82 protein-coding genes and 2 tRNA genes (1 of these 84 running past the window's edge) are annotated in these 115,343 nt (G+C 39.0%); 49 read left to right on the top strand and 35 right to left on the bottom strand.

Annotated features, from left to right (window positions below):
* From BM179_RS10485 to BM179_RS10475, 3 genes are all read left to right on the top strand, one after another.
* A protein-coding gene (locus BM179_RS10485; protein WP_092016465.1) for a YdeI/OmpD-associated family protein crosses the window boundary here: on the top strand, positions 1-57 show its end. It extends 534 nt beyond the left edge of the window; only the last 57 of its 591 coding nucleotides appear in the window; its start codon lies off the left edge, out of view; it ends in the stop codon at positions 55-57.
* 113 nt (positions 58-170) lie between these two features.
* Entirely contained in the window at positions 171-626 is a 456-nt protein-coding gene (locus BM179_RS10480) for an SRPBCC family protein (protein WP_092016462.1), read from the top strand.
* Between the two features lie 4 nt (positions 627-630).
* Positions 631-1,197: a DUF4256 domain-containing protein gene (locus BM179_RS10475; protein WP_092016460.1), complete on the top strand. Its 567-nt coding sequence runs from the start codon at positions 631-633 to the stop codon at positions 1,195-1,197.
* On the opposite strand, the gene BM179_RS10470 is transcribed toward BM179_RS10475, so the two are convergent.
* Positions 1,186-1,575 (bottom strand): DoxX family protein, encoded by a 390-nt coding sequence (locus BM179_RS10470; RefSeq protein WP_229632936.1) that lies wholly within the window; start codon positions 1,573-1,575, stop codon positions 1,186-1,188. The genes BM179_RS10475 and BM179_RS10470 overlap by 12 nt on opposite strands.
* A gap of 142 nt (positions 1,576-1,717) precedes the next feature.
* Between BM179_RS10470 and BM179_RS10465 the strand changes: the two genes are divergently transcribed.
* Positions 1,718-2,056 carry a winged helix-turn-helix transcriptional regulator gene (locus BM179_RS10465; RefSeq protein WP_092016455.1) on the top strand — a complete coding sequence of 113 codons (339 nt, stop codon included), beginning with the start codon at positions 1,718-1,720 and terminating at the stop codon, positions 2,054-2,056.
* A gap of 76 nt (positions 2,057-2,132) precedes the next feature.
* Here the strand turns inward: BM179_RS10465 and BM179_RS10460 are convergent, their stop codons facing one another.
* Positions 2,133-3,056 carry a helix-turn-helix transcriptional regulator gene (locus BM179_RS10460; protein WP_092016452.1) on the bottom strand — a complete coding sequence of 308 codons (924 nt, stop codon included), beginning with the start codon at positions 3,054-3,056 and terminating at the stop codon, positions 2,133-2,135.
* A gap of 86 nt (positions 3,057-3,142) precedes the next feature.
* On the opposite strand from BM179_RS10460, the gene BM179_RS10455 reads away from it, so the two are divergent.
* A complete protein-coding gene (locus BM179_RS10455) occupies positions 3,143-3,724 on the top strand; it encodes an NADPH-dependent FMN reductase (protein ID WP_092016449.1) in 582 nt (193 codons plus the stop codon).
* Positions 3,725-3,981: 257 nt separating this feature from the next.
* On the opposite strand, the gene BM179_RS10450 is transcribed toward BM179_RS10455, so the two are convergent.
* The 4 genes from BM179_RS10450 to BM179_RS10435 all read right to left on the bottom strand — a co-directional run bounded on the left by BM179_RS10450 (position 3,982) and on the right by BM179_RS10435 (position 8,054).
* Complete coding sequence (locus BM179_RS10450; RefSeq protein WP_092016446.1) at positions 3,982-6,225, bottom strand: nitric-oxide reductase large subunit; 2,244 nt, start codon at positions 6,223-6,225, stop codon at positions 3,982-3,984.
* A gap of 13 nt (positions 6,226-6,238) precedes the next feature.
* Positions 6,239-6,964 carry an iron-sulfur cluster repair di-iron protein gene (ric, locus tag BM179_RS10445; protein WP_092016443.1) on the bottom strand — a complete coding sequence of 242 codons (726 nt, stop codon included), beginning with the start codon at positions 6,962-6,964 and terminating at the stop codon, positions 6,239-6,241.
* A 111-nt stretch (positions 6,965-7,075) separates the two neighbouring features.
* Complete coding sequence (locus BM179_RS10440; RefSeq protein ID WP_218159198.1) at positions 7,076-7,567, bottom strand: hypothetical protein; 492 nt, start codon at positions 7,565-7,567, stop codon at positions 7,076-7,078.
* A gap of 55 nt (positions 7,568-7,622) precedes the next feature.
* Entirely contained in the window at positions 7,623-8,054 is a 432-nt protein-coding gene (locus tag BM179_RS10435) for an RrF2 family transcriptional regulator (protein WP_092016436.1), read from the bottom strand.
* 457 nt (positions 8,055-8,511) lie between these two features.
* On the opposite strand from BM179_RS10435, the gene BM179_RS10430 reads away from it, so the two are divergent.
* From BM179_RS10430 to BM179_RS10420, 3 genes are all read left to right on the top strand, one after another.
* A complete protein-coding gene (locus BM179_RS10430; RefSeq protein WP_092016432.1) occupies positions 8,512-9,327 on the top strand; it encodes an oxidoreductase in 816 nt (271 codons plus the stop codon).
* A 37-nt stretch (positions 9,328-9,364) separates the two neighbouring features.
* Positions 9,365-9,802 carry a DUF2147 domain-containing protein gene (locus tag BM179_RS10425; protein WP_092016429.1) on the top strand — a complete coding sequence of 146 codons (438 nt, stop codon included), beginning with the start codon at positions 9,365-9,367 and terminating at the stop codon, positions 9,800-9,802.
* Between the two features lie 117 nt (positions 9,803-9,919).
* Positions 9,920-10,825, top strand: a complete 906-nt coding sequence (locus BM179_RS10420) for a helix-turn-helix domain-containing protein (protein ID WP_092016426.1) — start codon at positions 9,920-9,922, stop codon at positions 10,823-10,825.
* Positions 10,826-11,329: 504 nt separating this feature from the next.
* On the opposite strand, the gene BM179_RS10415 is transcribed toward BM179_RS10420, so the two are convergent.
* From BM179_RS10415 to BM179_RS10375, 9 genes are all read right to left on the bottom strand, one after another.
* Positions 11,330-11,974: a nucleotidyl transferase AbiEii/AbiGii toxin family protein gene (locus BM179_RS10415; protein WP_092016423.1), complete on the bottom strand. Its 645-nt coding sequence runs from the start codon at positions 11,972-11,974 to the stop codon at positions 11,330-11,332.
* Positions 11,975-11,979: 5 nt separating this feature from the next.
* Positions 11,980-12,483: a helix-turn-helix transcriptional regulator gene (locus BM179_RS10410; protein WP_092016420.1), complete on the bottom strand. Its 504-nt coding sequence runs from the start codon at positions 12,481-12,483 to the stop codon at positions 11,980-11,982.
* 752 nt (positions 12,484-13,235) lie between these two features.
* A tRNA-Ser gene (locus tag BM179_RS10405) sits at positions 13,236-13,322 on the bottom strand.
* Positions 13,323-13,465: 143 nt separating this feature from the next.
* The gene (locus BM179_RS10400) at positions 13,466-13,852 is read right to left on the bottom strand and encodes a YybH family protein (protein ID WP_092016417.1); all 387 of its coding nucleotides are present in this window, start codon (positions 13,850-13,852) and stop codon (positions 13,466-13,468) included.
* Between the two features lie 220 nt (positions 13,853-14,072).
* Complete coding sequence (locus BM179_RS10395; protein ID WP_092016415.1) at positions 14,073-14,771, bottom strand: carbohydrate-binding protein; 699 nt, start codon at positions 14,769-14,771, stop codon at positions 14,073-14,075.
* A 212-nt stretch (positions 14,772-14,983) separates the two neighbouring features.
* Positions 14,984-18,238 carry a TonB-dependent receptor gene (locus tag BM179_RS10390; protein ID WP_092016412.1) on the bottom strand — a complete coding sequence of 1,085 codons (3,255 nt, stop codon included), beginning with the start codon at positions 18,236-18,238 and terminating at the stop codon, positions 14,984-14,986.
* A gap of 108 nt (positions 18,239-18,346) precedes the next feature.
* Positions 18,347-18,643 carry a hypothetical protein gene (locus tag BM179_RS10385; protein WP_092016409.1) on the bottom strand — a complete coding sequence of 99 codons (297 nt, stop codon included), beginning with the start codon at positions 18,641-18,643 and terminating at the stop codon, positions 18,347-18,349.
* A gap of 413 nt (positions 18,644-19,056) precedes the next feature.
* Positions 19,057-19,854: a DUF3108 domain-containing protein gene (locus BM179_RS10380; protein ID WP_092016406.1), complete on the bottom strand. Its 798-nt coding sequence runs from the start codon at positions 19,852-19,854 to the stop codon at positions 19,057-19,059.
* Positions 19,855-20,034: 180 nt separating this feature from the next.
* Positions 20,035-21,108 carry an aminopeptidase gene (locus BM179_RS10375; RefSeq protein ID WP_092017040.1) on the bottom strand — a complete coding sequence of 358 codons (1,074 nt, stop codon included), beginning with the start codon at positions 21,106-21,108 and terminating at the stop codon, positions 20,035-20,037.
* A 545-nt stretch (positions 21,109-21,653) separates the two neighbouring features.
* On the opposite strand from BM179_RS10375, the gene recA reads away from it, so the two are divergent.
* From recA to BM179_RS10360, 3 genes are all read left to right on the top strand, one after another.
* The gene (gene recA / locus BM179_RS10370; protein ID WP_092016403.1) at positions 21,654-22,733 is read left to right on the top strand and encodes a recombinase RecA; all 1,080 of its coding nucleotides are present in this window, start codon (positions 21,654-21,656) and stop codon (positions 22,731-22,733) included.
* A 125-nt stretch (positions 22,734-22,858) separates the two neighbouring features.
* The gene (locus BM179_RS10365; RefSeq protein WP_092016400.1) at positions 22,859-24,409 is read left to right on the top strand and encodes a DUF3667 domain-containing protein; all 1,551 of its coding nucleotides are present in this window, start codon (positions 22,859-22,861) and stop codon (positions 24,407-24,409) included.
* A gap of 455 nt (positions 24,410-24,864) precedes the next feature.
* Positions 24,865-27,351 carry a bifunctional glycoside hydrolase family 9 protein/polysaccharide deacetylase gene (locus BM179_RS10360; protein ID WP_092017038.1) on the top strand — a complete coding sequence of 829 codons (2,487 nt, stop codon included), beginning with the start codon at positions 24,865-24,867 and terminating at the stop codon, positions 27,349-27,351.
* A 63-nt stretch (positions 27,352-27,414) separates the two neighbouring features.
* On the opposite strand, the gene dnaA is transcribed toward BM179_RS10360, so the two are convergent.
* Positions 27,415-28,854, bottom strand: coding sequence for a chromosomal replication initiator protein DnaA (gene dnaA, locus BM179_RS10355; RefSeq protein WP_092016396.1), 1,440 nt, complete (start codon positions 28,852-28,854; stop codon positions 27,415-27,417).
* 423 nt (positions 28,855-29,277) lie between these two features.
* Here dnaA and BM179_RS10350 point away from each other — a divergent pair, with 423 nt between their 5' ends.
* Together BM179_RS10350 and scpA are read left to right on the top strand one after the other, a co-directional pair.
* A complete protein-coding gene (locus tag BM179_RS10350; RefSeq protein WP_092016393.1) occupies positions 29,278-30,675 on the top strand; it encodes a methylmalonyl-CoA mutase family protein in 1,398 nt (465 codons plus the stop codon).
* 16 nt (positions 30,676-30,691) lie between these two features.
* The gene (gene scpA, locus BM179_RS10345; protein ID WP_092016390.1) at positions 30,692-32,818 is read left to right on the top strand and encodes a methylmalonyl-CoA mutase; all 2,127 of its coding nucleotides are present in this window, start codon (positions 30,692-30,694) and stop codon (positions 32,816-32,818) included.
* A 4-nt stretch (positions 32,819-32,822) separates the two neighbouring features.
* On the opposite strand, the gene BM179_RS10340 is transcribed toward scpA, so the two are convergent.
* Together BM179_RS10340 and apaG are read right to left on the bottom strand one after the other, a co-directional pair.
* Positions 32,823-33,593, bottom strand: a complete 771-nt coding sequence (locus BM179_RS10340; protein ID WP_092016387.1) for an O-methyltransferase — start codon at positions 33,591-33,593, stop codon at positions 32,823-32,825.
* A 161-nt stretch (positions 33,594-33,754) separates the two neighbouring features.
* Positions 33,755-34,141, bottom strand: coding sequence for a Co2+/Mg2+ efflux facilitator ApaG/CorD (gene apaG / locus BM179_RS10335; RefSeq protein WP_092016383.1), 387 nt, complete (start codon positions 34,139-34,141; stop codon positions 33,755-33,757).
* A gap of 228 nt (positions 34,142-34,369) precedes the next feature.
* Here apaG and ung point away from each other — a divergent pair, with 228 nt between their 5' ends.
* A complete protein-coding gene (gene ung / locus BM179_RS10330) occupies positions 34,370-35,035 on the top strand; it encodes a uracil-DNA glycosylase (protein WP_092016378.1) in 666 nt (221 codons plus the stop codon).
* 36 nt (positions 35,036-35,071) lie between these two features.
* On the top strand, positions 35,072-36,538 hold the full coding sequence (locus tag BM179_RS10325) for a TlpA family protein disulfide reductase (RefSeq protein ID WP_092016373.1): 1,467 nt from the start codon (positions 35,072-35,074) through the stop codon (positions 36,536-36,538).
* A gap of 79 nt (positions 36,539-36,617) precedes the next feature.
* Here the strand turns inward: BM179_RS10325 and BM179_RS10320 are convergent, their stop codons facing one another.
* Complete coding sequence (locus tag BM179_RS10320; RefSeq protein WP_092016370.1) at positions 36,618-36,920, bottom strand: DUF4286 family protein; 303 nt, start codon at positions 36,918-36,920, stop codon at positions 36,618-36,620.
* 182 nt (positions 36,921-37,102) lie between these two features.
* Between BM179_RS10320 and BM179_RS10315 the strand changes: the two genes are divergently transcribed.
* The 3 genes from BM179_RS10315 (at position 37,103) to BM179_RS10305 (ending at position 40,654) form a co-directional block, all read left to right on the top strand.
* A complete protein-coding gene (locus tag BM179_RS10315; protein WP_092016367.1) occupies positions 37,103-38,065 on the top strand; it encodes an MBL fold metallo-hydrolase in 963 nt (320 codons plus the stop codon).
* Positions 38,066-38,570: 505 nt separating this feature from the next.
* A complete protein-coding gene (locus tag BM179_RS10310) occupies positions 38,571-39,170 on the top strand; it encodes a DUF4136 domain-containing protein (protein WP_092016364.1) in 600 nt (199 codons plus the stop codon).
* A 50-nt stretch (positions 39,171-39,220) separates the two neighbouring features.
* Complete coding sequence (locus BM179_RS10305) at positions 39,221-40,654, top strand: DUF3300 domain-containing protein (protein WP_092016361.1); 1,434 nt, start codon at positions 39,221-39,223, stop codon at positions 40,652-40,654.
* 50 nt (positions 40,655-40,704) lie between these two features.
* Here the strand turns inward: BM179_RS10305 and BM179_RS10300 are convergent, their stop codons facing one another.
* Both BM179_RS10300 and BM179_RS10295 read right to left on the bottom strand, forming a co-directional pair.
* On the bottom strand, positions 40,705-41,430 hold the full coding sequence (locus BM179_RS10300) for an esterase family protein (RefSeq protein ID WP_092016359.1): 726 nt from the start codon (positions 41,428-41,430) through the stop codon (positions 40,705-40,707).
* Between the two features lie 40 nt (positions 41,431-41,470).
* Entirely contained in the window at positions 41,471-42,067 is a 597-nt protein-coding gene (locus BM179_RS10295) for a GDSL-type esterase/lipase family protein (RefSeq protein WP_092016356.1), read from the bottom strand.
* 918 nt (positions 42,068-42,985) lie between these two features.
* Here BM179_RS10295 and BM179_RS10290 point away from each other — a divergent pair.
* Genes BM179_RS10290 through BM179_RS10280 form a run of 3 tightly spaced genes read left to right on the top strand, consistent with a single transcriptional unit; the run spans position 42,986 to position 48,728 of the window.
* Entirely contained in the window at positions 42,986-44,356 is a 1,371-nt protein-coding gene (locus BM179_RS10290; protein WP_229632935.1) for a TolC family protein, read from the top strand.
* A gap of 20 nt (positions 44,357-44,376) precedes the next feature.
* Positions 44,377-45,519, top strand: a complete 1,143-nt coding sequence (locus tag BM179_RS10285; protein ID WP_092016353.1) for an efflux RND transporter periplasmic adaptor subunit — start codon at positions 44,377-44,379, stop codon at positions 45,517-45,519.
* Between the two features lie 50 nt (positions 45,520-45,569).
* Entirely contained in the window at positions 45,570-48,728 is a 3,159-nt protein-coding gene (locus BM179_RS10280) for an efflux RND transporter permease subunit (protein WP_092016350.1), read from the top strand.
* 95 nt (positions 48,729-48,823) lie between these two features.
* On the opposite strand, the gene BM179_RS10275 is transcribed toward BM179_RS10280, so the two are convergent.
* Positions 48,824-49,411, bottom strand: a complete 588-nt coding sequence (locus BM179_RS10275) for a TMEM175 family protein (RefSeq protein ID WP_092016346.1) — start codon at positions 49,409-49,411, stop codon at positions 48,824-48,826.
* A gap of 312 nt (positions 49,412-49,723) precedes the next feature.
* Here BM179_RS10275 and BM179_RS10270 point away from each other — a divergent pair, with 312 nt between their 5' ends.
* The 4 genes from BM179_RS10270 (at position 49,724) to BM179_RS10255 (ending at position 53,730) form a co-directional block, all read left to right on the top strand.
* Entirely contained in the window at positions 49,724-51,292 is a 1,569-nt protein-coding gene (locus tag BM179_RS10270; protein ID WP_218159197.1) for a Kelch repeat-containing protein, read from the top strand.
* Positions 51,293-51,367: 75 nt separating this feature from the next.
* The gene (locus BM179_RS10265) at positions 51,368-51,703 is read left to right on the top strand and encodes a DUF4907 domain-containing protein (protein ID WP_092016340.1); all 336 of its coding nucleotides are present in this window, start codon (positions 51,368-51,370) and stop codon (positions 51,701-51,703) included.
* A gap of 51 nt (positions 51,704-51,754) precedes the next feature.
* On the top strand, positions 51,755-52,654 hold the full coding sequence (locus BM179_RS10260) for a helix-turn-helix domain-containing protein (RefSeq protein WP_092016337.1): 900 nt from the start codon (positions 51,755-51,757) through the stop codon (positions 52,652-52,654).
* Between the two features lie 92 nt (positions 52,655-52,746).
* Positions 52,747-53,730, top strand: coding sequence for an aldo/keto reductase (locus BM179_RS10255; protein ID WP_092016334.1), 984 nt, complete (start codon positions 52,747-52,749; stop codon positions 53,728-53,730).
* Positions 53,731-53,823: 93 nt separating this feature from the next.
* Here the strand turns inward: BM179_RS10255 and BM179_RS10250 are convergent, their stop codons facing one another.
* Positions 53,824-54,672: a hypothetical protein gene (locus BM179_RS10250; RefSeq protein WP_092016330.1), complete on the bottom strand. Its 849-nt coding sequence runs from the start codon at positions 54,670-54,672 to the stop codon at positions 53,824-53,826.
* A gap of 381 nt (positions 54,673-55,053) precedes the next feature.
* Between BM179_RS10250 and BM179_RS10245 the strand changes: the two genes are divergently transcribed.
* The 5 genes from BM179_RS10245 to BM179_RS10225 all read left to right on the top strand — a co-directional run bounded on the left by BM179_RS10245 (position 55,054) and on the right by BM179_RS10225 (position 62,815).
* A complete protein-coding gene (locus BM179_RS10245) occupies positions 55,054-56,049 on the top strand; it encodes a zinc metalloprotease (RefSeq protein WP_092016327.1) in 996 nt (331 codons plus the stop codon).
* Positions 56,050-56,161: 112 nt separating this feature from the next.
* Positions 56,162-56,578 (top strand): hypothetical protein, encoded by a 417-nt coding sequence (locus tag BM179_RS10240; RefSeq protein WP_092016324.1) that lies wholly within the window; start codon positions 56,162-56,164, stop codon positions 56,576-56,578.
* Positions 56,579-57,035: 457 nt separating this feature from the next.
* Positions 57,036-60,134: a SusC/RagA family TonB-linked outer membrane protein gene (locus tag BM179_RS10235; protein WP_092016321.1), complete on the top strand. Its 3,099-nt coding sequence runs from the start codon at positions 57,036-57,038 to the stop codon at positions 60,132-60,134.
* Between the two features lie 27 nt (positions 60,135-60,161).
* On the top strand, positions 60,162-61,778 hold the full coding sequence (locus BM179_RS10230; RefSeq protein WP_092016318.1) for a RagB/SusD family nutrient uptake outer membrane protein: 1,617 nt from the start codon (positions 60,162-60,164) through the stop codon (positions 61,776-61,778).
* A 422-nt stretch (positions 61,779-62,200) separates the two neighbouring features.
* Positions 62,201-62,815, top strand: a complete 615-nt coding sequence (locus BM179_RS10225) for an NADPH-dependent F420 reductase (protein ID WP_092016315.1) — start codon at positions 62,201-62,203, stop codon at positions 62,813-62,815.
* Between the two features lie 68 nt (positions 62,816-62,883).
* On the opposite strand, the gene BM179_RS10220 is transcribed toward BM179_RS10225, so the two are convergent.
* Complete coding sequence (locus BM179_RS10220; RefSeq protein WP_092017035.1) at positions 62,884-65,838, bottom strand: FAD-binding and (Fe-S)-binding domain-containing protein; 2,955 nt, start codon at positions 65,836-65,838, stop codon at positions 62,884-62,886.
* A gap of 236 nt (positions 65,839-66,074) precedes the next feature.
* On the opposite strand from BM179_RS10220, the gene BM179_RS10215 reads away from it, so the two are divergent.
* Positions 66,075-67,316 carry an ABC transporter permease gene (locus BM179_RS10215; protein ID WP_092016312.1) on the top strand — a complete coding sequence of 414 codons (1,242 nt, stop codon included), beginning with the start codon at positions 66,075-66,077 and terminating at the stop codon, positions 67,314-67,316.
* Positions 67,317-67,546: 230 nt separating this feature from the next.
* The gene (locus tag BM179_RS10210; RefSeq protein ID WP_092016309.1) at positions 67,547-67,966 is read left to right on the top strand and encodes a DUF8785 domain-containing protein; all 420 of its coding nucleotides are present in this window, start codon (positions 67,547-67,549) and stop codon (positions 67,964-67,966) included.
* A gap of 58 nt (positions 67,967-68,024) precedes the next feature.
* Here BM179_RS10210 and mdh read toward each other — a convergent pair whose 3' ends face one another.
* Complete coding sequence (gene mdh / locus BM179_RS10205; protein WP_092016306.1) at positions 68,025-68,960, bottom strand: malate dehydrogenase; 936 nt, start codon at positions 68,958-68,960, stop codon at positions 68,025-68,027.
* 320 nt (positions 68,961-69,280) lie between these two features.
* On the opposite strand from mdh, the gene BM179_RS10200 reads away from it, so the two are divergent.
* The 11 genes from BM179_RS10200 to gldF all read left to right on the top strand — a co-directional run bounded on the left by BM179_RS10200 (position 69,281) and on the right by gldF (position 85,800).
* Complete coding sequence (locus BM179_RS10200) at positions 69,281-69,736, top strand: YkvA family protein (RefSeq protein WP_092016303.1); 456 nt, start codon at positions 69,281-69,283, stop codon at positions 69,734-69,736.
* Between the two features lie 89 nt (positions 69,737-69,825).
* Positions 69,826-70,029, top strand: a complete 204-nt coding sequence (locus tag BM179_RS10195; RefSeq protein WP_092016300.1) for a Sec-independent protein translocase subunit TatA/TatB — start codon at positions 69,826-69,828, stop codon at positions 70,027-70,029.
* Between the two features lie 172 nt (positions 70,030-70,201).
* A complete protein-coding gene (gene gatA / locus BM179_RS10190) occupies positions 70,202-71,623 on the top strand; it encodes an Asp-tRNA(Asn)/Glu-tRNA(Gln) amidotransferase subunit GatA (protein WP_092016298.1) in 1,422 nt (473 codons plus the stop codon).
* Positions 71,624-71,990: 367 nt separating this feature from the next.
* Positions 71,991-73,538 (top strand): lytic transglycosylase domain-containing protein, encoded by a 1,548-nt coding sequence (locus tag BM179_RS10185; protein WP_092016295.1) that lies wholly within the window; start codon positions 71,991-71,993, stop codon positions 73,536-73,538.
* Positions 73,539-73,764: 226 nt separating this feature from the next.
* Complete coding sequence (gene ruvA, locus BM179_RS10180; RefSeq protein ID WP_092016292.1) at positions 73,765-74,358, top strand: Holliday junction branch migration protein RuvA; 594 nt, start codon at positions 73,765-73,767, stop codon at positions 74,356-74,358.
* A 183-nt stretch (positions 74,359-74,541) separates the two neighbouring features.
* The gene (gene sov, locus BM179_RS10175; RefSeq protein WP_177219359.1) at positions 74,542-81,774 is read left to right on the top strand and encodes a T9SS outer membrane translocon Sov/SprA; all 7,233 of its coding nucleotides are present in this window, start codon (positions 74,542-74,544) and stop codon (positions 81,772-81,774) included.
* A gap of 219 nt (positions 81,775-81,993) precedes the next feature.
* Complete coding sequence (gene gcvH / locus BM179_RS10170) at positions 81,994-82,374, top strand: glycine cleavage system protein GcvH (RefSeq protein ID WP_092016287.1); 381 nt, start codon at positions 81,994-81,996, stop codon at positions 82,372-82,374.
* Positions 82,375-82,590: 216 nt separating this feature from the next.
* Positions 82,591-83,892: a dihydroorotase gene (locus BM179_RS10165; RefSeq protein ID WP_092016284.1), complete on the top strand. Its 1,302-nt coding sequence runs from the start codon at positions 82,591-82,593 to the stop codon at positions 83,890-83,892.
* A gap of 52 nt (positions 83,893-83,944) precedes the next feature.
* A complete protein-coding gene (locus BM179_RS10160; protein WP_092016281.1) occupies positions 83,945-84,469 on the top strand; it encodes a DUF4199 domain-containing protein in 525 nt (174 codons plus the stop codon).
* A 19-nt stretch (positions 84,470-84,488) separates the two neighbouring features.
* Entirely contained in the window at positions 84,489-85,022 is a 534-nt protein-coding gene (locus BM179_RS10155; RefSeq protein ID WP_092016278.1) for a DUF4199 domain-containing protein, read from the top strand.
* Between the two features lie 58 nt (positions 85,023-85,080).
* Positions 85,081-85,800, top strand: a complete 720-nt coding sequence (gene gldF / locus BM179_RS10150; RefSeq protein ID WP_092016275.1) for a gliding motility-associated ABC transporter permease subunit GldF — start codon at positions 85,081-85,083, stop codon at positions 85,798-85,800.
* Between the two features lie 33 nt (positions 85,801-85,833).
* Here gldF and BM179_RS10145 read toward each other — a convergent pair whose 3' ends face one another.
* From BM179_RS10145 to BM179_RS10115, 7 genes are all read right to left on the bottom strand, one after another.
* Complete coding sequence (locus BM179_RS10145) at positions 85,834-86,277, bottom strand: DUF4920 domain-containing protein (RefSeq protein WP_092016272.1); 444 nt, start codon at positions 86,275-86,277, stop codon at positions 85,834-85,836.
* Positions 86,278-86,368: 91 nt separating this feature from the next.
* Positions 86,369-87,007 carry an ABC transporter ATP-binding protein gene (locus BM179_RS10140; RefSeq protein ID WP_092016269.1) on the bottom strand — a complete coding sequence of 213 codons (639 nt, stop codon included), beginning with the start codon at positions 87,005-87,007 and terminating at the stop codon, positions 86,369-86,371.
* A gap of 60 nt (positions 87,008-87,067) precedes the next feature.
* A complete protein-coding gene (gene lpxA, locus BM179_RS10135; protein ID WP_092016266.1) occupies positions 87,068-87,844 on the bottom strand; it encodes an acyl-ACP--UDP-N-acetylglucosamine O-acyltransferase in 777 nt (258 codons plus the stop codon).
* A 59-nt stretch (positions 87,845-87,903) separates the two neighbouring features.
* The gene (locus BM179_RS10130; RefSeq protein ID WP_092016262.1) at positions 87,904-89,298 is read right to left on the bottom strand and encodes a bifunctional UDP-3-O-[3-hydroxymyristoyl] N-acetylglucosamine deacetylase/3-hydroxyacyl-ACP dehydratase; all 1,395 of its coding nucleotides are present in this window, start codon (positions 89,296-89,298) and stop codon (positions 87,904-87,906) included.
* Positions 89,299-89,389: 91 nt separating this feature from the next.
* Entirely contained in the window at positions 89,390-90,418 is a 1,029-nt protein-coding gene (lpxD, locus tag BM179_RS10125; protein ID WP_092016258.1) for a UDP-3-O-(3-hydroxymyristoyl)glucosamine N-acyltransferase, read from the bottom strand.
* 92 nt (positions 90,419-90,510) lie between these two features.
* Complete coding sequence (locus tag BM179_RS10120; protein WP_092016255.1) at positions 90,511-91,749, bottom strand: HD domain-containing protein; 1,239 nt, start codon at positions 91,747-91,749, stop codon at positions 90,511-90,513.
* Positions 91,750-91,822: 73 nt separating this feature from the next.
* Positions 91,823-92,224, bottom strand: coding sequence for a DUF4890 domain-containing protein (locus tag BM179_RS10115; protein WP_092016252.1), 402 nt, complete (start codon positions 92,222-92,224; stop codon positions 91,823-91,825).
* Positions 92,225-92,362: 138 nt separating this feature from the next.
* Here BM179_RS10115 and BM179_RS10110 point away from each other — a divergent pair.
* Both BM179_RS10110 and BM179_RS10105 read left to right on the top strand, forming a co-directional pair.
* Positions 92,363-92,436 (top strand) — tRNA-Ile (locus BM179_RS10110).
* Between the two features lie 174 nt (positions 92,437-92,610).
* Positions 92,611-92,889, top strand: coding sequence for an Arm DNA-binding domain-containing protein (locus tag BM179_RS10105; protein ID WP_092016249.1), 279 nt, complete (start codon positions 92,611-92,613; stop codon positions 92,887-92,889).
* Between the two features lie 1,115 nt (positions 92,890-94,004).
* Here BM179_RS10105 and BM179_RS10095 read toward each other — a convergent pair.
* The 3 genes from BM179_RS10095 to BM179_RS10085 form a co-directional block, all read right to left on the bottom strand.
* Positions 94,005-96,323, bottom strand: a complete 2,319-nt coding sequence (locus BM179_RS10095; protein WP_143095199.1) for a hypothetical protein — start codon at positions 96,321-96,323, stop codon at positions 94,005-94,007.
* Between the two features lie 207 nt (positions 96,324-96,530).
* On the bottom strand, positions 96,531-97,496 hold the full coding sequence (locus tag BM179_RS10090; RefSeq protein WP_143095198.1) for a tetratricopeptide repeat protein: 966 nt from the start codon (positions 97,494-97,496) through the stop codon (positions 96,531-96,533).
* A complete protein-coding gene (locus BM179_RS10085; protein ID WP_092016236.1) occupies positions 97,468-99,876 on the bottom strand; it encodes a T9SS type B sorting domain-containing protein in 2,409 nt (802 codons plus the stop codon). The genes BM179_RS10090 and BM179_RS10085 overlap by 29 nt, the downstream gene beginning before the upstream one ends.
* Before the next feature lie 1,031 nt (positions 99,877-100,907).
* Between BM179_RS10085 and BM179_RS10080 the strand changes: the two genes are divergently transcribed.
* From BM179_RS10080 to BM179_RS10065, 4 genes are all read left to right on the top strand, one after another.
* Positions 100,908-103,649 carry an SdrD B-like domain-containing protein gene (locus BM179_RS10080; protein WP_092016233.1) on the top strand — a complete coding sequence of 914 codons (2,742 nt, stop codon included), beginning with the start codon at positions 100,908-100,910 and terminating at the stop codon, positions 103,647-103,649.
* Between the two features lie 104 nt (positions 103,650-103,753).
* Complete coding sequence (locus tag BM179_RS10075; RefSeq protein WP_092016230.1) at positions 103,754-111,451, top strand: galactose-binding domain-containing protein; 7,698 nt, start codon at positions 103,754-103,756, stop codon at positions 111,449-111,451.
* A 255-nt stretch (positions 111,452-111,706) separates the two neighbouring features.
* Positions 111,707-113,866 (top strand): hypothetical protein, encoded by a 2,160-nt coding sequence (locus tag BM179_RS10070; protein WP_092016228.1) that lies wholly within the window; start codon positions 111,707-111,709, stop codon positions 113,864-113,866.
* A gap of 170 nt (positions 113,867-114,036) precedes the next feature.
* A partial coding sequence (locus BM179_RS10065; RefSeq protein WP_445482596.1) for a DUF6443 domain-containing protein occupies positions 114,037-115,343 on the top strand: 1,307 nt, incomplete at its 3' end.

Genomic DNA, 115,343 nt, shown 5'->3' with positions numbered 1-115,343 from the left:
AAATGTATACCTCAGATACTTGAAGGAAAGGGATTGAATGATGAGCAAATGCGTTGATCCATAACCTGATAAAATTTATGAATTAACGTTAAGGCTTTATTCCTTTGGTCTGAATTGCAGGCAATATCATAGATTGAAATAAAATATTCATAAAATTCTGAAATACATCAGTGGAACAAACAAATAATGACACAGCTGACAGGGAGCTACGCATCACCAGATTGTTAAATGCTCCGGTTGATTTAGTTTGGGAAGTATGGACTCAACCTGAAGACATTGCTCAATGGTGGGGACCGAACGGTTTTACAAATACTATTCATACTATGGAACTAAGGGCCGGAGGTGAATGGCGCCTTAGCATGCATGGGCCGGATGGGAAAAACTATCCGAACAGAAGTGAATTTCTGGAAATAGCGCCTTTTCAAAAAATCGTATTCCAGCATTACAATCCCGGTTATCTTGCCACTATTTCCTTTGAATCTCAGGAAGAACAAACACTGCTCAATTGGACAATGTTGTTCGATACCCCCGAAATGTTTCATACCGTAGTCAAAGTGTTTAAAGCAGATGAAGGCTTACAGCAGAATGTTGAGAAACTGGAGCAATATCTGAAACAAAAAATTTAACAACATGAAAACTGTCAGACAGCAACTATCCTCCTCGCTGAATCAGGAATTACTCGGCATATTAAAAGCACGGTTTGAAAAAAATATGAATCGTCATAAAGATATGACCTGGGCCACGATACAGGCAAAACTGGAAGTTGATGAGGAAAAACTATGGTCACTTAATGAAATGGAAATGACTGGCGGGGAACCGGATGTGGTAGCTTATGATGAAAATACAGAGGAATATTTGTTTTATGATTGTTCTGCCGAAAGTCCTAAAGGTCGCAGGAGTATTTGCTACGACCATGAGGCATTGGAAGCCAGAAAGGAATACAAACCGGCTGATAGTGCCATTAATATGGCAGCTGATATGGGAATTGAACTACTAACCGAAGCCCAATATCGTGAATTGCAACTGCTCGGTAAATTCGATACTAAAACCTCAAGCTGGGTACAAACTCCTGCTGAGATCCGTAAACTCGGTGGCTCACTTTTTTGCGATCGCCGCTATGATACTGTTTTCACCTATCACAACGGCGCAGAATCCTACTATGCAGCCAGAGGCTTCAGAGGCTCTTTAAGAGTCTGACTGGTTAGTGGCCACAGGAGCTTTTTTCTGTCTGCCCCAGGCAATGAATAAGGCTATAACAGCAAAGAAAATGTTTACGCCAATCAGAGAGGCCTCAGCTCTTGCAATATGGAAAATACTTGCTGTTATCATAAGCACAACCGTGCCGTAAGCTGCATAAATTGTAAGTCTGGGTTGAATACGAAGGAGTGTTGGCAAAATCAGTCCGATACCTGTCAATAAATCAAGGATACCTGTAAATTTTACTAATCCGGCATGGTCTGCTGTCCATGGCCACATTTTCGCTAATTCATCAGTAGGTTGAAATAATTTCATGGTTGCAGCCCAGATGAATCCGGCTGCTAAAATCACCTGGGCTATCCAAATGATAATGTTCATGGTTTTTGATGTTTTTTGTTCAATAATCATTTTCTGTTTTTTTTAGTCGGGATAAAGTTAGGTACCTTTACTATTCAAATGATAGTACTTCCATATTGGATAGCACTATCTGGTCAGGAAGTAACGTGAAATCATAAGAGAGATGTTGTCAAAAGGAGGCTGCCCTAAAACCATGCTTTCCATCAGAGATGCGTTGGAAGCTGTAGAAGGACGATGGAAACTGCTTATTTTATATGCATTGTCTGAGAATCCGAAGAGATTTAAGCAATTAGCCAGAGAAGTCAGCGGAATTACGGATAAAACATTGTCAAAAGAACTGAAGAGTCTGGAATTGAATAAGCTGATTCGAAGAGATGTTTATAATACTTTTCCGCCGACAGTGGAATATTCTATTACGCCGCATGGTTTATCATTAGAGAAAGTGCTGGATGAACTTCATTATTGGGGTTTAACGCATCGCAGGGAAGTTATCGGAAAATAATTTACTGAATATCTGATTTTTGACAATCTTAAATCCAATGCCGGATTTTTCCTGTTTTTCAAGAGGTTCTTTTAAATCAGCAGGACTTTAAACAAACGGGTTTTATACCAAATTTCTTCTTAAACGCAGCAGTAAAATAATGCGGATATTTATAACCGACCCTGTCAGCAACTTCGCTGACATACAGCTTTTCCTCGAGTAACAATCTTTTGGCTTCATTTAATCGCAGATCACTGATATAGCCGAAAAGAGTGGTCTGAAACAATTGTTTGAATCCGCTTTTGAGCTTAGTCTGATTAATCCCGGCTTTTCGGGCTATTGCAGTAACAGAGAGGTTGTCTGCAAAGTGCTGATCCAGATATTCTCTGACATAAACCAGTCGTTCAAGATCTGTCGCTTTCAGCCTGTCATTTCCGGAAGCTCGGTTATCCAGCCAGGATATCTGCGTCAGAAAGAGCTCTGTGATTTTTGATTCAATAAAAAGATTATTTAAGTTTCCCGAATAAGGGGTATGCTGCATTTCAGCCATAATCCTGAACATTTCCGGAGTGGTATAGGCTATAAAATCTGAAGAAAATGTATTATCGTGTTTCCCTTGATCAAAAAGCATTAAAAAGTTACTTTCTTCGTTGAGAAACTTCCTGTAAAAACTTTTACTCAATGTAAGTTCAAAAAATCTGCGTTTTGATCCATAAGTTGGATTCAACGTAAGTTCATAAGGTTGTGATGATTCTTTATAGATGACAAACTGCTTTTCCTGCAATCCCTTGTTTTTCCCTGTATCATTCCCGTAGATCTGAAAATGAGAAACAATACTTTCTTCCTTTGGATAAAAGGTTATAGTGTGCTCTGCCTTATTTTGATATTCTCCCCACCGTATTCCGGCCCCGGAAATGAATGTTTCCTGTAAATCCATCACAAATCCGGAAGTATTGTTTTCAGTTTCCTTCTTTTCAGGAAAAGAGCCGGGTGCTATAGAATATTTATTTCCTTTCGCCATCTTATTGTGTTAGTGAAACGTCTTTATCTGTTAATGTCCGGGTAGTTCTGCCTTTAACTTTGCTACGACAAAATAACAGATTTTAGATGAACATAATCCAGAATACGGCTCCGATAAATGTAGTAATAATTACAGGCAGCCTCAGAAGAGATTCGCTTACCTTAAAAATGGCAAAAGCTTTAATAGATTTAGCTCCGCCTTCATTAAAGATGGAAATTGTAAACATCGGCAACCTTCAGATGTATAATGAAGACCTTGAAATACCTTTTCCACCGGAAGAATGGGTTATATTCAGGGAAAGAATAAAAAAGGCCGGAGCTGTTCTTTTTATAACCCCGGAGTATAACAGGTCACTTCCTGCCGTATTAAAGAATGCGGTTGACGTTGGTTCAGCTCCTCATGGTCAGAATGTGTACAAAAATAAGCCTGCGGCAATAGTCAGCCTTTCGCCCGGAGCAATGGGGGCATTTGGCGCAAATCATCATTTACGTCAGTCGCTTGTTTTTTTAGACATGCCAACAATGCAGCAGCCGGAAGCTTACATAGGATACAGCGGGCAGTTGTTTGATGATAACGGAGCATTTATTCAGAAAAGCACAAAAGCGTATTTACTTAAGTTTATTCTGGCTTTTGACCGATGGATTGAGATACAAAAGGTTAAGAGTTGACTATGAATAAGTTAATTTTTCTGTTTTGTATGATTTTAGAGAAACTTTCGAAAAACTTAAACTATGTTTTTTCACCACTAAGTTACATAAGGTCAAAAAACACTAAAATTCAGTGCTTTTTGACCTTATGTTGGGTTATTTTTCTTCAATATTATCTGGACAATAATATCTGTTATTTAAAATGATATTTTCATAGAATAACATTTTAAATAAACCGCTCCGTTTTTATGCAGAGCAGTTCGTTGTTTAATAAATCATCAGCGTTTTTCTTTAAGTGACCAGCCTGTTTTTAACCCGATGATGAAAATCACAAGCAACAGTTCCCCAATCGCCAGTAAAATATCTCCCGGTACCCGAAGCCAGCGTAAAACATGCATGAGATCGGTCTGCATAAATTCTGCGGAACGGGCATACCAGTAACCTTCTTTAATGGATGCCACAGATTGCATAATTCCGATCGGAAGAAGGCTTATCGTAACCATCACAAGTAGTCCGGCATTTGTAAGCCAGAATGCCCAGCCAATCAGTTTGTCATTCCATTGTCTGTCAGGATACAGTCCTCTCAGCACAAACAGCATCAGCCCGATTCCTAAAATTCCGTATACCCCGAACAAAGCAGCATGACCATGAACCGCAGTTGTATTCAAGCCCTGAATATAGTATAATGCGATAGGCGGATTGATAGCAAATCCAAAAATTCCGGCTCCCAGGAAGTTCCAGAAGCACATGGCAATGAAACAATAGATCGGCCATTTGTAGGCCTGAATCCATTTTGTGGATTTACTGAGCTGGTAATTCTGGTATGCTTCAAATCCGATAAGCACCAAAGGAACGATTTCCAGTGCGCTGAAGGTAGCTCCTAATGCAAGTACTGAAGTTGGTGTTGCACTGAAATACAAATGGTGGAAAGTACCCAAAATACCCCCTGAGAGGAAAATAATGGTTGAAAATAAGACAGCGTTGGTGGCTGCCTTTAATCTCAGCAATCCCAGTCTTGTAAAAAGAAATGCAGCAACAACTGTGGCAAAAACCTCAAAGAAACCTTCAACCCAAAGATGCACTACCCACCATCTCCAGTATTCGGCAATAGCCATATGCGTTTGTCTGCCATACATTAATCCGGCACTGTAAAACATTGCTATGGCCACTGCTGATAGTGTGAATAACAGAAGTAAATGTCTGTCTCCGTCCTTTCTTTTCAGGGCAGGTAACAGCGCTCTTACCATCAGAATAAGCCAAAGAATAAGACCAATGAGGAGTAATACCTGCCAGATCCGGCCGAGTTCCACGTACTCATAGCCTGAATGTCCCCAGAGAAAATTGTCAACATACCCTAATTTTTGCATTACACCCAGCCATTGTCCTGTCAGAGAACCTAAAACAACTACCAGCAAGGCACCAAACAAAATGTTTACTCCAAGTACCTGATATTTGGGTTCATGACCTGAAACCGCAGGAGCAATGTACAGACCTGTTGCCAGCCATGACGTAGCAATCCAGAAAATAGCCAGCTGAACATGCCAGCTACGGGAAATTGACTGAGGAAGAATCTCGTCGAGAGGAATTCCGTAAAAAGCACTTCCTTCTACTCCGTAGTGAGCGGTAATAACTCCCGCCAGCATCTGAATCAGGATCAGCAGCGCCACCACCCAGATATATTTCAGGGTTGCTTTCATAGAAGGTGTCGGTTTCATATTTCGAAGCGGATCTTCAGAGGGAAGCACCTCGCTGATCTCCTCATCTTTATTTCTAGCATGGTAGAAAACCAGCAGTCCGACGCATGCCAGCAACATTAAAATACTGAAACCTGACCATAAATGTAGTGAAGGAGGGGGAATATTTCCGATCGACTCATCATGCGGCCAGTTGTTGGTATAGGTAACATCGTCACCGGGCCGTTCAGTTATGCAGACCCATGCAGTCCAGGCAAAGAAAGCATTCATTTTAGCCATTCTGTCAACATCTTTTACCGTATTTTTAGGGATGGCGTAATGATTCCTGAGCTGATTCATCTCAGGGGCATTCATGAAGATTTTTGCATAATAATCTGCAAGCTGCTGCCATACTTTTGCCCTTTCAGGAGAAATAACGATGGTATTTGTATGCTTATCCAAGGTGTTTCTGCGCAGTTCTTTTTTGAGCAGAAACTTATATTTGGCCTGTTCTTCATCGGGAAGATTTTTAAAAACCTTTCCATCTTTTCTGGTGAGTTCCTCCAATAAAAGCAGGGATTCCCGGTGAAGAAAATCTGCACTCCAGTCGGGGGCAATGTAAGCACCATGTCCCCAGATACTTCCTACAGTCTGCCCGCCGATCGACTGCCAGACATTTTGTCCGTCTTTAATGTCCTGTCCTTTTGCCACTATTATTCCCTCTGTGGTAAGAACCTTGTCCGGGATAGGAGGAATTTTTCTGTAAATATCAACTCCATAGAAAATGAGTACGGCAAAAGAAGTAATGATTACTCCTGCAAGCCATTGCCAAAGTTTTTTCGGTGTCATACCTTTTTTTGTTTTAATGTTCTATTGAGAATTGCTGTTCAGACTGTATTGCTTTGGGGAAAAGAATATTGTTTTCGAGATGAATATGCTTGTGCAGGTCATTTTCAAAATCCTGAAGCATGGCAAAAGTCACCTTATAAGTATTACAGGCATCTTCGGGTGGATTATACCCGTTGGTCAATTCAGCAATCTTTCTCAGACGTTCTCCTTCTATGGAGTGTTCGTGTTTCATCATATTCACCGGATTCTCAACGGTTCCGAAAAAAGGCTGCGGAATTGCTATTCCTTCGGCCTGCGCTTTAGCCATATTTCTGATAAAAGGAAAAAGTATCAGTTCTTCTTTTTTCATATGGGCAGCGAGATCCCCGGCAGAAACGTTAAAAAGTGCTCTGATCTCAAACAATTCCGGATGACTCTCACCATGTACGTCACATAATTTGTCTAAAAACGTCTGAATGACCGGCGTTTTTTCTTCTACATAGTGATGATGTTTTTTCTGAATATATTCTGCCAGCAGATCCGGGGGCCAGCTGTTGAAATCTACGGAGTTTCCGTCATTTTCAGAAATAGTCTCCAATTCATGATAAATCTGTTCCGGATCCGTTTTTTGCAGACCGCATGCCTCTTCGATTGTTCTTCCACCTTTACAGCAGAAATCAATGCCATGCTTTTTGAATACGGCAGCCGTTCTGAAGTCTGCCGCAACAATATCACCGATAAAATCTGTTCTGATATCCATAATATAATACTTTTTTGTCTTTTATTGTTTTAAATTTTTTCCGGGAGAATAGCTGCCAGGGAAGGAGTGATAGACTTCAAAGTTTTGAAGAGGGAGCGACTTTTTCCAATACTAGCCGGCAGCCGGTATCCGGACATTTTTTCTATCGTTTCTGTATTCATTTTGATGTTTTTTAAATTGTAAAATGATGGAAAGGAACAGGAGAACGGCTTTTGCCGATTCTGCATAAATAAAGTAGCTATGCATTTCTGACTGAGGAACAGATTTTCCGGCTGACAGCAGTTCCACACGATCATTAAGGAAGGGAAGCATCCAGAATTTTTCCAGCAGCAGTATAGTGCATAAAATTGCTGTTACCATAAAATCTGTTTTTGTATATGTTTTTCTGTTTAGTAACATTCCTCCTGTAATAAGAGCCATGAAAACACATTGTATTTTAGTGGATAATTCAAACATGAGTTTTCCCAGCCCCAATGCTACAGGAAGAGTGATTCCCGAAACCTGAAATTTCATCGGTGTTTCCAGAAAACTGATGGTAATAAATACGCCAGCCATCAGACAAAGCAAGGCCAATACCACAGGATTTTTACAATAGAGTTTCATTTTTTGATTATTTAAGATATTAACACCTTTTTATCCTTTATTTGAATAATTTTTTTTAAACTTTCAGGTGAGTCAGCTTTAAATCGAGGTTATCTGCAAATATCCTTATTCTGGAGCTTTCCAGCATTTCTCTGATATTATTCCTGATACTTTTAAACTGATCATGAATCGGGCAGGGATGCGTTTCAGAGCATTGCTCCAATCCCAGACCGCAGCCGGAGAATAATTTATCTCCGTCAATTTCTCTCACGATATCAGCAATAGTCACATCCAGGTTTTGTTCGTCCATAAAAAAGCCTCCGTTCGGCCCTTTGGCAGACTGAACAAATCCTTTCTTACTCAGATCCTGCAATATTTTTGCGATAAAATACTCGGGGGAGCTGATACCTTTGGAAATATCTTTAATCCCCGTTCTGCTTCCATTGCCGGATTGCTGGGCTATAAAAATTAATGCTCTTAATGCGTATTCACAGGTTTTGGAAAACATCTTATTTGATTTTACAGGACAAAGATATAAAGTATTTATGAATAAAAGAGTTTTTTGTCTTTTATTTTGAACTGATTATTATCATACTTTATTCTGTGTATCATAACTATATCAGTTTCTCTCAGAAAAGATCAGGTTTCATGCAAAGACTGTAACACCATCTTTAACCGTCAAAGCCCGTTTGCATGGATATCTCAGAGTAATTGAAAGATTTTGTAACTGGTTAATAGGCTGGTTTTTATACCAGCCATCTATTTACCAGTTCATTTTATACAACTGAAAGAACTAAATGGTAATGTCAGGTGATGTTGGAGATCCATTGCTGCAAACCAGCAAAATAGCTGTGGCAGGTTTTCTTTTCAGGTTAAAAAGAGAATAAGTATACAATTATCCTGCATTCGTATTACCCGCTCCGTCATCTCTGTATGAAATTTGCACTGTAAACAAATCAGAAAAAATGAAAAAAGTAATTTTAATCACCGGTGCAAGCTCCGGAATGGGGAAAGAAACCGCGAAAAAACTTATTAATGAAGGGCATACTGTTTATACGGTTGCACGTCGGATTGACCAGATGCAGGATCTGAAATCGTTGGGTGGTTTCCCTTTGCAGATGGATGTTACCAAAGAAGATGATATCCGAAAAGTAATCAATACTATCATTGGTAAAGAAGGCAGAATTGATGTGCTCTGGAACAATGCAGGCTATGGACTTTATGGTTCGGTTGAAGATGTGCCGCTTGATGAAGCAAGGAAACAGATGGAAGTTAATGTATTTGGCATAGCTGCTGTCTCTCAGGCGGTAGTACCTTATATGCGTCAGGCGAAATCCGGTCTGATCATCAACACCTCTTCAATGGGTGGTAAAATGTACTTCCCGATGGGAGCCTGGTATCATGCCAGTAAACATGCGGTAGAGGGATTAAGTGATTGCATGCGACTGGAATTAAAGCAGTTCAATATTAAAGTTGTGGTACTGGAACCCGGATTTATAGCTACAGAGTTCGGTTCCGTTTTGCTGGAGAATTTTTCCAGAATTTCCGGGGAAAGCGCTTATAAGAACCTGATGGACAAAATTATAGAGGGTACCAAAAAAGCTGCACAGGGGAACGGATCATCAAAGTCTTCAGTAATTGCCGATACCATCAGTAAAATTGTGGATAGCAGAAGTCCTAAGACCCGTTACAGGGTAGGCAAATTTGCCATACCAATGGTTTGGATGCGGCTATATCTGGGCGATAAATTATTCGACAGAGTAGTAATGAGCCAAATGTAATCATCCTTTATTTTAGTAACCTTTTAAAAAAGAACACATGAAAGTTTCAAATGTAATTGCAGCAATATTATTGCTGACCGCCTTCGCAGCTAAAGCGCAGACTGGGGAAAACGCTATTGTCGGCAAATGGGAATCTGATAAAAAAGACGTACAGTTGGAGTTCTTCAAGTCCGGAAATGAGTATCAGGCAAAGCTTCTTTGGGGTAATAAGATTGTAGAGAACGATGGAAAAACTTCAAAAAAAGATGTTAAAAACCCGGATGAAAAATTACGTTCGAGGTTAATCATTGGTATTGTCAGTGTAACAGGACTGAAATGGGATAGTGAAGAATATACAGGAGGTAAGATATACAACCCTCCGTCGGGTGATACCTACAAATGTAAGGTGTGGGTAAAAGATGGTAAGTTATATTTACGAGGATATATGGGCGTTTCACTGCTCGGGCAGACGGCTTCATTTCATCATTTAAACTGATAGCGCTATGATATGAGGTATGGATTATTTTGGTATAAAAGAGATTCCTTAAAACATTTTAACCAGGCAATAAACCATACTATCTTTATCGTATGGAAAATTAAAACAAATTAACAGATGAAACCTATAGTGCAGGTACAAAGCATTTCGGAAATTAACAGGTTTGTCAAGGGGCTTACCAAACATCCGCTTGTGGCTGTCGTTGATTTCAGTAAAATGGATGAGTATATTGAGGAGGATATTCGTATAAGCTGTGACTTTTATTCTGTAATGTTTAAAAATTACTGTGCCAATAAGATGCGCTATGGCAGACAAGCCTATGATTTTCAGGAAGGGAGTTTGATCTGTATTGCCCCCAAGCAGGTATTGACAATGGACAGCGAAATTGAAAAGAGAACAGACATGATAGGGTGGGGGCTGTTCTTTCATCCTGATCTGGTAAGAGGTACCTCTCTGGGGGCGAAAATGAAGGATTATTCCTTTTTTTCTTACGAAATGTCTGAGGCATTGCATCTCTCAGAAAAAGAAAAGCAGACTTTGTATGACTGTGTTTTGAAGATACAAAGCGAGCTGGACGAAAATATTGATAACCATAGTCAGAATCTGATTGTCTCCAACATTGAGGTGCTGTTAAATTATTGCCTGCGATATTATGGCCGGCAATTTATTACAAGAAAAAGTACCAATCGCGACATTGTAGGGCTAATAGAAAAAGCCATCAGCGAATATTTTGATTCGGAGAATTTAAGAGAGAAAGGATTGCCAACAGTATCTTATCTGGCAGAAAAAGTGAACATGTCGCCTAATTACCTGAGTGATTTGCTAAAAAAAGAAACAGGTATGAACGCCCAGGATCGTATTCATTACTATCTGATTGAGGAGGCGAAAAAATTATTATTGACTTCTGACAAATCAATCAGTGAACTGGCGTTTTTATTGGGATTTGAATATCCTCAGTACTTTTCAAGGCTTTTTAAAGCTAAGACGGGTAAGACACCTATGGAGTTCAGGAATTTGAATTAGGGGAAGCAGGTTGCTCAATAAAGAAAAAAGGGTTGATATTCAACACTTTTTTCTTTGCAAAGGGTTAACTGAGATTACGGTCGAACACTTAATACCAATTTTAACGTTTCCTGATAGTATAGAAAGTAGCTGGTTTTCTATTTTCATCATGTCCAATAAATCATTAGACTCTTCAATTATCCATTGATTAAGTTTTATTAATTTTTTCATGATATGGTTACATCAAATTCATTCTTAAGGTTATTTAATTAAATAATAAATTGTAATTCATACAGATATAACCAAATAAAAGTTCTCACGATTACAGAAAACCGTAATTTGATCAAAATTCAAAATCTAATTATCATGGAAAAGAAAATAGAGAAAATTTCTATTGAGGAAGCAATTAAAATGCTAAAAGAAGGAAGAATAAATATCACTCAAAAGTAAGAAGAATTAATTTTGGAATTTTTATATGACCTTGTTGGACTAACCATTCAAGGAATGCTTTTCGGAATATATGGATTAAGGCTTATACACTTTTATTGCATCGACAATATCCTCCTTGATAAACTCCCAATATTTGCCTCTTAAACAGATTGGATCAAAATCATCATTGGCAAGCTCAAAATTCGCAAGGTTATTCAATATGAGTTCTTCATCATGTGTGTATGGATAACGTTCTTGATGCAGAGAAAGCATGGTAGAAATATTGTATTGGGATAGCAGCTCATGCAAGTCCCAAAAATCTTTTTTACGACCTATACGTTGTACTACATCTATTTTCATAGCAATGATTTCTTCAGTCGTAGCTATTCTAATACCATCTTCAATCAAAGAAGGCTGTATGAAATTATCCGTATAAAATACATCAAGTTTGACCACATTATCCTTATCAGTACCTACACTGTAAGACTTACCCATTGTCGTATCAAGATTTGAAAAATGATGGTGGTAGGGAAATGTTTTCTCTATGAATTCATCAATAGCTTTAAAGTTTATAGAATTATATGGAGCATCACTAAACAAATCTATATCTATAGACAAGCGATGTCCTAATTGAAGACTTAATGCCGTACCGCCCACCAGACGAAAAGACTCAAACACAGAAGAATTCATTAGAGTAATCAATGTGTTTTTTAAGAGGTCATTGACAGTGTTATAATACATTGTAATTAGTCTGTAGTTTTATCGGATCCGTATATAGTATATGGACTTCTGATATTGGATTCTTGCAGAGCTTGTTTTACTTTTTCAGCGCCATAAAAGCGAATAATCTCGTTTTTGTCATTTTCGTTCCCTCGTTCAAAAACACGTTGAATAACAGCCCTGTATTGTCGCTTCCAATCTATATGTTGAATATCCGTATCCCAAAACAAAGCCTTACTCAGGATATGTAGATCAGGTGTGCTTTTGATTTCTTTTTCTTTGATTTTTTGGATATCATAATATGCCTGCAATATCACCAAAGTACCCTCTTCCAATCCAAGTTCTCGCTCAATCTTCAATGCCAATGAGGTGTTGATACCTCTTTTACCTTTGGTAATAGCATTAAACGTTTGTGGATGTTCCTCTAAAGACAAAGCAAAAGGACGTTGCTTGATAGAACGTTTTTTTAATTCTCTGCCAAGTACAATCCCTGGATGGATCCCTTTGTATTTCTCAAATTGCTTAATCATAGTACAAATATAAACATTTTTGCTTACACTTTTATTCGTTGACCTGATAATTTAACAAAGAGATGGAAACTAAAGATTGATATTGAGACAGGCCTATATAAGTCCGACATATTTGTCATTTTTTTGCCCAAAGATACCAACTATAAAAATGGAATTGAACTCATTTCTCCCCCTCTGAAAGACCGGGAGTGCATCACCCGGGAAATGATAGAAATTGACACCAATGTATTTTTACTAAAAGATCTTTTACCGAAAGAACTTTCCAGCCTAAATCTGAACCGAAAGAGGGTGTCGGACTATGGTAGCTTCTTTTTGGTACAATCAGCAAATGATTAGTCCTAAGTATATTGAAAAACTTATCTCTGCCGATATGTAAAGCACTCAGCTCTGGTTTTAAAAGGTAATATAACTTCCTGCTTCCAAGACGGGGTTGTAACTTACGCTCCCGGCAAATCAGTGTTACTACCTCCTGGCAAGCACACTGTCTTCTCTCAATCCGCCTGATTCTCCTGTAATGGGCCTGTGTGCCTATGCCGAATAACCCGAAACTAAAGCTTCTTATGCCTTCTTCTCTTTGGGTTATGTACTCCCGGATTGTTCGGACGAAGAGTTTTTCCGGATATCAATCTTGTATACCTTCTCTGCTATATCTATTTTATTGTATCGCTATTTCAGGACGGGATAAAAATGAAAGAAAAAGGATTGCTTATATATGAAAAAAAAGAGGGTCTTCGTAATGAAGACCCTCTCAGCGGAGACGGAGAGATTCGAACTCTCGATACAGTTTCCCGTATACACACTTTCCAGGCGTGCTCCTTCAACCACTCGGACACGTTTCCATCGTACTTTTGAAATGCAAAGCTAAGACTGATTAGTGAAAAAATAACAATATTGATGAAGATTTTTCTTCATCAATATGCCTTGCAAATCCATATTCAGGTGTAATTTCCTGTGAAAGACCTTTTTAGTTTCTGCTTTTTTTCTACAAAGTATTCCAGATAATAAAGCTTTGTAACCACTTTTCCTCGCATCTTTTATAAATCCACAGAATTCTTCCGATTTCAGAAGCTTTTTCTCCGGTTTGTTTATCGGTAGTTGTCTGGTCATAAGTGCACCATTCGTAAGCCATGTCAGACTCAATCTGAATTGATTCCGGGGTATAGCTTATTTCAATGTCGAAACCATCAAACCATGATTTCAGAAAGGCTACGCCATCAGGTTTTCCATGAATTACCGGAACATTTGGGATAATAACCGTCAGGTCTTCACCCAATACGGAGGCCATTAATTCCAGATCACCTGTGTTTTCTGCTTTTTGTATGATCAGTCGGATTGCATCTATCTGCTCTTTATCGCTTAATGTGTTCATTGTTATTTAAGTTTGAGGTTGAACGTATTTTTAATCTGAAAAGGTGAGAAAATGTAAAAAAGCAAGATGAGAAAAGAATTCGTGGAATCCGGCATTTTAACAGATATTTTTATTTAAAGGTTACTAAGAAATACATCCCACAGTAAATCACTAAATCATTTTGCTGGTATGTACTGATCCTTTCCGTTTTCTTACAGGAAAGGATCAATGAAAAAAGCTGTTACTTCTTTGCGGCTTCATAGACCGGAATGAAATCCAGAAATGCCAGATTGGAGCCTTTATTGTATTTTAAAGTAATGAGATTAAGTCCGGCTGTCGGGAATGTAATTTCACCGACGGTGGCCTGGGTCCAGTTATGCATACTTCCGGTATTTTCAGGCAAGACAAGATCAACGGCCTTTTTGTTATTGAGCCATAAGGAAGATTTGTTGTCCTGATTTCCATAAATCGTAACGATTTTGTATCTGCCCGGCGCTTTTACATCTACCGTATAATTTGTCCATTCTCCATCTTCCTGCCATCCGATGTATAACTGATTGATTTTGGGATCTACTTTATTGGGATGGTTAAAGTCGGCGAAGTCTTTGGTATAAGAAATATCTACCCCTTCATTTGCTCTGAAATGAACAAAATACAAAGGTACTCCGGGTCTCTTATGGTCCGGAGCGAGATTGAGTTTTCCGCTTCCCTGATTTACCGGGTCTGTGTCATGATAAGCAACGCCTTCTCCACCGAGATCGTAGTAAGCGAGTTCCAGGCGTCCGGGGATATTTTGTGCTCCTTTGGTATATTCCGAATCTTTGAATGGTGTTCCCTTATAACCTTTCGGTATTTGGGCAAAAGCAGTTATTGAGATAATTAAAAGGATAAAGGTAAGAGATAAGCGTTTTTGAAATGATCTGTTGTTTGGGGTTTTCATAGCTGGATTTGGTTAAAAAATAATTGTTTTTAAAATGGTCAGATAAGATTTAAAGTAAAAAGGGTGAAACATAGAACATTTTCTATTTGTCAGCAAAATCGTATAAATTCCGGAATTTAATATCCTGCTAAACCGGATTTAACCTAAAAAAAAGGGAAAGCCGGATCAGACTGACCCGGCTTTCCCTTTTTAATATATTTAAGCAAAAAAGCTTAGAATGAATATCTTGCACCTATTTGTGCCTGATATCTTGAAGCTAACTGATCAACTGAATAAGGAGTTGACGGTGTTACAAATCTGTAAGTCGGGTCAGCAGCAGTACCAGAGTTAACTCTTGTCAGACCAAGGCTTGAAGTTGAGTTGAATGTATTCGATACGAAGTAAACTCTACCCCAATCTGAGTTAAGCAGGTTAGTTACGTTAATGATGTCAGCAGTGAATTGTAAAGTATGAATCTTTTTACCAACATTGATATTGATGTCATGCATGATTCTTAAATCTGCTGTGCTGTTCCAAGGAGTACGGCCAGTGTTACGTTCTGTAAAGTCACCTTTTCTTGTGCTTAAATACTCATCACCATTTACGAAGTTCATGAAATCTTTCGCTTGCTGAGCAGCAGTAATAGTTACACCGGCAGCGTTTTTGTAATCTACCAGGTATTTGGTTGCTTCAGCTTCATCTTTGAAGATATAAGCTAAACCTGCTGCCTGAGGGTTGTTTGCGATGGTTGAGTTAACAAATCCCCAGGTGAACGGGTTACCTGACTGAGCATTGATTACTACAGAGAAAGTAGTGGCATGTACTTTATTCCAGTTCTTACGGTATCCGATTTGTGCAATTAATCTGTGACGGATATCGAAGTTAGAGAATGATAATTTCGGATCATTTGGTGTTAATGACTGGTTCAGCTGCCAGTTAGATTCCATAGAGTTTCTGATACCGTTAGTTAAATCGAATGATTTACCATAAGTATAAGCTACTGAAAAATTCAGGCCAAACGGATAAGTTTTAGAGATCTGAGCAGTCAGGCTGTAACGGTATCCTTCAGAAGTATTAGACAACATGTAAGCATTTGAGAAACCTGAGTTGATCTTTTGTCCTGTTGCTCCACCTGATAAATAAATCGGCATTTGGTGATTTACATCGTAGCTGAAATATTTCACAGAGTCTTTAAGGTTAACCTGCTGGAATTTCAAATCGTTGATTGTTTTAGTATAAATCCCCTCAACAGTGAATTTGTAACCATTTCTTGTCGTATAATCAACGCCTAAACTACTTCTCCAAACCTGTGGCATTTTGAAGTTATTGTTGATTACGTCAACCTGAGTCTGGTTTCCTTGTCCGTTTTTGAATGCGAAATCTCTCGCTCCGTCTTTCAGCACATCTCCGTTGTTAGTTGCAGTTGCACGGTTGTTGATATCATAAGCTCCGTATCCTACACCGTCGTTATAGAAGGCGTATCCAAGCCATGCGAATGGCACTTTACCTGTGAAAATACCTGTACCCCCTCTTATTACCAATGATTTATCTCCGTTTACATTGTAGTTGAAACCTAATCTCGGAGAAACAAGTACCTGTCCGAATGTTTTGTTACTGATCTGAGAAAGAGGAGTAGCGGTATAAGTTGTTCCTGCGTTCGGATCAAGTGGAGTAGTTTTTGTTTTATCGGCGATTGGCGCTGAATCAACTGAAGCAAGGTCAAAACGGATACCAGGAGAAAGTTTGAAATTGTCAGTTACCTGAATTTCATCCTGTGCATATACACTGTACATGCCAACACCGAATTTTGCATAAGGATTGTTGAAATTGTAATCGCGGTCGTTATTGGTAAAGTTATAAGAACCTCTTACACGGTTAACTTTTCCTGCGAAGAATTCATCAAGGTTTCTGTATGAAATACGTCCGTTAAGAGCATTCACAAAACCATAGTTGATGCTGTAAATTTCGTTGTGCGTTCCGATTAAGAATGTGTGTTTTCCTTTGAAGAAAGTAAAGTTATCAGTGAATTCAAAGGTTTTTTGTTTCATGTTGAACACAGTAGCTTCACGGTCATTTCCTAAGAATACAGTACCACCGTTTGTAGAGATTTCAACCTGCGGAAAGTTTACATTCGAACTGCTCGGCTCACGGTAATCATGAATATCTGAGTAACCTAAAATCAAACTGTTAGAAGCATTTCCGAAACGGCTCTTCAGTTCCATTACAGTTGAGTTCTGGTTGTTGATCTGTTTGAAGTCCATGCTTGAGAAACGGAAGTTTGCAGCATCTCTTTCAAGGTTTGTTGCTTCAGAAGAAATGTAGTTGTTACGGATAGAAAGCTGATGTTTGTCCGAAATATTCCAGTCAATACGATTGAAGAACTTGTTGCTGTTTGAGTAAATGTTATAGTTACCGTAAGTACCAGGGTTAAAATTATAATTGGTAACAAGGTAATCTGTGATTTTCTGAGCTGTTGCAGCATCAATCAAAGCGATCTGATTTCCGTTTGCATCTTTATCTCCTGCACCATAGAAAAGTGGTTCGGTACGACGGGTAATTTCTTCGTTTGTGAAGAAGAATAATTTGTTTTTGATAATCGGTAAACCAACTCTGAAACCTGTCTGGTAATCAGAATAACTGCTTGGGATTTTTGCACCGTCACCTGCGTTATTGGGTCCTGTAATGCTTGCATTACGTCCGAAACCATAAACTGAACCGGTTACATCGTTTGTTCCGCTACGGGTTACTGCGTTGATCGAACCTCCTGTAAAGTTCCCGATTTTTACATCATAAGGAGCGATATATACCTGAATATCCTGAATGGCATCCAAAGAAATCGGGTTGGTTCTTGTACTGCTGCCTGGCATCCCTGATGTTCCGCCCTGACCTCCCAATGAAGGACTAAAGCCAATTGCATCGTTATTGATAGAACCGTCAATGGTTACGTTGTTATATCTGAAGTTAGTACCTGCAAATGAGTTATTGGCAGACTGTGGAGTCATACGGGTCATATCCGTTAAGCTACGGCTTAGTGTTGGCAACACTTTAATCGTAGATTCACCAAGATTTGTACCTGCACCAAGTTTGGTGCCGCCCTTTTCAGCAGTCACCACTACTTCTGCAAGTGCTGTGGTTTCCTCTGAAAGAACAAAGTCTATGTTGGATGTTGAACCTAAATTCAAGGTAAAACCTTCCTGGGTCTGTGGTCTGAAACCTACAGAAGTTACAACGATTTTGTAAGGACCGCCCGGGTTCATGTTGGCAATGGTGTAGTGACCGTCTACACTTGACGAAACACCGTATTTAGCGCCGGTAGGTAGATAAGTTGCGATAATAGTGGCGCCCGGAACTTCTGAATTTTTACTGTCTTTAATTCTTCCGCTGATAGAAGAAGTTGTCACCTGAGCCATTAAGCCTGAGCTTAATAAGAGAAACATTGACAATAATGATAAGCTGAATGCGAGCTTATTGGTAAAAAACTTTTTCATGTTTTTTGAAAAATTGGTTAAAATAATATTCTACGGGTCCTGAAGAAAGACCTTTTAAGTGAGTTGGATCAAACAGATAAATTGGAGTAAAAAGAAAACGGGACTATCTCAAAGCCTGAGATTAGAAAATAAAATGAATAATGGAAAAGCAGGGTAATGTATTTGGGAATCACTGGTTAATCCGAATGTTAATGCTTTGGAAATCTGAATGGCTTTCTGCCGGATTTCAAAATGGCTGATAGCATGTAAAATTTCCTTTTCTTCCAAACAATCATCTTCTTCCAGACTCAGATCCAGATCCTGGCTCATGCAGCCGGAATAATTTGCGGAAACGTTCAGATGAGAGATTTTAGAAATTGCTTTGCCTGCTGAAAAAGACCCTGTCGGTACGATATTCAGGTTCATAAACAAGATGCTTATGACTGAGACAAGGAGTATTTCTTTTATGACTTTCACGCCACAAAACTAAACCCGTAAAATGAATTCAATTTTACCTTAATGTTATGTAATTGTTAACAATAAGGGTGTTTGGAAGGAAGTATTATTCAGGTAAGAAATTTTTGAATTATTCTGTTAAATCAAGGAAAATAGAGGCTTTTTTATGTTCCCTGTACTGTGCAAAATTTGCACAAAACTAATGTAAAATGGAAAAACCAGGAAAGTTACTTCCCTGTCTTCCCTGAAGATTAAAGATATGTTAGGAGAAATTATGACCTGAATTATTAATTAATTAACATAAAACCTGATCAGGACAGATTTATGAATCACCCTGATCAGGTTTGTTTAATTTTAGACTGGAGAAAGCGGTATGAATATTTCTATTTGATAAATGTTATTTCGTTTTTCAGTCCGGTATATTTTCTGATGTCGAGGGAAATAGCTCCGATTTTAAGCTCGATTTCAGCTCTGATCGGAATTTTGTTTTCATCGTCTGAAATCCAGATTCTCAAAGCATCATTGTCCTGAAAGAAGTTATTTTGAGGAAGCATCGGGGTAATTTTTAAAGTATTGATTTTTCCGAATTTCGTATTGATTTGTTCTCTGCCCTTTAATTTCATTCTGATTTCATAAACCTGTCCGTCAAAAAAGGCTTTAACCGGAACAAAATCATTCACTTTTACTTTTGAAAAATCAACAGTTCTCAGGAAAAAATAGCCGCTTACCACATCCTGAATATTATCCGGCACCGGAAAAGTCTTTTTCTCACGGTCATCATCAAGTTCATAGGTTTTAGCCAGGTTATTGGTGTGATCGAAAACAATCTTGTCTTCTGTCTTGTAACCGCCTTCCTGTTTTTTGGTATAAAACTGGTGAGGTAAAATGGCGGAAGTGTCTATATAAGAGGCCCAGGTATCACGTACTTTAGCAACCCAGTCTGTAATTCCGGTAGTTCTTCCATATACTACAGCTTTAAAGCAAGGCCTTCCGTTAACTACCTGAATTTTATCATCAACATCCACAAATGCTTCAGCCGCATTCACAAATCCGTAGTGAACCCGGTACTCAAGATGTTCCCCTTTTGAAAAACTTTTATTAACCAGAACTCTTTCTTTCTGGAAAGCTCTGAAGCCTAAAAGTGTTATACAAAAGATGCTGATAATCAATAATTTATTCATAATAAATACGTTAAAAGAAAAATAGTTGTATAATTTTTCATTTGGGCATTTTTAAATAAACTCTTGTTCATTTGAAAATGTATGCTGCTTTCGGGAGATTGTTTATCGGCCAGCCATAATTTATCGATTAAGTAAACGCTGGTCTGAAACGTCTGTCCTTATTGCTGCTTCTGAAAACGATCAATTATACTTGTTTTTTAAGAAATTTAAGAATTTAGGAAAGTCTCCTTTAAATCGTTTTTTAAATAGTTCTTCAAATTCATTCTGCTTGGCGTTATAGGTTTTGAATCCTACAAAAAACGCATCATTCGGCAAGTTATTTTTATCAAAATTAAATTTAGAGACTTTGCTGTTCTTTTTATAAAGTGTATCCTGTTTCACAAGAATTGACTCGATGAGATGGTATTTCAGAGAATCTTTGACTTTATCTGTCATTTCAGGACTGAATGTTTTATAAAGGCTGTCAAGCATCAAAGTACCCCTGTTAATATGTTTTACTAATTTTATCCGGACTACCTTTCCCTGTTCATATCTTTTATATCCGTGAGAACGCTTACCGAACTTAAAATTCAGAAACCGCATGGCACCATAGTCTCCGATGAAATTGGCCATATTTTCACTTAATTCATGGTTGTCTTTCACAAAAATTGTTCCATGAGTCATTTCATGAATAATCAGGCTGGCTAATTTTCCGTCGTGGTAATACAACATACTTGATAATATTGGTTCCGGAAACCATCCTAATGTTGAATAGGCAATCCCTTCACCCATATCGGTGTCATAACCTTTTGATTCCCAGTAAAGCTGTTCATGTTTCGCCATTTCTTCGTTAAAGAATCCTTTGTAGGTAAAAGTTCCGATCAGGGGAAAATAAAACGGGTGAGCTTTCAATTCGTACTTTTCTGCCACTGTAAGGAGGTAAACCAAAGGCTTGCCTTTTTGGTCAAACAAGGTCTGATAGACCTTCGGATTATCTTTTAATCCCAGCGAATCAATGGCAAAGCGCTTAATTTCTCCGATCAGTTCAATTCGTTTTTTCAGAGAATCAGGTACTGCCGGGTCTTTCAGCACTTCTTCGAGCGGGCGGGTATTAAAGGCTACATTCAATCCGCCTTTTGCCATAGAAACACCCCATTTCACCCAATCCCGTTGCCAGTAAGCCAGCAATCCTCCCGATATAAAGAAAAGCAGGAACAAAATGCTGATTTTACGTTTTCTGTTTCTTTTTTGTATTTGTTTACGCAGTAAAAACATGATAATGTACGGATTTTTAATCACCGTGGTTCTTTGCAGATTCGACATAATTTCCGGCCTGAGCGCCTGAATTATGGAATGAATTACGGGAAAGCAAAAAAAATGGTTAATTGATTCGCTTTCAAAACCTTAGAAACTAAGCTTGAAAATATGTTTAAAGGTTAAAAATTTCACCGGACCCAAGCATTTATGGACTGTATCCTCAGTTCCAGATAATTGTATTTTTAAAAAAATATGTAACATTTCGCTACCTGAACCCTTGTTCATATCAATCAACCTGTAATTGGTATAATCTTTCTGGCCGAGCCTTAATTTTAATTTTATTTTATGTCAAAAAAAGCGTAATTTCACTGAATGTAAAATGCTACTTGAACAATTAATCCGCTTGAAGTATCTGCTCTTTAACAATTGGAAATTCTGAGGGAAAATTCAAAATTTCAACCCTTTTTCCGGTCTTTCATCTTCTGTTTCAGGGATATTCAAACATTTAATGTGTTTCTTTGGTGTTGCGAAGATATCATCTTAAAGTAATCGAAAAAAATAACATGGCAAAACAACAAGCAGAAGTAAGTAATCCTGCAGCTGAGAAATTAAAAGCCCTCCAAACTACACTTGAAAAATTAGATAAAGCTTACGGAAAAGGTACCGTTATGCGTTTGTCGGACAGCAAAGTTATGGATGTTCCGGTTATTTCTACCGGATCATTGGGTCTTGACCTTGCTTTGGGCATAGGCGGTGTACCACGTGGCCGTATTGTTGAAATTTATGGCCCGGAATCTTCAGGTAAAACCACGCTTACTATGCACTGTATTGCAGAAGCACAGAAAGCAGGAGGTTTGGCGGCATTTATTGATGCTGAGCATGCTTTTGATAAGTCTTATGCTGAAAAATTAGGTATTGATACCAGTAATCTTCTGATCTCTCAGCCTGATAACGGTGAGCAGGCTTTGGAAATTGCTGAGCATCTGATTAGTTCAGGCGCAATAGATATTTGTGTGATTGACTCCGTTGCAGCATTGGTTCCCAAGGCTGAAATTGAAGGTGAAATGGGAGATTCCAAAATGGGTTTACAGGCTCGTTTGATGTCTCAGGCACTTCGTAAACTGACCGGTACAATCAATAAAACAGGTTGCTGCTGTTTCTTTATCAACCAGTTGCGTGATAAAATTGGTGTGATGTTCGGAAGCCCGGAAACAACAACGGGTGGTAATGCCCTTAAGTTTTATGCCTCGGTTCGTCTGGATATTCGTCGTATCGGACAAATCAAAGAAGGTGCTGATAATATCATCGGTAACCGCACCAGGGTAAAAGTTGTTAAAAACAAGATGGCTCCTCCGTTTAAAGTAGTTGAATTTGATATCATGTACGGCGAAGGAATCTCTAAAGCAGGAGAAATACTTGATCTGGCAACAGAACTGGAAATTGTGAAGAAATCAGGTTCATGGTTCTCTTATGACGGCAACAGATTAGGTCAGGGTCGTGATGCAGTAAAACAGATTCTGAAAGATAATCCGGAATTAATGGTTGAATTGGAACAGAAAATCAAAGAAAAAGTGAAAAGTGATGAAAATGTTCTGGTTGATACCATTGAACCGAATATTCTGGATGATGGTTCTCCGGAATAGTTGAAAATCATTCAGATTGAAAAAGGAGAAATCGCAAGGTTTCTCCTTTTTCTGTTATGGTAAATTGGGTGATTCATGTAAAATGACTATTTTTGGAATATAACCGAAACTCTTTCCTCTGATTTATGTCCGCACACAAACACCGAAGACGTACTGAAATTTGCCATAACTGTGGAACCATTTTACCTCCTGATACCAATTTTTGCCCCAGCTGCGGTCAGGAAAATCATGATTTAAAAGTACCTATCGGCCATTTGATTTATGAAGTTGCCGAAAGTATTACACACTTCGATACCAAACTCTGGAATACCGTAAAAGCGATCTGCACGAAGCCGGGTAAAATCACCAAAGATTTTCTTGAAGGCAGAAGAGCCAGATATGTTCCGCCTGTCCGTTTATACATCTTCGTAGCTTTTATATTTTTTCTGGTTTTGAATAAATATGCCGATGCTTCTGTGGCGAATCTTTTGCATAAAGACAAGGAGACTGCCTTAAAAAATGACGGGAAGGAAAAAGATAAAAAAGATTCTGAAAAAGCAGGCATGATTATCGCCTCCAGGCTAAATGAGAAACTTTCAGAAAATGCCGGGAAAGAAAATAGCAGGGCAGATTCAAATGATAACTTTGATGCTGGAGAATTTCTGCAGAATTTTAACGAGGATGATGAAATCGGAGATATTCTTGATGAACTCAATATCGCCAAAAAAGATACTTTAAGAAAGATTTTGGGAAAGTTGCCTTTAGATGTTCAGAAGGCCAAACTGATCAGTTTTCAGAAACAAATTGCTGTAAATGAGGAGGCAACGGTTGAAATAGAACAGGTAACACCTGAGCTGAGAGCATTCTTTACGGAGAAATTCGGCAAAAGAAATGCTTTACAATACACCATTAATCTGAAAGCCTTAAAGGACAACAAAGAGGTTCAATATAATTTCGGAGGAGATACAACCGTTACCGTCAGAGGAAGTAAGGGTGATGTAGAAAATGTGGCCCGATATAAAGCTATTCTTGAAATGAGCAATGAGGAACTGGATACCTACATGAAAACGACAAAGATCCTGGGAATAGAAAGCTATAATCTCTTCGGGAAATGGTATTCAAGACAGTTTTATCGTAACAGAATTAAATATACCCTGGCTTTTCATGAGAATAAGGAGGAGGCTATCCATAACGTAGTACATTTACTGATAGGTATCTTTTCCTTAATGATGTTTTTTCTGATGCCTTTGGTAGCAGGTTTGCTGAAACTGATTTACAGCCAGAGAACACACTGGGCGGTTCGTCATCCTTTTCAGGCATTATTCCTGATTATTAAGAAGATTCTGGTATTTTTCAAAGTATTAAAACCGGATGTGATCAAACATATTCCTTCTTTGCATAACCGGAAAGACTGGTATTATTACGAGCATCTGATTTTTTCGATTCATAGCCATAGTGTGTTCTTTTTAATGATTCCTCTGTTCTGGGCAGTCGTTTCCATCTTTCACCTGGAATTAAGCCTGACAGGCCCGGCCTTATTGTTCGGCTATTTGTATCTGATTGTTTCATTAAAGACTGTGTATCGCCAGAAATGGCTCAAGACCGTTGTGAAGTCATTGATTCTTGTAAATCTTTATTTCTTCCTGTTCTTTTTTGTGGCCTTATTTGTAGGTATAGTAAAATTCGGCTTGTCATAAGTCCATCCGGCGACAAGTGGTGATTAACAAAAGAGCTTCCGTTTGCAAAATTATTGCCAAAAGAAGCTCTTTTACTTTTTCTATGTGCCCATGTTTCTATGTAGTAACAAATTATTCTATGTGCTCTATGTTCCTATGTGGTTGCAAATTTTCTATATGCTCTATGTTTCTATGTGGTTACAAATAAGATAGTGAAGTCTCTTTTCTATGTGTCCTATGTTCCTATGTGGTTGCAAATTTTCTATGTGCTCTATGTTTCTATTGTGGTTGCAAATTTTCTATGTGCCCATGTTTCTATGTAGTAACAAATTATTCTATGTGCTCTATGTTTCTATGTGGTTGCAAATAAGATAGTGAAGTCTCTTTTCTATGTGTCCTATGTTCCTATGTGGTTGCAAATTTTCTATGTGTCCTATGTTCCTATGTGGTTGCAAATTCCCCCCCAAAAAACAAGTATGAACAAAATCCTGATATTGTCGATTCTCAGCCTTTTTGCAAGGATAACATTAGCACAGCAATCATCCTGGGTGCGTATCAATCAATTAGGGTATTTACCTAATTCCGTCAAAGTAGCTGTTTGGGTCAGCAAGGAGCATGATGAGATTAAAGAATTTGGTCTGTACGATGCCTTTTCAAAAAAGCGGGTATTTCATTCTGTTAAGATAAAATCATTCGGAAAATATGCCGCATTTGAATCCTCAGCCCGTTTAGATTTCAGCGAGTTCAGAAAATCAGGCATGTATTTCATCAAATCCGGAAATGCCATTTCTCCGAATTTTCGCATCAATGCCGATGTCTATGATGGTACTGCTGATTTTATTCTCAGATATATGCGTCAGCAGCGGAGTGGGTATAATCCCTTTCTGAAAGATTCCTGCCATAAACAGGATGGGTTTATCGTTTATCATCCTGATCCCAAAAAAGATTCAACGCACCTGGATGTATCCGGAGGCTGGCATGATGCCTCAGATTATCTGCAATATGTTACTACTTCTGCCAATGCGGCTTTTCAGCTGTTATTTGCCTATCAGCAAAATCCCGAAGTATATGGAGATGAACATGATGCCTGGGGTAATAAAGGCAAAAATAATATTCCGGATATTCTCGACGAAGCAAAATGGGGAATTGACTGGCTTCTGAAAATGAATCCGGGTAAAAATGAAATGTATAATCAGCTCGCTGACGACCGTGATCATAAAGGTATGCGATTGCCAAATCATGACAAAGTACAATACGCAGGCAATCAGGGTTTAGCACGTCCGGTGTATTTTGTTACCGGAAAGCCACAGGGATTTAAATATAAAAACAGAACAACCGGAGTAGCTTCTACTGCCGGAAAATATGCCTCAACCTTTGCATTGGCAAGTCAGGTGCTTCGGAAGTTTTATCCCGGATATGCAGATCAGCTTATTCCTAAAGCCATTGACGCTTATGAATTTGGCAAACAATTTCCGGGTGTTTGTCAGACCGCCCCGGGAGGAGCACCATATTTTTACGAAGAAGATAACTGGGTAGATGATATGGAACTGGCTGCTACACAATTATATGCCATTAAAGCACCAGGGAATTATTATCAGGAAGCAGCCAGTCTGGGAAGACAGGAACCTCAGACACCCTGGATGGGAGCTGACACTGCCAGACACTATCAATGGTATCCGTTTCTGAATTTGGGTCATTTTTATATGAGCAATAATACCGGAGATTCAGAGAAATATTCCGCAACATTCAAAGAATTTATGCGGCAGGGGATTGAAAAAGTTTACCTAAGGGGGAAAAACAATCCTTTTCAGAATGGCATCCCATTCGTCTGGTGTTCAAACAACTACGTCAGTGCCATGATTACCCAGATCATGCTCTACCAGAAAGTAAGCGGAACTAAGGCTTATGATGATATGCTGGCTGCTCTTCGCGACTGGTTATTTGGCTGTAATCCCTGGGGAGCAGGCATGATCGGCGGTTTACCGGAGGATGGTGTTTCGCCTCATGATCCACATTCTTCTCTCGCCCATTTAAATCATTACAAACTGGACGGCGGTTTAGTAGACGGGCCGGTTTATGGTTCTATCTGGAAAGGATTGATTGGAATTACTTTGTACCAGCCCGATGAATTCGCAGCATTCCAGTCGAATCTGGTGGTTTACCACGATGATTACGGGGATTATTCAACCAATGAGCCAACAATGGATGGAACTGCGAGTTTGTCTTATCTTTTAGCCAGTCTGGAAAATGAAGGAACAAAGGAAAATGTTCTGAAAAACCTTACAAAGGAAGAGGGGGCGATTGTGAGAATGAATAAAAAAGAAAAGAAAATCTATCTGACCTTTACCGGACATACCTTTAATGATGGGGGAGAGCTCATTGCAAAGGTGCTCAAAAAACATCAGGTAAAAGCCAATTTCTTTTTCACAGGTGATTTTTACCGGAATCCTGCTTTTAAAGGTACGATTTTACAACTGATAAAGGATCAGCATTATTTAGGAGGGCATTCGGATAAACATTTGCTTTATGTTCCCTGGGAAAACAGGGATTCACTATTGGTCTCTAAGGAGGATTTCCTGAAAGATTTATCAGATAACTATACAGAATTGGCAAAATTTGGCATAAAAAGAGAGAAATCCTATGCTTTCATGCCACCTTATGAATGGTATAATTCTACGATCTCAGACTGGTGTAAAGAACAGAATATAACGTTGGTAAATTACACCGGCGGGACCTCCTCAAACGCTGATTACACGACACCGGAAATGAAAAATTATGTAAGCAGCGACAGAATTTATCAGAAAATTATGGATTATGAGGTTAAAAATGCCGGGGGACTGAACGGTTTTATCCTATTGAGCCATGTGGGAACTGATCCGGCACGAACAGATAAATTCTACTATAAATTAGATAAGTTAATCAGCACGCTTAAGAAAAAAGGTTATACATTCGGTACGTTTTAAACAAGCACTAAAAGAATCGGGCTTATCTGATTGATTCAGATAAGCCCGATTCTCTTTTTATATTTATTCAGCTTTAGATCTCACTCTGTTAAACCGTCTGTACAAGGTCTGCATCGTTTTCTCAACATCTTTGTCCTGTTCGATCATCTCACTGACAGTTTGTACTGCATGAATTACGGTACTGTGATCACGCCCGCCAAAATGATAACCAATTGATTTTAAAGGCAAATTGGTAAATTCTTTCATAAGGTACATCGCTACCTGACGCGGGAAAACGGTTTCTCTTTTGCGGGATTTACTCTTTAATTCACTGAGATCAATGTCGAAATGATTGGTAACCGCATCCAGGATATTATCAACGGTAACTTCCTTTTCATTATCGATTACGATATTTTTCAAAGTAGCTCTTGCCAGATCCATATCAATTTCACGTCTGTTCAATGAAGCATGAGCCATCAGAGAAACAATAACTCCTTCCAGTTCACGAACGTTGGTATCAATGCTGTGAGCAAGGTATTCAATTACCTTATCTTCTATATAAATGCCATCAGATTGCAGTTTTTTCTGAATAATGGCAATTCTTGTTTCAAAGTCAGGTTGTTGCAGATCGGCAGTCAGCCCCCATTTAAACCTTGAAAGCAATCTGTCCTGCATGCCCTGCAACTCTCTCGGAGAGCGGTCAGATGACATGATAATTTGTTTACCTGATTGATGAAGGTGGTTAAAAATATGGAAGAAAGTTTCCTGAGTCTTCTCTTTTCCAGCCAGAAACTGTACATCATCCAGAATCAGTACATCTACATGAAGATAGAAATTGGTGAATGCCTGCAAAGTGTTGTTCCGGATGGCATTGATAAATTGATTGGTAAATTTCTCGGAGGAAACGTACAAAACAAATTTATTGTCGTAGCGATCTTTGATATAATTTCCGATAGCCTGTACCAGGTGAGTCTTACCCAGCCCTACACCGCCATAAATCATCAATGGGTTAAAAGAAGTAACCCCTGGTCTCTCAGCCACGGCCAGTCCGGCAGAACGCCCAAGACGGTTACAATCTCCTTCTACGAAATTGTCAAAAGTATAATGCGGGTTCAGATAAGAATCCAGCTCCAGTGAGTCAAGGTCCTTTAACTGAAAAGGACTGTGATAGATATTGGGCTCAGGCTGATTAGGCTTCGGTTTCGGAGCGGGAACTGTTTGCTTCTGATTAGGAACATTATAGGCAATAGGAGGGTTTTTACGATCTCCTTTGTCTACAATGATGGAATATTCTAACATGCCGTTTACCCCCAAAGTGGCATCAATGGCAAGACGAAGTACATGTACATAGTTTTCCTCCAGCCACTCAAAAAAGAACTGGCTCGGAACCTGGATCGTCAGGGTATCATTTACTACACGCAAAGGTACGATAGGCTCAAACCAGGTTTTGTAACTCTGGTCTGAAGTTTCTTTGCGAATAATATCAAGGCATCTCGCCCACACTTGCCTGACTTCTGTTTGCATTGTTAGGTTATTTTTTTCCAATTTCGCGGTTCACGGCTTTCAGATGACTAATTTTTTTTAGAATTATTAGTAATAGTGGCTTAGAAACAACGTAAATTATTTAAATAGCAAAAAGCGTAAAATTTTACTCTTACTAGTAAGGTGCTGGCAATCAGATTTTTAACAGGCAGAACGCAATGTCAGACTGAAAACCCCCTGAAAAAGGGAGACAAAAATAGTAAATTTCAACGGACTGGCAAACCTAAAATACCTCTAAAATGCAAAAAATTGGAAAGTTAAAACCCTTTAAAAAGTGTTGCCTTAGAATAATACAATCGATATGCCATTACTATGCTATTTCTTAAAATATTTGTTCGGAATAGTCTAAAAATTTATCTTTGTTAATCTTTGAAAAATCAAAAAAAACATTGATATGTTTCAAATATGAAAAAAACAATTTTCAATGAATTTGCGCCTGTTTCAAAAGATTTATGGCACAAACAGACCCTGCGTGACCTCAAAGGCAAAGACTTTGAAGAAACGCTGCTTTGGCATACGAACGAGGGCATAGTTGTCGAACCCTATTACACGGCGGAAGACCTGAGTACACTACCTTTGAGTGCCTTGCAACAGGTTAATTGTCAGGATTTTAACCGAAACTGGCAAAACCGGGACCAGATCAAATTCGATAATACAAATAAGGATAATGCACTGATAATCAGCAGTTTGAAAAATGGCGCCGATTCTGTGCAGATTGATATTAGTGGTGTACCAATGGGTGAAATCGAATTTACAAAGTTATTTCATAATATCAAATTCTCGGAGACTCCTATTTCATTTAAAATTGAAAATAATTCTTTAGCGGTTATAGAAGCCCTTCTTAAATTCGTCAATTACCGGATCAGGGGGACACTCAATGATGATCCCATAGCTTTGTTTATGACCAAAGGTGTCTGGCATGAAAATGTATGGTATGAAAAGGCAGAGGTTATTAAAAAAGTACAAGATTCTCCTCATTTTAAAGTACTTACGGTAAATAGCCATCATTTCCACAATGCAGGAGCTACAGCTGTTCAGGAATTAGCTTATACAGTTTCATCATTGATATGCGTTTTGGATGAACTGACAGAACGGGGTTTGGCATTACCGGAAATTGTACAAAATATAGAATGTTCTCTTTCCGTTGGAACCAGCTATTTTACAGAAATTGCCAAAGTGAGAGCTTTAAGGTTCCTGTTTGCCAAACTGCTTGAAGGATATGACTTTCAGGCAGAATATCCGCAAAAAATAAGTATTCATTGTCAGACTTCTTCTTATTATGACTCTTCTTTGTCTGCCCATAACAATATGCTGAGGGCAACGACTGAAGCGATGTCTGCACTGATCGGAGGTTGTGATGCACTTTCAGTTCATGCTTTTAATGAAACTTTCGGGGCAGCAGATGATTTTGGCAGAAGAATTTCCAGAAATGTATCATCCATTCTGAAAGAAGAAAGCTATTTCGACAAAGTGAAAGATCCTGCCGCCGGAAGTTATTTTATAGAAAACCTGACGTTCCAATTGGCAGAAAAAGCCTGGGAAATTGTAAAAGAGGTTGAAGAAAAGGGTGGAATTCTTGAATCATTCAAAAGAGGAGAGATTCAGATGACAATCAGGGGAAGCCATTTACAAAATGTAGAAAACCTGAAGACGGGTAAAAAAGTAATGGTCGGGGTGAATAAATTCAGGGATGAAAATACCTTTTTTGAGAAAACTCAGAGGAATGAATCAAATCCTGAAAACAGCAATGTTTCTTTTGAGTTGTTAAAAGATTTAAGAGTGTCGGAGGAATTTGAAAAATAATCGCAAATTGTAAGTCATGAAGCCAGATATTTCTAAAATAGAATTGAGGAAAGCATTTGAAAAAGAGGAAATTTCTACGGAAAATGCTAAAAGCTGGAAAGCTCCGGAAGGAATTACCGTAAAGCCGGTTTTCTCAGCTGATGATATTGCAGGGGCAGAGCATTTACAATTTGCAGCAGGATTGCCTCCTTTCCTGCGGGGACCTTACTCTACAATGTATGTACAGCAAGCCTGGACAATCCGGCAGTATGCAGGTTTTTCAACCGCTGAAGAATCCAATGCATTTTACAAAAGAAACCTGAAAGGCGGGCAAAAAGGTTTATCCGTTGCTTTTGACCTGGCAACGCACCGGGGATATGATTCGGATCATCCCAGAGTAACCGGAGATGTGGGAAAAGCAGGGGTAGCCATAGATTCTGTGGAGGATATGAAAATCCTTTTTCATGAAATTCCATTGGATCAGATGTCTGTTTCCATGACCATGAACGGGGCGGTGTTGCCTGTTATGGCATTTTTTATTGTAGCGGCAGAGGAACAGGGTGTAAGTCCTGATAAATTATCAGGAACCATTCAGAATGATGTACTCAAAGAATTCATGGTTCGGAATACATACATTTATCCGCCGGAACCATCTATGAAAATCATTGCCGATATTTTTGAATATACTGCGGCAAAAATGCCGAAATTCAACTCCATTTCTATTTCAGGGTATCATATGCAGGAGGCGGGAGCAACTGCAGATCTGGAGCTGGCATATACGCTGGCAGATGGCCTGGAATATCTCAGAACCGGCCTTAAAGCAGGGTTGGACATTGATAATTTTGCACCAAGATTATCCTTTTTCTGGGCTATCGGCATGAATCATTTTATGGAAATTGCGAAAATGAGGGCGGGAAGAATGCTTTGGGCAAAAATTGTTAAACAATTTAACCCTCAAAGCAGTAAATCTCTGGCTTTGAGAGCGCATTGTCAGACTTCCGGCTGGTCGCTGACCGAACAGGATCCTTTTAATAATGTTACCCGGACCTGCATAGAAGCAATGGCTGCCGTGTTGGGACATACCCAGAGTCTTCATACCAATTCACTGGATGAGGCTATTGCTTTACCAACAGATTTTTCAGCAGGAATTGCCAGAAATACGCAATTATATCTTCAAAATGAAACAGATATAACCAGAATTGTAGATCCCTGGGGAGGTTCTTATTACGTAGAATTTCTGACGAAAGAACTGGCAGAAAAAGCTTGGACACTTATTGAAGAAGTAGAAGAACTTGGCGGAATGGCTAAAGCCATAGAAACTGGTTTGCCTAAAATGAGAATTGAAGAAGCCGCGGCTAAAAAGCAGGCCAGAATTGATTCTAAAAAGGATATTATTGTTGGTGTCAATAAATACCAGATTACCGAACAAACTAACATAGAGATTCTTGAAGTAGATAATCAGGCCGTAAGGTTGTCACAGATTGAAAGACTAGAAAGGATTAAAAAAGAAAGAAATGAGGTTTTGGTGCAGGAGGCTTTACAGAGCATTACAGATGCTGCTGTTACAAAAGAGGGAAATTTATTAGATTTAGCCATAGCAGCAGCCAGATTAAGAGCTACTTTAGGAGAAATTTCAATGGCTTTAGAAAAAGTTTACGGACGCCATAAAGCTATTATCCGTTCAATTTCAGGTGTTTATTCTTCAGAAGTGACAGACGACGAGAATTTCAGAATTGCCAGAGAAATGGCAGATGAGTTTGCGAAAATAGAAGGTCGCAGACCAAGAATTATGGTGGCAAAAATGGGGCAGGACGGCCACGACAGGGGCGCTAAAGTAATTGCTACGAGCTTCGCTGATCTGGGTTTTGACGTAGATATTACGCCTTTATTTCAAACACCGGAAGAAGTTGCCAGACAAGCAACTGAAAATGATGTACATGTGGTAGGAGCATCCAGTCTGGCAGCAGGGCATAAAACGCTTGTTCCCCAGCTGATTGAAGAATTGAAAAAGCTTGGAAGAGAAGATATTCTGGTAATTGCCGGTGGCGTAATTCCGGCGCAGGATTATCAGTTTTTATATGATGCAGGAGTAAAAGGTGTTTTCGGTCCCGGAACAATTATTTCCATTGCCGCCCAGAAGATTCTGAGTGAACTAATGAATTAACTTCTTAAAACCTAAGGACAAAATCCTGCTTTGGCTGATTTGTTCTGAAAAATACCAGACCTACAAAAAACAGATCAATTGAAATAAGTACAGAAGAATCATTTTTTATGTCAGTCCAGGCCCGATGCATCTCTTCTGACCAGTGAATGTCGTCAAATACAAAAACCGTTTCATTGTGAACTTTCGGCAGGCATGTTTTAAAATACTGCATGGTCGGCTCATAACGATGATTGGCATCAAAAAAGGCAAAATCTATCTGAGAAACCTGATTTACCTTTTCCCGCAGCGTTTCATCTAAATTTCCGACCACCACTTCTATATTGTTACAGGCCGTATCACTAAAATTCTGTAAGGCAATTTTAGCAGTTTCCGGACAACCTTCGAAGGAAATTAGCTTTGCTTTCGGATTTGCTTTGGACTCGTAAATGGTAGTGATTCCCAGGGAAGTTCCCAGGTCAAATATTACTGAAGGTTGAAAGAAACTGATCAGCCTGAAAAGCAATTTTCCGAATTTCGGAGACTTTTCTGCACTTTTGGCAATCTGCCTGATTTGTCTGGTATTGCTTTTGTAGATTTTTGAACCCGCTCCGAAATCCGTAATTTCAATAGTCCTCTTGTCTTTCAATAATTTACTGCGGAGTAATTCTATTTCCCTGAAAATATCAGAAGATTTTTTGGAACGAATGACTTTTGTGTACAGTTCAAAGACAAAAGGAGAATGAAGAGAATGCTCATTACGAGCGGTAAGAAGGTATTTTAAGTATTTTTTAATCAAAACTATATAAACTTTAAGAATAAAGACAAAGAAGAAATGTCAGAATGTTCTGATTTTCAGTGTAATATATTCAGTCAGTGATTTGGATTTTATATGAAGACTGACAGAACCGGCACAAAATCTCAGTACATTGATAAGAAGTTTTCTGAAAAAAATCAGGATTAATTCAGACGATAAGGAGCAATCATTGAGAAACCCGGGATTTGTACCATGAAATGTTTTCCATCCATGATTCTTTCCATCAGGTAGGTTCCAACCATTTTTCCGATAGAAGTGTTTAAGTTACAGCCACTTACATATTCGTGGAACTCGCCCGGTTCTAAAACAGGCTGTTTCCCGATAACACCTTCGCCTTCAACTTCACGGATAGTTCCGTTAGCATCATGAATAAACCAATGACGGCGAAGTAACTGTACCGTAAAATCACTTTCATTTTCAATACGAATCCGGTAAGAAAAAACAAAATGTTCATGCAGAGGGTTTGAATACTCAGCCTGATATTCAGTCTGCACACTAACTTTTACGCCTTCAGTTATAGCACTTATCATTTGATCAGAAATTTTGTGTTATCTGGATTAGTTGAGTCACACTTCTGGTTTTAAGTTCAATAATTTGGATCAAATTAGCCTTAATAATTTAGAAGCTTCCTATATTTAACGAAAATTACGTCAAACGAGTTTTAAAATCAATTACTTTACCAAAAAATAGATCAGTTGGCCCCAAAGTTTTTTACAAAAATATGTACGGGATAGCCAAATTCAAACTACTACCGAAAAATGAACGTAAATATTGCCGAATCCTGGAAAAATCGTCTTGCTGCTGAATTTCAGAAACCTTATTTTACTGATTTAGTTCAATTTGTTAAAAGTGAATACCAGCAGACCAAAATTTATCCTCCCGGAAAGCTGATTTTCAATGCCTTTGACAAATGCGGTTTTGATGAAACAAAAGTGGTTATTTTAGGACAAGACCCTTATCATGGAGCCGGGCAGGCAAACGGACTTTCATTTTCGGTAAATGACGGAGTAGTTCACCCGCCTTCACTTAGAAATATATTTAAAGAAATTGAGAGTGATTTGGGGAAACCGGTTCCGGTTTCCGGTAATCTGGAAAGATGGGCAACACAAGGGGTATTGATGCTCAATGCCACGCTGACTGTTAGAGCAGGAGAGGCGGGTTCTCATCAGAAAAAAGGCTGGGAACAATTCACAGATGCCGTCATTCGTTGTATCTCAGCAGAAAAATCCGGAGTAGTTTTCATGCTTTGGGGAAAGTACGCTCAGGATAAAGGTGCCGTAATTGATGGTTCCAAACATTTGATTCTGAAAGCTAAACACCCCTCACCAATGGCAGCTAATTATGGCGGCTGGTTTGGCACCAGACATTTTTCTCAGGCTAATAACTATCTGATTGACAAAGGTCTAAGTGGAATTGAATGGTAATAAGAATCATTTGAAAACAATACTAAAGACAATCCCGTGAAACATTTACTAATCTTATTTCTTTCTTTCACTTCCCTGCTGTCTGAAGCACAGTCGGTTAATATTTCAGTGAAAACAGAGAATGCTCAGGGCGATACCCTGCAATTAATTCATGATGTTCTGTTTCTGGGTGAAAATCCGGCATCTTCAGCTCAGGTTATCAGAGTTTCTGAAGGAAACGGAAGCCAGCAATTGAAGTTTACAGCGGATGTTAATGCAGTCACTTTGCTGGAACTGGTTTATAAAAAACAGCATCTTTTCATTTTTGCAGATAAAGGAGACAATATTGATCTGGAATTTGATGGGAAAGATTTTTTTAAATCTGTTAAATTCAAAGGCTCTAAAGCATCGGAAAATGACTTTCTGGCAAAATTCAACCAGCAGTTCAGTAAAGAGTTTAACACATCGATGATGTATGCTAAACTGAAAGAAAGTGGTGTGGATGCCTGGGAAATGGCTCTTTTTGATACCAAAAGGGCACAAACTAAGTTCTACAGAGAGTTTCCCGGAAAAGATAATTTCTCAGAAGATTTCAAAAAATATCTTGAAAATCAGATTCGATGGAACTACTGGCATTTATTGCTTGCCTATCCGATTGTAAGAGGAAATTCGGATCCTAAAGTCCCGAATGTATTATCACTTCCTTCTGTTCTGCTCGAAGGACTTGATGAAAAGAAAATTCAGGATGAAAATACCATGCTTTCATCTGAATACAGAGCCTTTGTCAATTATTATGTAACATATTATAATTCGAAAGACAAAGGATTTGTAAAGTATGCCGATATGAGCAAAATGATTCAGGATAAGCACCTTTTTGCCAGAGAACACCTGCAGGGGAAGGCTTATCAATACATTCTGGCCGGTTTGCTTTATGACAGATGTGAACAGGTTTTGCCCTCGGTGGCAAGAAATGTTTTTTCAGCTTTGTCAATTACACCCAATTCTGAAGCTTATGCAGCTCTTATCAGGGAGAAATGTGGCAGCATTATGAGCAAAAAGGATGAGGAAGTAACCAAAAAAGCGGACGACTCTAAAAACTGGTTCAGAATGCTGAGTCTGAAAGGAGATACACTTTCTCTGGCAAGTCTGAAAGGAAAGGTGGTGTATATAGATTTCTGGGCATCCTGGTGCGGGCCTTGTCGCATGGAATTCCCTTATTCAAAGCAATTGCATGCCAAACTGACCGACAAGCAGAAAAAAGATATTGTGTTTCTTTATATTTCGATTGATGACACGGTCGAGATCTGGAAAAAAGCAATAGAAAGTCTTAAACTGGATAATGGTTTACATGGTTTGTCGCTGGGAGGCTGGGCCTCTCAGGCAGCGAAGTTTTTTAATATTAATGCTATTCCAAGGTATATTCTGATTAACAAAGAGGGTGTGATCGTGAATAATAATGCCAGAAGACCATCTGATCCTGCTATTCTGAATGATATCCTGCAATTGACGGAAGGTAAAAAATAGAAAATTTAACCGTAAAAAGGCCTGTATCATAAGCAATTTGTTTATGATACAGGCCTTTTTACGTTGTCATAGAACCTGACTAGATTTCTTCGAGTAAAGATGCAAAATCTACAAAAGAACCCTTGAATTTCTGATGAACTTTATTCCTCAAATCATCTTCGTACTCATTTTGGAAAATATCAAAACTATCCATACTGGTAAAACGGTATTGAAATGTATAGGTTACTCCGCCGTTATCAATTTCAGTAAGTAATTTTAAAATGGTACAATTCTGCAGGAAACTAATCGCTGAAACCTCTTTAAGATGGTTTTCTTTCATCCATTCAATAAACTGTGTATGAATATTTTCGTCGATACTGTAAGTAATGTTATATAGAAGCATTTTCTCGTAAAGAATTAGAATCAAAGTGCAAAATTACGAAATTCAGAACATTAAGCGGGTTACTTTAAGGGCTTTATTTTATTAGGCAATTCATTGTTTCCCTGAATAATCTCCTTTATGTTTGCAGGAAAACTATTTTCCGACTGTTAAGACATCGCATTCACTTCAATAAACGCCTTAAAATGAATATTTTCAAATCTCTGATTTTTTCCTTTTTCCTTTTTTTACCCGGTTTAATAATAGCACAGGGCCAATCCGGTACTTCATTTCATGTGGTTCCGCTTGGGGTAAAAGGAGGCACGGACGAAAGTAATTTGTCATCCTATATGCTGGCTCCTGCGGATACCAGAACTTATATCTGCCTGGACGCCGGAACAATTTATTCCGGAATTGATAAAGCAGTAGCGAATGGTGTTTTTAAAGCTTCAACACCATATGTACTTAAAAAATATATCAAAGGATATCTGATTTCTCATGCTCACCTGGATCATGTTTCTGGACTGATTATTAATTCTCCTGCTGATTCTTCAAAAACCGTTTATGCCACAGCAGATTGCATGAAAATGATGGAAAATCATTATTTTAATGATGAAACCTGGGCTAATTTCGGAGATGAGGGAAAAGGTGTCCACCTGAAGAAATATCATTTTCAAACGCTTGAATTAGCGAAAGAAACGCCACTCGAAAATACCGGAATGACGGTGCAGGCATTTCCTTTAAGTCATATCAATCCTTATCAGAGTACTGCTTATCTGGTGAACAGTAATGGCAATTATATCTTGTACCTTGGTGATACCGGTCCGGATGAGGTGGAAAAAAGCGACAAACTTCGTCAGCTTTGGCAGAAAGTAGCTCCGTTGGTGCAAAACAAAAGTCTGAAAGGTATTTTCATAGAAGTTTCCTTTCCGACTGAGCAACCCGATAAGTTTCTTTTCGGCCATCTTACACCAAAATGGCTGATGAATGAAATGAATGTTTTGGCAGGATTTGCCGGAAAAGATGCTGTTAAAGGCCTGAACGTGATTATCACTCATTTAAAACCTCCTTTATCAAGTGAATTGAAGATCAAAGAACAATTAAAGGCACAGAATCCCCTCGGACTTGAAATTATATTTCCGGAGCAGGGAAAAGATTTTAAACTCTAAACATTACCTGTTCTCCGGATAATTCAAAAGTGTATTCAAAATGTTTCGTTTCTTATTCTATTGAAAACGAGATATTTTTGAATACACTTTTTTGTTGAAATACATTTAATGGCGTTTAAAATTATTTTTCTGCTGCAAACTAATTGCTTCCTGATTTGCGTTTTAAAATCAGTGGTTTTCTTGTAAAAATTAAAGTTTTTAAATAAATCCCGATTAAACCAAAGTAACCGATTCCTGTCTAAAAATCAGTTACGTTCCAATACTAACCAATAGAAAAATATGATCTGAGATTTACCTGAATTTTTTATTGCCCTTGAAATATATTATTAGCTCGGGAAATGGGTTCGGTTTAATCAATTACTTAATTACAGATCATGAAAACATCTTTAAAGCCTTCCGTTCATTATTTCCCCTGTTATTGATTTCAAGGAATATTTAATTCTTCAGAGAATTTCGATATAGTTTTAGGGAATAAGCTTTTTAATCTTATCAAATACAAGTATTTATGAAACGCTTAACAATTTTAGTTGCCTTGGCTCTGGGATTGGGGTTGAGCAGCTGTTCGTCAGTGAAGGTTGATCAGAAACCGACAGCTAATTTTCTGGATTATAAAAGATACGCCTGGGTAAAACCAAATGTGCTGGCAGGAAATAATCCTTTTTATAAAAGCTCATTAGTTGAAGCAAATATAAAAAGTGCCATCAGGAATGAATTTGCCATGAGGGGAATTACCGAAGATAACCAGAATCCGGACTTCTTTCTGATGTATCATATTTTTACCCAACAGAAAACCAGGACGGTTTCTAATCCGTATTCAATGTATCCTTATTATGGTTTTGGTCCGAGATCATTCTATTTTCAGGGGCAGCTGATGTATATGGGTTATGGAGGTTATTATAACCCCTGGGGAATGGGTTATCACATGGAACCTTATACCAACGGAACCTTGATTATTGATGTGATTGATGCCCGGACCAAAGAATTAGTCTGGAGAGGTTCTGTGGAAAATCCTGTAAATGATCCTGCCAGATTAAGTAAACAGTTTTCTAAAGAAGCCAGAACAATTCTGGCAAAATATCCGGTAATGAACAACAACAGGAATTAATGGCTGTATAATAGTTCAGACAAATCGTTTAACAATTTTTATTTAAGACAATGAAATCGATAGATAACAAAAGAGGTTTTACCGGAATGACAGTAAAAGGCCTCCTTTCTTCCATATTTGTTTGGGTTGCATTTTCAGGACTTTTCCTGAGTTTTTCAGTAAATGCACAAAACAATCAGCCGCCGCAAATGGGTCAGGGACAAAATAACCCGCAGGATGACCAGCAGAATCTGGTAAATTCAATTGCTCCATATAAAGAGGATGTAAGAAATGCCATACTTATTGCGAGCCAGTATCCCGATGTATTGGAAAAAATGGCTCAATTGCATGATCAGACGAGTATGGCTTTTCAGCAGACTATTCAGGACTACGGACAAAAGAAACAAGGATGGTTTTATGAACTTTCACGTTTCCCGGACCTGATGCACGCTTTGGCAACCATGCCGGATAATCGTTCTAAAGAACAGATTCAGGCAATGTTACCTGAACAAACCGACTTATTGAAAGAAGCTTCGTGGAAGTTGTATAACAATCACCATAAAGATCTTGTGCTGGTTGATAATCTTAATCAGCAGGCTGAACGTGATTTTAGAGCACTTATCAATCCGTTAAGTCCTGATACACAGATGGCTTTGACTAAATTGGTTGCTATGCCTGAAGTAATTTCTTTGCTAAACAGCAATTTAAATCTGACCGCAGAACTAAGTGATAAATATAAAGCCGATCCGCAGGGTACTCAAAAAAGTCTTGCAGATCTGCATGATACCCTTGAAGCGCAGAACAAGCAGGATTTAGCGAATTATCAGCAGGAACTTGCCCAAAACCCTCAGGCATTACAGGAGTTACAGCAGGCTTCCAGAGATTATGCCCAGTCTAACGGTTATAATAACTACAATCCTGCTTATGGTTATGGGGGCTATAACAATTATTATAATCCTTATTCATACTGGTTCGGATATCCTTACTGGTACACTTCGGCAAACTGGTATCCTGGTTCCTTTGGTTTCAGCACCGGGTTTTATTACGGTTTTGGGGGTGCACCGGTATTCTATGGATTCCCTTCATTCGGTTTTTCAGCCTGGTTCTTTGGTGGAGCCTATCGTTACTACCCGAATTTATACCGTCAATACGGACATTATTATTATAATTACGGGGCTCAGCGTCGTTATTACGGCGGTATTAACAGAGGATTCTTTGGTGCTGCCAGACAGAATTTCCAACCGAGAGTTTATAGTGGAGGAAGATCAAACTGGATAACAAATCCTCAAAATTTCAGAGGATCAAATAATTATTCTTCAAGAATGGGTAGTGGAGGTAACAATGGACAGAGGGTAGATTCTTACAATCGTTCCAATACCAATACTTATCACAGCCAATCCTGGGGAAATAGCGGCGGCAGCCGTGGTTTTAGTGGTGGCGGATTCAGAGGCGGAGGAGGTGGGGGAGGTTTCCACGGTGGTGGCGGCGGCCGTGGACACCGATAGTGTTGTGTTAAGCAAAAACCCGAAAGAAACTCTTTCGGGTTTTTGTTTGGTTAAAGATATAGCTGAACCATTCTGCGCCAGTATCGGGGCCTGTGGGCTTCCTCATCCCATTCATAAAAATCATGATTAATCCCTTTTTCATGCAGGGAAAGACTCAATTGTTTGTTATTTTCCAGAAAAGCATCTTCCTTCCCGATTACAATAATAATAGAAAGGCTTCTCAACTGATTAAGTAACTGCTCATCGTGAATATTGGGAATATAACAGTTTGGCATATTGAAATAAATATCCTCATTAAAATAGCCGTCGAAAAGGTTGTTGAAATGCGGGAGAGAGATGGTAAGGTCATATCTTGCGCTCATACCCACAACTTTCGTAAATATGAAAGGATATTTGAATGCAATGTTTACAGCATGATACCCCCCCAGACTACATCCGGCAGCAATCAGTCTCTGATCCGGATTAAGGTTTCTGATAAGCGGAATCACCTCATTCAGAATATACTTTTCGTATTGTAAATGTCTTTTAATCCTTGCAGAAGGAGCATCCTTTGAATAAAAACTCTCATCATCAACACTATCGACACAGAAAATCTGAAGTTGACCTGACTCGATTTTGTCTCGCAGGGCTTCAATAATTTTCCAGTCTTCATAATCATAAAAACGGGCTGAGCGGGTCGGGAAAAATATTACAGGAGCACCTGAATGCCCCCAAACCAATAATTCCATATCTCGTTCCAGCTCCTTGCTGAACCATTTATGATAAGCTCTTTCCATATTGAGGTGAAAATACGAAATCTGTTCGAAATACAGATTTTTAAATAGGTTGTAATATGTTTTTTGACAAAATTTCCTTCCAGATAGCGTATCCTTCAGGACTCAGATGTAATTCGTCTTCTCCAAAAAGCTGATTTTTAGGGAAACCTTCTTTATCCAGCATTGACGTATAAACATCTATATAATTCTCATTATCATTTTTCCCGATTTCTCTCTCAATAATATAATTCGTGAATTTGATTTGCTCATTAATATCCCAACGTTTCCAGCTTGGTTTAATCGAAATAAAATAGCAGGGAATTGCACCGAATTTTTTCCTGATCTGACAAATGAGCTGAAGATAAAAGAAATAGATTTCTTCAGGATGTCTTCCATCTCCCAGGTCATTGTCTCCTGCATAAATGACAATTGACTTTGCAGATTGTATCGGAGCAACTAATCTGTCAAAATACCAGGTACAGGCCGCAAGTGTTGAGCCTCCAAAACCAAGATTTACGGGTTTAAATTCCGGAAAGTCACTGTACAAAGTTTCCCATTTGGTAAAAGACGAACTACCGTAAAAAATAGTTTCAGGCTGATAGTTCAATTGTGCTACTTCTTTTTCGACTCTTTGTACTTCTTCTTCGTACCAAAACATACTATTATTATAATTTTTAAAACTTTTGCCGTTGAAATTGAGTTTGTCATTACAAAGGTAATCGGTGGAAATTAACAAAAGATTAAGTATCTGAAACAATTTGTGAAATTATTCAGATTTCGTCTCTTTTTATTGATTTCTTTATGTAACAGCTTAGAACACATCCTGATATTTTTTTCAGAACCTTAAAAATTCTTCCGGAAACAAACACATCACAGTTCTGAAATTACCTGAAACTTATCAGGTTTTTTTTCAGATAATTCAAACTTTTCCTTTTAAAAAGAGTCTTATTCAGAGCGCATATATTTTTCAAGTTTCTTAATAAAATCATATAAATTTTCCAAAATTCTAAAATTAAGTCTGATATTTTAGCAAGAATGAAATTTGGCTTTTCACTGAATTTAAAATAGCCTCAGGCAACATTTGTTAATTAAAATGTTATTCAAATGAATAGGGAACCTATTTTTTCAAAAAGGAATTAAAATTATAACCGTCAATGTATGCTAAGTGTACTTATCAATTCCAACCGAATGACTTTCAATTCATCCGAAGGTTGAAAATCTGAGCAAACATTCCAGATACTTTGCGGGAGAGTGAGTCAGGTCGTTATAACGGTACATCCTACCTTTAACATGTTCAGCATTACAGCATAATATAGTTGTAAAATCTGAATCAGTGATAATGGTAAGAAATACAGTAATTTGTATAACGACATATCAGTTAACAGAGATGATTTTCGTATCTGCAAAAGTTCGGTTACTATTGTTTAACGCCGATACAATTATTGATGATCAAAATCAATGTTCTGAAAATCAGCCCGACTTGCTTAAGCTTAAATTAAATCGTTCCTCTTAAAAGCCCAGCGCCGACAAATGGAAGGTATTATTCGTTAACTATTTTTAAATCTAGATGAATTACATGCGTAAAGTCGGAAAAACTTTGCACTGGATGTTTTTTACTGCATTCCTGATTTGCAAGTTACCATCAACTATCCATTCACAGACAATCAGCCAGGAAAATCCTCCGGAAAGTGCCACCGTCAAGGCCGAAAAATTGGACAATGCAACCCTGGAAAATGTCATTCAATATGCTATCAAGCATCAACCTTTAATCCAGCAGTCTATTATAGATCAACGCATTACGGAAAATACCATTAAGAGTAAACTCGCAGACTGGTATCCTCAGATTAATTTCAACTACAATTTACAGCATAACTTTCTGGTCCAGACCAGTGTGATTGGCGGTAACCCTGTAAAACTAGGGGTTGACAATACTTCTGCGGCACAATTTTCACTTACCCAGAATATTTTCAATCGCGATGCCCTGTTAGCCAACCGCAGTCAGAATGATGTAAGATTGCAGGCAAGCCAGAATATTACCAATAATAAAATAGCCGTGGCTGCAAATGTTTCCAAAGCTTTTTATGCAGTTCTGGCCACCCGGCAGCAGATTTCAGTTTCTGAAGGAGATATTACCCGTCTTGAAAGAAGTCTGAAAGATGCAACGAATCAGTATAAAGCAGGAGCAACTGATAAGATCGACTTCAAAAGAGTAACAATTACACTTAATAATACCATGGCTACCAAGAAAAGCAATGAAGAGTTGCTGAAAGCCAGGGTTCAGAACCTGAAAAGCCTGATGGGTTATCCTGATTCTGAAGAATTGAAAATTGTGTATGATACCTTGCAAATGGACAGAGAGATTGAAGTTGATACCATGCAGCAGGTTGATTTCAGAACCAGAATTGAATACCAGCAGCTTGTTACATTGAAAAGACTTCGGGAAGCAGATCTGAAATATAACAAGTGGAGTTATCTTCCCAATGTGGCTATTAACGGGGCATACAACCTGAACTATCTAAACAATACTTTTTCAGATTTGTACACTAAAAATTATCCCAACTCATTCGCGGCACTTACTTTGTCGCTTCCGATTTTTCAGGGGGGAAAAAGAAAGGCAAATATCAACAATGCTGAATGGCAGCTCAAACGCCTTGAATGGGATGTCAATAATTTAAAGCTGAACGTCAGCTCGGAATATCAGCAGGCTTTGGCAACTTATAAGAGCAACCTTGCCGTTTATAGTTCTCAGAAGGAAAATATGGAATTGGCCAAAGAAGTATATGACCTTGTTCAGCTTCAATACAGATCTGGTATCAAAACCTATCTGGAAGTAATCACTTCAGAGACAGATCTCAGAACTGCAAGAATAAATTATTACAATGCACTTTATCTGGTACTTTCGAGTAAGGTAGATGTGCAAAAAGCATTGGGACAATTAAATTATTAACAGAAACCATCCAGATCATTATGTTTTTCAATACACTGAAACAATATACTATAGTAAGTTCTCTTTTCCTTTTAGCTTCCTGTGCAGACAAGAAGCCACAGCAGCAAATGCCGCAGGGTCCTCAGGCTGTTCCGGTAACACTTGAAGAGGTAAAAACAGCTGATGCTTCATATCAGGATGAATACCCGGCCACAGTAACGGCTTTGGATGTTGTAGAACTTCGTCCGCAGGTAAGCGGATTTGTAACCGGCGTTCATTTCAGCGACGGAGCAAGAGTACGTAAAGGACAATTGCTTTATTCAATTGATACACAGCTTTATGAAGCAAATTATGACCAGGCTGTAGCCAATCTTAAGGTTCAGGAAGCAAATCTGGTGAAAGCGCAGAAAGACGCTAACCGTTTCCATGAGCTTGAAAAAAATGATGCCGTTGCCAAACAATTGGTTGATAATGCAGATGCAGCACTTGAAGTGGCTAAAAAACAGGTTGAGGCAGCCAATGCCTCAATCAGAGGCGTGCAGACTAATGTCCGTTATACTAAAGTATTTGCTCCGTTTGACGGAACAATCGGCATTTCTGCGGTTAAAAAAGGTGCCGCAGTAACAGCTGGTCAGACGGTTTTAAATACAGTTTCAACCGATAACCAATTAGCGGTTGATTTTAATGTAGATCAAAAAGAAATTTATCATTTTGCCAGTTTATTGCAGAAAGGCCGTAGTTTGAATGATTCTACCTTTACACTTGCGTTTGGTAATGAAGTTTACCCTCATAACGGGAAAATTGTCCTGCTAGACAGAGCCGTTGATCCGCAAACCGGAACTATTAAAACCCGTTTGGTATTCCCGAATCCAAAGAATTTATTGAGATCAGGAATGACCGGAACGGTGAGAGTTCTCAACTCATCAAGCCAGGCGATTGTAATTCCTTACAAAGCAGTTTCTGAGCAATTGGGAGAATACTTTGTATATGTGCCGGGTGATAGCAGCAAGGTAAGCCAGCGCAGGGTTTCATTGGGTACAGCAATCGGAACTAATATTATTGTGAAAAACGGATTAAAAGGAGGAGAGAAGATTGTGGTGGAAGGAATCCAGAACCTGAGAGAAGGATCAGTTATTACAACTGCTGATCCGGCTGCAGCAGCGTCTGCCGCTCCTAAAAAATAGATATTTCCTGAATTCTCTAAGGTTTTAAAATTATTATAAGATAGATCAAAATGATAGCAGATGTTTTTATAAAAAGACCGATAACGGCAATCGTTACCTCCGTCGTAATTGTTTTGGTAGGTATAATTGCCCTTACCACTTTACCCGTTTCACAATATCCGGATATTACACCTCCAACCGTTACTATTTCCGGTATTTTTACCGGGGCTGATGCCCAAACCGTTGAGCAGACTACTACAACGGCCATTGAAACCCAGGTTAACGGTACTCCCGGAATGACCTATATGTCGAGTAACAGTACCAGTAGCGGTCAGAGTAGTATCAACGTATCTTTTGATGTCGGAACAAATGTAGATATTGCAGCACTTGATGTGCAGAACCGGGTGAGTGTAGCTCAGCCTACTTTACCGGATGTTGTAAAACGTTTGGGTCTGACAGTAAGAAAGAGAACACCGAGTATTATGATGGCTCTTGCCATTTACTCGCCAAACGGAACGCACGATTCTAAGTTTATCGGTAACTATGCCAATATTTACCTGAAAGATGCCTTGCAAAGGGTAAAAGGAGTTGGGGATATTGTTACAAGAGGGGATGATTTCGGGATGAGAATCTGGTTGAATCCTGAGAAACTGGCGGCGTTGAAAATGAACCCAAGCGATGTTTCGGCAGCGCTGGCAGAACAAAACCTTCAGATTGCAGCAGGTACAGTCGGGGGAAACCCACAGCCTTCTGCGCAGGCTTTTGAATACAGTGTGCTGACAAACAGCCGTTTGAATACAAAGCAGCAGTTTGAAGACATTATTATCCGCTCTTCTCCAAACAATGGAAGCATCGTTTACCTGAAAGATGTGGCAAGGGTTGAACTTGGTAAGTTTGACTATGGCGTAAATGCCTTTGTATCAGGAAAGCCTGCGGCATTTGTATTGCTTTACCTCGCTCCGGGTGCTAATGCACTTGATACCTATGATGGTGTAAATAAGGCTTTAGCCCAAATGAGAAAGAATTTTCCGAAAGACATTGACTATTCTGTGCCTTTGGAATCAGCTACAGTAGTGAAAGTGTCTATCAATGAGGTAGTTCATACATTGGTGGAGGCTTTGATACTCGTAATTTTAGTAGTATTCCTGTTCTTACAGAACTGGCGGGCAACTTTGATTCCGATTCTTGCGATTCCGGTATCTTTGATAGGTACGTTTATTCTGTTTATTCCGTTCGGTTTTACCATTAATACCTTGACACTCTTTGCCTTTGTATTAGCAATTGGTATTGTAGTGGATGATGCGATTGTGGTAGTGGAGGCTGTTCAGCATAATATGGATGAACATAACCTTTCTCCGAAAGATGCTACAATTAAGGCGATGAAAGAGATTTCAGGCCCGGTAATTGCCATTGCCCTGATTCTTGCAGCGGTATTTGTTCCGGTAAGTTTTGTACCGGGTATTGTAGGTCGTTTGTATCAGCAATTTGCGATAACTATTGCAGTTTCAGTGATTTTGTCAGCATTTGTGGCACTTTCATTAACACCGGCTTTGTGTACAATTTTGCTGAAACCTTCGAAAGCAAAAGATGCCCGTAAAAATCTGCTGGAGAAATTCTTTGATGCTTTTAACGAAAGATTCGAGAAAATCTCTCATGCTTATACCAGAGGTGTAGCAAAATGGATTAAAGCAACTCCATTAGTACTTGTGATGATGGTTTGTCTGTTCGTAGGACTTTTCTTCCTGTTCAAAGCTAAGCCTACCGGATTTATCCCTACAGAAGATGAAGGCCGTTTATATGTAACTTACGAAATGCCTGAAGCTACTTCAACCAGCAGAAACGTTGCATTGTTTAAGACAATCATGAAGCGTATCGAAGCAATTCCTGAAGTGAGAGTGGTTGGTGGTATTGCCGGATTGAACGTAGTAAGTTTTTCAAACAAAGTAAACGTAGGTACTTTTTTCGTTAACTTAAAACCATGGGATGACCGTAAAGGTAAAGAACACCATGTACAGAGTGTAATTGCCCAGATCCAGAAAAGTACTTCAGATATCAAGGAAGCAAGGATCCTGGCAATTGCTCCTCCTGCAATTCCGGGTTTGGGTCAGACGGCAGGTTTTACATTCGAATTACAGCAGACCACCAGTACAGATAATATTCAGCAATTTGAAAAGGTGGCACGCAAATTCCTTGGTGCTGTAAACCAGCGCCCGGAAATAGGAATGGCTTATACATTCTTTAGCACCCGTACTCCAAGTTATCAGATTGATGTTAACAGAGATCAGGCGAAAAAACAGGGCGTTCAGATTTCTGATGTTTTCGGAACACTTTCTACTTTATTAGGTAGTTCTTATGTGAATGACTTTACGCTTTACGGAAGAAATTTCCGTGTAATGGTTCAGGCTGACAGTAGTTTCCGTACTTCTCTGGATAAAATTGAGAAATTCTATGTTCGCAACAGCGCCGGGAATATGATTCCGCTGAAATCCCTGGTAACAAGTAAGGTAGTGGAAAACCCAGCCCTGATTTCTCACTATAACGTTTACCGTTCGATAGAAATCAACGGAGTTCCGAAACCGGGCTTCAGTTCCGGTCAGGCGATTAATGCTTTGAAAGAAGTGGCAGCTACCACTTTGCCAACCGGTTATGGATATGAATTCTCCGGAATGAGTAGTGAAGAGATTAAAGCAGGAGATAGTACCATAACTATTTTTGCGATTTCAATTGTCTTTGTATTCCTCTTCCTCGCTGCATTGTATGAAAGCTGGTCGATTCCGTTCTCAGTATTGTTCGCTGTTCCTATCGGAGCATTTGGCTCAATCCTGACGCTGACCTTATTACCAAACTTGTCTAACAATATTTATGCCCAGATTGGTTTAATTACCCTGATTGGTCTGGCTGCCAAAAATGCCATTCTGATTGTAGAATTTGCCAAAGAGCGTGTTGATAAAGGAATGGATTTAATACAGGCAACGCTGGAAGCAGTCCAGCTTCGTCTGAGACCAATTATTATGACATCTCTTGCATTTATTCTTGGAGTATTGCCGTTGGCTTTTGCTTCAGGTGCTGCTGCAGAATCACGGAAAACAATTGGCTGGACGGTATTCGGTGGTATGCTTGCAGCAACTTCACTGGCTATATTTGTAGTGCCGGTGCTTTTTGTAGTAATTGAAAAAATAGCTTACAGAAGAAAGCTTAAGAAAGCAAAAGAAGCTCTGGAAGGTGCTTAGATTCTGAAAATGCCTTTTATAAGCAAAAAGCGGATAGGGTTTTATGACCTTATCCGCTTTTTGTCTGATAGCCTTTCCTGATATAGAAGAAAGCATCATTTTGTTTCTTTCCCGGCAATTTTTTTCTCAATCCTCGAATCCGGGATGAACCAGATTACAGCTACGAGGGTGTAGATACAGATGCTAATCTGAGAATTGAAAAAAGAAATGAAAACGCCTGTGAAATAGCAGCATAAAGATAAAATTCCCTTCCAGCCCTTTCCCACTGCCTGACTGAGAGCGGAGTTCTTCCCGGCATGTTTTATCAATAACTTCGATAAAATAGTATAGGCTATCGCATTCATTATGAGCACAATTCCATAAAACATGACGGGTGTTTTGGCAAAATGATTTTCGCCCATCCATCCGGTTACAAACGGAATCAAAGACAGCCAGAAAAGTAAATGAAGATTTGCCCATAAAACTGCTCCGTTAACGGACTGCACAGCATGCATCATGTGATGATGATTATTCCAGTAAATACCGATGTAAACAAAACTGAGTACATAACTCATAAAAACCGGAATGACCGGAATGATAGAACTCAGGCTGTTACCATGAGGAACTTTCATTTCCAGTACCATAATTGTTAAAATAATAGCTAAGACACCATCGCTGAATGCCTCTAGGCGACCTTTTCCCATTGATGTAATTGATATAGATTGAAATTGACGATTGTTTTGACAAAACTAAGAAAATTAAGAAGTGGATTGAAATACAGCACCGGAAAATAAAAAATGATAATCTGCTCTGTTACAGGATTTTGTAAAGCACAGGTTTGTGCATTCTCCTTTCACCGATTTCTGATGGCCTTTCGTCGGTTTCATCACAGGGCATATCTCTGTAAATAATAGTTTTGGATTGTCTGAAATGATGAATTCTAAAATTATTTCCCCTAAACGGAGGCTGAATCGCTTCCCTGACCTATGAAAAAGAAACTAATCCTATTACTTATTATGGCTGGATTTATATGGATTCAGTCCTGTAGTAAAACAAAAGAGGTTACACCTGTTCCGCCAACTGTGGAAATTGCAGCAGTTTCGGAATTAACAATCAATTCTGCACGCTTTAACGGACAGATTTCCAACTCAGGAAATCAGGATATTTCTGATTACGGTTTTGTTTATTCTGAAAGCAATGCTGCTCCGACGCTGAGTGATGCAAAGGTTTCACACGGAGCTGTGAGTCAGGGTACTCCTACACCTGTTACTATTTCTGATCAGATTCAAAGTCTTAAAACCGGGACGACTTATAATGTCCGGGCTTATGCTGTTATTGCTTCCGGGCCGGTTTACAGTTCTTCAGTAAGTTTTAAGACCTCGGATCTTGTACAGGGAACACTCAGTACAGACGGATCAACTGGTGTTACTATTTTCACCGCAAAACTTCAGGCAACGATTAAGAGTAAAGGGACATATAATATTTCGGAATACGGCATCTGCTGGTCTTCTTCTAACCCCAACCCTGTAACTTCCGACCCGAAAGGAACCATATCGGGGAGTCCTGCCTCTTTTCCTGCTGCATTCAGCGTTGATGCTACAAATCTTACTGCTAATACTACCTATAATTTCAGGGCATATTTCATCTCAAACGGTGTAACAACTTATGGGAATACGCTTAGTTTTAAAACCTCCCCGCTTCCTGTCCTGATTAATTTCTGGAAAAAACTGACTGATTTCGGGGGCTCTGCCAGATTCGGAGCAATTGCTTTCTCGATCGGGACAAAAGGTTATGTAGGTTTAGGTACAACCACTGGTTATAGCACTATTTTCAAGGATTTATGGGAATACAATCCTGATAATGATGTCTGGACACAAAAGGCAGATTATGCCGGAGGAACCATGTGTTATGGAATTGCTTATGCGGCTAATTTCAAAGGATATGTTGGTTTGGGTTATACCAGCAAAACTGAAACCCGGACACCTTCTATGTATGAGTATAACCCTTTGAGCAATGTCTGGGCGCAAAAGAATCCGATAAGAAGAGGTAATGGCGGGATTGCAGAGTCGGGATATTTCGGAATAGGCAATAAGGTTTACACAGTAGGAGGAAATGGCACCGACGGAAAAGAATGCTGGTCTTACGACACCGGTACAGACACATGGGTACAGGAGAGGAGCCTGCCGGGAACTGCCCGTAAGAATCCTGCTGCTTTGACAATTGATAATAAAGGTCTGATTGTCGGAGGGTATGATGGCAATAATGTATTGGGAGATGTATGGTCATTTGATCCTGCTTCCAGAGCAGGCTGGAATCAGGAAAGTAATTTCCCGGGGGGAGCAAGAACGGGTGCTATTGGTTTGGGAATTGAAGGAAAAGGATATGTAGGGATGGGTCTGAAAAGTACCGGAGAGTTCCTCAGTGATTTTTATGAATACGATATGTCGAAAGCAACCTGGACTAAAAAAGCGGATTTTTCTGAAGGAAGAGCTGTTGCTGCCGGATTTGTACTGAACAGGAAAATCTATCTGGGAACAGGCTTAAGCAGCGGAATCCGCAAAGACTGGTATATTTATAACCCTTAATTTATCAATGACAGATATTACACGGAAGTGTTTGCAGAGGATTTCCGTGTAATATCTTTTAAAATAGTACTGCGTATGAAAAGAAGCTTCATGAAATCAATGGTATTTTCAGTGCTATTAATAACTGCTCACTATTCAGCTTTTTCTAAACTCAGTGCCCTTTCCGGTTCTCCTGAAATTCTGGTGAAAATTATTAAAACCGAAACCGGATGGGGTTATGATGTTTATGTAAACGGAAAAATGAAAGTTCATCAGCCTCACATTCCAGTTGTAACCGGGTTGAATGGTTTTAAATCTCGGAGAGATGCTAAAGCAGTAGGAAAGCTGGTGAAGCAAAAGATCCGGAAAGGGCTGATCCCTCCTTCAGTTTCCCGTAAAGAACTTGATAGCCTGAAAGTGGTACTGAAATAAATAATAAACCTGGTTCTTTTTGGAATTGTTTGAATTTCATAATTTTGTTTTATGAAACCAGAAACGATACAGGACTTTTATTTCCGGCATTCTCTTCCTGAAAAAGCCGGAGTTTTTGCCGATACCAAAACCAAAAGTCATTTCAATGTGTATCGCCGGGAGGATTTCTGCGGTAGAAATGCTACGCCGTATAACAGAAGAGATTTTTATAAGATTTCCCTGATTATTGGTACCGGTGTACTTTATTATGCCGATAAAGGCATAGAAATCAACAGCCCGGCCTTACTTTTTTCCAATCCTGTTATTCCTTATTCCTGGGAACCCCGCTCAGCATCTCAAAAAGGGTATTTTTGCCTTTTTACTGAAGATTTTGTCAATGAAAATACCCGTCTTTTAAGTATTTCAGAATCAACTCTGTTTAAAATAGGAGGGAATCCTGTCTTTTTTCCGGAAGACCGGCAAGTTGATTCCATCTGTGAAATTTTCGGTAAAATGATGGCTGAAAATGAATCTGAATACATTTATAAACTGGATCTGATTCGTAATTATGTGCATCTGCTTATTCATGAAGCCCTTAAGTTGCAACCTGCGGATAATTATTTCAGACATGCGAATGCCTCTTCCAGAATTGCCGGTTTATTTATAGAATTGCTAGAAAGACAATTTCCCATAGATACACCTGGTCATGTACTGAATTTTAAAACAGCTGCCGACTATGCTGCGAAATTATCTGTGCATGTCAATCATTTGAACCGTGCGGTAAAAGAAGTTACCGGAAAAACGACTACAGAACATATTGCAGAAAGAATTGTACATGAAGCAAAAGCTTTGCTGAAACATACCGACTGGAATGTTGCAGAAGTAGCCTACAGTCTGGGATTTGAAAATCCGGCTTATTTTAATAATTTCTTCAAGAAACAAACCAGTCTGACCCCAAAGTCATTTCGGTAGCCTGTTTGATTTTTATAGTATTTGGTTTGAAAACTGTAAGACATTCTCTAATAATACCCGATAACTTTGCTTCATCAAATAATCAGAAAAATATGGAATACAGAACCTTAGGAAATTCAGAAGAAAAATTATCGGCCATTGGTCTTGGCTGCATGGGAATGAGTCATGCGTACGGAAGTCTGGACAATGAAGAATCAATGGCAACTTTACATAAAGCCCTTGATTTGGGTATTAATTTCTGGGATACTGCCGATATGTACGGCAACGGATTGAATGAAGAATTACTTTCAAATGTTTTAGTGCCAAACCGGGATAAAGTTTTTATTGCTACCAAATTTGGTTTCAGGTGGAGAGAAAACGGAACCAACTATTTTGACGGTTCTCCTGACTATATGAAAACTGCGGTAGAAAAGAGCTTAAAACGTTTGAAAACTGACACAATTGATTTGTATTACGCTCACCGGATTGATCCGAATGTTCCGGTTGAAGATATGGTTGGTGCTATGGCCGGACTGGTAAAAGAAGGGAAAGTCAGGTATCTGGGCCTGTCTGAAGCTTCTCCTGCTTCAATTCGTAAAGCACATGCCGTTCATCCGATTTCTGCGCTGCAAAGTGAATATTCTATTTTGACAAGAGACGTGGAAAAAGAAATCCTGGCTACCGTAAGAGAGCTGGGTATCTCACTAGTTCCTTATAGTCCGCTTGCCAGGGGTTTGGTTACAGCTACTGTTACAGATCTTAATCAGCTGGCAGAAAATGATTTCAGAAGAACTCTGCCAAGATTTAACGGAGACAACTGGTCTGATAACCAGAAACTGGCAGAAGGTTTTGCGGCATTGGCCAATGATAAAAACTGTAAACCTTCTCAGCTGGCAATTGCCTGGGTTCTGGCTCAGGGAGAAGATATCATTCCGATTCCGGGTACTAAAAAGAGAAAATACCTCGAAGAAAATGCCGGAGCAATTGATGTTAAATTGAATGCGGACGATTTAGCGGCAATCGAAGAACTTCTGATAAAATATCCGGTTAAAGGTGAGCGCTACAGTGAAGGAGCGTTAAAAATGGTGAACAATTAATTTCCCAGATCCGATTGATTCAGTAAAGATTAGAGCAGTAACCTCCTTTTGAAATTCAAATGGAGGTTGCTGACTTTATACACTTGTCCTGAATTATTCAGGAGCAACCGGAGAATCTTTTTGAACAATTGGCCATACTCCCGGAGTAGGAACACTTACACCCTTAGTAGAGCCACGTAAGTTATTATCAGGACCAAAGTAATAAAGCGGCCAGCCTTTATAAGTAAGTTGTACTTTATCCTGCACTTTGATAGTTCCAAACAATGTTTTATCCAGATTAGACGGAACATCCTTTAAATCAGTAGTATAGATCGGCCAGGTAGCGTTGTTACTGAAATCTGCTTTGGTATAATTGTTTTTACCTTTCTTGTCTTTGGCGAACGCATACAATGTTTTGCCGTAGTCATCTACAAAATACTGTGTGTCTCCTGTTCCTTCTTTGTATTGAGAAGTATATTGCTTTCCATCATTTCCAACCAGTTGTGTGTTGGATAACATGATAGAATAAGATGTTTTAGCGACAAACCATACACCGTTTACATTTTCACCTTTCACATCTCCGGCACTGGCATCAGATTTAAAATAATACAACGGCCAGCCTTTATAGGTAATTTGTTTCTTGCCATCAGTACGGGTAATTGAGCTGAAATCTGCTGCATTCAGAGAGGCATCAAGACGAGGATTATCTACTGAGAAAACAGGCCAGGTATCCGTACATCCACCGGTGCAGACTGAAGTGCCGTTTGCATCTTTTGTGAAGAAATAGAGTGTTTTGCCATTTCCGTCCGTCAGCACTTTTCCTAAAGAAGAATCTTTTACTGTAACATCAACACTTGGCTGGCTTGGCTGCGGCTGAGCGCTGTCATTTTTGCAACCTGTAGCTATATTCAACAGAAAGCTAAAGGTAAGAATAGAGGTTAATAAGGTACGCTGGTTTCTCATGATTATAAAATTTAAGAGTTTGAAAATTTATTAATGCGATTTGAAGCCTAATACGAGAATACCCAAATCGGGGTTGCGTGAGGAATGGAAAAAAAAGATTGCTGAATGATGATGTATTTGAAAAGTACTATTTGATTTTAAATGAATTTTAAGAGGTTTTAAAGCCACTTAAGACAGAATTTTCTTTGAAAAAGGTTGTTGATGAGGTTTAAAGAGTGAGTGAAGTCAATCCTGAAATGCTTGAAATATGAATAAAAAAGCACAAAATTAATTTTTGTATAAAAAATAATCGTTAAAAATTTTGTATTTTATATTAAAAATTATTCATTTGTAATCAATATGCTACCTTTATCAATAAACCAAATTAAACTTCTCTTTTCTATGAAATCAAAATTGACTACCCTTGGACTCTCTGCGCTTACTTTTTTCGCAGTGTCCTGTTCTGATGTGAAGCTTGAAGAACAAAATGAATCTCCGAAACAAACAGATGCCGTATCTTCTTTAAGTACAAATCCAAGAGGCTGTGCCACAATGGATGTATTTAATACTCAATTGAAAGCTGATGCTTCGCTTCAGCAGAGAATGGATGAAATTGAGAGACAGACCTATAACTTTGCTGTTAAACAAAAAAGCAGCAGGGTAGGGCTGACCGGGACGATTACCATACCTGTTGTGGTAAATGTAATATATAAAACTGCTGCCCAGAATATAAGTCAGGCTCAGATCCAATCGCAGATAGATGTGCTCAATAAAGACTTTTCAGCAACTAATACCGATGTAAGTCTTACCCCCACACCGTTTGCTCCCCTGGTTTCTAATTTTGAACTGAAATTTGTCCTGGCAGGAGTCGTGAGAAAACAATCCAGCAAAACTTCCTGGGGCACTGCTGATGCCATGAAAAGCTCTTCCAGCGGAGGAATTGATGCTACCAGCCCTACCACAAACCTTAATATCTGGGTTTGTAATATCGGAGGAGGAATACTGGGATATGCACAGTTTCCGGGTGGAGCTCCTGCCACTGACGGTGTAGTGATTTCTCCGACTTATTTTGGTAATACCGGAAGTGTTACGGCTCCTTTCGATAAAGGCAGAACGGCAACACATGAAATCGGCCACTGGCTGAATCTTCGTCATATCTGGGGCGATTCCAATTGCGGTAATGATTTAGTAGCCGATACGCCTACTCAGCAAACCTCAAATTTTGGCTGTCCTGCTTTCCCGCATGTTACCTGCAGCAATGGTGCTAACGGGGATTTGTTTATGAACTACATGGATTATGTAAATGATGCTTGTATGTTTATGTTTACAGCCGGACAAAAAACCAGAACCAGAGCGATATTTCAGGCAGGCGGAGCGCGAGCCAGCTTTAATCCTTAAAATAATTGGGTAGCATATCCGGCAAGATTGCATCAGATATTAATTACCGGTGCAATCTTGCTGTTATATATGAAGGCGTTTCGTTTAAATTTACCTCATTATACTGAAAATTATGAAAACCTTGTTATTAACCTGTTTACTTCTGTTTACCCTGAAAGCTGAAAACGGAAATATTCTGTCGGTTGAAATCTCCTTTAAAACAAGGGGAACCAGTAAAATAATAGTGATTGACAAGAGTAAAATGCTCTATTCTTTAAATGAGGAGGTAAAAACATTTCATTTAAAAGATGCTCAATGGAAAAAAGTGTTTAATGCTGCTGCAAAATTACCTCCCGGAAAAATAAGCAGTATAAAAGGTGAATCAGATAAACAGCAGGTTGATGCTGCTTTCATGACCCAAATCACCATCAGAACGGAAAAGAAAACCTATTCTTCCGTAATGTTTGATGATTCTAATCCTCCCCGGGAATTCACCGGACTTATCAATTCAATAAAGAATATTTTGTCCGAATTCGGATCAGATCTCTGATCCTTATTTATATAATTAAACTGCCATAAAGACCTTCCTTCTTCAGCAGAAAATCTGCTGTTCTCCTCTCCTGGTTTTCCTTTAGGAGCACTCTTCTGAACGGGCTTTTTCCGGACTTAAGTTCTACTCAGTTTTTTATAGTTTTATTCCGTTTCAGGTTAGATTTTACGTCGTAAAGAGCCATGAAAATTTGCGATAATTGCCGGAAATTTGCGGAAATAACGTCAAATCTGGTTTATACTGTTCTATCATAAAATCGAATCGTAAATTCTTTCCATTTTTTCAAACGTTTGCAAAAAATTGCAAACGCTTGCATCTAAATAGGAAGATTTCTATACTTTTTATTAAAAAATCAATAACCTAATTTGTCTTCGGAATTTAAATATTTAGGAAAGTCCTGAAATCTAACCATGAGAAACTAACCTTCAATTATTGTCCAAACAAAAATTCAGATTTTATGAAAAACACTTTTATTTGCAAGATCGGCGGAGCAACAATTTGCTACTTTCTGATTCAAATTCTTCTGGCAAATAGTCTTTACGCCAGGAGCAATTCAAATCCGGTTTCGGAGGGTAACGGGGGCGAAAATTTTAAACTTTCCGGCAATTTTCTGAAAGAAATTGAGATCACAGGAAAGGTAGTTACTGAGGGTGGCAATGAAGGATTGCCAGGTGTGAATATTTTAGTAGAAGGAAGTAAAACCGGAACCTCTACTAATGTGAATGGTGAATTTAAAATTAAAGCTCCATCAGATGGGGTATTGATTTTTACCTATGTGGGTTATATCACCCAGAAAGTACAGGTAAATAACCGTGGGGTGATTAATGTAAGTCTGGTAACTGATACCAAAGCTTTGAATGAGGTAATCGTTGTAGGTTACGGTACCCAGTCAAGAAAGAACCTCATCAGTGCCATTACTACGGTAAAACCTGAAGATCTGAACAGAGGTGCTATTACCGATGTAGGTCAGTTGATGCAGGGAAAGGTTCCGGGCCTGAATATCTCTGCCAGTGGGGATCCTAACAGACCTGCAGCTGTAGTGTTGAGAGGAGCTTCCACGCTTAACAGCTCGCAAGGGCCTTTTTATGTAATTGATGGCGTACCGGGAGCAGATATTTCAACCATCGCTCCGGACGATGTCGCTTCAATTGAAGTATTAAAAGATGCTGCTGCTACTGCTATTTATGGAAACCGTGCAGCCAACGGGGTAATTATGGTTACCACAAAGAGAGGTAAAAAAGGAGAAATGCAGGTAACATATCACGGATATGTTGGTTTGGAAAATGTGTCAAATCAATTGAAAATGATGGATGCCAGCCAATTGAGAAGCTTTCTGGCGAAAAACGGACAATCATTTTCTCCGAAAGATGACTTAGGTGCTGATACTAACTGGCAGACTTCTGCACAGAAAAGTACCGCAACTTCACACAACCACAATATCTCTTTCAGCGGAGGTTCTGATCACGGGACTTACAGCGCAAGTATCAACTATGTAGAAAAACAAGGTATTCTTCAGTCAAGTGCATTGACGAGAGTAATAGCACGTCTGGCCATTGAGCAGTATGCCCTGAATGATAAAGTGAAATTCGGCCTGTTTGTGACAAATTCCAATAGCAGTGCAGATAACGTTCCATTGAGAAATAACGTTTTGTTGCAGAGCGTGAACCACTTACCCGTTTCTCCAATCCTGAATGCAGATGGTTCTTATTATGAGAACTTTACCAACACCGGGTATTTTAACCCGGTAGCAATGGTAAATCATGCCAAGGATAACACCAAGACGAATAACCTGATCGGAGCGTTTAAAACGCAGATTAAATTACCATTTGGTTTAACATATGATTTGAATCTTTCCTATCAGAACTCTACCTCATTGCATGGAGAGTCTTACGACAGTTACTATACACAATACAACAGCGCAAACTTTTATAACAACCCTGAGCCTCCTGCGGTACACTCAATCCTGAACTTCGGTACGAATGGTTCTGCTTTGAGAAATACTTACCAGAACACCAGCAAAATTCTTGAAACATTCCTGACATGGAACAGAGAATTTGGTGATCACTCGATTAATGCTGTGATCGGATATTCATGGCAGGGTAATGTCTTCGGAGACGGATTCCAGGCTTCAAGTACCAATTTCCCGGTTGACAATATCGGTTATAACAACTTCGCACTAAGTAATCCGTATGCTATTCCTTCTTACAGAGTGAATTTTGGCCCGGATGGTGTGTATCAGGAAACCCGATTGATTTCTGATTTTGCCAGATTAAACTATAATTACAAGGATAAATATCTCTTTCAGGGTTCTATCAGAAGAGATGGCAGTTCAGTTTTCGGAGCGAATAATCAATGGGGTTATTTCCCCTCTGTCGGCGTAGCATGGAGAATAAATCAGGAAGGTTTTATGCAGAATCAGGACATTTTTACCGATTTGAAACTCAGAGCGAGTTATGGTGTGACTGGTAACTCTTCAGGTTTTAATGCCTATACAGCTCAATTTATATCAGGTAGTTTGGGAACATACTATTATAATGGAGTGCAGACTGCTTCATACGGACCGGTACAGGCTACGAACCCGAATTTGCAGTGGGAAAAAACAGCTACTACGAACTTAGGGGTTGACTTCACTATCCTGAAAGGAAAATTGAATGGTTCAATTGAGGTGTATGATAAAAACACTACCGGAATGATCTACGGATATAAAGTTGACCCGATTCTGGTTCCGGTTGGTAATATTACTGCCAACGGTGGTAGTATGAATAACAAAGGTATTGAACTTACTTTAGGGGCAACACCTGTTAAAACGGGTAATTTCTCCTGGACAACCAGTATCAACCTGGCACATAATGCCAATAAAATTACCAGCCTGACTAACCCCTTATTCATCGGCGGAGACTCTGTGAGAATCACACAACCGGAAGGAGGAGGACAAACCGGTAGTTCTTTGCAGATTCTTAAAGCCGGAATGCCGCTTGGCCAGTTCTTTACTTTAGAATATGCCGGCAAAAATGAAAATGGTGTTTCTCAATATCTGGACCGCAACGGTAAACTTACTACTACTCCGGCAATTGGTGTTGACTACAAGTATATGGGTGATCCGCAGCCAAAATTGTTGTTAGGCTGGACCAACACATTCAGATTAGGCAATTTTGACATGAATGTATTCATAAGAGGCGTTTTTGGAAACAAAATTTTCAATGCAACCCGTGCGGATTTGTTCAGACCGAGTACTGCTCAATACAGTAATATTCTGACAGAAGTAGCAGATGAGTCTGTGAAAGATGTAAATGCTTATAAATATTCATCCCGCTTCATCGAAGATGGAAGTTATGTCCGTCTTGACAACGCAACGCTTGGATATACTTTCAAAAAATTCAATCAATATGTGAAAACACTGAGAGTTTATGCCTCAGTAAACAATGCATTTATTATTACAGGTTACAAAGGAATAGATCCTGAGGTGAATCAGGGTGGTATAGCTCCGGGCGTAGATTCGAATAACTTCTATCCGAAAACCCGTACCATTTTATTTGGGGTTAATTTATCATTCTAAAAATCAATCATCAGAAAAGATATTATCATGAAAAAAATACTTTTAAATTTCGGCATCTTCGGGTTACTCGTGTCTGTTATGACAGGATGTCATGACCTGGACGTACCTGTGACGACTTCGCTTACGCCAGATATTTTTCCGCAGAACTCAACTCAATTTATTCAGGCTTCTGGTCCGGCTTATACGGCTCTCCGCGGGAACTTCTCACTCGATTACTGGTTTATGCAGTCGTTGAGTACAGATGAGGCTATTTTACCTGCCAGAGGTGGAAACTGGTATGATAACCAAAATTATCAGATGCTGCATTATCATAGCTGGACTAAAGATCATGGTTGGACAAATGGCTGCTGGAACTGGTTATCTACAACGATCGGAGCAACCAATCAGGCATTGTCAATCCTGAATCTAACGATTCCTGCCGGTACCGCTAAGCAAACCAATTTAGCGGAATTGAAAATGGTAAGAGCGCTTAGCTATTACATGATGATGGATTTGTACGGAAATGTGCCGATAGATACCACATACGGTGATTTTTCTCCGCACCCGAATTTGCCAAGAGCTGATGTTTTTAAATTTATTGAGAAAGAAGTCAAAGAAGCTTTGCCATATTTGAGCCGTGCTTCGGGAATAACTACTTATGGGAGAGCCAATAAATACACTGCTTTTGCATTACTGGCAAAAATGTATGTAAATGCTGAATATTATACCGGAACACAACGCAATAATGATTGTATCGCAGCCTGTGATAGTGTGATCAATTCAGGATTATATTCTCTGGAGCCAAGAAGCTCTTATCTCCAGATGTTTTATCCGAACAATGGCCCTCAGATGAAGGAATTTATCTTTGCTATTCCTTATGACCCTGCTGCCACTTCTGCTTACGGACTAAATGGATTTATGTATCATGCGCGTTATGATGTTCCGCGTTCGGCCACAAAGAAATTCGGTTTACCTTTTACGCCAAGTGCACCTGAAAGTACTTTACCGGAGTTTTATGCCAATTTCAATGACCCGAATGATATCAGAAATAAACAATGGCTTACCGGATTACTGTTCATGAATGATGGAGTAACTCCTGTTACTGTTACTACTACTAAAAAAGGTTATGACCAGACTTATACTGGTTCTGACGGATCAGCCACTTATACTTATCAGGTGAACCTGACGCCCGATATTGTGTTGAGACAGGATGCTACTGCATTTGACTGTGGTAATGATGAAATAGCTTGGAATATGGGTTACAGAAACATCAAATTCTATCCTGATAATACTTCAACGAACAGAAACCAGAATAACGACGTTCCTGTTTTCCGTTATTCTGACATTATTTTGATGAAAGCTGAGGCTATTTTGAGAGGTGGTTCACCAACTATGGGACATACAGCCTTATCATTGACAAATCTTTTGAGATCAAACAGAACAACCTCCCCAAGTCTGACAACACTTTCACTGGATGATTTGTATCAGGAAAGAAACCGTGAATTTGCTTCTGAGACCTGGCACAGAAATGACATGATTCGTTTTGGTAAATACGAAGGAAGCTGGGGCTTTAAAAAAGACTCAAACCCGAACCGCAGAATTTTCCCTATCCCAACTTCTGCCTTGACGGTAAACTCCGCCTTGAAGCAAAACCTGGGATACTGATAATTTTTTGAGGTGTCAGAAGTATAATGTGTTTATGCTCTGATATTTATATTCATAGGATAATTTGGTTAGATTCCACCTGGCACTCGTCAGGTGGAATTTTTTGTAATCACAGGTATATGGGTTAGATGTAACCACATAGGAACATAGGGCACATAGGTAGGTTAGATGTAACCACATAGGAACAAAGGGCACATAGGTAGATAGGAACATCGGGCACATAGGTAGGTTAGTGATCGCATAGAGATGGTGGACACATAAGGCACATGGTTTATATTTTTAATTAAAATTTTGCCTCTTTTTTGTTTTTTCCTGAAACTTAAAACGGTCAGACCTTGCTTCTCTTGTCTGATAATTATAACTTATCTTATCAGAATAAATAATTCCTCAGACAAAATTTAACATATTAAATCCTGAATTTTATGGAAACAAAAGTAATTGGGGTGATTGGGGCAGGGTCTATCGGAACGGCCTTCACTAAACAGGCATTAAAAGCGGGTTATCAGGTAATATTAAGCAATAGCAGAGGGCCGGAATCTTTGGCTGGCATAATTTCAGAACTGGGAAGTGGCGTTTCTGCGGGAAAAGCAGAAGATGCTGTAAAAGCTGATGTGGTGGTACTTTCTGTGAAATGGGGGAATGTTGCAGATGTATTGAAAAATGTCCCAGCCTGGAAAGGTCAGATTCTGATTGATACCGCTAATGCAGTTGTTGCTGTTGGTGAGCAGTATCAGCATGCTGATTTAGGAGGAAAACCTTCGAGCGAAGTTGTTTCAGAACTTGCTCCCGGAGCACGTGTCGTAAAAGCTTTTAATACGCTTACTCCTGAATTGTTGTCTTCTGATCCTCATGTTTCAGGAGGAAACAGGGTTTTATTCATGTCAGGAAACGATGCAGAAGCTAAAGCAGAAGTATTGAAAATAATGAAAAATATGGGCTTCTCAGGTGTGGATCTGGGATCATTGGAAACAGGTGGAAAATTACAGCAATTCCCCGGTGGCTCAATTCCTGGTCTTAATCTTATTAAATTACCATAGAAATTTCAGAAAGATCCGGGGAATTTTCAACCCCGGATCTTTTACAGCCACGAATGCTTTCGGCAGTTTTAAAGAAGTGCTTCCCAGAGAATCTCTACCGGATGCAGAGCCGTTCTGCCTGTTCCATCCTTAATCTGATGCCGGCAGCTTGTTCCGTTGGCAGCGATAATTGTTTCAGCAGCTTGTTTCCGGATGGTTGGAAATAAGACTAATTCACCGATTTTCATAGAAGTTTCATAATGCTCTTCCTCAAAACCGAAAGATCCGGCCATACCGCAACAGCCTGAAGGAATCAGTTGCACTTCATAATTATCCGGAACCGAAAGCATCTTTTTGGTAGTCGTCAGATTAGAAAGTGCTTTTTGATGACAATGTCCATGCAATTTGATTAGTTTCTTCTCCGTAGTGAAATTCTCTTTCCTGATTCTCTTCTCATCAATTTCGGCCGCAATAAACTCATCGATAAGAAAAGTCTGTCTGGCAATCCTTTTGGCATCTTCCTTCATTGAGGCTGGGACCAAGTCAAGATATTCATCTCTTAAAGTCAGAATGGCAGAAGGCTCAATCCCGATAATTGGTCTGTCATTTGGTATCGAATCCGACAATAACTGTACATTTTTGATCGCTATTTTTTGTGCTTCTCTGACAAGTCCTTTTGAAAGATATGTTCTGCCGCTTTCAAGATGATTTGGTATAACTACTTCATAACCGAGCTTTGAAAGAAGTTTTATGGCTTTTTGGCCGATTTCAGCATCATTGAAATTGGTAAATTCATCACAGAACAAATATACAATACCTTTATCTGAGGAATTGTCTCTGTTTTTCCTGAAATAATCTTTTGCCCAGGCTTTCAGGGTCTGGCTGGCAAGTTTCGGAATTTCTCTTTCCTGAGCGAAGCCCAGTATTTTTTTGGTCAGTTTTTCTGTTACGGGATTACTGATGACAAAATTGTAAAGCCCCGGGAAATGAGAAGCCAGTTCCTGAGATCTGGTGAAGTTTCCAATCATTTTTGTCCGGAATGGTACGCCGTTCGCATCGTAATAATGCTGAAGAAATTCCCCTTTCATCTTTGCAATATCCACGCTTGAAGGGCATTCGGATTTGCAGCCTTTGCAGGAAAGGCACAAGTCCATAACTTCCTTAATTTCAGGGTGATCAAACTTGTTTTCTTTGGTTGAATTGGTTAAAAACTGACGAAGGATATTGGCTCTGGCTCTTGTCGTATCTTTTTCCTGTCGGGTAGCCATATAACTTGGGCACATTGTACCGCCGGTTAATTCTGTCTTTCTGCAATCTCCTGATCCTGAGCATTTTTCTGAAAGTCTTAGGATACCTTCCTGTTCTGAAAAATCAAAAATTGTTTCCGTTTTGTCAATTCGTTTTTCCGCCTCATACCTCAGTGATTCATTCATTGGCGGAGTATTCGTAATTTTCCCGGAATTGAAAATATTCTGAGGATCGAAGATCCTTTTTACTTCATGAAGCAGTGCAAAGTTCTCCGGCCCGATCATAAATTCAATAAATTCTCCCCGAAGTCTTCCGTCACCATGTTCTCCGCTTAATGAGCCATTGTAAGTCTTTACGAGTGCGGCAGTTTCCTTAAGCACTGTTCGGAAGAGATTTTTACCTTCCGTGGTTTTAAGGTTAATCATTGGTTCCACATGCAGCTCTCCGGCTCCTGCATGCGCATAATATGAGGCATTTAAGCTATGTTTTTTGAGAAGTACTTCTAAATCGGCAATATATTGTGGTAAATCCTGCGGATCAACAGCACAATCCTCGATTAAATTAACAGGCTGAGTATCTCCAGGAAGATTTCTGATTAATCCGAGTCCGGCTTTTCTTACATCCCAGGCAGGTTTTGTCTGTTCAGCCCAAACAACAGGATGCGCATATCCAAGTCCTGCATTTTTTAAGTCTGCAATAAAACTATCTGTCATTGATTTCAGATCAGAGAGCGTTTCTGACATAAATTCAACCATGAGGATAGCTTTCGGATCGCCTTCTATGAAAAAGCGGTTTTTTTCATATTCATGATGACCGATTGTAAAATCTAAAATGTATTTATCCACCAGCTCGGAAGCTGTAGGTTTATGAGCAAGAGCAACCAGATTGGCTTTTAAGGATTCATCAATGCTATTGCAATGAACACAGACAAGTGCTGCTTCTTTTGGAGGAAGCGGGAGCAGATTTAACTTTACTTCAGTAATAAAAGCAAGTGTTCCTTCCGAACCTGCCAGCAATTTACAGAAATTAAAAGGTATCTCGTTTTCGGTAAAAGGCTGATTATCGATGAGCATATCCAGTGCATACCCGGTATTTCTTCTTTTGATCGACTTTTTCGGAAAGCCCTGAACAATGTTTTCCTGGTTAAATGGATTATGGAGAATTTTATGTATTTCCCGATAAATATTACCTTCCAGGTTATTTTGAGAGGCTTTTGCATAAAATTCATTCCTGTCAAGATTCCTGAAAATGGCTTCTGTACCATCTGAAAGCAATACAGACGCTTCCAAAAGATGGTCGCGCGTGCAACCCCAGACGATAGAATGAAGGCCACAGGAATTATTACCCACCATTCCGCCGATCATCGCTCTGGAAGAAGTGGAGGTTTCGGGCCCGAACATCAATCCGTATTCTCTGAGTTTTACGTTTAAATCATCCCTGATTACTCCGGGTTGAACTCTTACCCATTTTTCCTCGGTATTGACTTCAAGGATTTTGTCGAAATATTTAGAAATATCCACTACCAGTCCTGCTCCGACAACCTGTCCGGCTAACGAAGTGCCTGCCGCTCTCGGAATAAGAGAAAGTTTTTGTTCCCGGGCGAACCGGATCAGTGCTTTGAGATCTTCATTGGTTTTAGGAATCGCTACTGCAACAGGTTTTTCCTGATAAACGGAAGCGTCAGTAGAGTAAAGTAATTTCTGTGAATTGTGAAGGGGGGTATGATTGAAAAAAAGCGCTCCTGAAAAATTTTCCTGTAAGTTAATGAAGTCCGCAGTGCTGAGTTTTTGTGGCATATTTTTATAAAAATTAACAGGTAAAATTAATGAATCGTTTCCAGTCTTCATGCTATTTTGCCACTTAAATATGTCATACCTGAGTTCAATCAATATATACTTTGAATAAAATGCAATAAGAAATACTTTTACTTTACGGGAAGTATAATTCAGCCACTAAACAATTTGCTATTTCAATATCAGCCACGTTTGAAATTAACGCATTTAAAAAAAGACCTTTAAATAAAATTAATTATATGAAATTCCTTCGACAGATTTTTGAAAGTTTCAGGTTCGCCTGGCAGGCTCTGCATTCCAATGTTCTACGGACTACACTTTCTCTTTTAGGAGTAACTATAGGGATCTTTGCAATTGTAGCGGTTTTCACAGCCGTGGATTCTCTGAATAAAAATATCAGAGATCAGATAGATTCATTTGGGAAAGGAGTTCTTTACGTAGGTAAATGGCCCTGGCTTATGGGGAATAATTATCCCTGGTGGAAATATGTGAACAGACCGAATATGAAATATTCTGAATTCAAATATTTGCAGGAAAATCTTGAAAATGCAAAACATGTGGCAATTATCGACGGCCGAGGAAGTGTAACTTACAGTCATGGAAATAACAGTATCGATGCCAGACTGACGGGATGCAGTTTTGAATACAATAAAATTTCAGAATTTTCTATTCAGCAGGGCCGGTATTTTGTTCCGGTAGAAACAGAAAGTTCTTCCTATTCAGCAATTATCGGTGCTAAAATAGCTGAAACAATCTTTCCGAATGGCAACGCTATCGGGCAGACAATCAAAATAAAAGGAATTAAATTTGTAGTAATCGGGGTGCTGGAAAAGAAGGGGACAGATGGAATAACCCTGGGAGGCTCTCCGGACGAAAATGCGTTTATTCCTTATACCACTTTTGCCAATATTTTTCAGAAAGATCAGCCGGAGCCGGATGTAGCGGTGAAAGCATATGACTGGGATGTTAAACAGGAAGCGCTGGAGGGAGAAATTGAGGGTCTGATGAGAAGCCGAAGAAGTTTAAAACCTTCTCAGGAAGATAATTTTGCTGTGAATCGTGCGGATGGAATTAATCAGTTTTTCGACGGAATATTTGCCACACTCAATATGGCCGGAGCATTGATTGCAGGCTTTTCATTATTGGTTGGAGGTTTTGGAATTGCTAATATTATGTTCGTTTCAGTGAAAGAAAGAACCAATATTATAGGAATACAGAAGTCTCTCGGTGCAAAGAATTATTTTATATTATTCCAGTTTTTGTTTGAGGCCGTATTTTTAAGTCTGATAGGAGGGTTGGTTGGTATTTTCCTGGTCTGGCTTATTACAATCATCCCGCAGGACGCACTGACTATGATATTGTCGTACAGTAATATCACAAAAGGATTGTTTATTTCAAGTATAATAGGAATGTTATCGGGAATTATTCCGGCATTGGTAGCTGCCAGATTAGATCCGGTTATTGCTATTCGTTCTAAATAATGAGGGATTTCATCTCAAACACAAAAGACTTTGCAGAGCATTCCGCAAAGTCTTTTGTGTTTATCAGTATTATGGAAGATTTATTAACATTTTATGCCTGAAAATGTTTGAATCAGATTGATTAAGCATATTTAAATTAAAAAGTATGCGCTTTTTCAGCTAAATTCCTATTTTTGCTCAGGTTCCTATTATCAATAATATTAATCACGAAACCGAAACCTTTTGAACTAATGGCTTTCAACGACAAACTTTCAGTTGCCCGGCAAGCAACTTCGCGATTTTTTCGCAGACTATTTTTCGGAATAATTATACTTTCTGTACTTGGACTTATTCTTTCCTACGTCCTGACCAAAATTTCTTATTCTGAAGGAGAGCGGGCAGGAACAGTTTCCAAGTTTTCAAAGAGAGGGTATTTTATAAAAACGTATGAGGGAGAATTGAATGTTGGTGCGCAGGGGCAGGTTGGGAATATGCAGAACAATCTATGGGATTTTACGGTAGCTGATGCTGATGCAGATGTAGCAAAAGTTCTGCAGGATGCACTTCTGACCGGAAAAAGAATCAGAGTACATTATGAACAGAGGTATCTGAAGTTTTCCTGGATGGGAGATACAGAGTATTTTGTAACAAAAGTTGATGAGGCTCCATAAGAATTATATATGCTCTTCGATTACCGGTGTTCAGATAATCGAAGAGCATAAGTCATAATTACAGACTCAGGGTTGAAAGAACATTATTCATGTTTCTTACAGCATCTGCAGATTTTGAGAATAATGCCTGTTCTTCTTCATTGAGTTTATAATCAATGATTTTCTCCCAGCCGGTTTTTCCTAAAACAACCGGAACACCCATACAGATATCAGATTGTCCGTATTCGCCTTCCAGTAAAACCGAGCAAGGAATTACTCTTTTCTCATCACGGATAATTGATTCTACCACAGCTGCACTTGCTGCTCCCGGAGCATACCAGGCAGAAGTTCCTAAAAGTCCGGTCAGAGTAGCTCCGCCAACCATTGTATCAGCAGCCACCTTATCTAAAGTTGCAGCGTCAAGATAATTCGTTACCGGTGTACCATTCCAGGTTGCTAAACGCTTCAAAGGAATCATGGTAGTATCGCCATGTCCGCCGATTACACTTGCATGCAAGTCGTTAGGAGAAACATTCATAGCAAGAGACAGATAGCATTTGAAACGGGCAGAATCAAGCGCACCACCCATACCAATGATTCTGTTTTTTGGAAGACCAGACGCTTTTAGAGCCAGATAAGTCATGGTATCCATAGGATTGGAAACAATTACAAAAATTGCATCTGGAGAATATTTCAGAATATTATCAACAACCGATTTTACAATACCGGCATTTACACCAATTAATTCTTCACGGGTCATACCGGGTTTACGGGGAAGGCCAGAGGTAATGACAACAACATTAGAATTAGCAGTTCTTGAATAATCGTTGGTAACACCGGTTAATTTTGTATCCCAGCCCAGCAAAGCAGCCGTTTGAAACATGTCTAAAGCTTTACCTTCTGCAAAACCTTCTTTAATGTCTAATAGAACTACTTCAGCAGCCAATTCCTTGCGGGCAATATTATCGGCAGTAGTCGCACCTACCGCACCAGCTCCAACAACAGTTATTTTCATGAGAATGTAAATTGTTTAGTTATAAAATAAAGTAAATGTACTAAGACAAATTTTAAAGAAAAACTTCTTGGGTGTACAAAAAGTGCAATAAAATAAATAAATTTCAATAAATATTATATCGGCTCGTTTTTATTATGTCCTGCAAAAGTATTATATTTAAGTAATGACAAAATGCATTTTACCATATTTCCGGCATATTTACAGCAGTTTTTTTGCTAAGATATTATACATAAAAATATGACCGTTTTTGAATCAGGATGAAATTAAAATTGTTATAATATTTTAAACTTTTTCAAGTATTTATTATCCCAAATTAACCAATGCCTCAGGAAGATTTAGTTTCAAAAGTATTAAATTCGGTTTTTTTTCGCCGGGCTACTCACAGAGCAGGTAAGTATGCTGGCGGAAGTTTAGCAACTTTACAGCTTCTCAAGGAAGTTATCGTAAAAGCACGTAACGCCGCGAGCCGAGACAATAAACAAGTGGGTCAGGTTTTACTCGAAAAACTGACATTATTAGGAAGAATGGTAAAAGCCTATGTCTCGGGAGATTACAGAATTGTACCCTGGCAGACCATTGTTAAGATTATTGCAGTATTAATTTATTTTGTTTCACCAATTGATTTAATTCCGGATGTTTTGCCGGCAATTGGCTTGACGGATGACCTTGCTTTGATACTCTGGCTTTTTAATGCTTTGTCCGGAGATATCAGAGATTTTGAATTATGGGAAAAAACGAAGGCCGAATTGGTGGAAACAACCATAAATTTGGACTAAGTTTATGAGAAAATTTAAATTTCTTAGAGCTTAATTCGTAATTCTTAATTGTATCAAGTATTTTTACAAAAAATTTAACGCATAAGAAAATGGAACTTACTTCAGTCTTATTATTTTTGAATGGCCTAGGTGGAAGCGAATTATTGTTGATCGGTATGGCTATCTTATTGTTCTTTGGTGGCAAAAAATTGCCGGAATTAATGAAAGGTCTTGGAAAAGGTATCAAAGAATTTAAGGATGCTCAAAAAGACGTTCAGGAACAAATTACTAAAGGCTTAGACGACACTAAATAATGCACTGCATTTTGTGTTTTTGCATAGTTGAGGTATAATTTTACCTCGACTATGCTTTTGTTGTTTATAGGGGAGAAACCATTTTACCCGAAATCCCCTTTCGGAATTCTACTACTTTCCGGATAAAATGCTGAATACATTTGCCCGTAAAAATTAAAATTTATTTGTTGCTTTGAAAAACTACTCAACTCTCCGGGAAATCCAGAAAGACCTCCTTGCAGGAACAATAACCTGCCGCCAGCTTGTCGAATTTTACCTTAAAAATATTGATGAAAAGAATTTGAAGCTCAATGCTTTTGTCTCGGTTTATGCAGAAGAATCTTTGCAGAAAGCAGATGAGGTGGATCTTAAAATTAAGTCAGGGAATTATGGGAAACTCGCAGGAATGGTTCTGGGCATCAAGGATTTACTTTGTTATAAAGATCATCCGGTAAGTGCCGGGAGTAAAATACTGGACGGTTTTGAAGCCCAGTTTAATGGTACTGCCGTTCAGAGAGTTCTGGATGAAGATGCAATCATTATCGGGCGCCAGAACTGTGATGAATTCGGAATGGGGTCAACCAATGAAAATTCGAACTTTGGCCCTGTTTTAAATGCAGTAGGGGACCATCGGGTAGCAGGCGGTTCATCAGGAGGCTCAGCGGTTGCTGTACAGGCAGATATGTGTCTTGCCTCGCTGGGAACAGATACTGGTGGTTCTGTCAGAATGCCTGCCGGTTTTTGCGGATTGGTCGGACTAAAACCGACCTATTCAAGGGTATCCCGCTGGGGACTGATTGCTTATGCTTCGTCGTTTGACTGTATCGGTCCGATTACGAAATCCGTTGAAGATTCTGCGATTTTACTTGAAGTGATTGCCGGTTCGGATGAACAGGATAGTACGGTTTCAACGAAAGAAGTAGAGGCATATTCGGAGCTTGTGCCTGAGAAAAAAAGCTATAAAATTGCTTACCTGCGGGAAGCGGTGGAAAGTGAAGGTTTACAGCCTGAGGTAAAGGCTGCTACAATTGCAAAGCTGGATTTTCTTAAAAGCCAGGGACATACAGTTGAAGCTGTTGATTTTCCGCTGATTAAGCATTTTCTGCCGACTTATTACATCCTGACAACTGCGGAATCGAGCTCAAATCTTTCCCGTTTTGACGGAGTGAAATATGGTTTCAGAGCGGCCAATTCAAAGGAATTGATCACTATGTACAAAAAGACACGTTCTGAAGCATTCAGAAATGAAACACGCAGAAGAATAATGCTTGGTACTTTTGTATTGAGTGCGAGTTATTATGATGCCTACTATACTAAAGCACAGAAAGTAAGGCGTTTAGTAAAAGAATATACGGATTCTCTGCTGGAAAATTATGATTTTCTGGTTTGCCCGACTACGCCGACTACAGCTTACAAAATAGGCGAAAAAACGGCTGATCCGATTCAAATGTATTTAGGTGATTTATTCACGGTACAGGCGAATGTAGTAGGATTGCCTGCCATTTCTATTCCGAACGGAGAAGATAATGAAGGTATGCCGATAGGCTTTCAGATTATGGCAGGAGCTTTTCAGGAAAAAGAATTATTAGCCTTCTCAAACGCCATTCTGGTTTAAGCGAAGAAAATATGGTGAAAGGATCAGGATTTTGGTTATACTGAGATCATTTTCCTTTCCGTTTAGTCTCTTTTTAATCCATTATAAAAAAAATTAGAATAGTCTAAATTGCTGATTGATAATAAAATACGATTTTTCTGAAATAAAATTTCGTTTTTGAACTCAATTTCGTAATATTGTACTAAACTCACACGCCATTATACAATAATCCCTAAGTTTATTTGTTTTTGAATAAAAAAACTAAATATTTCGTTATACTTGGTGGAAGAGAGTTTTATGTATAAAGTCTTATTATAACCACAAAATTTCTCAATGATATCCGGTTCTCCGGCTAAGTTTAAGATTTTGTGAATACCCTAATAAATAGATGAGATTCACCCTTGCGAAAGCATTTAGCCTTGGGATTTTGTGTTGGACAGGCGATGTAGCTACGGCTCAAATAACATCTTCACAACCACAGAATTCCGTCACGATTTCTAGTCAGCCGCAAGCGGCCGATACAGCTATTGTAATTACCAATCCTTCCATAAATGATCCGAAACCAGCTGTGGCAGAACCAGCCTGGTTGATTGATCCGAGTATTGTCCAACCCAGATTACAGGCACTTCAGAAAGAAATTCAGCTTACTTATAATTCCGTTACGCATCAATTCGTAGAATATTTCGCTTATCGGAAACCATCATTTACCAAAACGATGATGGAACGTAAAGATCTTTATTTTCCGCTTTATGAGAAATACCTGAAGAAATACGGTTTACCGGATGAGTTAAAATATTTATCCCTTATCGAATCCGGACTAAATCCTAAAGCTATTTCAAGAGCAGGAGCGGGAGGTTTATGGCAATTTATGCCAAAAACAGCTAGAATTGACTTCGGTTTAAGAATCGATGAATACGTTGACGAACGTTTTGACCCTGAGAGAGCAACAGAGGCGGCTTGCCGTTATATGAAACAGCTTTACAATATTTTCGGAGACTGGCAGTTGGTTTTAGCATCTTATAATACCGGACCGGGGAATGTCCGCCGGGCAATCAGACGTTGTAGCGGTGGTCAGACTTTCTGGGATATTTACAATTGTCTTCCAAGAGAAACCCGAGGTTATGTTCCTCAGTATATCGGAATTATTTATATGATGAATCACGGAGCAGATCATGATATTGCTCCTGAGATGCTGGAAACAGCTATTCCAAATGATACAATTCTGGTAAACGGATTCCTTGACATAGATAAACTGGCTTCTTTGAGTAATATCAACCTTGAAAATATTCAAAAACTGAATCCACATATTTTAACGCACATTCTTCCGGGTTCTACGAGGAACTTCCCTTTAAGATTACCAAGAGAAGAAATGGCTTATCTCGTTGCCAATCGTAAAACAGTATTTGACTCACTTTCCAAGGTTTCGCCTTCTGTTATAGAACAACTTGCTCCGGCTCCGGAAGTAATGGTGGCAAGTAACAGCAACGGACCTATTCTGACTGAGGAGGAAACCAAAAAAGGAAAGGTAACAGTTGAGGAAGATATTGAGGATGTTGTTATCAATAAAAAGCCTAAGAAAAAAGTATATGTTGTGAGGAGAGGCGATAATCTAACCTCAATTGCTTCTAAATATGATGTTGATGTATATGATATTAAAGTCTGGAATCATTTGCGTAAGTCAACACTTCATGCAGGAGATAAACTGGTGATCTTCAAAGAAGTAGCGGTTACCAGTTCTGTTAAATATGCTAAAGCATCCAATGTTGAGAGAGAATCAGTTCATAAAGGAAAAGCCCGTTTCCATTTTGTTCAGGAAGGAGATACACTTTGGAACATTTCACAGCGTTATGGCGGACTTTCAATAGATAAAATTAAAAAACTCAATGGTATCAAAGGCAATGTGGTAAAAGCCGGAATGAAAATCAGAGTTTCATAAAATCAATAAAATTGAAGATAAGTCCGCATCGCTTTTTAGTTATGCGGACTTTTTGATTATTTTTGAATTGGAAATATTCGTGAAATGCCTTTTTGATAAGTAAAAATAAGAAATAGCTTTATGAATTACTTTTTATGTAATAGCAGCCTATTAATTCACGTTAAAGTTCTGGTGAAGAAATCCAAACAGCCCTTTTAAATTTATACCTTACTCTTTAAAGTTAAATATGATTGCCTATATAGACGGAAAACTAACCTACAAAGACCCTGCCTACGTGATTATTGATGTGAATGGTGTAGGCTATGAGATTAAAATTTCACTTCAGACCTATTCAGCCCTTCAGGATGGTAACGAACGTTGCCGCTTATATACCTTTCTGAGTATCCGTGAAGATGCCCATGTACTTTTTGGTTTTAAGGATACTGATGAAAAAGCGTTGTTTCTGGACCTTTTAAGTGTTTCAGGAATCGGCCCTAATACCGCATTAGTAATGCTTTCGTCCTTGTCATCTGCTGAAATCAGACATGCAATTGTTAATGAAGATGTGCGTACAATTCAGAGTATTAAAGGAATCGGAGCAAAAACAGCTCAAAGAGCCATTATTGAATTGAAAGATAAATTCCGTAAAGAACAAATGCTGGGTGGAAGCAGTCATTCAATTGTTCTGACCAAAAACTCTGCCGTTCGCAATGAAGCACTGGCAGCTTTGGTTACGCTTGGTATTCCTAAAAATGTGGCAGAAAAGAGCATTGATGCCATATTGAAGAAGGAAGGCGAGGACCTGACTGTTGAGCAATTAATTAAGCTGGCTCTTCGATGACAGATAAATTCCGGAAAAACAACAGATTTTACAGTAAATGGAGGATTTCCGGAAATTTAAAAAAAATCAGTTCGTAAAAATATTGGCAAGGTTTTAGACGTTTGGTTAGATGGAAGTTTTTGACAAATGAAAGTTTAACCTTAGATTCTCCGCGCCGGATATACCACAAATTAAATAAAAGTTGTGCATAGGAACACGCTTTACATACTTTCAGGAAGTTTTATAGTTTCATTATTTGCATGGTTGTCATGGTCAGATCCACTTGAATCAAATCTGACACTGGCAGCAAATGAAGTATTTGAAAAAGAAAACTCTCCCAAAGAAGATACAACCAAAGTTACAAAATCAGGAAAACGACCAAGGCTAAAACTAAAAGACAGGCTTGGGAACCGTTTTACGCACAAAACTCCTGCTTCTCCTTTTATCCTGAAAGATCCTAAAGGTCTCAGTACAGAATTTAAACTGGACTCTGCCGGAACCATTGCTGTTTATGAAAAACTGAAAGACCTACCCAATGATTATCGTCCGGCCGAAAGATTGTCGTATGAAGAATATTCCAATTTACAAAGGGAAAGATATTTAAGGAGTTACTGGAAATCTTATGCTGCTTCTCAGGACGGGAAAAGTGATACCAAGGGAAGAGGTTTATTACCCAAAATAGAATTACCTCCTGCAATTGACAGAATTTTTGGAGGGACAGATATAGATTTTAAACCTAATGGAAATATTCTGGTTGACATTGGTTATCTAAGCCAGTTTTATGATGACCCTGCCGTTCCGGTAAGTTTAAGACATAACAGCAGCTTAAACTTCAATGAACAGGTTCAGGTCAATTTTCAGGGAAAAATAGGAGATAAACTTAATCTTAATACCAACTTTGATTCCAAGGCAAGTTTTAATTTTCAGAATCAGTTAAAACTAAACTGGAGAAGTAACGAAGAAGATATCCTTCAGAATATAGAAGCTGGGAATACTTCCTGGACACTGAACAGCCAGTTGATACCCGGAGTTCAGAATTTGTTTGGTCTGAAGGCCTTAATGAGATTCGGGAATCTTGATGTTACTGTCGTTGCGGCTCAGCAAAGGTCCAAACAGGATTGTATTACCCTTCAGGGTGGTTCTCAGGGCAAGAAGTTTGAAATCAGAGCTGATGCTTATGACGAAAACCGACACTTTTTCCTTTCTACGTACTTTAGAAATAATTACGAAAGATCTCTCAAATCACTTCCTGTAATTACCTCCGGGGTAACTGTAACCCGTGTGGAGGTATATGTAACTAACAGAACGAATAATACCGAAACGCTTAGGAATATTGTTGCACTTTCTGATATGGGAGAACCAGTTCCCTATTCAGCAAGTAGGAATAAACCGGTTTTGCAACCAATTGTGGCTGGTCAGCCTGCTGATAACAGTACCAACGGTATTTACGACAAGCTTACCAAGGATGAAAGAATCCGTCAGTCTGATCAGACCTCTTATTTACTCGAAACCAGCTATAACCTTCAGAAAGGAACGGATTTTGATATGCTGAAAGGAGCAAAGCGTTTGACAGAAAGAGACTTTCGCTTTAATCCGCAGTTGGGTTACATCTCCCTGATCACCCCTTTGAGAAATGATGAAGTTTTAGCGGTTTCTTATGAATATACTTACAACGGAAGAAAATATCAGGTTGGGGAACTGACTGAAAATTATCAGAACAGAAAAGATGGAGAAGTACTGGTTTTGAAAATGCTTAAATCTTCTCAGGTCAGGAACAACCTCCAGCATCCGATGTGGAATCTGATGATGAAAAACGTTTATTCGTTAAATACCAGTCAGTTAAGTAAGCAAAACTTCCAGTTAAGAGTAATTTATAAAGATGATAAGACAGGTGTTGATAATCCTAACCTGCAGGAAGGTGCAAGATTGAAGGATGTTCCTTTAATCAGAGTATTGGGTGTTGACAGATTAAATCAGAACGGAGACCCTCAGGTTGATGGAAATTTTGACTTTGTTGAGGATGTAACGGTTGATTCTAAAAACGGGAAAATTATCTTTCCGGTTCTCGAACCTTTTGGTTCTACCCTGAAAAAGAATTTTAATGCTGATGAAGACGGATTGGTTAATAAGTATGTCTTCGAAGAGCTTTATACAAAAACACAAACGGATGCACAGCAAATTTCGACGAAAAACAAGTATTTCTTAAAAGGAAGTTTTCAGTCGGCTCTGGGAGGAGATGTGTCTTTACCATTGGGCGTTGATGCTAAAACAGTAACGGTTACAGTCGGAGGTAGTACCTTAGTACAAGGCACGGATTTTATCGTAGATCCGCAATTGGGTCGTGTGAAAATTCTGAATGATGGAATTTCCAATTCAGGTCGGGAAATCAGAGTTTGTTATGAAAAGCCGGATTTATTTACCAACCAGACAAGAGGGCTTTTCGGAACACACCTTGATTATCGGCTTGGAAAAGATATTCACCTCGGAGCGACGCTTCAGCATTTGAGTGAATCTCCTCCCAATTATCTCAGAAGGGTAGCGATTGGCAATGAACCTGTCAGTAACACGCTTTTTGGTTTTGATGCTTCCATTCAAAGGCCTTCAAGATTTTTGACAAGACTGGTAGATGCCCTTCCAATTATTTCTACCAAGGAAACTTCAGCAATTGATTTTCAGGGAGAATATGCACAGCTTATTCCGGGCGTTAATTCCGCGGTGCAGGATAATGCATTTATTGATGATTTTGAAGCAGCAAGAACAGTTTATAACTTAATTGGTCAACCAACTACCTGGAGACCCGGAGCTACTCCGCAGCATCAGCAGTTCAACGTTGGAACCCCAAATGACCTGGCCAACGGTTATCAGCGTGCTAAGATTTCAGCCTATAGTGTTGACCCGAGTATTTATGGTTTAGGAGGCTTTGGGGTAGATATCCCGGGATTGGACCCTTCCAAACTGACTAACTTCTATGAACGTCAGGTTTCTCCGAAAGCTCTTTTCCCGAATAAGGACCTTGCCAATAATATTACAAGCTTACCGATCAGTGTTCTGGATGTTGCTTATTTCCCTTCAGAGAGAGGGATGTACAACTTTAACCCTGATTTAGATAAAGATGGTTTGCTGAAAAATCCGAAGAAGAATTTTGGGGCTATTACCAGAGCACTTACTTCTGATACAGACTTTGACAATGCAAATATTGAGCAGATCGAGTTTTGGTTAATGGACCCGTTCCTGACCGGTTCAAACGGGGTAGTGAGAGATGGAAGATTTAATACGAACAACACCACCGGAGGAAAATTGGTATTCAACCTGGGGGATGTTTCTGAAGATTTTATTCCTGACGGTAACTATAACTTTGAAAACGGGATTCCAACAGGAGATAAAATTCCGGGAGGGGATAGTCAGAATATCAGAGTTACCAAATGGGGGCTTGCTCCGACCAGACAATTTGTAATCAATGCATTTGACAATGAAGGCGGAAGAGAATTGCAGGATGTTGGTTTGGATGGTATTCCTAACTCCGGAGATGAGACAAATATCTATACGGAGGAAGTAATGCATAAAGATTACCTGACCCAGTTAAAAAATTCAGGTATGGATCCTACCGCTTTTGAAGCCATTCGTGCTGACCCGGCCGGGGATGATTTTACCTATTATCTGAGTGAAAAATATAATAATGTTGAAAGCATAGTTCAGCGGTATAAGAATTATATGGGGTTGGATAAGAACTCTCCGTCAACCGCTGCCAGTTCAAACTCCGGATTTACTGAGGCCAGTAAAAATGCCCCTGACCGTGAGGATATGAACAATGACAATACCATCAATGATCTTGAATCATATTATCAGTACGAGGTTGATCTGGCACCGAATAAACTGGCTGTCGGACAAGGTTATGTAGTAGATAAAGTTACTGAAAACGGTGCGGATTGGTATTTATTCAGAGTTCCTGTAAAAAACGGAAAATCATTCGGAGGAATTAACGGATTAAAATCTATCCGTTTTATGAGAATGTTTCTGACAGAATTTGAACAGCCTGTTGTGCTGCGTTTTGCTCAGTTGCAGGTTTCCGGATTCCAGTATCGTAAATATACAGGAGACTTAAATCAGAGAGGTTTGCAGGAAGTTCCGGAAAATTATGATGCTAAATTTAAAGTAGCCAGTGTAAATATTGAAGAAAATGGTCCGTCGAACAATAAAGGTGATAATGTAATCCCTTATGTGATTCCTCCGGGATTTCAGAGAGATCGTGATATTACTACAATCAATAATGCTCAGTTGAATGAGCAATCTTTAAGCCTTTGTGTGGATGGTTTGAGAGACGGCGATTCAAGAGCGGTTTTCAAAAACACTAATTTTGACTTCATTAATTACAAACGTCTTAAAATGTTTGTTCACATGGAAAGTGCTGCTCCGAATGTCGGAAAAGTCTCGGCTTTTATCCGGATTGGTACGGACCTTACGCAGAACTATTATGAAGTTGAAATTCCAAAGTTAACGCAAACACAGAAAGGGGCATCAATTGACACAGACGTATGGCCGGCTGAAAACGAATTTGATATTGGTTTTGATGTAATAAAACAGATTAAAAACCTCAGAGATAATGATCAGACCCGACAATTTTTAAGAGACAGAAATCGTCAGGCCGGAATACCGATTACAGAGCCTTATTCAAGAGACAGTATTGTAGATCCTGTAAGCGGGAAGGTTTATAACCTCAGAATTGTAGGTAATCCGGATCAGAGTGCTGTACTCACTTTAATGATCGGGGTGAGAAACCCTAAAGATGATGCCCAGCCAAAAACCTTTTGTATCTGGGTTGATGAGTTAAGGGCCTCCGGATTTGATCAGACTTCCGGGAAAGCTGCAGTGGCAAAATTAGGGTTAAAACTTGCCGATTTTGCCAATGTTACTATGAATGGTAGTTTGAAAACCTATGGTTTCGGAGGAGTTCAGACCCGTATTTCAGAAAGATCAAGGGATAATACCCTTGAGTATGGCATTGCCGCGAATATAAATCTGGACAAGCTTACTCCTGAAAAATGGGGCTTGAAAATTCCGATGTATGTAACTTATGACAGAAGAAATATCAAGCCGGAATTTGATCCTTTGGATCCGGATATTCGTTTGGATGAAACATTGAAAAAATTCTCTACTGACCAGGAAAGAGAGAATTACCGGAAGATGGTGGAGGATAATTCGGAAAGAAAAGGGCTTAATTTCTCCAATGTGAGAAAAGTAAAGACTGGAAAGAATGCTTTGATGCATCCCTGGGATATTGAGAACTTCTCCTTCACTTATGCTTTTTCTGAATTAACCAGAACCAACACTTTAATTGAACAATATTCACAAACCTCACATAAAGGAGGGCTGAGTTATACTTTCGTCGGGAATCCCAAACCGATAGAACCGTTCAAAAAATATAAATGGAATCATCCATTGCTGAGATGGTTTAAAGAGTTCAACTTTACACCTTTACCGACCTCGGTTACTTTCCGGGCGGATATGGATAGAAGTTTTGTAAAGACCCAATATCGTAATGCTGATTTTTCAACAGCCGGATCAACTCCTTTATTTGAAAAATACTGGAGATTTAACCGTCTTTATAACGTTGGCTGGAATCTTACAAAAAGCGTTATGCTGACATACAGTGCCACAGCCAGTGCAATTATTGATGAACCGGCAGGAGATTTGGATACAAAAGCTAAAAAGGATTCTGTCTGGAGAAGTTTAAAAAATCTCGGGCGTACCAAAGACTTTGACCAGCAGTTTACAGCTGTCTGGCGTTTGCCTTTAAATAAATCTCCTTTAACAGACTGGATGAGTGCAGATTATACCCACCATTTTGGATATACTTACGCTGCAAACTCTTATGACATCCGCGATTCGCTTAATGTTCCTTTTGGTAATGTAATTAAAAATATCAGAGACAGAGGTATCAAAGGAAAAATTGACTTTGTTGCGCTTTATAACAGAGTGAGAGCCCTGAGAATAGCAAACTCTCCGAGAATTGAGCGTAAAAATATTGCAAGAAACCCGGGGGATGATGAGGACATTTTCAAAAAAGAACCGGAGTTTTTAAGAGGTATAACCCGATTGCTTATGGCAATCAGAGGAATTCAGGTTAATTACAACATCAGTGAAAGTACCACACTGCCAGGCTTTATGCCAAGTCCCGGATTATTGGGACTCAGCAGCGTAGGTGGAGCCCCCGGATTTGGTTTTATTACGGGTAGCCAGGATGAAAATATAAGATATGAGGCAGCAAGAAATGGATGGTTGTCGAAAAGTACCTTGCAGAACCTTCCATTCGTGCAGACTAAAACCCAGAACTTAAGCTACAGGACGGATGTAGAGCCATTTAAGGACTTTAAATTGCAGATTGAAGGGAAATTCAGTAAAACGGACAACTTCCAGGATTTCTTCAGACCAACTGTGACAAACGGTGCATTTAAGGATGTAAGTCCGGTTCGTTCCGGTAATTATTCAATGACATTTTTGTCATTCCTGACGGCATTTAAAGATGCTGATGGCGTATTTAATACATTCAGAAGTAACAGACAGATTATTCAGCGCAGGCTGGAGAATCTGAAAGGAGGCAGTTTGGGAGAATATAATAAAAATTCTCAGGATGTTCTGATTCCTGCCTTCTTTGCAGCTTACAGTGGAGTTTCAGCGGATAACGTCAAATTCTCTCCGTTTTATAACATTCCTTTACCAAACTGGAGACTGGATTATGGCGGTCTGCTTAATTTTGATTGGTTTAAACGGAATTTTTCTTCCGCTACACTTACACATAGTTATACATCCACATACAGCGTAGGAAATTTCATTTCTTCTCTGGAATATGGAAAGTTTGATGAGGATTACAGAAACCTGACCCTAACCAGCCTGCTGTATCCATTGTCTTCAAGATTCAATGACCAGGGATATCTGATTCCGGTATATGTGATGAGTACGATTTCATTTAGTGAGCGATTTGCCCCATTGATAGGTTTCAGTGCTATTACAAAAAGCAAAATTTCTCTGAGACTTGATTATAATCAGGACAGAAATGTTGGTTTAAATCTCACCAACTCGCAGGTAGCAGAGCTGAGCAACAAAGACCTGACAATTGCTGTAGGTTTTACCAAAGCGAATATGCTTGTACCTTTCAGAGTAAGAGGGAAAAGGGTAAGGCTGCCGAACGATTTCCGTTTCAACTGTACGCTTACCATCAGAGATACCAGAACGCTGCAGAGAAAACTTGACGAGGAAACCGTTGTAACAGCGGGTTCGACCAATTTTCAGTTCAGACCCCAGGCAAGTTACAATGTGAATAAAAGATTGAGTGTAACCGCTTATTTTGATAAAATGATGAATAACCCGTTAATTTCGAATGCCTATTACAGATCAACGACTTCCGGAGGGATTCAGGTTAAATTCAGTCTTTCGGAATAATCCTAAAGGTTTGGATTAAGCTTAGATTGTATTTTTATTTGCAAATGAGGGGCATTTTCTTGTAATTTGCAGTGCAATTATGGAAGGGTTCTTTCAGAAACCATAAAAGTGATCATAAAGACCTTTTCCGTCAATTCCCTGTTAAGCTTAATCCCTGAAGATTTCTTCTGATTTTCAAAGGATTTTGAAATTATCATTAATAAGACAAACTAAACAAAAATGAATTTTCCACAAGATCTTCTGTACACGAAAGAACACGAATGGGTTAAGTTGGATGGCGATGTTGCCATCGTTGGAGTTACTGATTTTGCGCAAAGCGAGCTGGGTGACATTGTTTATGTGGAAATAGAAACAGTAGGTCAGACGCTTGCCAAAGATGAAATCTTTGGAACTGTTGAAGCGGTGAAAACTGTTTCAGATTTGTTTTTACCGGTAGCAGGTGAGGTATTGGAAGTAAACGACCAGTTGTCAGATGCTCCGGAATTGGTAAACTCTGATCCATACGGTGAAGGCTGGATGATTAAATTGAAAGTTTCTGATCTTTCTGAAATTGAAGGACTTATGGATGTTGAAACTTACAAACAACACGTCGGACATTAATTTCGAAATTGATATTTATAAAGCCCTGACTTTCAGGGCTTTTTTTTGATATGACATTTAAATCCGGTGATTTAAGTGTATTTTAACCGCTAACGTACCGGAAGACATGTCATTTCTCCTTTCGGCTTTTATCCGGTTAAGGCATAAAAAGAGTTAAGATACTTGATGCGATTCGCTGAAAGTTTATCAGTCAAATAGTCATTAATAATTTTGGAAATGAAAATTCTTATTCGTTCAGCTAAGATTGTTCAGAAAGGATCATCTTTAAACGGATTGATCCGGGACATTTTTATTGAAAATGGTAAAATTGCAGAGATTGGTGAAAACCTGATGGTTGAAGCTGATGAAGTTGTTGAAGAAGAAGGACTTAGTGTTTCAGCCGGATGGTTTGATATGCGGGTTCATGCGAAAGATCCCGGATTGGAATATAAAGAAGATTTATACTCCATGGAATCTGCGGCAAAAGCCGGAGGAATTACGGAAATCGCTACTCTTCCGAATACCAAACCGACTGTCCAGACAAGAGAAAGTGTTCAGTATCTGAAAAACTTTGGAAAAAATAACCTGGTTGCTATACATCCGATGGCAGCTGTTACATTAAAGTGTGAAGGAAAGGATTTTACAGAAATGATAGATCTTAATCAGGCCGGAGCTGTGGCATTTACTGATGGAGAGCATCCTTTGCAAAATGCTGATATTTTCCTTAAAACGCTTCAATACCTGGCACAATTCGGCGGAATACTGGTGAACAGACCGGAAGAAGAGAATCTGACACATTTCGGACAAATGCACGAAGGAATTACCAGTACGCTGATCGGAATGAAAGGAATGCCTAAAATGGCAGAGGATATGATGGTGATGAGAGATCTGAAACTACTTCAGTATGTAGTTTCAAGTCCTTTGTTTAAAATGCCTAACCGTAAAAGCCTGCTTCATTTTTCATGTATTTCAACGGCAGAATCTGTTGAAATGATTGGACAGGCGAAAGAGATGGGTTTGCCGGTCAGTTGTGATGTGGCTGCCCACCAGCTTGCTTTTACCGATGAAAACCTCTTTTCTTTTGATCCTAACCTGAAAGTAAATCCTCCGTTCAGAGCTCAGGAAGATGTGGATGCTTTGTGGGAAGGACTGGCAAACGGAACAATCGATGCGATTGTTTCTGATCATAACCCGCATGAAGAAGAATCGAAAAAGCTTGAATTTGATATGGCAGAGTTTGGTGTAATCGGACTGGAAACACTCTTTCCTGCCATTGCCACAAACAATGAAATACTTTCAGCAGAAGAAATCATTGAAAAGATTACCACAGGACCAAGGAGAATTTTAGGGATTGCCAATCCAAAGATTGAAATCGGACAAAATGCCAACCTGACAGTTTTTAGTGCAGACAAAACCTGGAATTATACAGAAAAGAGTATTGTTTCAAAATCTAAAAATTCTCCGTTTATCGGCCAGACCTTTACCGGGAAGGCGGTTGCTGTCATCAACAATGGCAAATTCTGGAAAACGGAGAAATAATAGCAGAAGACATTAATTTTATCAGTAATTTACAGAAGTAAAAAATAACAGCGTGTTTACTGTAACTTTTTTTAGAAAAACAATAGTATTTGGTGTACTTGCCGGGCTTGCATGCTTTGGCTATTGTCTGGTGCTGAATAGTATAGGAGTGATTCCTCTTGCGGGGAAAAAAGCCCCGAATGCGATCATTAACATTATTTTCATGGTGTTGGCAGTGAGAGCTTACCGCAAAACCAAACAAGATGAGATTCTCCATTTCTGGGAAGGTTTGATTGTAGCAAACTTTACCAATTTCGTGGCGGCCTGTATAAGTTCCAGTTGTTTATACTGGTATTTCGGAGCTAATAACGGAGATTTGATTAAACTCTTTGTTGACCAGAGTATTCAGGAACTTCTAAGCTATAAGGCTCAGATTGTAAAGCAGGAAGGACTTAATTACTTTATTGATCTGATGAATCAGATTAAGCTCATTACACCGGCTTCAATTGCCTCAGATGAGGTACAGCAGAAAATGATTTTGGGCTTTTTACCTTCTATTATGATTTCGATTTATTTCAGAAGACAATATGTAAAATAATAATATACCTTATAAATTAATGGAACAAGGAACCTCTACTACCAGAATTGCTTTGAAATGGGGATTCATTTCAGGTCTTATTTCTTCTGTGCTGACTGTTGTGAACTATGTATTTGATCTGTATAGAAATTCGTTATTCTCTACGCTGGGTTTTGGCTTACTGGTAGTTTTTACCATATTTATTTATGTTTTGGCCATGAAAGATTTCAGATTGAATAACAAGGATCTGATGTCTTACGGCCAAGGAATAGGAATCGGGGTTTTAATTTCCGTTATTTATTCCATTATTTCAGGTGGATTTAATTACATTTATCTGACTTTGATTGATCCTGCTTCAGCAAAGAAAATGACTGAATTTCAACATGACAAGATGATTGAGAGCGGGAGAACAGAAGAGCAATACGAAATGTTTATGAATTCAGCTATCGGAAAAATGATGACAAGCTTAAGTGTACAGTTTGTTTTTCAGTTGTTTTTCTGGACATTTCTGGGATTGATTCTTTCCCTTGTCATTGCAGCAATTTTGAAGAAGGAAAAGTCGTTTTTTGAATAGAATGTTGTTAATCTTATCTCCTGAGATCGGATTATTTTAAAAGATAATAAAGAGGATAATGTATCAAATCTTCAAAAAGGAAGTAAATAGTTTCTTAAGCTCTCTGATTGGCTATATCGTAATGGCAGTTTTTTTGACCGCTACAGGTTTGTTTGTCTGGGTTTTTAGTGATAATATTCTCGACAATGGTTTTGCCGATATGTCCTCCTTTTTTAACATCTCTCCTTATATTTTCCTGTTTTTGATTCCTGCCATTACCATGAGGGCATTTTCGGAGGAAGTTAAAACCGGAACGATTGAGCTGCTTTTTACCAAACCGCTTTCTGTCTGGGACATAATTATCGGGAAATACCTGGCAAGCTGTTTCCTGATTTTTCTGGCTTTATTGCCTACTTTGCTCTATTATTTTTCTGTATATAGTCTGGGAAGCCCTGAAGGAAATATTGATTCTGCCGCTACTTTCAGCTCTTACCTGGGATTGTTTTTGCTGGGTTGTGTTTTTGCTGCGGTAGGAATATTTACATCATCATTGACTGATAATCAGGTTGTTGCCTTTGTACTTTCTTTTGTAATGTGCTTGTTTTTGTACTATGGAATAGGAGAGATTGCCGCGCTCTTTGAAGGATTAGGATATACTTTCGGTCAATTAGGTCTTGACTATCAGTATAATGCTTTGGGAAGGGGTTTGATTGATTCCAGAAATGTGATATATTTTCTGTCAGTTATTTCAATAATGCTCTGGGCATCAAGGTTAAAACTATTATCAAAAATGAGCTAACCCTGATCTTCCTAATCAGGGTTAACAGAAGTTCTATTTTATGATCACACCATCAGCCACAAAAGCCAGTGCTTTTTCAGGTTCAGTAATTTTGGCAATTTCTTCCTTACTTTTCCCGGCATCTTTAGCATAATGTTTTAATTGCTTTACGGAGGTAGTTTTAACTTTGGCAATTCCTTCGAAAACTACATTTTTACCTGTAATATCTTTCGGAACAAAGAAACCGTAATCTTTAAAAGTTACCCTCATAGACTGTCCGTCGTTTAGTTTGACTTTCATCCAGCATCCTCTTTCTTTACAAACTGACTCAACAGTGCCCTGTACTTTCGTTACCAGAGAATCTTTTCCATCAATCTGACTAACAAGTTCCTGTGTAGAAATTGCGCCTTTCTCGTCAAATTTTGCTCCGTGGAAAGATTGCGCATTGGCTTTTGATATGGCTAGTGAGAAGCAAGCCAGAAAAAATAGTTTTTTCATAATATTATTGTCTGAAGTTTAGGCAAAAGTAATAAATCCCTGTCTTAATCGGAAGGCTTGATTCTGGATTAAACAGAAGTGAATGGAAAGTCTAAGCGAAACCCGGCTTGAAAGTATGAATATTATGAATATTTTGACAAAATTCATACTCAGAGGGTTGATTGGAGCAAATAAACAAAATGCGGTCTTTGCTGAATTTACGAACATTCTCGAGATACCAGGCGGAAGCCTGAGCATCAAGGTTAGAAGTAGGTTCATCAAGCATCAGAATTCCGCAATCAGACCAGAAAGCCAGTCCTAATTTTACCCTTTGTTTCATCCCTGATGAGAAAAATTTGATTTCTTTATTTCTGGCGGCAGGTAATTCGATGAAATCGATAAAATCACTGGTATGCAGAGATTCTCTGAAAGGCTTGAATTTAATATGAAATTCGATTAATTCAAGAAGGGTAAATTCTTCAATTAATTCGAGATAAGGTGCTGCAATAATAAGATGTTTGAAAAAATCGTCAGAACGGATCTGATCTGAGGATTCTGAGGATTGAAAATAGCTTATATTTCCTTCATTCTGTGGAATGAAGCCAGAGAGAACCTGCAAAAGAGTTGACTTCCCGCTTCCATTTGCTCCGGTAAAGGTATAGGACTGATCAGATTGGAAGTCGAGGGATAAATTCCTGAAGATCCATTCGTTTCTAAATTTTTTTCCTAAATTTTCGGCTTTAATGAGCATTTGATGATAGTCGGGAACTGACAATAATTCGAATTATTATCAATTCCCGACTTATTATATTTACGAGAGACCTTTCATAATTCCTCTTTCTGAGTTACGGATGAAATTGAGGATTTCATCTCTTTCGGAGGAAGCCGGAAGATTAATTTCGATTTGTTCGAGAGCATCCAGATTGTTCAATCCTTTCAGATAGACAAAACGATATGTTTCCTGAATATTGGCAATTTGTTCGTCAGAGAACCCGCTTCTGCGTAACCCGATTGAGTTAACACCTGCATAAGAAAGTGGTTCACGACCAGACTTTGTAAACGGAGGAACATCTTTTCTGATTAAAGAGCCTCCGGACACCATTACATGGCGACCGATTTTTACAAACTGATGAATGGAGCAGGATCCGCCTAATCTGGCATAATCAGCCACTTCAACGTGTCCTCCCATCTGTACATTATTGGCAATAATGCAGTTATCTCCGATCAGACAATCATGAGCCACATGAACGTATGCCATCAGGAGGCAGTTTTTGCCTATTTCTGTTTTATATTTATCAATAGTTCCTCTATTGACAGTTGCACATTCCCGAATGGTAGTATTGTCGCCGATAATGGCATAAGTATCTTCTCCGCCAAACTTTAAGTCTTGCGGAATGGCAGCAATTACTGCTCCGGGAAAAATCTTACAGTTCTTCCCGATTCTGGCTCCGGGAAAAATTGTGACATTGGAGCCAATCCAGGTGCCTTCCCCGATTTCTACATTTTTGTGAATTACCGTAAACGGTTCCACCACAACATTGTGTGCAAGTTTTGCCTCAGGGTTAATGTACGCTAATGGTTGTGTCATATTTGTGGTTACAGGTTTGACGATCTTTTCACTAAAATCCCTTACCTTGAAACTGTTAACTAATTTTTTCTAACTAAACTTGCGGTCATATCGGCTTCACAGACAATCTGTCCGGCTACATAAGCCGTTCCGTGCATTTTTGCGATTCCACGACGGATTGGAGCAAGCAACTGACATTTAAAAATTACGGTATCACCCGGAACTACATTTCTTCTGAAACGACAGTTTTCAATTGCAACAAGATATGGCCAGTAATTTTCAGGATCAGGTACTGTACTGAAAACTAAAATACCTCCGGTCTGGGCCATTGCTTCAACCTGCATCACACCCGGCATTACCGGATTATTTGGAAAATGTCCCATGAAGTAATTTTCATTCATGGTAACATTTTTCACACCCACTACACTTTCGTCATCAAGATAGATAATTTTATCTACCATTTGAAATGGATAACGGTGTTCTAACAATTGATAAATTCTCTCGTGTGTAAAAATCGGAGGTTGTTTCGGATCATAAACAGGAACCTTATTTTTCTCCGTTTCAAGCATAAGCTTCTTAATTTTCTTTGCCAAAGCAACGTTCGCGGCATGGCCTGGACGGGCGGCAAGAATCTGGGCTTTTATCGGACGCCCCACTAAAGCTAAATCTCCGATCATATCCAGTAACTTATGGCGGGCCATTTCGTTTGGATAATGCAATTCAAGATTGTTAAGAATACCGGTTCCTTTGTCAACACTTACTTTAGGTTTCCCTAATAATTCAGCAAGGTGATCCAATTCGCCGGCCTTATACTCACGATCAGCAATTACAATAGCATTTGACAAGTCTCCGCCTTTGATAAGGTTTGCCTTGTAAAGTGCTTCCAGTTCATGCATAAAGCAGAAAGTACGGCAATTAGCAAAATCATTGGCGAATTGTGAAATATTAGTCAGGTTTGCGTGCTGACTGGTCAGAAATTTAGAATTATAATCAACCATCACTGTCAAACGATAGTCATTTAACGGCAGTGCGGTGACTTCAACTCCTCTTTCCAGGTCTTTATATCTGACTTCTTCCGGAAGTTCGAAGAATTTACGGTGGGCATCCTGTTCCTCAAGTCCGGCATCTTCAAGCGCTTCCACAAATTTGATAGAACTCCCGTCCATAATCGGAGGTTCCGGGCCGTCCAGTTGAATCAAAACATTATCAACCTGCATGCCCACAAGTGCTGCCAAAACATGCTCTACCGTGTTAATTCTGGCACCATTATGTTCAATAGTAGTACCACGTGAAAGGTCAACCACGTGGTCAACATCAGCATCAGCAATCGGCTGGCCGGGTAAATCAGTACGTTGAAACTTAAAACCGTGATTAGTAGGAGCAGGAACAAATGTCATCGTAGCTGTTACGCCAGTATGTAAACCTACACCCGTTAAAGAAACGGCCTTTTTGATTGTATGTTGTTTATTATTCATTGGGTGAATTTAACAATGAAGTTCAGAGATTTTTGTAAAAGATTATGCCTAATTACATACTCACAAATTTGAACTCTAACCTTATAGTAGTCTATTCTTGAAATTTATTTTCTAAAGTACTCAGTCTTTCATCCAGTTTGTTCAGCTGTTTGATATAAACCTGGGAGCGAAGGTATTCTTTATTTTCTGAAGCGGGACTTCCCCCGAGAATCATACCTTCTTTTTTAAATGATTTGGAAACACCTGACTGAGCTGTGATAATGGTTTTATTAGGAACAGTAATATGTCCTACAATTCCGACCTGTCCGGCAATCATACAATTTTCTCCGATTTTTGTAGAACCGGAAATACCTGATTGTGCTGCAATTACAGTATTCTGGCCGATTTCCACATTATGGGCAATCTGAACAAGGTTATCAATCTTAACACCCTTACGAATAGTGGTCGAACCCATTGTTGCGCAGTCTATAGTAGTATTGGCACCAATGCTTACATTATCTTCAATCACAACATTACCAAGCTGAGGAATAGTTTTATAAGATCCGTCAGCCTGAGGAGCAAAGCCAAAACCATCGCTTCCGATCACTGCGTTGGCATGAATAACGCAATTTTCACCGATAAACGTATTTTTGTAAATTTTTACCCCCGGATAAATGACGCTGCAATCTCCGATACTAACATGATCTGAAATGGTTACATTCTGATGGATTTTGACATTCTTTCCGATAGAACATCCTTCTCCGATATAGCTGAATGCGCCAAGGTAAATTCCTTCACCGATGTCAGAGGTTTCGGCAATGAAACTAGGCTGTTCAATGCCTTTTTTATGATCTGCAACAATTTTCTGATATTCCTGAAGCAGGATGGTAAATGCTGAGTAAGCATTTTCTACTAATATTAATGTTGAAGAATAATCCTTTTTGGGTTCAAAAGTCTTATCAACAATGACTGCCGTCGAATTGGTAGTATAAAGAAATTGCTCATATTTGAGATTAGCCAGAAAGGAGACAGAGCCTTCCTTTCCCTCTTCTATTTTTGAAAGTTGTGTTACTTTCAAAGACTTATCGCCTTTGATTTCACCATTTAGCATTTGAGCAATTTGTTCAACGGTAAATTCCATGTAATGAATTATGAGTGCTAAGTAATAATATGGAATGTGGTTTGAAACCCTTCAAAAGAAATACTTAATCGTGGAACTTATGCCATATATCACTATTTTGAGTGCAAATATACATTCTTTGCCCAACAAATATAGTATTTTCTGACAATGTTACTGAGTGCTTTGATGGTCGGAAGGTCCGATGCCTCTGCAATATCCATTATCGTATGTTCCTTAGTTAAAATGTTAATGTTTTGTTTTCCAGAAAGATAAGCAGCATTTGTATTGGAACCTTCTATCAGTAAATAAGGTAAATCTTTTTCTGTTACATTTTCCTGACTCAACAAATCAATTTGAATTTTTTCAAGATGTGATTTATCGAATGGCACATCCGACATGATTATTTTATACAATTTCCTGTCGAGGAGCATTCTGCTTATTCCGGAAAGCAGTTTATCCGGGTGTTTTGTCCATACTTTAATACTTCCCATAACGTCTGAATCATCCATTTCCGTGAAAGCCTCCAGATATTGTTTGTCAGACTCAAACTGCTCCAGTGTAACATCATTTTCCAGAAACAATTTCAAAGAAGGTGTGGCAAATACTTCCTTTCCTTCCGTTATCAGATCCTTGGCACGTCTGATAATTTCTACCAGCATGGTTTCAGCACAGATGCAGGTTTTGTGCAGGTACACCTGCCAGTACATCAGCCTGCGGGCGTTAAGGAAGTTTTCAACGGAATAAATGCCTTTTTGTTCAACAACCAGTTCATTGTCGACAATATCAAGCATCTTCAGGATCCTGTCAGCGCCAATTGAACCCTCTCTTACTCCGGTAAAGAAACTGTCTCTGTTTAAATAATCCATCCGGTCAACATCGAGCTGGCTGGAAATAAGCTGATAGAAAAATTTCCTTTCATATTGATTGGAAAACATTTTTATTGCCAAATCCAGTTTCCCGTCGAATGCAAGATTCAGATCCTTCATCAGCAGGAGAGAGATCGCTTCATGATTTACCTTGTTGAGAATGGTATTTTCCAGAACATGGGAAAACGGGCCATGACCAACATCATGTAAAAGGATCGCTATCCGGGCTGATTCAGCTTCATGTTCTGATATTTCATGTCCTTTGGATTTTAACGTATGAATGGCCTCGTTCATCAGGTGCATGGCACCGAGTGCATGATGCAGACGTGTATGCAAGGCTCCGGGGTACACATATTCAGCCACCCCTAATTGTTTAATTCTCCTTAATCGCTGGAAATAAGGGTGCTCTATAATATCAAAAATAAATTCTGTAGAAATATTGATGAAACCATAAACTGGGTCATTAATAATTTTTCGTTTATTCATGGGAAGAGGAAAAAGCTATAAAAAAAGCGATACACATACGTATCGCTAAGTTAATAAAATCTAAGATTTGTTACTAGTTTCTTCCACCTCTTCTGTCTCTCATACGATTTTTCATTTCTTCCTGAAGGTTTGTGTACTTGGTAAATTGTTCAGGAGTCAGAATGGTTTTGAATTTGTCGTTCTGAGAATCTATCAATTCTTTTCTTTCCTTGAAAGCCTGAGCTTTGTCGGTTGCATTTCTGGCATAATCATTTTTGAGAACCCTTTCAAGCATAAGAGCCATAACCTGAGTTTCCTGTTCGGGGCTTAAACCAAGGGCTTTTGAGAGGCGTTTGGTTTGAGCATTTGCTCTTTCTTCGGGTGTTTTTCCATCGGCTGAGGTATTCTGATTCGTATCCTGAGCACGAGTTTGAGAAATATTTGCAAAAAATATCATGGCAAATAGTCCCAGCGCTAAAATTACTTTCTGTTTCATTTTCAGGGGATTTAAGTTAAAATTTAAGCTAAGACAAAGCAAAATTGCTAAAGTTTAAACTGAAATTTTAAAAACTTATTTTGTGAATAGGGTCAGATTTCGTAATTTTGTGCCACTGTAAGAGAGCAATCTCATCAGGGACTTGTAGCTCAGTTGGTTAGAGCATCTGACTCATAATCAGGGGGTCCATGGTTCGAGCCCATGCTGGTCCACCTTCACAAAAAGCCTTCATACGATACATATGAAGGCTTTTTTGTATTTTATGCGATTTTAAATCCAGGAATATTGGGTCTGAGCCTTCTTCAGGAACTCTCCTAAATTGTCCAAAAGTGTCCAAAATTTTGGCATATTTGTTAAGATTTTGTTAAAGTATTAAAGACAATCGTATGGAAATATCAATTGCCCTATGGAATGTTCCCACTAAAAAGAAGGGATTTCCTATAAAAATTCAAATCTATAAAAATCCTCAAAACAGAAAGTATATACCAACAGGTTTTTATACTTTCAAAAAAGATTGGGATCTAAATAAACAAGAGCCCAAGCCAAGTCATCCACAGTATATTAATTTGTTAAATTACTTGTATACCAAAAGGTTATTAATAACTAAAAGTACTGCCATTTATACTGTGGATCATACTATTGAATACGATAAATATTCTCAATAATTTATATCCCAATATTTATTATTCAGGCATATTATTCCTGATAAATGATCAGGGATGGTTTTGTCTGAGTGCAATTTTTGGATTTAGCTTTGGCCTTTTGCTAAAAAGTGAAGAATCCGGAGCCTATATTTTCCCCAAACGGATGTTGATATTATTCTGTCTGGGACTTGTAAACAGTTTTTTATTTTTTGGGGATATACTGAAGGATTATGCCATGATCGGACTAATCATATATGCCTTAAAAAATCTAATCATAAGATTTAGATCAATCGCCTTAATAGTTCTTTTCCTGCTGACCATTGGCTGCCTATTGTTTATTGAAAATGATATGAAAAATGTAGGAAGCATTACAGACTTGGTGAAAACAGATTCTGTCTTCCTTGCTAATTTCAAGTACAGTATTTATCTTAATCTTAGCTCCAAGTATTACTTAGTCTGTTATCATATTCAAATGTTGCTATTGGTGCTGACAGGGTTTTACGCTGGTTATTTTGGGATAAACAAGACTTACCTCTGGTGCTTTAAAAGGCCACTATACAATTTTTGGTCATATCTGATGGCAGACGGAATGATTTTATCTTTTTTGTTTTTGTTTCACAGCCATATTTCAACTTTTGGAAGTGTCTTGTACTTTCTGCATATTTTATTTTTTTCGATATGGTATATGACAGGCTTCTCTATGCTTGTAAGAGATGGTACTCTTTTAAACAAGATATTGTCTAAGATTGGAAGAAGGACTTTAACAATTTATTTTATACAAAACCTCATCCTATGCAGTATTTGGTTTCTTTCGTCCAAACAAATCAGCCAAGGTCTGATCATTAATTCCATTTATTTTCTTGGACTACAGATTGGCATATTGTTGATATTCCTGATCAACAAAAGCTTCCTGAAGAAATCAAGCTGGATTGAAAACCTTTGGAGAAAGTTGGCAGCTGGTTTTTAATATTGTATTTGTGGGATGTTACCGAATAGACTTTTTCTTAAGTTTTCCTTACGATTTACACAGCCTGTAAATGAAACAGAAAGCGGCTAAATTGAGAGAGAGCTCATATTTAAGCGCTAAGATCATACAATGTTTGGCTATTCAACCGTAAAATGTACGCAAGAAAAAATCATCTCCTGTCATAAGTATTTTTTTTCTGTGAAATCAACTTTGGCCATCCCATTACAAATGAATAGTTGAGGAAAAAATAATCTTTATCAGCTCTATTAACAAAAACCTTGGCTGCTGGTATTTCATTTAAAACTACATTTGAATATTCATTGACTTCATCATATACAACCTGATCTGTTTCATTTTTAACAGTTTTCGTTAACAATTGTCCATGTCTCCAATCCAGATTTCTGCCTGGGAAATATGGAAAAACATAGTCATTTTTAAGAGAAATATTTGCCAAGGTGAATGCTCCAGCTTTGAAGATGTATTTAAGACTTACACTATATGTTGAAGCATCTGTGGGATCTGTATGTTCTGTACGATACTGATAAACCGTACTTCCATTATAAACTATCCTGCCACTGGATTCTGTTGAATACACTTTTTCAATAACTTTTCCATATCCCACATTGGCACCACCCCGGTACCCCTGATCATTTACTGCGCCACTGTTTACTTCTGCAAGCAGACGTCTCTCATAACTGCTGCCAGTACCAATTGGTGTACAATCCTGAAAGGCAAATTGTTTTTTTCCACTGCAATCATAAAAGAAATAGGAGTAATAATGTGGTTTAGCTTTTAATACACCTTCCTCATAAAAATATTTGGTTCGCTTGCTTGTCTGATCAAGTGTATTAGATATGATTTCTTTGATTCTTAATCCACCACCTATCGGATTATAAACTGTGCATCCTGTTATGGCGTCGGGTATTGACTCTCCGAATGATGGACTTCCAATAAAGTCATATTTATGTGGTTCAAAAATAAACTCTGATATACCCCCCGTCGGGTATTTTATTTTGTTAAGCGTACTTGCTTGAATGTAGGTTGCATCCGGACTTCTATCAGCACCTCCGATTGTCCAAAATGGTAATGACTCTGTACCTGCTATTACACAAAATGCCTCCAAATTATAAAAGCTGTCTGCTCCTCCAAATGGTCCACAGAACCCCTGCCATAAATCCATCCCATTTTGGTCTTTCCCATTAAAGAATCCCCAATGATCCTGAGCAGCTGACATCTTATGAGGCAAACGATCATTTCCATTAGGTAATCTATCCAAGTATTCAAATTCGTAAGGGGGAATACTATCACTTACGGCTCCTCCAGACTTCTCTGTTATTTTTTTGAGATACATTCTATAATTCAAATGATTGGTCGTTGCTCCTGTAGCCGGACATAGCGGACAAAAAGTATTCGGACCCAGATAAGGAGAGTTTGTCAAAAGGTTTTCATATCCAAATTTATAGAATTTTATAATTACATTATTTAAATCTTTAATCTGGATTTCCGACAAAGCTTTCGAAGTATTTATCGTCCCATATAACCCAAGATCGACTCTTGGAGAAGCGGCCGGAACGAAGCTTATAGTTCCAACTCCTTCAAAATTAATCTCACTTAATCGTTTGCCATCTATTGATATTTTATTAGGAATATGTGCGCCTTCATCTCTGGGCAAAGATGAATTGTAATTGATAGAAGTGGACCCATCTGAATTTGTAACAGATGTTCCTAATGGACTAATGCTCTTTGTATATTTTATTGCCTGATAATATCCATAAGCTTCATCCTGATAGATAAAATTAATATAATCTTTAGCCGTTGGTGAAGTTATCTTGGTAAGATACCAGGAAGTAATCGTTCCATTTGTTCTCTCTACCTGAGAAAATTCATATTTAGCACCATCATCTGTTATAATAGTGAACCCCGTACTATTTCCAAATGTAACCTTATAATTGCTGGCCTGATTGAATTTTGGTTTCCCTGTATTATCAAACACGAAACTTCCGCTCATTCCCATAAAATTGTAATTGAAAACATCCGGCTCAAAATCATAGTTTGTACTACCGCTGGTGCTGGCGTTTTGAAGTGTACTAAATGTGGTATTCTGCTGACTAAGATTATCAGTTAACAACGGTAATGATAATCGTTGGGGTATCATGCCAGTTGAGGTTGCCTCCTGATCCGCCTTATCCCTGACATTTCTGGTAATTACATCTCCAGCATTTAAAGCCCATCCAAGTCCAACCCATGAAGCATTCTCTTCAACCCTGATTCCCGAGGCATTATAGGAAAGACTAATCGGTAGTGAAAGCTCACGCCCCTTAAGCTGATATATCGGAATTTCGATAGAGGGATTTCCTGTATACAAATTAACAGGTAGCTCCCCGTAAGTACCCAATGAAGCGGCTGTAGGTGATGGAGGTATAATATCTTCATAGCCTTTTTGTCCTATTACTATGGTATATTGTAACAATAGCCCTACTAAATACAATCCTTTAAATCTTGATTTTATAATTAGTCTATATTAATAAGCTTGTTAAAATTTTTCCAAACTTGTATTTAATGGTTGTTTAAAATATTTAGCTCTAATTTGTCAGCCTCTGAAAATGTATTTTAACTTTTTCCTGCTTTTTGTTTAATAATCACGGGCTACTTTACCATTTAAGTGAAAGATTATTGCCTATTAAATAATACATTTCTATTTACTAACTTTGGCAAGTTTATCTTTCATTTCCAGAATGCGGTACAGATAGGCTAAATTTTGTCTGAGTGTTTCATCAGCCCTGACTGCATAGGCTTTTTCAAAAAATGGGAGTGCTTCCTTAAATTTAGCAAAGGCTTTGGTTTCAATTTCTTTGCCACTTCTTTCATAGGTGTTGATATCCATCACATCTGCAGTACGTTTAATACTTACGCCTTCATTAAATTTATAGAGTCCTGCCATAAAATTCAGGTCATAATCATTTGGAGCAGTTTTAAGACCATTTAGATAATTTGGAAGGGCTAATGGGCTTTTTCCGGAATTTTCATAAAGTAATCCTGCTCTCAGAATAAGGTCTTTATTATCAGGCTGTACTCTCAAACCTTCTTCCAGATCGGCTATATTGTTATCAATTCTGTTAAAATGGACTCTGAGCATGGTCTTAGTGTCGAGAAGATCCTGATCATTGGGATTGGCAATCAAACCGGATTCAATGGCAGAAAATGCTTTTTCCTCATCTTTTTCATCCTGATATAATTTAGCCAGGTTTGTATAAGCTAGAGGATTCCTTCCATTGAGGTTAAAATATTTCTCAAAATAGGAGTGAGCTAGTTTTTTGTTGGCAAGGTTTTGAGCTGACAGTGCACTATATAGAATGCCATCCTTGTTAACAGAATCTTTTTTGAGAAAGGTTTGCAGCGAATTCAATGCTTTGGCAAACTCTTTATGCTGAAACTGCTTTTTTCCTAAAGAGAGGTAATCAGTTTGAGCAGCTAAGGTCTTAACAGCAGTTTTTTTTGGGGTTTGTGCAAAAGTCTGTCGGGTTTGTAAAACCAGGAACAAGAGAAATGCTATGAGTGTACAGATTCTGATTTTCATGATAATATTGAGTAATGCTAAAAGATTGTAATATTTTAAAAATTTCACGACCAGCTCATCGGGCAATGGTAAGAGTTCCTTCATATTGTTCTTTTCTGGCCGGAATGTTTATTCTGTAAGCATAAATGCCATTAGGCAGTTTCTTCCCCTGATATGTTCCGTCAAAAGGGCTGTTGTAACTTCCATCAGAGAAGAAAACAATTTCTCCCCAGCGATCAAAAATCGTGATGTTAACCTCTGAATTATTACCGATTCCAAAAATCTGCCAATCATCATTTTCATGATCGTCGTTCGGAGTAATAATATTAGGAATAAAGATTCTCTCGTTTACAAGAACATCTAATGGAATTTTTGTGTCACAGCCTTCCTGATCCGTTATTTTGAGCCATAATTTAGTATTGGCATTCAGCTTAATCTTCGGTGAACCTAAAGTAGGGTCGGAGAAAAGGTTGGCCGGAGACCAGCTATAGATCCAGTTAGAGTTGTTCGGGCCTTTCACCAAAGTTTCTATTTCTTTCCATACGGTGATGGTGCTATTAGGAAATTGATAATCAGGTGGTTTGATAATCCTGATTTTTTGGGTGACTTTCCCTGACTGACAAGCATAAGCACCTTTATATTCATAACTGACATCATATGTCCCAAAAGGTAGATTTCTCCCATCAAATATGCCAAGCTGTTGATTGGTAACTCCGGTACCGCTGTAAATGCCGGAGGAGCCTGAAGGACTGCCAACTAATTGAGTGGTGGTGTTAGGATTTCCACAAAAGAGGTTTACCGGATCCAATGAAACAGGAATATTACTGACCAATTCAATTTTATACGGAGCTGAAGACTGGGTACAGGAATTACTGTCCGTTACAGCCAGAACATATTCCGCAGCTTCATTTGCTTTCAGCTTATCAGAAATTTCGCCTGAAAGAGAGAGATTGTTTTTAAACCATTGATATTTCATTTTATCCTCCGGTATTCCAGATAATAAGATGCTTTCGCCCTGACAGATTTTATTGTCAGACTTGTCAGGGGTAATCGTAGGTTCGGGTTTAGGGTTTTTTACAAAATTGAGGGTATCAGTGACCGAAGGACAAACATTTGTACTCAGATTAGTGGTAATGGCGACAAAATATTTTCCTGATTCTCTTATGGTAATGGAATTAACATTACCGGCAAAAATAGATTGGTCTTTAAACCATTGATATTTTATAACAGGCTGCGTAATATCAGGCGCTTTTAATTGGCGGACTTCACCCTCACAAAAGGAGGTAAGCTGAGGCGTAAATTTTATTTTTATACTCTCCACTTTCAGGGTTATTTCCCTGCTGGTTCTAGCTTTAGAACATTCATTTTTTAAGTAAGCAGTCAGATTATAAACTCCGGGTTTGAAGGCTGTTAATGTATCTGAGTTGGCTTTTGGGATATTATCCCCATTGAATTCCCATTGATAAAGCCAGTTTGGATTTTGAGTAGCCTGAAAAATGACTTTTTCCCCAAAACAAATGATAGGGCTGGTTCCATATCCCAGCGCAATTACATCAGGGTTTGGAATACTGGATGGAGGGGGGCAATCAATAACCCTTAACTGGAAGTCGCGGGTAGCTTTACCAATTAGTTCGAATTTTCCTCTTATTTTTCTGTATTCACTGATTACTACCGCATAAACATATAAACCAATCTGGTTAGCTTTGACAGACAACGTTCCTCTTACTGGATCAATAGTCAAAGGGGGATTTCCGGGAATGGCATTGTTTTCATTATAGCCGCTTTGCCAGGAAACAGGCGTAAATACACCCTGACTTGTCATGTCGGTATAATTAGCATTAGAAGCTCCCTGCATGGGGGTCATAAACTGATAGGAAAGAGAATCTCCGTCGATATCGACCCCATTGAAATTGAATTTAAAAGGATCTTTCAGACAGATATATTCCCCGCTTAATACATTGAAAGAAGGTGAAGAATTGATAAAAGGTTTTCCATTCCGCATCATGGCAGGGAAGTCGGTTCTATACAGAATTCCTGCTAACCTTGAATTTTTAATATTGGTAATGTTATCATTCCGGCAACATCTGTCGTGTGTAGCATAATACCCCATCGCATCAGAAAAAGCAGAAGGGTCTTCCTCGAAAGAAGCCTCATAAGTAATCTCGAGTACTTTCAGTCGATTAAGGGTAGAACAATACTCATTGGAATATTCAAAAGGAACTTGTTTGGTTTTATAACATAACAATCCCCTGACAAAAGCATTATCTCTTTTGCGGAAAATAACCACCTTCTCAAACTCATTAGGGGTAGAGTTTTGGGCATTAAGTGCATCAAAATAAAGTTTGAGTACTACTTTAATATTTCCTGCTTTATTATTGACGGTTTGAATTTCAATATGTCCACCAACGATATGATCAGCCCTGATTGGAGCAATCAGACCCAATAAACCCAGCCATAAAATCGCAATGATACATCGTACGTGCATAAACCTTTCAGATAAGTATAAATACTGAAAAAATTAGCTAACGTCCGAATTCGAAAATCAGAATACAGGCGGGATAATGAAGGAAAAGCTCACAAAGATCAAAAATATTTCTGAGAATTTGTTAAAGAATAAATGAAAAAATATTTTCATTTTGTAAATAGTTGTTTATCAGTGAGTTTGGGTGTGGGTGGGAGAATATTTTAATTTTTTATTTGCGAAAGTTTGGTTTGCTGAATTATTCTCTCTAATCTTGCAGAGAAGTTTCGAAGAGTGATCCTATTCAAATCTGTTCGGAATATTCAAAATTTATTCCTTTACTTCCATAATAAGTCACATTAGTGACATCTTAAAAAATCTCAGTAGGCTCGGTAAGAGCTATCTGACGATCATGTTAGTTTTCGATAGGCTGAACTTTGTCTGGTTCGTAAGGATCTGGTATGTCATGCCTTTCAATTGAGCAAAAAGAAAATCGGGTAATATTTATCCGGAAGTAATCTGTGCTTTTTTATCAGAAAACAAACCCCCAAAACAAACATTACCTTATTATCATTAAAATTAACCCATAAAAAATTACACCGATGGTTAAAGTTTTACTGCTAACTATTGAATTGTTCTTAGCCAAATGTTCGAAGCTGTTTTATGAAAATGCTTCCTATCAGAGAATGTATTTCTCTGAGACAGGGTTCGGTATGTATCACCGACTCGAAAAAAGCTGATTAATTATTGTCCATGTGGTAATTTCCATTGTAGTATAGTCTATAGGGTTATACTTTAATGGGGTGATTCTGCATGTACTTACATAAAGGATTTAAAATAACTCTCAGGCAGGAGAGGAGATATTCCATTGCCTGATTTTTAGGAAATTGTTCGGTTTGAGGATTGGAAGGACAGGGACATAATGAAGGAAAAGCAAATTTCATTGTAACCCGGTTGTTTCCGGATTTCAGCGTAAGAACTAATAAACAGACGAACGATGAGCAATTGTTTGCCTGAGAAATTACTGTCCAAGTTAAACCATAATCTACGGAATTATGAAGTTAAACCTTTACCCGAGGATCATCTTTTTGCTGCTTAGTTTTGTCATTTGTACTCAGGCCGCTGCTCAGATCAGTGGGGTTGTATATAATGATGTCAACTCCACCAATCGTCAGGATAATGGAGAGAAGGGTATGGCAGGCATCAATGTTAAGGCATATAACCGCAAAGGAGAACTGGCAGCGAGTGCTGTGACAGATAGCAGCGGGAAATATCAGCTTAGTATCCCTGCCGGAAGGAAAGTTCGTGTGGAATATACCAATGTACCGAATGGCTTTGTGTCTTCAGGGGTCAATTTTCTGAATGGCGGGACTGTACAATTCCTGACTTCCCCGAAATCAAATGTTAACGTCGGGATCTATGACCCGCTTCTTTTTGATGATGGCTATGCCAGAGTGGTGATAGCCAGCTATACCTTAGGTAGCCAGAAGAATGTAAGAAGTGATACAGGAACAGCCATCTCAATGTTTGACGCAGCTAAATTCGGGGCAAAATATGCTTTGGCTACCGCTGGTAAGGTAGGTGCTATCTGGGGTTTGGCTTACGATCGGAACCGGGAACGACTTTATACCTCTGCATTTGCCAAGCGACATGTAGGTTATGGTCCCTCAGGCCCTGCCGGATTATATGTGATAGATATTTACGGGAATGAAATCAAACCTTTATACGATCCTGCTCAATTAGCAATAGCCATGGATGCAGACAAGCATACAGGACTCGGAGAGCCCTACATGGCAAATGGATTGACATATAATTCAAATACAGATTCCTTATTTTTTGATTCAGTAGGTAAAACCAGCTTTGGCGGATTAGACGTTTCGGAAGATGGTAAGACCTTATATGCTATGAATCTTTATGACAGAAATCTGTATGCAATAAATCTTCCCAAAGATGGCAGTTCACCGGTTACGGCTAAGGATCTGACGATACTTAGTTTACCGCAAATCGGATGTAAGGAAGGCGAGCAACGTCCTTTCGCTGTAAAAGTATGGCACGGGAAAGTATATGTAGGTGTGGTTTGCGATGCTTCGAAGTCACAGAAAGTGAGTGATTTAAAAGCTTTTGTATATTCCTTTGATCCCCAAAGTAAGAAGGTTGAACAGGTTTTTACGATGAATCTGGACTATTTGAAAGGCTTACCTGAAGTAGGATATGACAGTAAAAGAGGATGGTATCCCTGGACAGATGATTTTGAAAAGGGTCTGGTTTCGGAAAGTTCCAATACCTGGGCGATTTATCCCCAGCCACTTTTATCAGACATAGAATTTGATAAAGACGGTTCGATGGTATTAGGCTTTATGGATCGTTATGGTCATCAGGGAGCAACAGGACTGGCAAATAAGAACGGGCCATACTCCTCACTGGTAGAATCGGGAGGAGATATTATCCGTGTGGCCTATGTAAACGGGAACTATGAATTGGAGAGTAACGGGAAGGCCGGAAAAGTTACTACGAAAGGAGCAGGTAATAAACAAGGTCCGGGTGGTGGAGAATATTATTTTGAAGACCACTTCAGACCCCGGAAAGATGACCGGGTGATTTCGGAAGAAGCCGCAGCTGGAGGATTGGCTATTTTACCATTCACAGGAGAATTACTGGCCAGTCACAGAGAACCCTTTTTGAATATTCCCTGGTATGTAGTGCACGGAATCCGGGTTTTTGATAACCAGACGGGAGCCTATACCAGAGCGATTAATGTGCCATCTGTTGGATTTGCGAAATCCGGAGGAGTAGGAGATGTGGAATTAATTACGAGTGCCCCTTCCATGGAAATAGGCTGCAGGGTATGGTCTGACTGTGATGAAGACGGGATTCAGGATGCGGATGAACCCGGGATACCAAATCTGGAGGTTCAGTTTTGGGTGGAAGGGAAGAAGTTTTCCCAGACACAGACCGATGAGAATGGCTATTTTAAATTCAATGAAGACAATCTGAATGGAGAATACCTGGCAGCAGGTGTAGATTATGAGATTAAGATTCCTTTGGTGCAAAGATTATACAGCAAGGGGTTGAAACTAACGGGCTATAAGAAGGGGAGTAATCCTGAGACAGATAATGATGCTTTTGCAGATGATACTTATGCGAACATAAGGGTTAACCTTTCAACCGCAGGGATGAATGAATACAAGCAGAATATAGGATTCAAATGTTATGAGACCCCGGCGATGACCACAAGTCTGGAATGTACCGGAACCGGAGAAACCCGGGTTGCGAAATTAAAAGCGGCAGGGTTTAATACAACCGATCATTTTGATTACAGTGCCGGAAACAGTTATGAAGGAGACATGGACTATGCAATGGCCAAACCGATTCCGGAGAAAGGAGAATTGTTTGCAGAAAACATCAATTTATACAAAGCTGCAACCTATACAGTAAGAGTTTTTAACAGACAATGTTATGCGGACTTTACAATCAGAACCAATGATAACAAGCAATGTTACACACAAGTACTCGGAACGGAGAAAGAAGAAGAGCCTGCTGATGAGATTTTAATGGTATATCCAAATCCTGCCGGGAAATTTGTAAATGTTCAATACAATGTGAAGACTCAGGCAAATGAAGTCCAAATGGAGTTATTCAACTTACAAGGCCAGGTGATTCGCAAAAAAGAAGTAAAGAAACAGGACGGAATGTTTAAGGCGGTATTCGAGCTTTCCGGACTAGGAGAGGGAACCTATCTTATTTCAATTAGTGAGGGATTGAATAGGGTAAGTAAGCGATTTGTGAGGAAAGAATAATATTGATTAAATCATAGAAGAATTGCATAAAACCGCAATGGTTGGTAATCAGTCACAGACGGTTTTACTAAAAAACTTTTCATTATACTTAAATACCCTTAGTAATGAAATTACACAATTATTATAAGAAGCTTGGTAACTTAATTGTATTGATACTTAGTGCCTTTTCATTGAATGCCCAGAATCTGGAAACTGTCCAGGAGACAGAGTATGACAATATCTATTTCCAGATCAGAAAAGTAAAGACAATAGATAGTTATTCTAATAAAATTACATCTTCTAACGGAGGTATTACATATGACAGGTATATTGAGACCACCTATAAATATCCCTTTGATTTTCCTGTAGATAATTCCGTAATGAATGGAATGACTAATGCTAATATGATTTCAACCGTGATAGAGGAAATCAAAGAATTGGTCGTTTTGAATGCTCCCAGAAAATTATTATCCCATACAAAAACTACCTATCAATTTGTTAATGGAACGTATTTACCGAAAATGATAGAAACCAAACTGGGAGATGCTCAGGATTTTGATAAAAAAATAGATTTTCTGGAATACGATACAAAAGGAAATCTTACAAAATATTGGGAAAGAAATGGCATTGTTACCCAGTTAGAATATTTTGGTAATTCAGATATCGGGAAAGTCAATTTATTAAAATCTCAAACGGTTGGTTTTGGAGGTTCTTCACCTCAAACGACTACATATGAATATAAACCATTGGTTGGCATTTCGTCAATTACCGATCCAAATAGCAGACCTACTAATTATGTTTATGATACATTTGGTAGACTAATTTCTGTAGATGGACCTGCGGGAAAGAAAGAATATTCATATCATTTTATGAATCAGGCTGTAGAAAATCCTATAGCTTCGGCAAATATTACTAAAACGGCCGTTGTCTGCGAGCTTTGTTGCAAGGTAGAGGCTGATGCAGGCAGTAACAGTCCGATTCAAAACTGTACCTCGGGCCAAATTACGCTTAATACCGGAGCTTCCACGACCGGAACTGATGTGACTTATTCCTGGGAAGGCCCTAATCAGTTTAAGTCAAATATGAAGAGCCCGATTATTTCAGGGGATCTTTCAAAAGCCGCAGGAATATATACCTTAACAGTTACCAGATCCAATTCAAGCTGTGAGGCCAAAGATATAGCCACAACAGAAGTTATTCTGGATTGTACTTGTCCGTTTACAGTAAACACCAATGGCACTACAACCGGGCCTTTAAATTGTTATGAGACGATCTTTTTGAAAGCAAATTGTCAGGGTTGCTCGACAGGAACGATTGCTGCAGGAGCGGAAACCTGGGCTGCCAATGGTCAGTTTTCGAATGGTGATACCGGATTTGGCTGTGAAGCACTTAATCATTTTATTACAGCAAATCCTAACAATATAGACGGGAGTTTTAACTTTTTCGGAGACCATACCGGAAACATCGGAGCTAATAATATGCTGTTGGTTGGACACTCGGAGAACAGAGAGGAAAAGGTATGGTATCAGACGGTTACTGTGAAACCCAATACCCGTTATATTCTTTCGGCCTGGGTGGCAGGAGCATATAATAACAACCCCAACAAAGTGTTTTTCAATATTGACGGACAATCACTTCCTGAAAAAATAGACCTAAGCAGTACTCCCGGTGGTCAATGGGTGAAATTGCAATCTGTCTGGATTTCAGGTACGGCTACCTCAGTGGTGTTTGCCATCCGGAAAGAGAATACGCAGGGACATAACTGGTTTGCGCTGGATGATATATCAATCTCAGAAGCCCCTAAAGCGGAGTTTGTATGGACCGGACCGAATGGTTTCTCTGCTACAGGAAAGAATCAGTTTATCAGAAATGTTGCCTTGAAAAATTCGGGCACCTATACTTTGAAAGTAACAGATAAAGGTTGTACAAAAATTATCAGTGTACCAATTACGGTAAATTGCCCCACCTGTACACAACCCATTACAGTAACTACTTATACGAACTCTCCGGTTTCATGTGGCAGTCCGATAATATTCAATACCTCAGCCACGAATGGTTCTGCCTTTAGCTGGTATAGAATAGATTCAGACAGTACGTTTACGAGTTTCCCAAATACTGAACGGAATCCAACTTTAACGGCTCCCAGCACACCTGGCCGGAACAGATATGCCTATGGTGTGGATATCCGTAAAGGAGGCTGTACGGCATCCTTTACCACCCCGGTAGAGGTAAGATGTGAATCTTCCCTGATCGATTTATCCTTGTCGTTAAGGGTAGAAGGAGGTTCAACAACGGTTGCGCAAAATCAGGTATTTCCGATTTGCGCAGATTTTAAGAATGAGGGATTAAACAATGTGTTTAGCGTAAGAGGAAAAGTGCTGTTGCCGGATTGTCTGGAGTTTGTAACCACTAATTCACCCTGGGGATTGAATACCGGTACGGAGCCCAATACAGGAGGATACTTTGAAGACATATGGTACAATTCTGCCACAAGAGAGGTATCAAATGAGTCTCCTTTGTCGAGGAGAGGAGCAGATTTCTGGAAATACTGGGGTGTTCCTATCGGGGCGGGATCAACCAGATCGATGTGTTTTTATGTAAAAGCTTTGTCGGCCGGAACGATCATCGTGAAGGGGCAGATCACAGAAAATGTAGATCAGTACCGGAAACAATATTTAGATGCGGATTCAGAACCTAATAATGGCTACGACAACGGAGAGGATGACAGAGCATTACTTACCTTGAATGCCGGAACCAATACCCTGGACATTAGCAAATACCAGGTATTAGCAAGTAATACACCATACACCGATCAACTGGATGTTACAACGACTAATATAGGGTGGAATACAATCATCAGCGATTCCTCCTGGATAAAGCTTGATAAAAAGACGGGAACTGCTGGTGTGACGACTGTTACGCTAAATTTATTAAACAACAACAGTCCGAAATCAAGATTCGGAAGTATTAAGTTCTATGCTGCCTGCGGACTGGAAAAGATTATCACGATCAGACAGTCGGGAAGAGAAGATTGTCCTACAGTCAGTGTAAGCAGCAATAACCCTTATTGCGGAGATCCGATTAAGTTGTACTCTCTGATTGTTCCCGCCAGTTCGAAGGATCTGGTAACAAACGGGGATTTTGAGTCAGGGAATACAGGATTCTCCTCTGAGAATATGCATATTTATGATCCTAATTTAGGAGGGACTTTATCATATTTTGTATCGGCTAATCCGAAATCAGAAACCGGAGGACTTTGGTTTACAGAAAGTGAATGTCAGGTTGAAAACAAAAACCCTGTCTGTTCCGTAATGAATCGTGTTCGTGTTATGTGGAGAGGGGATTGTTGTCAGGACAGACAAAACGGAGCGACGATACAGGGTTCAAACAACGGAGGGGTATGGGATGTACTTTATACTTTCGGCAATGCTCCGATTACCGGAGGCTGGCAGGATGTAACTTTAAGTAATACCAAGAAGTATTCTTTTGTAAGATTTGTAGCGAGTCCAAGCGGATATGGAGACTTGGCAGAAATAGAGTTTTATAGCGGAACGACTAAGCTTTCAGGCAGATTTATGGGATCTCCGGGAATCTGGGCAGGGATGACCTCTACCTATCAGGTTTCCAATACTGTAGATGGTAATGTTAATACAGTTTGGAGTGGTTCGGGTCCTGGTTCAGAGAACTATGTAGGCTATGAATTGGATAACTGCGGAGCAGCACCGGACCCAACAGGAAATACAGGCTTTGGCAAGCAATTGGCGGTGGTAGCTTCCTGGTCACCAGGTCAGCCTTTCTGGTCACAGACCATTAATGTAGATCCATATACAGATTATACGATATCATTAAAGACAGCTCAGCTGGGGAATTATGATAATGTACCAGTAAGACTGATTTTTGAAGTAGATGGAGTAGCAATCAATGTTCAGGATCAGACTTCACCATTTGGCTGTATCTGGAAGAAAATATCAGGAATCTGGAACTCAGGTCAGAAGTTTGGCCCGGTAAAACTGTTATTGAGATTTGAAAACCCTAATTCTTCAGGAAAGGTATTTGCGGTAGATGATATTTCAGTGAAACCTGCTGTGCAGGGAACAGTCTCAAATGCAGCCATTACCTACTTATGGACAGGACCTGGTTTTGGAGTCAACGATCCTGAACAATTTAAAGCAAATCCGGTCATTGCGAATTCAGATGCGAGTAAGTCCGGTAGGTACTTGCTTACAGTTACTCAAAATGGGTGTTCTTCTTCAGAGGGTGTTGATGTAAGTATAGGCTGTACATACCTGACTTGTCCGGCACCTACTATTACAGCAATAGGTAATGTGGTATGCGCAAATCTGGGTCAAACAGCAACACTTACAGCGGCAGGTTGTCCGGTTGGAAGTACAGTGAAATGGTCGGATGGACAGAGTGGGGTAACGATTACTACGCCAAAACTGGTAAATTCTACCGTTTATTCGGCAAAATGCTTAACAGCTTGTGGACTAAGTATCAAATCGAATGAAATAACGATTCATGTGATAGGTAAGTCAAGTCCTCCCCGAATACTATCGGATCCATCGGTTTGTGTTTATCCGGGAACAGACGGTTTTACATTAAAATCTACCGGTTGTGTGAATGGAACAGTCAGATGGTCGGATGGTCAGATGGGTACTGAGATCTGGATACCAGGTGGTCTTACGATGGGAACAACATTCACCTACTCTGTTAAATGTATTACAGAATGTAGTGAAAGTGACAGCTCTCCTGAGGTAAGGATAATGGTTTGTTGTGATATCGAAAACCCTGTTGTAAATGTCGTTCAATCCCCTGCCTGTAGTATAGATGGAAGTAATGTCATTCTGGAGGGAAGCTGCAGGTTTGGAAGATTAGAATGGTATGATAAAAATAAAGTTTATTTATCTCAAGGGGCCAGATTAGAGAAGCCTGTATATGATCCGACTACATTTTATGCCAGATGTATTAATCCAGGAACCTGTGTAAGTGATTTTGTTGGAATCAATGTAGATGGAAAGATAAAACCGAACAGGCCTTGGATAACTTCGTCTCCTTATCAGGTAGGGCCAAATCTGAGCGTACCAGTCAATACAACGATTTCATTAATTGCAGAAGGCTGTTCACCAACCGCTACTGTATCCTGGGCTATTTCAAATTATACTATTTCCAGTTCTAATGCAAGAGTTGTTAGTATTACACCGACTGCAGCCGATGTAATTATTTCCGCAACGGTGACCTGTAGTGAAGGAAATGGCTGTACCAGTGATCCCTCTGAAGGGATTAATATAACAGGAATTACTGCTCCATGTACCCCAAATACAAATTTTGCTATTATAACACCTGCTTCATCTCCTGCAAATGTACCAATAGGGGGTAGTACTACCTTAGTGGCTAAAGGTTGTGCCGGGAGAGTAGAATGGTATTATCCTGGTAAGATTCTGGGCCAGAGAACTGTAACAAGCAATAATACGGAAGAGGTGCCTTTTACAGTTCTGGTTGATAAAGCTGGAGATATTACTTACACAGTAACCTGTATTGAAGCAGGGAAATGCGATGCTTCTGATGCCAGAACAATAAAAGGTATTTCACCACTATGCGGTTTGGGGGCAAGTATGGCCTCTGATAATGGATGTGAATTGGCAAAACTATCAGTTATCGCTACCAAAAATAGTGTAGCCTATAATGATAATGTGAATTATTATTGGTACAAGAAGAATACATTAGGGAACTATGAGGAAATAGGAACTTCTCATAAAAGCAGCAGTATGATTGCAACGATAAGCGGGGAGTATCAGGTTAAGGTAGTAGATTCACATGATGATGGTTGCACTGCAATAACAAATTCTATTAATGTGAAGATTTTGAAAGCCTCAGCTATCCCCAAAATTATTGTTGACAACCAGGTTGTTTCAGATAACAATGTAAATGTTCCCTTGTCAGGATCAGTTCAATTTCATGTGGAAGGTTGTCCTGCTTATGCCAATCCTGAATGGTCTGTTAATGATGAATCGGGGATATTGCCAAACCCCGTGGTTTCAGGTAATAGCGGGACTTTCTCAGGATTTACCAAAGTAGGGTCTTTTACCATGAAAGTAAGGTGTAAAACAACAACAGCACCAAGCTGCTATACGTCTTATTCAGACATTATCGCTGTGACAGTTAACAACTCCCCATGTGATATAGGAATTAGTGCTTCGGCCACACAAGCAACAGTTTCAACAAAAATTACACTCACCGCACAAGGCTGTAATAATGGAAATATCAGCTGGACTGAGGGAGCTGGGGCTACAGCTTTGGGGAGTGGAAGAAGTATTGATATTATTAAATCAGTTGCAGGGGATTATATAATTACGGCTACCTGTTCAATAGGAGCAGCCTGTAAAGTCAATCAGAAATTGACGTTTTTAACATGTCCAACTCCTCCCGATTTGTCTTATAGCAACCCTAAGAATAAAGTTTGTCCTGGTCAATCTATTTTACTTGCAGCTTCAGGTTGCGATGGAGGAACGGTGACATGGTATGATGCAGCAGGCTCAACAACTGGTTTTGCGACAGGATTTACGCTGAATACATCTTTACCAAAAGTATGGGCAACCTGTACAAAGAGTGGATGTACAAGCGCTAAGAAAATGATTGAAACTCAGACAGAAATAGGGCAGGTGTATATTATACCGAATTGTGATAACTCAAGAATCACAGCCTACCCATCTGCAGGAGGTTATAAATATGAGTGGTATAAGGAGAACACTTTGATTGCAGGCCAGTCTGGCTCCAGCCTGGATATGGTAAATGGTACAGGACTTTATAAGGTGGTTGTTACTGGTGAATCAGGATGTTCCATTTCAAAGATCTATAATAAATTTAACGGGGATTTCAATTTTACTGTAGGCTTAACAGGCCCTGTAAGAAAGGATATTTGTGGATTTAATTATGAATTTAGCAGCACAGTACCATCAAACTCTCTTGGAGGCACTGATTCGTACGCCTGGTATGTAAATAACACCCCACTTGTTAATCAAAGTGATCAGACTAAATACCTCATTTACAATGCTACGTCCTCAAATAACAACTCAGTATATAAACTGAATGTTAGCAGGAAATATAATATCTATGGTGATAGCCTCAAAGTTCTCAATTCTTTTACCTGTACAGCAAGTGCAGGCATGCCTTTGACGGTGAATTTTTTAGCAAAAACTCCGGTTATAAATCAGCTGAGTTGTGCCTGTAATTCCGCTGTAACAGGCACACTAATGGCTACAGGTTGTGGAGAAGGTGGTGCTACAGTTAAGTGGAGTAACGGAGCCACAGGTCCGAGTATCAGTGTTTTGCCAGGGTCTACCGTATATACTGCAAAATGCGTGATTGACAATTGTGAAGGTGCTCCATCGGAAGGCAGAACAGTTCAGCTCTGTGGTACTGCCGGTAACTGTCCGAACTGTACTCATCCATTTGGTGAATATGGAAGCACTACAGGTCAGGATCTTGCTGAAACCATAAAAACATTAGGAGGAAACGTAACTAAAAGCGTCACGGTGAATTTTGAAGCACTTTGTATACCTGATTGGTTGATTTTGTCAATACAAAGAGTAGGGGAAAGCGATTGGGATGTACTACTTGATACCTGTGTGGGCGATGGTATTATAGGATCAAACTCTAATTCTGCCTCCAAAACTTTTACCGTTTATCCCGGCGATAAATTGAAGATGAAAGTAAAAGCCGTATGTAGAGACAAATGTGCTGATAACCCCTCATATGGTTGTTACAAATGCGATAACGAGGGACAATCTGCATGGCGCTTGTCGTTTAGTTGCCAGGATCTTTAAATAACTGTTGCCCCCGGTTTCAAGCTGAGGTGAAAGGAAAAGCTTTATACACTTTTAGTATAAAGACTATCAAATTGTACTTATTGATACAGATTTAGGTTTGATTGAGTTTAGAAAACTTTATGAAGAAGGTCAAACGTGTTTTCGTACTAGTTGTAGCATTGTGCATCCTTTTATGAAAATAAACCTTTAAAAACTGCCTAATATCTAGTAAAATTTATTATAAAGTTAATATTTAAAAAGCTTTACATAATTATGAAGAATAACAAGATCTGTCTGGTATTTTGCTTTATTGTAATGAGTTGTCTTCAGGCTCTGGGTCAGAAGAGTATTATACCACCATCACCCAATGCTGCCTCATTAGGGAAATATGGAGATATACCTGTTAATCTGAGTTCTGGCTTACCGAGTGTAAATATTCCGTTGTATACAGCTAAAGAGCGGTCAATTAATTGGCCGATTAGCCTTTCTTACAATTATTCAGGGTTTAAGCCGGCAGAAGAAGTGAGTATAGCAGGTAGAGGTTGGAGCCTTAATGCCGGAGGTGTAATAACCCGGGTAATAAGAGGCTCCTGGCCAGATGAAAAGCGACTAAATGGACCGGGACACGAGGGCGGATATCTTTATAGTGGAGTCAAGGCTATGGAGGTAGTAGATACAGCAAGCGGTGCCTGGAAATGCACGAGTAACTGTCCACCTCCTGCTTATTTTTCAGCAGGGAATGTATATGATGGTCAGCCGGATATGTTTTATTTTTCCTTTGGTTCAATTTCCGGTAAATTTTTCTTTGGAATAGATGGAAGTCCCAAAATTGTATCGGATCAAAAGCTAAAAATTGAGTATACTCTGGTAAAGGAGAAATATGCAGGATTGTTCATTGAAAATGGAATGACTGATAATATTATTAACTGGACAATTACGGCAACGGATGGGACGATCTATAAATTTGGCTTCACAGATATAAATTCAGCAGCTTTGAATGTTGAATATACTTACCCCAACGATGGAAGTACTGAAAGAGTAATAAATGCCTGGCATTTGTATGAAGTTGTTGCTAATACAGGAGAAAAAATCATTTTTCAATATGCAAATGATTTTATAACATCAGGTACAAAATCTGTTTCGAAATATAGAGAAACAAAGACGGTTACCCAATCTGGTATAGGGGGAATCAGCGGAGGGGGAGCATCTGCCGTTAGTTATCTGTTGCAACGAAGTACAGAAAACCTGTTAAAAAGGATTGAAGGGACTAATTTTAGAATAGATTTTATCCCAACCCAGTATCAAGATGGTAGTAGCAGCTATAAATTGCTAGATAGTGTAAAAGTCTTTTCCAAAACACCAGGCGCTGGATTGTCCTTGGTTAAAGCGTATGATTTTGGTTTCGATTCGAATCGAAATAGTAAATTGTTAGTATCCATCCAAGAATTCGGATCAGGTGCTGACAGGTTACCTTTTTATGAATTTGAATATTACAGGGCATCACAATTAACGAATATTGATGGTTGGAGTTTAGATATTGATTTTAAAAATTATTACAACTATTATGATCGACTGCATAATGGAACTAATCACAATACAACACTTTTGGTGGATAACGGAGCAAACAGAAGCCCTAACCTGGAAAGTACTATGTTGGGGGCGTTAACCAAAATTAAATACCCAACCGGCGGATATACGGGATTTGAATATGAGTCAAATGATTTCAGTTATGTTCGTGAATCTCCTTATGTAGGCCCGGGAGGTCAGAAAAAAACAACTGCTCCGGGGTTAAGGTTGCGTACAATGACTGACAATGATTCCAGAGGTAATAATGTTGTAAAGACATATGAATATAGGAGTTTTGCCGATACTACCTTGTCGAGTGGCATTGCATGGGAAGAGTTGGACCCCTATTCAATTGGATTTGGAGCATTTTTGCAATGCGGTCACAATTATGGTTTTGTGATAGAAGGTCTAAGCTATTGTCCTTCAAGATATATAGAGTTTTATCGGGTATATAAGTCAGAACCATTTTATGCGCTTTCCAAAGACCCTATTTATTATTTTAATGTGCGGGAAAAGGTTGGAGGTTCAACTTTGAACAGAACAGATTATACATATACGTCCCATTTTGATTTTCCGGATTTTATGGGAAGTTCATATGGATTGAGTAATAACAGGATGGGATCTGTTGCGAGTAAGGATTTTGCAAGATCTTTACCAAAGATAATACAGTATTATAATAGCGAAGGTACTTTGGTTTCAGAAAAAAAGATGGAATATGTGTTGAGCAATCGCTATAAATCACCGGGTGTAGATATTGATGATATTTTAACGACTCGACCAGCGGGAGAAACGTATGTCTTCATGAAAACGATATATACATATTCGGGGTGGTTGAGGAAGGTTAAAGAAACAGTTACTCAATATTAACTTTTATAGTCGTAGCCCTGACTATTGGTTGCCTCAAAAGTCTGTTTGCCTATATTTCATTAAGATCTCTGTCTGCAAAGATTTTTCGTGCAGAGGATTCTGTGACAAATAAATTCACTTTTGGTCTACCAAGTCGTTAACAGAGTTTTAACTATTTACTACATAAGAATATGAATAGAGTATTACAGACATTGTTACTTATACTGGTTTGCAATTCAATATATGGTCAAAGTGCGACACTGAATTATGTGCGAGAGACGATACACAAGGAATCAACTGTAACAGTTGGAGACTATTCCAATCCATATAAAGTACAGCATAAGATTACGTATTTAGATGGTTTGGGACGAGTGATACAGACTGTTATGGTTCAGCAGGGGAGTAAAGGGGAGGATATTGTAATTGGGACAGAATATGATAATTTTGGTCGTCAAAGCAAACAAACGGTTCCTTTTTCGGTAGTTGGCGGTCAGGGGATTTTTGTGGCAAGTCCGACAGAAACAGCTGTGACTCAATACAACAACGATCCCCGGGTGTATTCAGAAACGAGTTATGAATCATCCCCTCTAAACCGGGTGATACGTCAGGCAGGAGCTGGTCAAGAGTGGGTGGAAGGGAGTAAGGATCAGAGTGTACGAGTTCGGTATCTTCTCAATGATGGCAGTGAAGTACTTCGATTTGAAGCGGGAATTATTTCGGATACATCAATCACAGATTTGACGAGTTCAATAACTCCGAATGGTTTTTATGGTTCAGGTCAGCTGTCGATAGTAGAGACGGTAGATGAAAATGGTACGAGTTTGCTAGGGAATCATCGTTTGCGAGAGTATAAGGATAAGAGCGGTCGTGTTGTCTTAAAGCGTGTTTTTACGGGTGATGATGCGAAAGGTCGTCTGGATACGTATTATGTATATGACGATCTTGGGCAATTACGAGCCGTAATACCCCCTAAGTTATCGGGGATGTTCATACCTGGGGGAACGTCCTTATCAGCAGTGGATAAGAGTAATTTTAATAATCTTGGTTATTTGTATCTGTATGATAACCGTGGTCGTTTGTCCAAGAAGAAGTTACCGGGCTCGCAGGTAGTAAAAATGGTTTATAATGATCAGGATTTACTTAGCTCTAGGACAGATGGTAGAGGGATAGTGATAGCTTATGAGTATGATGGCTTAAACCGTTTGAGGAAGAAAAAACAGGGAAATACAGTCTTGGAGCAGTTTTTTTATGATGATTATGGAAGTGTATCCAATGCTTTCAATGCAGATTATAAGTTAGATGCGATAGACCAGGCGAATGTAAAGGGAATGTTGACGGGGAAGACAGCAGCAATCTTAAAGTCGGATGGAAGTATAAGTGGGGAGATCTCGACGGGGATTTATTATGATGTAAGAGGTCGTGTGGTCCAGACGGTAGAGAATGGGTATGGGGCAGGGGGGACAACCAGGCTGACGACGTCTCATAAGCTATCGTATAC

The organism is Pseudarcicella hirudinis, assembly GCF_900115665.1.
In the GTDB taxonomy this organism is placed as follows: Bacteria; Bacteroidota; Bacteroidia; order Cytophagales; family Spirosomataceae; genus Pseudarcicella; species Pseudarcicella hirudinis.
This window is presented reverse-complemented; position numbering and strand designations above follow the sequence as displayed.

Bases quoted from the DNA above. Each gene is read 5' to 3' on its own strand.
- lpxA (WP_092016266.1), bottom strand. From the start codon at position 87,844: ATGACACAACCATTAGCGTACATTAACCCTGAGGCAAAACTTGCACAC.
- BM179_RS10105 (WP_092016249.1), top strand. From the start codon at position 92,611: ATGGAAATATCAATTGCCCTATGGAATGTTCCCACTAAAAAGAAGGGA.
- ung (WP_092016378.1), top strand. From the start codon at position 34,370: ATGAACGTAAATATTGCCGAATCCTGGAAAAATCGTCTTGCTGCTGAA.
- BM179_RS10320 (WP_092016370.1), bottom strand. From the start codon at position 36,920: ATGCTTCTATATAACATTACTTACAGTATCGACGAAAATATTCATACA.
- BM179_RS10210 (WP_092016309.1), top strand. From the start codon at position 67,547: ATGGCTTTCAACGACAAACTTTCAGTTGCCCGGCAAGCAACTTCGCGA.
- BM179_RS10415 (WP_092016423.1), bottom strand. From the start codon at position 11,974: ATGTATTATAACACTGTCAATGACCTCTTAAAAAACACATTGATTACT.
- BM179_RS10215 (WP_092016312.1), top strand. From the start codon at position 66,075: ATGAAATTCCTTCGACAGATTTTTGAAAGTTTCAGGTTCGCCTGGCAG.
- gldF (WP_092016275.1), top strand. From the start codon at position 85,081: ATGTATCAAATCTTCAAAAAGGAAGTAAATAGTTTCTTAAGCTCTCTG.
- BM179_RS10185 (WP_092016295.1), top strand. From the start codon at position 71,991: ATGAGATTCACCCTTGCGAAAGCATTTAGCCTTGGGATTTTGTGTTGG.
- BM179_RS10085 (WP_092016236.1), bottom strand. From the start codon at position 99,876: ATGCACGTACGATGTATCATTGCGATTTTATGGCTGGGTTTATTGGGT.
- BM179_RS10200 (WP_092016303.1), top strand. From the start codon at position 69,281: ATGCCTCAGGAAGATTTAGTTTCAAAAGTATTAAATTCGGTTTTTTTT.
- BM179_RS10115 (WP_092016252.1), bottom strand. From the start codon at position 92,224: ATGAAACAGAAAGTAATTTTAGCGCTGGGACTATTTGCCATGATATTT.
- dnaA (WP_092016396.1), bottom strand. From the start codon at position 28,854: ATGCAAACAGAAGTCAGGCAAGTGTGGGCGAGATGCCTTGATATTATT.
- BM179_RS10475 (WP_092016460.1), top strand. From the start codon at position 631: ATGAAAACTGTCAGACAGCAACTATCCTCCTCGCTGAATCAGGAATTA.
- BM179_RS10465 (WP_092016455.1), top strand. From the start codon at position 1,718: ATGTTGTCAAAAGGAGGCTGCCCTAAAACCATGCTTTCCATCAGAGAT.
- BM179_RS10425 (WP_092016429.1), top strand. From the start codon at position 9,365: ATGAAAGTTTCAAATGTAATTGCAGCAATATTATTGCTGACCGCCTTC.
- BM179_RS10140 (WP_092016269.1), bottom strand. From the start codon at position 87,007: ATGCTCATTAAAGCCGAAAATTTAGGAAAAAAATTTAGAAACGAATGG.
- BM179_RS10400 (WP_092016417.1), bottom strand. From the start codon at position 13,852: ATGAACACATTAAGCGATAAAGAGCAGATAGATGCAATCCGACTGATC.
- BM179_RS10235 (WP_092016321.1), top strand. From the start codon at position 57,036: ATGAAAAACACTTTTATTTGCAAGATCGGCGGAGCAACAATTTGCTAC.
- BM179_RS10220 (WP_092017035.1), bottom strand. From the start codon at position 65,838: ATGCCACAAAAACTCAGCACTGCGGACTTCATTAACTTACAGGAAAAT.
- BM179_RS10130 (WP_092016262.1), bottom strand. From the start codon at position 89,298: ATGAATAATAAACAACATACAATCAAAAAGGCCGTTTCTTTAACGGGT.
- BM179_RS10250 (WP_092016330.1), bottom strand. From the start codon at position 54,672: ATGAGAAACCAGCGTACCTTATTAACCTCTATTCTTACCTTTAGCTTT.
- BM179_RS10280 (WP_092016350.1), top strand. From the start codon at position 45,570: ATGATAGCAGATGTTTTTATAAAAAGACCGATAACGGCAATCGTTACC.
- BM179_RS10385 (WP_092016409.1), bottom strand. From the start codon at position 18,643: ATGAACCTGAATATCGTACCGACAGGGTCTTTTTCAGCAGGCAAAGCA.
- BM179_RS10460 (WP_092016452.1), bottom strand. From the start codon at position 3,056: ATGGCGAAAGGAAATAAATATTCTATAGCACCCGGCTCTTTTCCTGAA.
- BM179_RS10360 (WP_092017038.1), top strand. From the start codon at position 24,865: ATGAACAAAATCCTGATATTGTCGATTCTCAGCCTTTTTGCAAGGATA.
- recA (WP_092016403.1), top strand. From the start codon at position 21,654: ATGGCAAAACAACAAGCAGAAGTAAGTAATCCTGCAGCTGAGAAATTA.
- BM179_RS10430 (WP_092016432.1), top strand. From the start codon at position 8,512: ATGAAAAAAGTAATTTTAATCACCGGTGCAAGCTCCGGAATGGGGAAA.
- ric (WP_092016443.1), bottom strand. From the start codon at position 6,964: ATGGATATCAGAACAGATTTTATCGGTGATATTGTTGCGGCAGACTTC.
- BM179_RS10450 (WP_092016446.1), bottom strand. From the start codon at position 6,225: ATGACACCGAAAAAACTTTGGCAATGGCTTGCAGGAGTAATCATTACT.
- BM179_RS10145 (WP_092016272.1), bottom strand. From the start codon at position 86,277: ATGAAAAAACTATTTTTTCTGGCTTGCTTCTCACTAGCCATATCAAAA.
- BM179_RS10195 (WP_092016300.1), top strand. From the start codon at position 69,826: ATGGAACTTACTTCAGTCTTATTATTTTTGAATGGCCTAGGTGGAAGC.
- BM179_RS10120 (WP_092016255.1), bottom strand. From the start codon at position 91,749: ATGAATAAACGAAAAATTATTAATGACCCAGTTTATGGTTTCATCAAT.
- BM179_RS10295 (WP_092016356.1), bottom strand. From the start codon at position 42,067: ATGTTTTGGTACGAAGAAGAAGTACAAAGAGTCGAAAAAGAAGTAGCA.
- BM179_RS10285 (WP_092016353.1), top strand. From the start codon at position 44,377: ATGTTTTTCAATACACTGAAACAATATACTATAGTAAGTTCTCTTTTC.
- BM179_RS10070 (WP_092016228.1), top strand. From the start codon at position 111,707: ATGAAGAATAACAAGATCTGTCTGGTATTTTGCTTTATTGTAATGAGT.
- BM179_RS10455 (WP_092016449.1), top strand. From the start codon at position 3,143: ATGAACATAATCCAGAATACGGCTCCGATAAATGTAGTAATAATTACA.
- BM179_RS10435 (WP_092016436.1), bottom strand. From the start codon at position 8,054: ATGTTTTCCAAAACCTGTGAATACGCATTAAGAGCATTAATTTTTATA.
- BM179_RS10300 (WP_092016359.1), bottom strand. From the start codon at position 41,430: ATGGAAAGAGCTTATCATAAATGGTTCAGCAAGGAGCTGGAACGAGAT.
- BM179_RS10240 (WP_092016324.1), top strand. From the start codon at position 56,162: ATGAAAACCTTGTTATTAACCTGTTTACTTCTGTTTACCCTGAAAGCT.
- BM179_RS10365 (WP_092016400.1), top strand. From the start codon at position 22,859: ATGTCCGCACACAAACACCGAAGACGTACTGAAATTTGCCATAACTGT.
- scpA (WP_092016390.1), top strand. From the start codon at position 30,692: ATGAAGCCAGATATTTCTAAAATAGAATTGAGGAAAGCATTTGAAAAA.
- BM179_RS10265 (WP_092016340.1), top strand. From the start codon at position 51,368: ATGAAAAGAAGCTTCATGAAATCAATGGTATTTTCAGTGCTATTAATA.
- BM179_RS10420 (WP_092016426.1), top strand. From the start codon at position 9,920: ATGAAACCTATAGTGCAGGTACAAAGCATTTCGGAAATTAACAGGTTT.
- BM179_RS10075 (WP_092016230.1), top strand. From the start codon at position 103,754: ATGAAATTACACAATTATTATAAGAAGCTTGGTAACTTAATTGTATTG.
- gcvH (WP_092016287.1), top strand. From the start codon at position 81,994: ATGAATTTTCCACAAGATCTTCTGTACACGAAAGAACACGAATGGGTT.
- apaG (WP_092016383.1), bottom strand. From the start codon at position 34,141: ATGATAAGTGCTATAACTGAAGGCGTAAAAGTTAGTGTGCAGACTGAA.
- BM179_RS10245 (WP_092016327.1), top strand. From the start codon at position 55,054: ATGAAATCAAAATTGACTACCCTTGGACTCTCTGCGCTTACTTTTTTC.
- BM179_RS10350 (WP_092016393.1), top strand. From the start codon at position 29,278: ATGAAAAAAACAATTTTCAATGAATTTGCGCCTGTTTCAAAAGATTTA.
- BM179_RS10305 (WP_092016361.1), top strand. From the start codon at position 39,221: ATGAAATCGATAGATAACAAAAGAGGTTTTACCGGAATGACAGTAAAA.
- lpxD (WP_092016258.1), bottom strand. From the start codon at position 90,418: ATGGAATTTACCGTTGAACAAATTGCTCAAATGCTAAATGGTGAAATC.
- BM179_RS10290 (WP_229632935.1), top strand. From the start codon at position 42,986: ATGCGTAAAGTCGGAAAAACTTTGCACTGGATGTTTTTTACTGCATTC.
- BM179_RS10270 (WP_218159197.1), top strand. From the start codon at position 49,724: ATGGCTGGATTTATATGGATTCAGTCCTGTAGTAAAACAAAAGAGGTT.
- BM179_RS10225 (WP_092016315.1), top strand. From the start codon at position 62,201: ATGGAAACAAAAGTAATTGGGGTGATTGGGGCAGGGTCTATCGGAACG.
- BM179_RS10315 (WP_092016367.1), top strand. From the start codon at position 37,103: ATGAATATTTTCAAATCTCTGATTTTTTCCTTTTTCCTTTTTTTACCC.
- mdh (WP_092016306.1), bottom strand. From the start codon at position 68,960: ATGAAAATAACTGTTGTTGGAGCTGGTGCGGTAGGTGCGACTACTGCC.
- BM179_RS10255 (WP_092016334.1), top strand. From the start codon at position 52,747: ATGGAATACAGAACCTTAGGAAATTCAGAAGAAAAATTATCGGCCATT.
- BM179_RS10230 (WP_092016318.1), top strand. From the start codon at position 60,162: ATGAAAAAAATACTTTTAAATTTCGGCATCTTCGGGTTACTCGTGTCT.
- BM179_RS10260 (WP_092016337.1), top strand. From the start codon at position 51,755: ATGAAACCAGAAACGATACAGGACTTTTATTTCCGGCATTCTCTTCCT.
- BM179_RS10390 (WP_092016412.1), bottom strand. From the start codon at position 18,238: ATGAAAAAGTTTTTTACCAATAAGCTCGCATTCAGCTTATCATTATTG.
- BM179_RS10090 (WP_143095198.1), bottom strand. From the start codon at position 97,496: ATGAAGGAACTCTTACCATTGCCCGATGAGCTGGTCGTGAAATTTTTA.
- ruvA (WP_092016292.1), top strand. From the start codon at position 73,765: ATGATTGCCTATATAGACGGAAAACTAACCTACAAAGACCCTGCCTAC.
- BM179_RS10275 (WP_092016346.1), bottom strand. From the start codon at position 49,411: ATGGGAAAAGGTCGCCTAGAGGCATTCAGCGATGGTGTCTTAGCTATT.
- BM179_RS10395 (WP_092016415.1), bottom strand. From the start codon at position 14,771: ATGAAAACCCCAAACAACAGATCATTTCAAAAACGCTTATCTCTTACC.
- BM179_RS10310 (WP_092016364.1), top strand. From the start codon at position 38,571: ATGAAACGCTTAACAATTTTAGTTGCCTTGGCTCTGGGATTGGGGTTG.
- BM179_RS10380 (WP_092016406.1), bottom strand. From the start codon at position 19,854: ATGAATAAATTATTGATTATCAGCATCTTTTGTATAACACTTTTAGGC.
- BM179_RS10080 (WP_092016233.1), top strand. From the start codon at position 100,908: ATGAAGTTAAACCTTTACCCGAGGATCATCTTTTTGCTGCTTAGTTTT.
- BM179_RS10440 (WP_218159198.1), bottom strand. From the start codon at position 7,567: ATGAAACTCTATTGTAAAAATCCTGTGGTATTGGCCTTGCTTTGTCTG.
- BM179_RS10155 (WP_092016278.1), top strand. From the start codon at position 84,489: ATGGAACAAGGAACCTCTACTACCAGAATTGCTTTGAAATGGGGATTC.
- BM179_RS10410 (WP_092016420.1), bottom strand. From the start codon at position 12,483: ATGATTAAGCAATTTGAGAAATACAAAGGGATCCATCCAGGGATTGTA.
- BM179_RS10165 (WP_092016284.1), top strand. From the start codon at position 82,591: ATGAAAATTCTTATTCGTTCAGCTAAGATTGTTCAGAAAGGATCATCT.
- BM179_RS10375 (WP_092017040.1), bottom strand. From the start codon at position 21,108: ATGTTTTTACTGCGTAAACAAATACAAAAAAGAAACAGAAAACGTAAA.
- BM179_RS10470 (WP_229632936.1), bottom strand. From the start codon at position 1,575: ATGAACATTATCATTTGGATAGCCCAGGTGATTTTAGCAGCCGGATTC.